At 72.6% G+C, this 113383-nt stretch carries 108 protein-coding genes, 4 tRNA genes and 1 riboswitch (2 of these 113 only partly in view); of the genes, 40 read left to right on the forward strand and 72 right to left on the reverse strand.

The genetic code is table 11. The features are described from left to right. The 4 genes from acnA to dut form a co-directional block, all read right to left on the reverse strand. Positions 1-794: the 5' end (the start) of an aconitate hydratase AcnA gene (gene acnA / locus ABZK10_RS14920; protein WP_353810084.1), read on the reverse strand. Its footprint begins 2017 nt before the window's first position; the window shows 794 of its 2811 coding nt (coding positions 1-794); it begins with the start codon at positions 792-794; its stop codon lies off the left edge, out of view. Between the two features lie 158 nt (positions 795-952). Further along, positions 953-1732 carry a DUF3159 domain-containing protein gene (locus ABZK10_RS14925; protein ID WP_353810085.1) on the reverse strand — a complete coding sequence of 260 codons (780 nt, stop codon included), beginning with the start codon at positions 1730-1732 and terminating at the stop codon, positions 953-955. Continuing rightward, the gene (locus ABZK10_RS14930; RefSeq protein WP_353810086.1) at positions 1729-2355 is read right to left on the reverse strand and encodes a DUF3710 domain-containing protein; all 627 of its coding nucleotides are present in this window, start codon (positions 2353-2355) and stop codon (positions 1729-1731) included. The genes ABZK10_RS14925 and ABZK10_RS14930 overlap by 4 nt, the downstream gene beginning before the upstream one ends. After that, entirely contained in the window at positions 2352-2828 is a 477-nt protein-coding gene (gene dut / locus ABZK10_RS14935) for a dUTP diphosphatase (protein WP_353810087.1), read from the reverse strand. Before dut ends, ABZK10_RS14930 begins: the two co-directional genes overlap by 4 nt. 39 nt (positions 2829-2867) lie before the next feature. On the opposite strand from dut, the gene ABZK10_RS14940 reads away from it, so the two are divergent. Continuing rightward, the gene (locus tag ABZK10_RS14940) at positions 2868-3323 is read left to right on the forward strand and encodes a DUF3093 domain-containing protein (protein ID WP_353810088.1); all 456 of its coding nucleotides are present in this window, start codon (positions 2868-2870) and stop codon (positions 3321-3323) included. Between the two features lie 7 nt (positions 3324-3330). Here ABZK10_RS14940 and ABZK10_RS14945 read toward each other — a convergent pair whose 3' ends face one another. After that, complete coding sequence (locus tag ABZK10_RS14945; protein ID WP_353810089.1) at positions 3331-3624, reverse strand: DUF4193 domain-containing protein; 294 nt, start codon at positions 3622-3624, stop codon at positions 3331-3333. 196 nt (positions 3625-3820) lie between these two features. Between ABZK10_RS14945 and sepH the strand changes: the two genes are divergently transcribed. The 3 genes from sepH to ABZK10_RS14960 all read left to right on the forward strand — a co-directional run bounded on the left by sepH (position 3821) and on the right by ABZK10_RS14960 (position 6409). Beyond that, positions 3821-5017: a septation protein SepH gene (gene sepH / locus ABZK10_RS14950; RefSeq protein ID WP_353810090.1), complete on the forward strand. Its 1197-nt coding sequence runs from the start codon at positions 3821-3823 to the stop codon at positions 5015-5017. 112 nt (positions 5018-5129) lie between these two features. Continuing rightward, positions 5130-5414: a hypothetical protein gene (locus tag ABZK10_RS14955; protein WP_353810091.1), complete on the forward strand. Its 285-nt coding sequence runs from the start codon at positions 5130-5132 to the stop codon at positions 5412-5414. A 20-nt stretch (positions 5415-5434) separates the two neighbouring features. Next, entirely contained in the window at positions 5435-6409 is a 975-nt protein-coding gene (locus tag ABZK10_RS14960) for a phosphotransferase family protein (RefSeq protein ID WP_353810092.1), read from the forward strand. 12 nt (positions 6410-6421) lie between these two features. Here ABZK10_RS14960 and clpX read toward each other — a convergent pair whose 3' ends face one another. The 5 genes from clpX to ABZK10_RS14985 form a co-directional block, all read right to left on the reverse strand. Further along, a complete protein-coding gene (gene clpX, locus ABZK10_RS14965; protein WP_353810093.1) occupies positions 6422-7699 on the reverse strand; it encodes an ATP-dependent Clp protease ATP-binding subunit ClpX in 1278 nt (425 codons plus the stop codon). A 140-nt stretch (positions 7700-7839) separates the two neighbouring features. Further along, complete coding sequence (locus ABZK10_RS14970) at positions 7840-8511, reverse strand: ATP-dependent Clp protease proteolytic subunit (RefSeq protein ID WP_353810094.1); 672 nt, start codon at positions 8509-8511, stop codon at positions 7840-7842. Between the two features lie 30 nt (positions 8512-8541). Beyond that, complete coding sequence (locus tag ABZK10_RS14975) at positions 8542-9159, reverse strand: ATP-dependent Clp protease proteolytic subunit (RefSeq protein ID WP_353810095.1); 618 nt, start codon at positions 9157-9159, stop codon at positions 8542-8544. 149 nt (positions 9160-9308) lie between these two features. Next, positions 9309-10736 (reverse strand): trigger factor, encoded by a 1428-nt coding sequence (gene tig, locus ABZK10_RS14980; protein ID WP_353810096.1) that lies wholly within the window; start codon positions 10734-10736, stop codon positions 9309-9311. Positions 10737-10784: 48 nt separating this feature from the next. Next, positions 10785-10859 (reverse strand) — tRNA-Pro (locus ABZK10_RS14985). A gap of 206 nt (positions 10860-11065) precedes the next feature. Here ABZK10_RS14985 and ABZK10_RS14990 point away from each other — a divergent pair. The 3 genes from ABZK10_RS14990 to ABZK10_RS15000 all read left to right on the forward strand — a co-directional run bounded on the left by ABZK10_RS14990 (position 11066) and on the right by ABZK10_RS15000 (position 15658). After that, complete coding sequence (locus ABZK10_RS14990; protein WP_353810097.1) at positions 11066-14716, forward strand: SCO7613 C-terminal domain-containing membrane protein; 3651 nt, start codon at positions 11066-11068, stop codon at positions 14714-14716. Positions 14717-14819: 103 nt separating this feature from the next. Further along, positions 14820-14893: transfer RNA gene (locus tag ABZK10_RS14995), tRNA-Gly, on the forward strand. A gap of 117 nt (positions 14894-15010) precedes the next feature. Further along, a complete protein-coding gene (locus ABZK10_RS15000) occupies positions 15011-15658 on the forward strand; it encodes a DUF2637 domain-containing protein (protein WP_353810098.1) in 648 nt (215 codons plus the stop codon). A 1-nt stretch (position 15659) separates the two neighbouring features. On the opposite strand, the gene ABZK10_RS15005 is transcribed toward ABZK10_RS15000, so the two are convergent. Continuing rightward, positions 15660-16055 carry a rhodanese-like domain-containing protein gene (locus ABZK10_RS15005; RefSeq protein WP_353810099.1) on the reverse strand — a complete coding sequence of 132 codons (396 nt, stop codon included), beginning with the start codon at positions 16053-16055 and terminating at the stop codon, positions 15660-15662. A gap of 224 nt (positions 16056-16279) precedes the next feature. Between ABZK10_RS15005 and pflB the strand changes: the two genes are divergently transcribed. The 4 genes from pflB (at position 16280) to ABZK10_RS15025 (ending at position 21866) form a co-directional block, all read left to right on the forward strand. Continuing rightward, entirely contained in the window at positions 16280-18565 is a 2286-nt protein-coding gene (gene pflB, locus ABZK10_RS15010; protein ID WP_353810100.1) for a formate C-acetyltransferase, read from the forward strand. Between the two features lie 11 nt (positions 18566-18576). Then, positions 18577-19383 carry a pyruvate formate-lyase-activating protein gene (pflA, locus tag ABZK10_RS15015; RefSeq protein WP_353810101.1) on the forward strand — a complete coding sequence of 269 codons (807 nt, stop codon included), beginning with the start codon at positions 18577-18579 and terminating at the stop codon, positions 19381-19383. Positions 19384-19502: 119 nt separating this feature from the next. After that, the gene (locus ABZK10_RS15020) at positions 19503-21092 is read left to right on the forward strand and encodes an HD domain-containing phosphohydrolase (RefSeq protein WP_353810102.1); all 1590 of its coding nucleotides are present in this window, start codon (positions 19503-19505) and stop codon (positions 21090-21092) included. Between the two features lie 45 nt (positions 21093-21137). Next, entirely contained in the window at positions 21138-21866 is a 729-nt protein-coding gene (locus ABZK10_RS15025) for a DUF998 domain-containing protein (protein ID WP_353810103.1), read from the forward strand. Here ABZK10_RS15025 and ABZK10_RS15030 read toward each other — a convergent pair. Next, positions 21832-22788 (reverse strand): L-lactate dehydrogenase, encoded by a 957-nt coding sequence (locus tag ABZK10_RS15030; protein WP_353810104.1) that lies wholly within the window; start codon positions 22786-22788, stop codon positions 21832-21834. The genes ABZK10_RS15025 and ABZK10_RS15030 overlap by 35 nt on opposite strands. A 140-nt stretch (positions 22789-22928) precedes the next feature. Here ABZK10_RS15030 and ABZK10_RS15035 point away from each other — a divergent pair, with 140 nt between their 5' ends. Continuing rightward, positions 22929-23414, forward strand: coding sequence for a Dps family protein (locus ABZK10_RS15035; RefSeq protein WP_353810105.1), 486 nt, complete (start codon positions 22929-22931; stop codon positions 23412-23414). A gap of 110 nt (positions 23415-23524) precedes the next feature. Here the strand turns inward: ABZK10_RS15035 and ABZK10_RS15040 are convergent, their stop codons facing one another. From ABZK10_RS15040 to ABZK10_RS15065, 6 genes are all read right to left on the reverse strand, one after another. Then, on the reverse strand, positions 23525-24178 hold the full coding sequence (locus ABZK10_RS15040; RefSeq protein WP_353810106.1) for a response regulator: 654 nt from the start codon (positions 24176-24178) through the stop codon (positions 23525-23527). A gap of 4 nt (positions 24179-24182) precedes the next feature. Then, positions 24183-25577: a sensor histidine kinase gene (locus tag ABZK10_RS15045; protein WP_353810107.1), complete on the reverse strand. Its 1395-nt coding sequence runs from the start codon at positions 25575-25577 to the stop codon at positions 24183-24185. Between the two features lie 163 nt (positions 25578-25740). Then, on the reverse strand, positions 25741-27216 hold the full coding sequence (locus ABZK10_RS15050) for an amidohydrolase (RefSeq protein ID WP_353810108.1): 1476 nt from the start codon (positions 27214-27216) through the stop codon (positions 25741-25743). Then, positions 27213-27866: an FMN-binding negative transcriptional regulator gene (locus ABZK10_RS15055; RefSeq protein ID WP_353810109.1), complete on the reverse strand. Its 654-nt coding sequence runs from the start codon at positions 27864-27866 to the stop codon at positions 27213-27215. Before ABZK10_RS15055 ends, ABZK10_RS15050 begins: the two co-directional genes overlap by 4 nt. Before the next feature lie 34 nt (positions 27867-27900). Further along, positions 27901-28905, reverse strand: a complete 1005-nt coding sequence (locus ABZK10_RS15060; protein ID WP_353810110.1) for an Fpg/Nei family DNA glycosylase — start codon at positions 28903-28905, stop codon at positions 27901-27903. 3 nt (positions 28906-28908) lie between these two features. Continuing rightward, entirely contained in the window at positions 28909-29406 is a 498-nt protein-coding gene (locus ABZK10_RS15065) for a ribose-5-phosphate isomerase (RefSeq protein WP_353810111.1), read from the reverse strand. A 144-nt stretch (positions 29407-29550) separates the two neighbouring features. Here ABZK10_RS15065 and pepN (ABZK10_RS15070) point away from each other — a divergent pair, with 144 nt between their 5' ends. Genes pepN (ABZK10_RS15070) through ABZK10_RS15085 form a run of 4 tightly spaced genes read left to right on the forward strand, consistent with a single transcriptional unit; the run spans position 29551 to position 36790 of the window. Then, positions 29551-32094: an aminopeptidase N gene (gene pepN / locus ABZK10_RS15070; RefSeq protein WP_353810553.1), complete on the forward strand. Its 2544-nt coding sequence runs from the start codon at positions 29551-29553 to the stop codon at positions 32092-32094. A gap of 13 nt (positions 32095-32107) precedes the next feature. Beyond that, on the forward strand, positions 32108-34693 hold the full coding sequence (pepN, locus tag ABZK10_RS15075) for an aminopeptidase N (protein ID WP_353810112.1): 2586 nt from the start codon (positions 32108-32110) through the stop codon (positions 34691-34693). Further along, entirely contained in the window at positions 34690-35094 is a 405-nt protein-coding gene (locus tag ABZK10_RS15080) for a globin (protein WP_353810113.1), read from the forward strand. Before pepN (ABZK10_RS15075) ends, ABZK10_RS15080 begins: the two co-directional genes overlap by 4 nt. 28 nt (positions 35095-35122) lie before the next feature. After that, positions 35123-36790 carry an FAD-binding dehydrogenase gene (locus tag ABZK10_RS15085; RefSeq protein WP_353810114.1) on the forward strand — a complete coding sequence of 556 codons (1668 nt, stop codon included), beginning with the start codon at positions 35123-35125 and terminating at the stop codon, positions 36788-36790. 73 nt (positions 36791-36863) lie between these two features. Here ABZK10_RS15085 and ABZK10_RS15090 read toward each other — a convergent pair whose 3' ends face one another. Next, complete coding sequence (locus ABZK10_RS15090; RefSeq protein ID WP_353810115.1) at positions 36864-37541, reverse strand: DUF8185 domain-containing protein; 678 nt, start codon at positions 37539-37541, stop codon at positions 36864-36866. 100 nt (positions 37542-37641) lie between these two features. Between ABZK10_RS15090 and ABZK10_RS15095 the strand changes: the two genes are divergently transcribed. The 3 genes from ABZK10_RS15095 to ABZK10_RS15105 all read left to right on the forward strand — a co-directional run bounded on the left by ABZK10_RS15095 (position 37642) and on the right by ABZK10_RS15105 (position 39601). Beyond that, on the forward strand, positions 37642-38508 hold the full coding sequence (locus ABZK10_RS15095; RefSeq protein WP_353810554.1) for an acyl-CoA thioesterase: 867 nt from the start codon (positions 37642-37644) through the stop codon (positions 38506-38508). 123 nt (positions 38509-38631) lie between these two features. Beyond that, positions 38632-39087, forward strand: coding sequence for a QcrA and Rieske domain-containing protein (locus ABZK10_RS15100; RefSeq protein WP_353810116.1), 456 nt, complete (start codon positions 38632-38634; stop codon positions 39085-39087). 4 nt (positions 39088-39091) lie between these two features. Continuing rightward, the gene (locus ABZK10_RS15105; protein WP_353810117.1) at positions 39092-39601 is read left to right on the forward strand and encodes a hypothetical protein; all 510 of its coding nucleotides are present in this window, start codon (positions 39092-39094) and stop codon (positions 39599-39601) included. Between the two features lie 21 nt (positions 39602-39622). On the opposite strand, the gene ABZK10_RS15110 is transcribed toward ABZK10_RS15105, so the two are convergent. From ABZK10_RS15110 to ABZK10_RS15120, 3 genes are all read right to left on the reverse strand, one after another. Continuing rightward, on the reverse strand, positions 39623-40102 hold the full coding sequence (locus ABZK10_RS15110) for an acyl-CoA thioesterase (RefSeq protein ID WP_353810118.1): 480 nt from the start codon (positions 40100-40102) through the stop codon (positions 39623-39625). Between the two features lie 2 nt (positions 40103-40104). Beyond that, positions 40105-41787, reverse strand: coding sequence for an energy-dependent translational throttle protein EttA (gene ettA / locus ABZK10_RS15115; protein ID WP_353810119.1), 1683 nt, complete (start codon positions 41785-41787; stop codon positions 40105-40107). 195 nt (positions 41788-41982) lie between these two features. After that, positions 41983-42477 carry a single-stranded DNA-binding protein gene (locus tag ABZK10_RS15120; RefSeq protein ID WP_353810120.1) on the reverse strand — a complete coding sequence of 165 codons (495 nt, stop codon included), beginning with the start codon at positions 42475-42477 and terminating at the stop codon, positions 41983-41985. A gap of 216 nt (positions 42478-42693) precedes the next feature. Between ABZK10_RS15120 and ABZK10_RS15125 the strand changes: the two genes are divergently transcribed. Both ABZK10_RS15125 and ABZK10_RS15130 read left to right on the forward strand, forming a co-directional pair. Then, positions 42694-43698 (forward strand): aldo/keto reductase, encoded by a 1005-nt coding sequence (locus tag ABZK10_RS15125; protein WP_353810121.1) that lies wholly within the window; start codon positions 42694-42696, stop codon positions 43696-43698. A 70-nt stretch (positions 43699-43768) separates the two neighbouring features. Then, positions 43769-44491 carry a hypothetical protein gene (locus tag ABZK10_RS15130; protein ID WP_353810122.1) on the forward strand — a complete coding sequence of 241 codons (723 nt, stop codon included), beginning with the start codon at positions 43769-43771 and terminating at the stop codon, positions 44489-44491. Between the two features lie 24 nt (positions 44492-44515). Here the strand turns inward: ABZK10_RS15130 and nadE are convergent, their stop codons facing one another. Beyond that, positions 44516-45337: an NAD(+) synthase gene (gene nadE / locus ABZK10_RS15135; protein ID WP_353810123.1), complete on the reverse strand. Its 822-nt coding sequence runs from the start codon at positions 45335-45337 to the stop codon at positions 44516-44518. A 125-nt stretch (positions 45338-45462) separates the two neighbouring features. Here nadE and ABZK10_RS15140 point away from each other — a divergent pair, with 125 nt between their 5' ends. The 7 genes from ABZK10_RS15140 to ABZK10_RS15170 all read left to right on the forward strand — a co-directional run bounded on the left by ABZK10_RS15140 (position 45463) and on the right by ABZK10_RS15170 (position 50192). Next, entirely contained in the window at positions 45463-46680 is a 1218-nt protein-coding gene (locus ABZK10_RS15140; RefSeq protein WP_353810124.1) for a cation:proton antiporter, read from the forward strand. Positions 46681-46762: 82 nt separating this feature from the next. Then, positions 46763-46835, forward strand: a tRNA-Arg gene (locus ABZK10_RS15145). A gap of 106 nt (positions 46836-46941) precedes the next feature. After that, positions 46942-47778 (forward strand): SGNH/GDSL hydrolase family protein, encoded by an 837-nt coding sequence (locus tag ABZK10_RS15150; protein WP_353810125.1) that lies wholly within the window; start codon positions 46942-46944, stop codon positions 47776-47778. Positions 47779-47788: 10 nt separating this feature from the next. Then, complete coding sequence (gene orn / locus ABZK10_RS15155) at positions 47789-48409, forward strand: oligoribonuclease (protein WP_353810126.1); 621 nt, start codon at positions 47789-47791, stop codon at positions 48407-48409. Positions 48410-48459: 50 nt separating this feature from the next. Continuing rightward, positions 48460-48535 (forward strand) — tRNA-His (locus tag ABZK10_RS15160). A gap of 28 nt (positions 48536-48563) precedes the next feature. Beyond that, positions 48564-48917 (forward strand): metallopeptidase family protein, encoded by a 354-nt coding sequence (locus ABZK10_RS15165; RefSeq protein ID WP_353810127.1) that lies wholly within the window; start codon positions 48564-48566, stop codon positions 48915-48917. A 24-nt stretch (positions 48918-48941) separates the two neighbouring features. After that, entirely contained in the window at positions 48942-50192 is a 1251-nt protein-coding gene (locus tag ABZK10_RS15170) for a D-alanyl-D-alanine carboxypeptidase family protein (RefSeq protein ID WP_353810556.1), read from the forward strand. A 33-nt stretch (positions 50193-50225) separates the two neighbouring features. Here ABZK10_RS15170 and ABZK10_RS15175 read toward each other — a convergent pair whose 3' ends face one another. The 9 genes from ABZK10_RS15175 to ABZK10_RS15215 form a co-directional block, all read right to left on the reverse strand. After that, positions 50226-50483: a hypothetical protein gene (locus ABZK10_RS15175; RefSeq protein WP_353810128.1), complete on the reverse strand. Its 258-nt coding sequence runs from the start codon at positions 50481-50483 to the stop codon at positions 50226-50228. Further along, positions 50480-51154 carry a nucleoside/nucleotide kinase family protein gene (locus ABZK10_RS15180; RefSeq protein ID WP_353810129.1) on the reverse strand — a complete coding sequence of 225 codons (675 nt, stop codon included), beginning with the start codon at positions 51152-51154 and terminating at the stop codon, positions 50480-50482. The genes ABZK10_RS15175 and ABZK10_RS15180 overlap by 4 nt, the downstream gene beginning before the upstream one ends. Further along, on the reverse strand, positions 51147-51929 hold the full coding sequence (locus ABZK10_RS15185) for an energy-coupling factor transporter transmembrane component T family protein (protein ID WP_353810130.1): 783 nt from the start codon (positions 51927-51929) through the stop codon (positions 51147-51149). Before ABZK10_RS15185 ends, ABZK10_RS15180 begins: the two co-directional genes overlap by 8 nt. Next, positions 51926-53395, reverse strand: a complete 1470-nt coding sequence (locus ABZK10_RS15190; RefSeq protein ID WP_353810131.1) for an ABC transporter ATP-binding protein — start codon at positions 53393-53395, stop codon at positions 51926-51928. Before ABZK10_RS15190 ends, ABZK10_RS15185 begins: the two co-directional genes overlap by 4 nt. Before the next feature lies 1 nt (position 53396). Then, positions 53397-54032, reverse strand: a complete 636-nt coding sequence (locus ABZK10_RS15195) for an ECF transporter S component (RefSeq protein ID WP_353810132.1) — start codon at positions 54030-54032, stop codon at positions 53397-53399. A gap of 37 nt (positions 54033-54069) precedes the next feature. Beyond that, positions 54070-54180: riboswitch (TPP riboswitch) on the reverse strand. Between the two features lie 34 nt (positions 54181-54214). Next, positions 54215-54568: a spore germination protein GerW family protein gene (locus ABZK10_RS15200; protein WP_353810133.1), complete on the reverse strand. Its 354-nt coding sequence runs from the start codon at positions 54566-54568 to the stop codon at positions 54215-54217. Positions 54569-54659: 91 nt separating this feature from the next. Then, positions 54660-55922, reverse strand: coding sequence for a DNA polymerase IV (locus ABZK10_RS15205; protein WP_353810134.1), 1263 nt, complete (start codon positions 55920-55922; stop codon positions 54660-54662). Positions 55923-55977: 55 nt separating this feature from the next. Beyond that, positions 55978-56562 carry a hypothetical protein gene (locus ABZK10_RS15210; RefSeq protein ID WP_353810135.1) on the reverse strand — a complete coding sequence of 195 codons (585 nt, stop codon included), beginning with the start codon at positions 56560-56562 and terminating at the stop codon, positions 55978-55980. 146 nt (positions 56563-56708) lie between these two features. Beyond that, a complete protein-coding gene (locus ABZK10_RS15215; RefSeq protein ID WP_353810136.1) occupies positions 56709-57146 on the reverse strand; it encodes a MarR family winged helix-turn-helix transcriptional regulator in 438 nt (145 codons plus the stop codon). Between the two features lie 74 nt (positions 57147-57220). On the opposite strand from ABZK10_RS15215, the gene ABZK10_RS15220 reads away from it, so the two are divergent. Next, on the forward strand, positions 57221-57586 hold the full coding sequence (locus ABZK10_RS15220; protein WP_353810137.1) for a VOC family protein: 366 nt from the start codon (positions 57221-57223) through the stop codon (positions 57584-57586). Between the two features lie 12 nt (positions 57587-57598). Here the strand turns inward: ABZK10_RS15220 and gatB are convergent, their stop codons facing one another. From gatB to ABZK10_RS15250, 6 genes are all read right to left on the reverse strand, one after another. After that, positions 57599-59119, reverse strand: coding sequence for an Asp-tRNA(Asn)/Glu-tRNA(Gln) amidotransferase subunit GatB (gene gatB, locus ABZK10_RS15225; protein ID WP_353810138.1), 1521 nt, complete (start codon positions 59117-59119; stop codon positions 57599-57601). Continuing rightward, positions 59119-60654: an Asp-tRNA(Asn)/Glu-tRNA(Gln) amidotransferase subunit GatA gene (gene gatA / locus ABZK10_RS15230; protein WP_353810139.1), complete on the reverse strand. Its 1536-nt coding sequence runs from the start codon at positions 60652-60654 to the stop codon at positions 59119-59121. Before gatA ends, gatB begins: the two co-directional genes overlap by 1 nt. Then, positions 60651-60950, reverse strand: a complete 300-nt coding sequence (gene gatC / locus ABZK10_RS15235; protein WP_353810140.1) for an Asp-tRNA(Asn)/Glu-tRNA(Gln) amidotransferase subunit GatC — start codon at positions 60948-60950, stop codon at positions 60651-60653. The genes gatA and gatC overlap by 4 nt, the downstream gene beginning before the upstream one ends. Before the next feature lie 62 nt (positions 60951-61012). Continuing rightward, on the reverse strand, positions 61013-63355 hold the full coding sequence (ligA, locus tag ABZK10_RS15240) for an NAD-dependent DNA ligase LigA (RefSeq protein WP_353810557.1): 2343 nt from the start codon (positions 63353-63355) through the stop codon (positions 61013-61015). Positions 63356-63485: 130 nt separating this feature from the next. Continuing rightward, positions 63486-64655, reverse strand: coding sequence for a tRNA 2-thiouridine(34) synthase MnmA (gene mnmA, locus ABZK10_RS15245; protein ID WP_353810141.1), 1170 nt, complete (start codon positions 64653-64655; stop codon positions 63486-63488). A gap of 287 nt (positions 64656-64942) precedes the next feature. After that, a complete protein-coding gene (locus tag ABZK10_RS15250; protein WP_353810142.1) occupies positions 64943-66181 on the reverse strand; it encodes a cysteine desulfurase family protein in 1239 nt (412 codons plus the stop codon). Positions 66182-66256: 75 nt separating this feature from the next. Here ABZK10_RS15250 and glgX point away from each other — a divergent pair, with 75 nt between their 5' ends. Genes glgX through ABZK10_RS15265 form a run of 3 tightly spaced genes read left to right on the forward strand, consistent with a single transcriptional unit; the run spans position 66257 to position 70855 of the window. Continuing rightward, the gene (gene glgX / locus ABZK10_RS15255; RefSeq protein WP_353810143.1) at positions 66257-68299 is read left to right on the forward strand and encodes a glycogen debranching protein GlgX; all 2043 of its coding nucleotides are present in this window, start codon (positions 66257-66259) and stop codon (positions 68297-68299) included. A 41-nt stretch (positions 68300-68340) separates the two neighbouring features. After that, complete coding sequence (ybaK, locus tag ABZK10_RS15260; RefSeq protein WP_353810144.1) at positions 68341-68841, forward strand: Cys-tRNA(Pro) deacylase; 501 nt, start codon at positions 68341-68343, stop codon at positions 68839-68841. 52 nt (positions 68842-68893) lie between these two features. Then, positions 68894-70855, forward strand: a complete 1962-nt coding sequence (locus ABZK10_RS15265; RefSeq protein WP_353810145.1) for an acyltransferase family protein — start codon at positions 68894-68896, stop codon at positions 70853-70855. Here the strand turns inward: ABZK10_RS15265 and glgP are convergent. Next, a complete protein-coding gene (gene glgP / locus ABZK10_RS15270) occupies positions 70852-73404 on the reverse strand; it encodes an alpha-glucan family phosphorylase (RefSeq protein ID WP_353810146.1) in 2553 nt (850 codons plus the stop codon). The two genes, ABZK10_RS15265 and glgP, sit on opposite strands and share 4 nt — an antisense overlap. Positions 73405-73525: 121 nt before the next feature. On the opposite strand from glgP, the gene ABZK10_RS15275 reads away from it, so the two are divergent. Both ABZK10_RS15275 and glgB read left to right on the forward strand, forming a co-directional pair. Then, on the forward strand, positions 73526-75499 hold the full coding sequence (locus tag ABZK10_RS15275; protein WP_353810558.1) for an alpha-1,4-glucan--maltose-1-phosphate maltosyltransferase: 1974 nt from the start codon (positions 73526-73528) through the stop codon (positions 75497-75499). Then, on the forward strand, positions 75492-77699 hold the full coding sequence (gene glgB, locus ABZK10_RS15280) for a 1,4-alpha-glucan branching protein GlgB (RefSeq protein ID WP_353810147.1): 2208 nt from the start codon (positions 75492-75494) through the stop codon (positions 77697-77699). The genes ABZK10_RS15275 and glgB overlap by 8 nt, the downstream gene beginning before the upstream one ends. A 12-nt stretch (positions 77700-77711) precedes the next feature. Here glgB and ABZK10_RS15285 read toward each other — a convergent pair whose 3' ends face one another. After that, the gene (locus tag ABZK10_RS15285; protein ID WP_353810559.1) at positions 77712-78656 is read right to left on the reverse strand and encodes a tetratricopeptide repeat protein; all 945 of its coding nucleotides are present in this window, start codon (positions 78654-78656) and stop codon (positions 77712-77714) included. Between the two features lie 11 nt (positions 78657-78667). Further along, positions 78668-80539 (reverse strand): DUF8094 domain-containing protein, encoded by a 1872-nt coding sequence (locus ABZK10_RS15290; protein ID WP_353810148.1) that lies wholly within the window; start codon positions 80537-80539, stop codon positions 78668-78670. Between the two features lie 247 nt (positions 80540-80786). Here ABZK10_RS15290 and ABZK10_RS15295 point away from each other — a divergent pair, with 247 nt between their 5' ends. Both ABZK10_RS15295 and ABZK10_RS15300 read left to right on the forward strand, forming a co-directional pair. After that, positions 80787-82400 carry a DivIVA domain-containing protein gene (locus tag ABZK10_RS15295; protein WP_353810149.1) on the forward strand — a complete coding sequence of 538 codons (1614 nt, stop codon included), beginning with the start codon at positions 80787-80789 and terminating at the stop codon, positions 82398-82400. Between the two features lie 27 nt (positions 82401-82427). Then, positions 82428-83492 (forward strand): AI-2E family transporter, encoded by a 1065-nt coding sequence (locus ABZK10_RS15300; protein WP_353810150.1) that lies wholly within the window; start codon positions 82428-82430, stop codon positions 83490-83492. A gap of 40 nt (positions 83493-83532) precedes the next feature. Here ABZK10_RS15300 and ABZK10_RS15305 read toward each other — a convergent pair whose 3' ends face one another. The 9 genes from ABZK10_RS15305 to rpsB form a co-directional block, all read right to left on the reverse strand. After that, positions 83533-84267, reverse strand: coding sequence for an alpha/beta hydrolase (locus tag ABZK10_RS15305; RefSeq protein ID WP_353810151.1), 735 nt, complete (start codon positions 84265-84267; stop codon positions 83533-83535). Beyond that, positions 84264-84569, reverse strand: coding sequence for an Rv1322 family protein (locus ABZK10_RS15310; RefSeq protein WP_353810152.1), 306 nt, complete (start codon positions 84567-84569; stop codon positions 84264-84266). Before ABZK10_RS15310 ends, ABZK10_RS15305 begins: the two co-directional genes overlap by 4 nt. Before the next feature lie 8 nt (positions 84570-84577). Continuing rightward, a complete protein-coding gene (locus ABZK10_RS15315; RefSeq protein WP_353810153.1) occupies positions 84578-85138 on the reverse strand; it encodes an aggregation-promoting factor C-terminal-like domain-containing protein in 561 nt (186 codons plus the stop codon). Between the two features lie 146 nt (positions 85139-85284). Next, on the reverse strand, positions 85285-85836 hold the full coding sequence (locus ABZK10_RS15320) for a DivIVA domain-containing protein (protein WP_353810154.1): 552 nt from the start codon (positions 85834-85836) through the stop codon (positions 85285-85287). Between the two features lie 14 nt (positions 85837-85850). Then, entirely contained in the window at positions 85851-86828 is a 978-nt protein-coding gene (locus ABZK10_RS15325) for a phosphatidate cytidylyltransferase (RefSeq protein WP_353810155.1), read from the reverse strand. Positions 86829-86836: 8 nt separating this feature from the next. After that, on the reverse strand, positions 86837-87391 hold the full coding sequence (gene frr / locus ABZK10_RS15330) for a ribosome recycling factor (RefSeq protein ID WP_353810156.1): 555 nt from the start codon (positions 87389-87391) through the stop codon (positions 86837-86839). Between the two features lie 52 nt (positions 87392-87443). After that, a complete protein-coding gene (gene pyrH, locus ABZK10_RS15335) occupies positions 87444-88178 on the reverse strand; it encodes a UMP kinase (RefSeq protein ID WP_353810157.1) in 735 nt (244 codons plus the stop codon). A 113-nt stretch (positions 88179-88291) separates the two neighbouring features. After that, positions 88292-89122 carry a translation elongation factor Ts gene (gene tsf / locus ABZK10_RS15340; RefSeq protein ID WP_353810158.1) on the reverse strand — a complete coding sequence of 277 codons (831 nt, stop codon included), beginning with the start codon at positions 89120-89122 and terminating at the stop codon, positions 88292-88294. 36 nt (positions 89123-89158) lie between these two features. After that, on the reverse strand, positions 89159-90058 hold the full coding sequence (gene rpsB / locus ABZK10_RS15345; RefSeq protein WP_353810159.1) for a 30S ribosomal protein S2: 900 nt from the start codon (positions 90056-90058) through the stop codon (positions 89159-89161). A 258-nt stretch (positions 90059-90316) separates the two neighbouring features. On the opposite strand from rpsB, the gene ABZK10_RS15350 reads away from it, so the two are divergent. Next, entirely contained in the window at positions 90317-90919 is a 603-nt protein-coding gene (locus tag ABZK10_RS15350) for a murein hydrolase activator EnvC family protein (RefSeq protein WP_353810160.1), read from the forward strand. A gap of 3 nt (positions 90920-90922) precedes the next feature. Here ABZK10_RS15350 and ABZK10_RS15355 read toward each other — a convergent pair whose 3' ends face one another. From ABZK10_RS15355 to ABZK10_RS15385, 7 genes are all read right to left on the reverse strand, one after another. After that, entirely contained in the window at positions 90923-91843 is a 921-nt protein-coding gene (locus ABZK10_RS15355) for a tyrosine recombinase XerC (protein ID WP_353810161.1), read from the reverse strand. 41 nt (positions 91844-91884) lie between these two features. Then, positions 91885-92793 (reverse strand): metallophosphoesterase, encoded by a 909-nt coding sequence (locus ABZK10_RS15360; protein ID WP_353810560.1) that lies wholly within the window; start codon positions 92791-92793, stop codon positions 91885-91887. A gap of 114 nt (positions 92794-92907) precedes the next feature. After that, entirely contained in the window at positions 92908-93525 is a 618-nt protein-coding gene (locus tag ABZK10_RS15365; RefSeq protein WP_353810162.1) for a hypothetical protein, read from the reverse strand. A 174-nt stretch (positions 93526-93699) separates the two neighbouring features. Beyond that, entirely contained in the window at positions 93700-94239 is a 540-nt protein-coding gene (locus tag ABZK10_RS15370; protein ID WP_353810163.1) for a hypothetical protein, read from the reverse strand. A gap of 254 nt (positions 94240-94493) precedes the next feature. Further along, positions 94494-95720, reverse strand: coding sequence for a DNA-processing protein DprA (dprA, locus tag ABZK10_RS15375; protein WP_353810164.1), 1227 nt, complete (start codon positions 95718-95720; stop codon positions 94494-94496). Further along, complete coding sequence (locus tag ABZK10_RS15380) at positions 95717-97255, reverse strand: YifB family Mg chelatase-like AAA ATPase (RefSeq protein ID WP_353810165.1); 1539 nt, start codon at positions 97253-97255, stop codon at positions 95717-95719. Before ABZK10_RS15380 ends, dprA begins: the two co-directional genes overlap by 4 nt. Continuing rightward, positions 97255-97614, reverse strand: a complete 360-nt coding sequence (locus ABZK10_RS15385) for a YraN family protein (protein ID WP_353810166.1) — start codon at positions 97612-97614, stop codon at positions 97255-97257. The genes ABZK10_RS15380 and ABZK10_RS15385 overlap by 1 nt, the downstream gene beginning before the upstream one ends. A gap of 184 nt (positions 97615-97798) precedes the next feature. On the opposite strand from ABZK10_RS15385, the gene ABZK10_RS15390 reads away from it, so the two are divergent. Beyond that, a complete protein-coding gene (locus ABZK10_RS15390) occupies positions 97799-98923 on the forward strand; it encodes an aminotransferase class V-fold PLP-dependent enzyme (RefSeq protein ID WP_353810561.1) in 1125 nt (374 codons plus the stop codon). A gap of 15 nt (positions 98924-98938) precedes the next feature. Here the strand turns inward: ABZK10_RS15390 and ABZK10_RS15395 are convergent, their stop codons facing one another. From ABZK10_RS15395 to ABZK10_RS15415, 5 genes are all read right to left on the reverse strand, one after another. Then, complete coding sequence (locus tag ABZK10_RS15395; RefSeq protein ID WP_353810167.1) at positions 98939-99262, reverse strand: DUF2469 family protein; 324 nt, start codon at positions 99260-99262, stop codon at positions 98939-98941. Positions 99263-99268: 6 nt separating this feature from the next. Then, a complete protein-coding gene (gene rnhB / locus ABZK10_RS15400; protein ID WP_353810168.1) occupies positions 99269-99952 on the reverse strand; it encodes a ribonuclease HII in 684 nt (227 codons plus the stop codon). 4 nt (positions 99953-99956) lie between these two features. Then, a complete protein-coding gene (gene lepB / locus ABZK10_RS15405) occupies positions 99957-100694 on the reverse strand; it encodes a signal peptidase I (RefSeq protein WP_353810169.1) in 738 nt (245 codons plus the stop codon). A gap of 73 nt (positions 100695-100767) precedes the next feature. After that, positions 100768-101115, reverse strand: a complete 348-nt coding sequence (gene rplS, locus ABZK10_RS15410; protein WP_353810170.1) for a 50S ribosomal protein L19 — start codon at positions 101113-101115, stop codon at positions 100768-100770. A gap of 185 nt (positions 101116-101300) precedes the next feature. Further along, the gene (locus ABZK10_RS15415) at positions 101301-101816 is read right to left on the reverse strand and encodes a hypothetical protein (RefSeq protein ID WP_353810171.1); all 516 of its coding nucleotides are present in this window, start codon (positions 101814-101816) and stop codon (positions 101301-101303) included. A gap of 85 nt (positions 101817-101901) precedes the next feature. Between ABZK10_RS15415 and map the strand changes: the two genes are divergently transcribed. Further along, positions 101902-102669, forward strand: coding sequence for a type I methionyl aminopeptidase (gene map, locus ABZK10_RS15420; RefSeq protein WP_353810172.1), 768 nt, complete (start codon positions 101902-101904; stop codon positions 102667-102669). A 17-nt stretch (positions 102670-102686) separates the two neighbouring features. Here map and ABZK10_RS15425 read toward each other — a convergent pair whose 3' ends face one another. From ABZK10_RS15425 to rpsP, 5 genes are all read right to left on the reverse strand, one after another. Then, positions 102687-103463: a sirohydrochlorin chelatase gene (locus tag ABZK10_RS15425; protein WP_353810173.1), complete on the reverse strand. Its 777-nt coding sequence runs from the start codon at positions 103461-103463 to the stop codon at positions 102687-102689. Between the two features lie 200 nt (positions 103464-103663). Beyond that, the gene (gene trmD / locus ABZK10_RS15430; protein WP_353810174.1) at positions 103664-104371 is read right to left on the reverse strand and encodes a tRNA (guanosine(37)-N1)-methyltransferase TrmD; all 708 of its coding nucleotides are present in this window, start codon (positions 104369-104371) and stop codon (positions 103664-103666) included. A gap of 8 nt (positions 104372-104379) precedes the next feature. Continuing rightward, entirely contained in the window at positions 104380-105039 is a 660-nt protein-coding gene (gene rimM, locus ABZK10_RS15435; protein WP_353810175.1) for a ribosome maturation factor RimM, read from the reverse strand. Between the two features lies 1 nt (position 105040). Beyond that, positions 105041-105277, reverse strand: a complete 237-nt coding sequence (locus ABZK10_RS15440; RefSeq protein WP_281886214.1) for an RNA-binding protein — start codon at positions 105275-105277, stop codon at positions 105041-105043. A 4-nt stretch (positions 105278-105281) separates the two neighbouring features. After that, positions 105282-105689 carry a 30S ribosomal protein S16 gene (rpsP, locus tag ABZK10_RS15445; protein WP_353810176.1) on the reverse strand — a complete coding sequence of 136 codons (408 nt, stop codon included), beginning with the start codon at positions 105687-105689 and terminating at the stop codon, positions 105282-105284. 260 nt (positions 105690-105949) lie between these two features. Here rpsP and ABZK10_RS15450 point away from each other — a divergent pair, with 260 nt between their 5' ends. Further along, on the forward strand, positions 105950-107122 hold the full coding sequence (locus ABZK10_RS15450; RefSeq protein WP_353810177.1) for a glutamate--cysteine ligase: 1173 nt from the start codon (positions 105950-105952) through the stop codon (positions 107120-107122). A gap of 21 nt (positions 107123-107143) precedes the next feature. On the opposite strand, the gene ABZK10_RS15455 is transcribed toward ABZK10_RS15450, so the two are convergent. The 5 genes from ABZK10_RS15455 to smc form a co-directional block, all read right to left on the reverse strand. Next, positions 107144-108577 (reverse strand): GH1 family beta-glucosidase, encoded by a 1434-nt coding sequence (locus ABZK10_RS15455; protein WP_353810178.1) that lies wholly within the window; start codon positions 108575-108577, stop codon positions 107144-107146. 83 nt (positions 108578-108660) lie between these two features. Then, positions 108661-110241 (reverse strand): signal recognition particle protein, encoded by a 1581-nt coding sequence (gene ffh / locus ABZK10_RS15460; RefSeq protein ID WP_353810179.1) that lies wholly within the window; start codon positions 110239-110241, stop codon positions 108661-108663. A gap of 54 nt (positions 110242-110295) precedes the next feature. After that, positions 110296-110790: a DUF2004 domain-containing protein gene (locus ABZK10_RS15465; RefSeq protein ID WP_353810180.1), complete on the reverse strand. Its 495-nt coding sequence runs from the start codon at positions 110788-110790 to the stop codon at positions 110296-110298. A 20-nt stretch (positions 110791-110810) separates the two neighbouring features. Further along, positions 110811-111689: a signal recognition particle-docking protein FtsY gene (gene ftsY / locus ABZK10_RS15470; protein WP_286309692.1), complete on the reverse strand. Its 879-nt coding sequence runs from the start codon at positions 111687-111689 to the stop codon at positions 110811-110813. Between the two features lie 51 nt (positions 111690-111740). Beyond that, a protein-coding gene (gene smc / locus ABZK10_RS15475; protein WP_353810181.1) for a chromosome segregation protein SMC crosses the window boundary here: on the reverse strand, positions 111741-113383 show its end. 1861 nt of this gene lie beyond the right edge of the window; the window shows 1643 of its 3504 coding nt (coding positions 1862-3504); the start codon falls outside the window, past its right edge; its stop codon occupies positions 111741-111743.

The raw sequence follows: 113383 nt of genomic DNA on the forward strand, positions 1-113383 counted from the left end.
AGCACGACGTCGGTCGCGGTCACGCCGGCGGGGATCTCGCCGGACAGCTTGAAGCCGACGACCTTGGGGATGAGCATCGACACGGGCTGGCCGAGCATGGCGGCCTCGGCCTCGATGCCGCCGACGCCCCAGCCGAGCACGCCGAGGCCGTTGACCATGGTGGTGTGCGAGTCGGTGCCGACGCAGGTGTCGGGGTAGGCGCGGGTCACGCCGTCGACGCCGCGCGAGTAGATGACCTTGGCGAGGTGCTCGATGTTCACCTGGTGCACGATGCCGGTGCCCGGCGGCACGACCTTGAAGTCGTCGAACGCGGTCTGGCCCCAGCGGAGGAACTGGTAGCGCTCGCCGTTGCGCTCGTACTCGATCTCGACGTTGCGCTCGAGCGCGTTCTCGGAGCCGAAGAGGTCGGCGATGACGGAGTGGTCGATGACCATCTCGGCCGGCGAGAGCGGGTTGATCCGGCTCGGGTCGCCGCCGAGCGCCACCACGGCCTCGCGCATGGTCGCGAGGTCGACGATGCAGGGCACCCCGGTGAAGTCCTGCATGACCACGCGCGCGGGGGTGAACTGGATCTCGGTGTCGGGGTCGGCCGTCGGCACCCAGGAGCCGAGCGCCTCGATCTGCGCCTTCGTGACGTTCGCACCGTCCTCGGTGCGGAGCAGGTTCTCGAGGAGTACCTTGAGGCTGAACGGCAGCTTCTCGTACCCCGGAACCGTGTCGATGCGGTAGATCTCGTACGAGTCGTCGCCGACCCGGAGCGTGTCCTTCGCCCCGAAGCTGTTCACTGCAGACACGTGTGGCCTCTCCTTCGCTCGATGCGACCGGCGCGGACCGGCCCGCCCTGTGATTCTCGCGGCCGGGCAGGACCCGTTGCCAGCAAGGGTAACCTAATCGCCCCGTCGCGCACCGGGCTCGTCACCCGGTCATTTATCTCGATGTCGAGATAACTGTATCACTCGTCGCGCGCCGCGCCAGCCGGGTACACGGCGCGCACGACGAGCCACGACAGCACGAGCAGCACCGCGTAGAGCGGCACGCCCATGAGGAGGCGCGTGAGGGCGAGCCCCTCGACGTTGGCGGCGAAGTAGAGCGGCAGCTGCACGGCCAGCCGGGCGACGAAGAGCCCGAGCCAGAGCAGCGTGAGCAGCTGCATCGCGCGGTAGCGCTTCCGGTCGTGCTTCCAGGCGAGCCCGTCGCCCATCAGGAAGCCCACCGCGAGCCCGAGCAGCGGCCAGCCGACGAGCAGCGAGATGAGGATGGCGGTCGCGTACGCGCCGTTGGTCCACAGGCCGATGACGAAGTTGTCCTCGCCGCGGCCGGTCCAGAGCGCGAGGGCCGCGGATGCCCCGGCGCCGACGAGCCCCGCGACCGCCTGGGTCACGGGAGTGCGCGCGACCAGGCGCGCGACGGTGAACACCACCGCGAGGCCCACGGACGCCGCGAGCGCGGGCACGAGCGCGCCCCAGACCGCGTAGACCGCGAGGAAGACGAGCCCGGGCAGGATCGCCTCGGCGAGGCCGCGCACCCCGCCGAGGGCGCCCAGCAGTTCGCGCGCCGTCAGCGCCTCGTCGCGTGCGAAACCGCCGAGGCCGGAGCGCTCGGCCGCCTGCGCGAGGCCCGCGCCGATGCCGGCCGCGGTCTCGTGGGCCGACGCGTCGTCGCCGGGGGCATTCGACCCCTCCGGCTCCGGTTCGTCCCGCTCGGGACCGTCGGCCTCCGACACGCGGGTCACGCCGTGGGCGGCTTCGCGCCGCCGCCCGAGCCCTGCGGCATGCGCAGCGGGATCAGGTCGCGCGGCGGCATCGGCGTGGTGCCGCGCACCACGACGATGCTGCGGAACAGGTCTTCCACCAGCGCGGCCGCGGACGGGTCGACGGCCGCGTCGCCCGCGATCACGCCGCGCAGGAACCAGCGCGGGCCGTCGACGCCCACGAACCGGGCGAGACGGGTGTGCGCCGGCTGCTGCTCGGTCGCCGCGACGGGGATCTGGGCGAGCAGCTCGGGGCCGAAGGCGCCCTCGCGGGGGGTGATGGTGCCGCCCTGCTTGCTGATCTGCTCGGAGATCTGCTCGCGGATCTCGTGCCACAGCCCGCTCGAGCGCGGGGCCGCGAACGGCTGCACCTGGAGCGTCGAGTTCGCGTAGTCCAGGCCGATGGCCACGACGCGCTTCGTCGACTCCTCGACCTCGAGGCGCAGGTGCAGGCCCTCGCGGGGCAGCACCTTCACGCCGCCCAGGTCCACGTACGGACGGACCGGGTTGGCCTCCGACTCGTCCAGCGGGCCGGCGGTGTCGCGGTCCTCCGGCGCGGACTTGGGGTGGTCGATCGGGCGGTCGACGTTCTCGAGGTCGCTCACGCTGATGCTGCTCCTGACTGGGTGTGCGGGTGTGCGTCGGCGGCGAACCCGGTCGAGCCGAATCCGCCTTCCCCCCGATGGCTGCCGGGCAGCCGGTCGACCGGTACGAACCTGGCCCGCGTGACGGGCATGACGACGAGCTGCGCGATGCGGTCGCCCTCGCGGATCTCGTAGGGCTCGGAGGCATCCGTGTTCAACAGGGACACCCTGATCTCGCCGCGGTAGCCCGCGTCGATCGTGCCGGGCGCGTTGACGATGGTGATGCCGTGCTTGAAGGCGAGCCCGCTGCGCGGGACCACGAAGCCGACGTAGCCGTCGGGCAGCGCGATGGCGACCCCGGTGCCCACCGCGGCCCGCTCCCCCGGAGCGAGCACGAGCGACTCGGTCGCGTGCAGGTCGGCGCCTGCGTCGCCCGGATGGGCGTAGGCGGGCGTGCGGTCTGCGGTGATGAGCACCTCGACGGATTCGGTCACGTGTCGAGGGTAGTCGAAGAAATCTGGTCGAATGGAAGCATGCCCGCGTACCGAGAGCGACTCTGGCCCACCCCCTGGATGTTCATCGTCAGCCTGCTGCTGATCCCGGCGAGCATCCTGGTCCTCGCGCCGGTGTCGCTGCCCGCGGGCATCGTCACCGGCATCGTGCTGTACCTCGGCACGGTGGCCGCGTTCGTGGCGGCGTCGCCCGTCGTCGAGGTCGCCGACGGCGAGTTGCGAGCGGGACGCGCGAGCATCCCCGTGTCGCTGACGGGCGAGGCGGAGGCGTTCGAGGGCGCGGAGGCGACCGCGGAACGCGGCGTGCGGCTCGACGCGCGCGCCTGGCTGCTCATCCGCGGCTGGGTGCGGCACGTCGTGAAGGTGCCGATCGTCGACGAGCGCGACCCCGCGCCCTACTGGCTCGTGTCGTCGCGCCACCCCACGCAGATGGCCGCCGCGATCAACGGATCGCGACGGCCATCGGAGTCGGCGTAGGAACGCGTCAGGCGGCGCACTCCAGGCAGATCGGCCCGAGCTTGGTCTCGTGGTCGATCTGCGAGCGGTGCTTCACGAGGAAGCAGTTCACGCAGGTGAACTCGTCGGCCTGGGGCGGCAGCACGACGACGTCGAGCTCCACGTCCGAGAGGTCGGCGCCCGGCAGGTCGAAACCTGCGGGGTTGTCGGCGTCCTCAGCGTCGACCATTCCCGAGTTCTTGTCGGGTACGCGCTCCTTGAGAGCCTCGATCGACTCCGAGTCGTCGTCGCTCTTCCGCGGTGCGTCGTAATCAGTTGCCATTCCGGTCCATTCTTGGTGGGACAGCCGAAGAAAATCGGCGGCCATAGTCTGCATCAACCGTGGTGGAAGTGCAAACGAACACGCGCACGGTCGATCCAGCCGCTGCAACTTCCGGCACGCCCGTGGTATTCCCCCGTGCACGCCCGCGCCCGTGGCATCCTGTCGACCAACAGTGAGCAGGGAAGGGCCCGGCGACATGCAGGAACTGAAGGTGATCGGCGTCGAGAACGGCGCACTGCTCGCCGCCTCCGACGAGGGGGCGAGATTCAGGATCCCGATCGACGACGTGGTGCAGTCCAAGCTCCGCCAGTCGCCGCCGGATTCGGCGAACTCCCCGCGGCTCGCGCCGCGCGAGGTCCAGGCCCACATCCGGGCCGGCCTCTCGGCCGAGGAGGTGGCCAGCCTCACCGGCGCCTCGCTCGAGTCGATCCGGCGCTTCGAGGGGCCCGTGCTCGCCGAACGCGAGCACATCGTGAACTCCGCGCTCTCGGTCCCGGTGCACATCGAGGGCGAGATCGACCCCGACGCCCCGCCGACGTTCGGCAGCGTCATCCGCGACCGGCTCGTGAAGCTCGGTGCCGACGGCACCCGCTGGGCGAGTTGGAAGGAGGAGGACCGGGGCTGGATGGTCAAGCTCGAGTTCCGGGCCGACGACATCGACCACGACGCCCGCTGGGGCTTCGAGCCGCGCAAGCGCGCCCTGCAGCCGCTCAACTCGGAGGCCATGACGCTCTCGCAGCCGGGCGAGCCCAAGGAGGGCCTGATCCCCAAGCTGCGTGCGGTCGGGAGCCAACAGGAGGACGCGTCGCGGTTCGACAGCGGTGCGTTCACCTTCGAGGACGACCTGGACGAGCAGGACACCGCACCCCAGCTCGAGCCGGTGCCGTACGCGCGCACGGTGAAGACGTCGAGCCCTGCGGCCGCGAACGCCGCGATCAAGCGGGCCGCCGAGCCCGAGCAGGCGCTCAGCGACACGGCCGACCTGCTCGAGGCGCTGCGCAAGCGCCGTGGTGAGCGCGAGTCGGCCGCGACGATCGCCCAGGCGGACGAGGCGGACGATGCCGATCAGGCGCTCGACATCCCCCTCGCGACCTTCGACGAGGAGTTCGACGAGGCGCCGGAGCCCGCTCCCGCAGCGCGCACGCCCCGCCCCGCCCCGTCGAAGCGCCAGTCAGCCGACCGCAAGAAGCAGCCCTCGCCGGCGAAGCCGGCGGCGAGGCCGCAGCCTCCGAACGGCGGCGACTCGCTGTGGGGCCGCGTGGCGGCCTCGGGCGAGAGCGACGGCTCCACGTCGTCGTCGCGATCCGCCGGCGGAGCGAAGAAGGGCCGTGCGTCGATGCCGAGCTGGGACGAGATCGTCTTCGGCGCGCGCAGCGACGACGACCCCGCCTGACCGCGCACCGGGCGCGCGGCGCCGGTACCCCCATGCGTGCCGCGCACGTGCTTGGCGTGTCGCGAGATGGACGCGTACCATTCGAACAGATGTTCGAATGGAGGGATCGCCGATGCGCACCGTGGAGGAGGAGGCCGTCGTCTGGACCGGCGACGACGGCGAGCCCCTGCGCCTGGTGTGGCGCTCCGTGCGCTACCGCGTGACCGACCGGCCGACGACGCTCGTGGGCCCCTGCCCGTGGTGGCGCCCACTCGCCGCGGTCGGGGTCTCCGGACCGCTCGACATCACCGGCTGGAGGTTCCAGGGCACGGCCGACGACGGCTCGGGCTCGCTCGTCTTCGACGTCGTGATGGACCCGGCCACGCACCGCTGGAGCGTCGCACGCACGTACGACTGACCACTCCCTAGGCTGTCCGCATGGTGGCCGCGTTCACGGAGCAGGTGCGCTCCGTCGCGTGGCGAGACGCCACGCGACGTCGGGTGCAGGAGCGCCTCGGCGCGCTGGGGATCCGCACACTCGGTCCGCTCCTGCAGCGCCGGGTGCGACCGTGGTCGACCCAGCTCACCGTGGAGACCGACATCGGGCGCGTCTGGTGCAAGCACGACCATCCGGCGCTCGGGTTCGAGTCGCGGCTCCTGGCGGAACTCGCCCGCCGCTCCCCCGGGTCCGTGCCGGAACCGCTCGCGATCGACGCTGATGCAGGACTGCTCCTCACCGTCGAACACGGCGCCTCGCTGGCCGACAGGGGTGCCACGGGTACCGACACCTGGACCGCCCTCGTCGTCGCGGCGGCACGACTCCAGCATGAGCTCGCGGATCACCGCGCGGAACTGCTCGCCGCGGGCCTCCCGGACCACGACGGCGCAGTCGTCGTCGATCACTTCGACGACCTGGTCGCACGGCTGGCGGAGACCGCACCGGGGCATCCGGCACACCTCGAACCCGACGAGGCGGCGCGGTTGCGCGATGCGCGCCCGGCAGTCGCCGATGCGGTGCGGCGGCTCGCGGATTCGCCCTACCCGGCCGCCTGGAACCACGGCGACCTCCACCCCGGCAACGCGCATGCCGCCGGAGACGACGTGCGGCTGTTCGACCTCGCCGACGGGCAGTGGGCGAACGCGCTGGAGGTGCTCGCGGTGCCGCGCGACTGGATCGCCCGACGGCGCGACGTCGCGTGGGCGCCGGTGCGCGATGCGTGGTCGGCGGAGTGGGGCGTGCGGCCGCCGCGCGGCGCCGAATGGCGCGCGATGCGAACCGTGCACGCGGTCAACCGGGCGGTCACGTGGACGTCGCTGCTCGACGGGATGACGCACGAGGAACTGCTCCGCTGGGGCGGGTACGCGCCGGGCGAGCTGCGCCGGGTACTCCGGCGCACGGATGCGGCGGGCTGAGCGACCCGACGACTAGGCCGACTTCTCCTGGCGTCGCGGCTTGTGCGGCACGATCGTCGGCGCGGCGTTGTCCATGACCGCCTCGCGGGTGACGACCACGCGGGCGACCTCCTCGCTCGAGGGCACCTCGAACATGATCGGCCCGAGCACCTCCTCGAGGATGGCGCGGAGCCCGCGGGCGCCGGTCTGGCGGAGCACCGCGAGGTCGGCGATCGCCTCGATCGCGCCCTGGTCGAACTCGAGCTCGACGCCGTCGAGCTCGAACATGCGCTGGTACTGCTTCACGAGCGCGTTCTTCGGCTCGGTGAGGATCTGCATGAGCGCCGGGCGGTCGAGCTGCGAGACGGTCGTGACGACCGGCAGGCGGCCGATGAACTCGGGGATCAGGCCGAACTTGTGGAGGTCTTCGGGGAGCACCTCGCTGAAGATGTCGACCTCGTCGTCCTTGCTGTGCAGCGGGGCGCCGAAGCCGATGCCGCGCTTGCCGGCGCGCGAGGAGATGATGTCCTCCAGCCCGGCGAAGGCGCCGGCGACGATGAACAGCACGTTCGTCGTGTCGATCTGGATGAACTCCTGGTGCGGGTGCTTGCGCCCGCCCTGCGGCGGCACCGAGGCGGTCGTGCCCTCGAGGATCTTCAGCAGCGCCTGCTGCACGCCCTCGCCGGACACGTCGCGGGTGATCGACGGGTTCTCGGCCTTGCGGGCGATCTTGTCGACCTCGTCGATGTAGATGATGCCGGTCTCGGCGCGCTTGACGTCGAAGTCGGCGGCCTGGATGAGCTTCAGGAGGATGTTCTCGACGTCCTCGCCGACGTAGCCGGCCTCGGTGAGCGCGGTGGCGTCGGCCACGGCGAACGGCACGTTCAGCCGTCGAGCGAGGGTCTGGGCGAGGTACGTCTTGCCGCAGCCGGTCGGCCCGATCAGCAGGATGTTCGACTTCGCGATCTCGACCTCGTCGCGCGCATGGTCGGCCGAGGTGAGCGTCGTGCGGGCGCGCACGCGCTTGTAGTGGTTGTAGACGGCGACGGCCAGTGCGCGCTTCGCGGGCTCCTGGCCGATGACGTACTCCTCGAGGAAGGAGAAGATCTCCTTCGGCTTGGGGAGGTCGAACTCCCCCTGCGTCTCCTCGCCCGACTCGGCGAGGCGCTCCTCGATGATCTCGTTGCAGAGTTCGACGCACTCGTCGCAGATGTAGACGCCGGGGCCCGCGATCAGCTGCTGCACCTGCTTCTGGCTCTTCCCGCAGAAGGAGCACTTCAGCAGGTCGGCGCTTTCGCCTATGCGAGCCATGTGCGTGCCTCCTCGGTTGTGCGACGGTTCGAGCCTAACCCGATGCGCCGACTCTGTGCCGGAACTCGCGGGATCATGTCGCGAAACGACGAACGGGCGGGAGGAGCGCGTGCTCCTCCCGCCCGTCGGTCGAGCGGATGCTACGGGGTGATCGAGGCGGGGGTGGTCTTCCGGCTCGTCAGCACCTGGTCGATGAGGCCGTACTCGAGCGACTCCTCCGCGGAGAGGATCTTGTCGCGGTCGATGTCCTCATGCACCTGCGCCTGGTCGCGCTTCGAGTGACGCGCGAGCGTCTCCTCGAGCCAGGTGCGCATGCGCATGATCTCCGCGGCCTGGATCTCGATGTCGGACGCCTGGCCCTGGCCGGCCTGGCCGACCGCGGGCTGGTGGATCAGCACGCGGGCGTTCGGCAGCGCGAGGCGCTTGCCGGGCGTGCCCGCCGCGGCGATGACCGCCGCCGCCGACGCCGCCTGGCCGAGCACGACGGTCTGGATCTGCGGCCGGATGTACTGCATCGTGTCGTAGATCGCCGTCATCGCGGTGAACGAGCCGCCGGGCGAGTTGATGTAGAGGATGATGTCGCGGTCGGGGTCCATCGACTCGAGCACCAGCAGCTGGGCCATGATGTCGTCGGCCGAGGCGTCGTCGACCTGCACGCCGAGGAAGATGATGCGGTCCTCGAAGAGCTTGGCGTACGGGTCCTGGCGCTTGTAGCCGTAGGCCGTGCGCTCCTCGAAGCTCGGGAGGATGTAGCGCGAACCGGGGGCGGCGAGGGCGCCGTGCGCGGTGCCGCCGAAGTCGGGAGTCTTCATGTGGGTGTCGTTCTCTCTTCTCTCGATGCCCTATGCCGCCGTGCCGCCGCCGCCCGAGACGTCGGTCGCCGACTCGCGGATCGCGTCGACGAAGCCGTACTCGAGGGCCTCCTCGGCGTTGAACCAGCGGTCGCGGTCGCCGTCGGCGTTGATCTGCTCGACCGTCTTGCCGGTCGCGGCCGCGGTGATCTCGGCGAGGCGGCGCTTCATGTCGAGGATGAGCTGCGCCTGCGTCTGGATGTCGCTCGCGGTGCCGCCGAAGCCGCCGTGCGGCTGGTGGAGCAGCACGCGGGCGTTCGGGGTGATGTACCGCTTGCCCTTGGCGCCCGCGGTGAGCAGCAGCTGGCCCATCGAGGCCGCCATGCCGATGCCGACCGTGACGATGTCGTTCGGCACGAACTGCATCGTGTCGTAGATCGCCATGCCGGCGGTGATCGAGCCGCCGGGCGAGTTGATGTAGAGGTAGATGTCCTTCTTCGGGTCCTCGGCGGCGAGGAGCAGGAGCTTCGCGGCGATCTCGTTCGCGTTGTCGTCGCGCACCTCCGAACCCAGCCAGATGATGCGGTCCTTCAGCAGTCGATCGAAAACACTGGGCTGCAGTGCCGGTTCGGCCATGTGTCGCTCCATTTCGGTAATCGCGTTCGGCATCGAATCTATCCGCTCCGATTCGGCCGGGTCGTGCTGTTCGCCGTGGGCGGAGGACGTGTCGCGGCGGCGCCCGCCGGCACGGTCGGCGCAGACGGCGAGAGGGCCGGATGCCTCGTGGCATCCGACCCTCCCGCGTGTGCGCGTGGCGCCTACTCGGCGTCCTTCGCGGCGGCCTTCTTGCGGGCCGGCGCCTTCTTCTTCGGCTTCTCCTCCGCGGCGGGCTCCTCGACGGGCGCCTCCTCGGCAGCGGGCTCCTCGACGGGGGCGTCGGCCTCAGCGGCATCCGCCTCGTCGTCACCCGGAACCGCGGTGAACTCGCTCAGGTCGACGACGGCGCCGTTCGAGTCCTTCACGACGGCCTTGCCGAGCACGATCGCGAGCGTCTTGTTGCGCGCGACCTCGCCGACCATGGCCGGGATCTGGCCGTTGGAGCTGAGCGCCTGCACGAACTCGTTCGGGTCCATGCCGTACTGCGCGGCGCCCTGCACGAGGTACTGGCTGAGCTCCTCCTGGCTGACCTGCACCGACTCCTGCTCGGCGATCGCGTCGAGCACGATCTGCGTCTTGAACGCCTTGGTGCTCGACTCGGTGACCTCTGCGCGGTGCTCGTCGTCCTCGAGGCGACCCTCGCCCTCGAGGTGGCGGTGCACCTCGTCCTCGATGACCGAGTCGGCGACCGGCACCTCGACGAGCTCGAGGAGCTTTTCGACGAGGAGGTCGCGGGCCTGCGTGCCCTGGCCGAAGACCTTCGACTTCGAGACCTGCTCGACGAGGCTCGCCTTGAGCTCGTCGAGGGTGTCGAACTCGCTGGCGATCTGCGCGAAGTCGTCGTCGGCCTCGGGGAGCTCGCGCTCCTTGACGGCGGTGACGTTGACGGTGATCTCGGCGGTCTCGCCCTGGTGGTCGCCACCGAGCAGGTTCGACGCGAAGGTCGTGGTCTCGCCGGCGGTCAGCGACTCGAGCGCCTCGTCGATGCCCTCGAGCAGCTCGCCCGAGCCGATCTCGTAGGACACGCCCGAGGCGGTGTCGACCTCGGCGCCCTCGATGGTCGCGACCAGGTCGAGGGTCACGAAGTCGCCGGTCGTGGCGGGACGGTCGACCGTGATGAGCGTGCCGAAGCGCGTGCGCAGGCGATCGAGCTCCTCGGCCACCTCGTCGTCGCCGACCTCGACCGCGTCGACGGTCAGCTCGACGCCGGCGTACTCAGGCAGCTCGATCTCGGGGCGCACGTCGACCTCGATGGCGAGCAGCAGGTCGCCCGAGAAGTCCTTGTCGCTGGGCCACTCGACGATGTCGGCCTCGGGGCGGCCGAGCGGGCGCAGCTTGTGCTCCTCGATGGCCGAGCGGTAGAAGCCGTCGAGGCCCTCGTTGACCGCGTGCTCGAGCACGGCGCCCTTGCCGACGCGCTGGTCGATGATGGGCGGCGGCACCTTGCCCTTGCGGAAGCCGGGGATGTTCACCTGCTCGGCGATGTGTCCGTAGGCGTGGGTGATGCTGGGCTTCAGCTCCTCCGGCGTCACCGTGATGGTGAGCTTGGCGCGGGTCGGGCTCAGCTTCTCAACCGAAGTGGTCGGCATGGAACGGTTCTCCTGAATTCGTGGAAGTTCGAGACGTCGTGCGACTCGTCGGGGCGACAGGATTCGAACCTGCGACCTCCCGCTCCCAAAGCGGGCGCTCTAGCCAAGCTGAGCTACGCCCCGAGTCGCCACTCAACTCGTGGTCTCATCCCTGCGGGCACGCCGAAACGCGCCGGTGCACGGAGAGAACCCGAACGAGTCTACTGCACGCGTTCCGCGGGCGCGCGGGGCGGCCGGGCAGGCCCCCTGCACGGGTGGGCGCGACACGCGGTCATCCACAGCCGCGAGGCATCCGCCACCCGGCATCCGTGCTCTGGCAGCATTCAGCCATGAGCGACGCGCGCGCGCCACGCCCCGGTCTCCGGCGCTGGCCCGAGGCCCCCGAGCACCTCGTCGACACCACGCGGTGCCCCGCCTGCTTCACCCCGCTGACGTCGACGACCTGCGGTGCCTGCGGGCTCGCGCTCGACGTGCCGCGGGCGGGCGAACTGCTCCAGGCGTCACGCGGCGTCTTCGACGCCGAGCAGGGCCGGCAGCACCTCATCGCGGAGATGCGCTCGGCGCAGGCGGTGCGCGAACGGGACGCGCAGCGCGCGGCATCCGCGGATGCGTCCCCGCAGGTCGCAGCGGCCCCGCCGACTCCCCCGGCAGCAGGGCGGGCGGATGCCTCCGGCGAACCGCTCGCAGCGGCCCCACCGCCTCCCCCGCCGGCGTCCGCGTCGCCCGACGCCGCGCCCGCCGAGCCGGCGCGCACACGTTCGGGCGTGCAGGTGCTGCTCCTCTCGATCGGCGTGATCCTGACCTCGGTCGCCGCCGTGGTGTTCCTGTTCGTCGCGTACCTCGTCGCCTCGCTCGAGGTGCGCTCGGCGATCATCGCGCTCGCGAGCGTGCTCGTGCTCGGCGTGGCGTGGCTGCTGCGCCGGCGCAGGCTGGCCGGCACCGCCGAGGGCGTCGCCGTCGTCGCCGTCGTGCTGCTGCTGCTCGACGTCTGGATCGTGCGCGCGAACGCACTGTTCGACACCGACCTGCTGGATGCGCGCACCTACTCGGGCGCCGCGCTGCTGGTGCTCGCGGCGCTGCTGGGCGGCGCACGCTGGGCGACCGGCGTGCGCGTGCCCGGCTGGTCGGCCGCGGCGCTCGTGCCTGCGGCGTGCTTCCTGCTGGTCTCGGCGGTGTCGGACGACGTCGCCACGTCCGCGTGGGCGGGCGGCATCGCCGCACTCGTGGTCGCCACGCTCGCATGGCTGCTGCCCGCGGGCGTGTCGCGCGTGGTCGCGGTCGTGGCCGGCGGTGCCGGGGGCGTCGTGGCGCTCGCGGCGGCTCCATGGGCGGAGGACGTGCACGTCCTCTGGTCGCTCGGGATCGTGGCCGCCACGTGGCTGGCGTGGTCGCTCGTGGCGCTGCACCCCGAGGAGCGCGCGCGACGCGACGCCGCACGGGTGGGCGCCGTCATCACCGGCATCGCCGCGGCACTGGCACCCGTGCTGGAGGTCGCGGCGCGGCAGCCGGCACTCACCGCGATCGTGCTGGCTCCGGCCGCGGCGGGCGGGATCGCCGTCGTCGCGGCCGCGCTGGGCCGTCTGCCCGTGCCACGGGTCTCCGGTCTCGCAACCTGGCTGGCCGTGCCCGCGCTGGTCGTCGCGGCTGCGGCGTCGCTGGCCGGGCTCCCGTACTCGGTCGGGGCCGTCGTCGACCGCATCGGCGCGAGCACGTTCGCCGCGGCGTCCGACGCGGCCCGCGAGCAGGCGCTCGCGGGCGCGGGCGCCGCGGCCGCCATGGCGCTCGCGACGCTCGTCATGACGCTGCTGCTCGGCGCCGGGCGGCGGTTCGTCGCCGTGCCGGTGGCCCTGCTCGCCACGGCCGTGCTGCCCTTCGCCGCGAGCCTCGACCGCGCGGCCTGCATCGCGGTGCTCCTGCTCGCGGGCCTCGCCGCGCTCGTCGTGTGCGCGGCGCTCCGGGTTCCGGCGGCGCCGCGCACCGTGCTCGCGGCGGGCGGCGGCCTCTCGGTCGTCGTGGCGATCGCCGTGGCATCCGACCCGGTGGCCTGGGCGATGACGATCACCGCGGTCGTCGTGCTGGCGATCGCAGGACGCCTCGTCGGACGGGCCGTCTGGCCCGAGGGCGCCGTCGCGGCGTCCGGCGCCGTGCACGTGGCGATCGCCGCGATCGCCGGCGTGGCGGTGTTCGCGGACGTGCCCGCGCTGCTCGAGGAGCTCGGCGTGCGGATCCCGGAGGGCTGGGACTCGGCCGCCTCATGGGGGTCGGCGGCCGCCGCGCTGGCGCTGCTCGCCGCCGGGCTCACCTGGCGCGCGTGGCGCGAGGCGGACCTCCTCGCCGCCGCGGTGCCGCTCGCCGCCGCAGCCGTGATCGCGGCGACAGCCACCGCGTTCGTCGACGACGAGCCCTCGCGCGGCGTCGCCGCCCTGCTCGTGACCGTTGCGGCCACGGCCTGGCAGTGGACCGGTCGCGCGGCGGCGCTGCGCACGGCGCTCGCGCTCGCCGCGCCGGTCGGCGCGCTCATCACCGCGATCGCGTTCGTCACCGACGGCCTGCACCGCGCCGAATCGGCGGGAACGGCGGCGGCGATCGCCGTCACGATCTCCGCCGCAGTGCTCCTGCTGCTCCCCGACGCCCGCCCCCAGCGCATCGTCTGGGCGGGCGGCATCGCGCTCGCCGGCGCGGCGACGCTGGGCCTGGTCGCGATCGGCGACCAGCCGGCGTGGCTCGCGCTGCTGCTGCTCGCTCCGACGCCGGTGCTCGTCTCGGCGGCCGCGGGCGACGTCGTCACCGGTCCGTGGCGGCACGTGTCATGGGGCTCGACGGTGCTGGCCGTCGCCGCCGCCTGGTCGGGTGCAGCGACCCTCGGTGCCGACGCGGTGGAGGCGTACTCGGTGCCGCTCGCGATCGTGCTCGCAACCGTCTGGATGCTGCTCACGGCGCGGCACCACCCCGAGCCGCCGCCCGGGCGATCGGCGACCGCACTCGCGACGGGCACGGTGGCGACGGCGCTGCTGCCCTCGGCGGCGGTCGCCGACGATGCCGCGCGCGCGCTCGCGGTCGCCGGCGTGGGCGTGGCCCTGGTCGTGGCGGGCTTCGTGCTCCCGTCGCGCGTGGCGGGTGCGCGTGTCGCGGCGATCTCGCTGCTCATGGGGTTCGCGGGTACGGCGGTCGTGGGCGCGGTCGCCGGCTTCGCCGCGGCGCGGTCCGACGGCACGGTGCTGCCTCCGGAGCTCTGGGGCGCGCTCGTGCTCGTCGCGGGCGCCGCCGCCGCAGTCGGCTGGGTGCGGCGCGAGGCGACGCCCCGCGCCGCGGCGGAGTGGCTGGCGGCGGCATCCGTCGCGATCGCGGTCGTACCGGTGCTCGTCGAGCTGGCGGGACCCGTCGACGAGTGGCGCGTGATCGTCGTGCTGCTGGCGCTCGCGCTCCTGCACGTGGGCACCGCGTGGGCCGAACGGCCACCGTTCACGGGCCCGGTCGTGCGCTGGTCGACGCTCGCCGTGCTCGTGCTCGTCGCGGCCGCGGTACTCCTCGGCGACTCCGTGCGACCGACCGACCCGGTGACCGCGAGCGTGGCGCTCGCACTGCTGGGTGCCGGTGTCGCCGACCTCGCCCGGTCGCCGCAGCGCTCCTCGTGGAGCACGCTGGCACCGGGACTCGTCGTCCTGCTGCTGCCGGCACTCGGCGCGGACTTCACGGACCCGCGACTGTGGCGCGTCGTGGCGCTCGGCGTCGTGTCGCTCGCGGTGCTGCTGGTCGGCGCGCGCCTGCGCCTCCAGGCGCCGTTCCTCATCGGCGGCATCGTGCTCGCGGTGCACGCGATCGCTCAGCTGTGGCCGTGGATCGCGGCGCTCTACCAGGCGGTGTGGTGGTGGGTGTGGCTCGGGCTCGCCGGGGTGCTGCTCATCGTGATCGCCGCCACCTACGAGCGGCAGCTGCGCACCGCGCGGCGGGTGATCGCGACCATCGGATCGTTCCGCTGAGCCGGCTCGTCGCCCCGCCTGCCTCGGCGTACCGCGGCTCCGGTCGCTGCGCGGCGTCGACCCGCGCGTGTACTACGATGTTCCAGTGCCCGAACGGGCGCGCGGGGATGTAGCTCAATGGTAGAGCCTCAGTCTTCCAAACTGATTACGCGGGTTCGATTCCCGTCATCCCCTCCATCACACGCCCGGCCCGATGCGCATCGTGCCGGGCGTTCGCCGTTCGCGGCGCCGGTGTCGGGGGGCGCCCGTAGGGTCGACCGCGACCCCAGCCCCGTGACCCGAACGGAGGGCCCCGTGCCCGATTCGCCCTCGTCGCGCCTGCTGCGCGGCGGCCTCGTCCTGCTCGTCATCGCCGCCGCGGTCGGCGCGTTCTACCTCTCGTACGGCGCGCTCTACGAACTCGCCGTCGCCGCCGGCGGCATCCCGCCCGAGCGGGCGTGGGTGTTCCCGCTGATCGTCGACCTGCCGGTCGTGGCAGCGACGCTCATCGCCGTGCTGCTGCCCGACACGTCGCGCGCGTTGACCTGGGTGACGTTCTGGGTGTTCATCGTCGCGACGGTCGCCGGCAACGCGGTGCACGTGCTCGCGCTGCCGGCGTCGTCGCTCGCGCTCGGCGTGTGGCCCGCCGTGGTCATCTCGGCCGTGCCGCCCATCGCGCTGGCGTTCACCGCGCACCTCGCGGTGCACACCGTGTTCACGCGGCACCGCTCGCCGGTCGCGGCGGGCCTCCTGCGGTCGGTGGCGCACCCCGGCGACCTCGAGGCCGAGCTGGACGCGCTCGATGCGGGCGAGCCCGTCGTGATCGACGAGGAGCAGGTCGTCGCCGAGGCGCGCGCCCTGCTCGAGGCGAACGTGCCGATGGAGCGCGTCAGCGAGCGGCTCGGCGTACCGCGCGAGCGCCTGGTCGAGTGGATCCGGCGGCAGGAGCAGCTGGCGGCCTGACTCAGGTGCCGGCGACGATCGGGATTCCGGTCGCGTCGGCGGCATCCTGCAGCCCGCCCGCGTTCACCAGATCGGTGAAGCCCGCCGCCTCCATGCGATCGATCGCCGCCGCCGAGCGGTTGCCCGAGCGGCAGTAGACGACGTATGAGCCCTCCGGGTCGAGTTCGGCGATCGCCGCGTCGAACCCGCTCGACTGCACGTCGATGTTCACGGCGCCGTCGAGGTGGCCCGCCGCGTACTCCTCGGGTGTGCGCACGTCGATCACGACCGTGTCGGCCGACACGTCGATGGGCTCGGACGGCGCGCACGCGGTGAGGGCGAACAGCGTCGCGACGGCCGCGGCGACGACGGCGGCGAATCGGGTGAACGGGCGGAGTGCTGGAGAGTGATCGCTCATGCCGACCATAATACCCCCTGGGTATTCATCCGCAGACCGAGTGCACCATGCGACCCGGCCGCGACCGGCGCATCGGCAGCGACGCACGACGAATCACTGGTCATTTCCAGCGGGCAGGAGTACGGTGGAAGTGTGGTCAGACCACAATGGTCAGGCCACGGTAGCGATGGAGCACCGCGGGTGATCCTCGCGGCGCGCAGGGAGAGTCCCACGAGGAGGACGCGATGAGCACGCTCGACCAGACCCGCACCACGACCGGTACGACCGACGAGGCCGCCGAGCACCCCGAGGCCTGGCACGGCTTCGCACCGGGCCCCTGGCAGGACGGCATCGACGTCCGCGACTTCATCCAACGCAACTACCGGCCGTACGAGGGCGACGCCGCGTTCCTCGAGGGCCCCACCGAGCGCACGCTGGCCGTCTGGCACACCCTCACCGCGATGTTCCCCGCCGAGCGCGAGAAGGGCGTCTACGACGTCGACCCGCACACCCCGTCGAGCATCACCTCGCACGCTCCCGGCTACATCGACCGCGAGCGCGAGCTGATCGTCGGCCTGCAGACGGATGCCCCGCTGAAGCGCGCGATCATGCCGAACGGCGGCTGGCGCATGGTGGCCGGCGCGCTGCAGACCTACGGCTACGACGTCGACGAGCGCGTCGAGGAGACCTTCACCAAGTACCGCAAGACCCACAACCAGGGCGTGTTCGACGCCTACTCCCCCGGCGTGAAGCGCGCCCGGCACAGCCACATCATCACCGGCCTGCCCGACGCGTACGGCCGCGGCCGCATCATCGGCGACTACCGCCGCGTGGCCCTCTACGGCGTCGACGCGCTCATCGCCGCCAAGCGCACCGAGCGCGCCGAGCTCGCCATGCGGTTCTCGACCGAGGAGGTCATCCGCGATCGCGAGGAGAACGCCGAGCAGATCCGCGCCCTGCAGGAGCTCGTCGCGATGGCCGAGTCGTACGGATTCGACATCCGCCGCCCCGCCGAGACCGCGCAGGAGGCCGTGCAGTGGCTGTACTTCGCCTACCTCGGCGCAGTCAAGGAGCAGAACGGCGCCGCGATGTCGTTCGGGCGCAACACCGGGTTCCTCGACGTCTACCTCGAGCGCGACCTCGCCGCGGGCCGCATCGACGAGACGCTGGCGCAGGAGCTCATCGACGACCTCGTCATCAAGCTGCGCATCGTGCGGTTCCTCCGCACCCCCGAGTACGACGCGCTGTTCAGCGGCGACCCGACCTGGGTCACCGAGTCGCTCGGAGGCCTCGGCGACGACGGCCGTCCGCTGGTCACGAAGACCGCGTTCCGCATGCTGCAGACGCTCTACAACCTGGGCCCGGCCCCCGAGCCGAACCTGACGGTGTTCTGGAGCACCGACCTCCCCGAGGGGTTCAAGCGGTTCTGCGCGCAGGTCTCGATCGACACGAGCGCGATCCAGTACGAGTCGGATGCCCTGATCCGCAACGCATGCGGCGACGACAGCGCCATCGCGTGCTGCGTGTCGCCGATGGCGGTCGGCAAGCAGATGCAGTTCTTCGGCGCACGCGTGAACCTCGCGAAGGCCCTGCTGTACGCCGTCAACGGCGGACGCGACGAGATCTCCGGCCACCAGGTCGCTCCCATCTCGGCGCCCGCGACGGGCGACGTGCTCGACTACGACGAGGTGCGCGAGGCGTTCCGCGGCACCATGGCCTGGCTCGCCGAGACCTACGTCGACGCGCTGAACACCATCCACTTCATGCACGACAAGTACGCGTACGAGCGGCTCGAGATGGCGCTGCACGACCGCGACGTGGTGCGCACCATGGCCTGCGGCATCGCCGGCCTGTCGGTGGCCGCCGACTCGCTGTCGGCGATCCGCTACGCGACCGTGCGCCCCGTGCGCGACGACACCGGCCTGGTCACCGACTACGTGGTCGCGGGCGAGTACCCCGCCTACGGCAACGACGACGACCGCGCCGACGAGATCGCCGCGGAGCTGGTGCACGAGTTCATGGCGATGGTGCGGCAGCACCCGACCTACCGGAACGCGATCCACACCCAGTCGGTGCTCACGATCACCTCGAACGTCGTCTACGGCAAGGCGACCGGCGGCACCCCCGACGGCCGTCCCGCGGGCGCACCGTTCGCCCCCGGCGCGAACCCGATGAACGGCCGCGACACCCACGGCATGCTCGCGAGCGCCCTCTCGGTGGCGAAGCTGCCGTTCGAGGACGCGCAGGACGGCATCTCGCTCACCACGACGGTCGCGCCGCAGGGCCTCGGCCGCACCGAGGACGAGCGCGTGTCGAACCTGGTCGGCCTGCTCGACGCCTACACCGCGCGCGGCGGGTACCACATGAACGTCAACGTGCTGCGGCGCGAGACGCTCGTCGACGCCATGGAGCACCCCGAGAACTACCCGCAGCTGACCATCCGCGTGTCCGGGTACGCGGTGAACTTCGTGCGCCTCACGCGCGAGCAGCAGCAGGACGTGCTCGACCGCACCTTCCACGCCGGAGTGTGACGGAGACCGCCATGGTCGCCCTGACCCTCCACCCCAGCCGCGAGGCGCTCGCGGAGGCGCGCCACGAGCGCCTCCGCGCCCAGCGCGACGGCGAGGTCGGCAACGTGCACTCGTGGGAGCTCGTGACCGCGGTCGACGGCCCGGGCACGCGCCTCACGGTGTTCCTGAACGGATGCCCCCTGCGGTGCGCCTACTGCCACAACCCCGACACGTGGCGCCTGCGCGACGGCACCGCCACGACCGTCGACGAGCTGGTCGCCCGCATTGCGCGCTACCGCGACATCTTCGGCGCCACGGGCGGCGGGCTCACGCTCTCGGGCGGCGAGCCGCTGATGCAGGCGCCGTTCGTGCGGCGCGTGCTGCACGAGGCATCCGCCCTGGGCGTGCACACCGCGCTCGACACGAGCGGGTACCTCGGGGCGAAGGCCGACGACGCGATGCTCGACGACGTCGACCTCGTGCTGCTCGACGTGAAGTCGGGGCTCCCCGGCACCTACCGCGACGTCACCGGCGTCGACCTCGAGCCGACGATCGCGTTCGGCGACCGCCTCGCCGCACGCGGCACGCGCGTGTGGGTGCGGTTCGTGCTCGTGCCCGGGCTCACCGACGCCGATGAGAACGTCGACGCCGTGGCGCGCATCGTCTCGCGGTGGCCGAACGTGGAGCGCCTCGAGGTGCTGCCGTTCCACCAGATGGGCGCCGACAAGTGGGAGCGCATCGGCGCCGACTACTCGCTCGCCGGCACGCGCCCGCCCGACGCCGCCCAGGTCGACGCGGTGCGCGCGCGGTTCCGCCGGTCTGGCGTGCCGGTGGCCTGAGACGCCGGCCCGGCCCGGTCGCGGTGGTGGTCGACCGGGCGGGCCGGTCGGGGGCCGAGCAGCGCCCGAGACCGCTGCGGAAAGCGCTGCCGACCAGGCATACGAGTACCCTGTGGGGCATGGCCGGTACCGGGTCGGGGGAACGGGTACGGACGGCGGAGATCGTCGCCGCGCTGTCGCTCGCGATCGACTACGGCATGGGCCGCCCGCTCGAGCAGGGGATGCACTCGGGCGTGGTCGCCGCCCGCCTCGCACGCGCACTCGGCGTCGACCCGCAGACCGAACGGGCCGCGTGGCTGACCGCCCTGCTGCTGCACGTCACCTGCACGACCGACGCGCATTTCTCGGCGGAGGTGATGGCGCCGGGTGCGACCTCCGCCCACATCGATCCGATCATCTTCGGCTCCCCGGGCGAGCAGTTCCGGGGCGCCCTGCACGCAGTCGGGGTCGGGCACCCGAACCCGCTCGACCGCGCCGCGCACACCGTCTCCGTCATGACCCGCTGGGCGCGGGCGAGGCCCGAGCACTTCACGGCCATGTGCGAGGTCGGTCCGATGCTGAGCGCACGGTTCGGCCTCCCGTCCGACGTGCAGGAGGGGCTCGGCATGGTGACCGAGCGCTGGGACGGTCGCGGCATCCCGCACCGGCGAGCGGCCGAGGAGCTTCCGATGTCGCTGCGCATCGCGCACCTCGCCGTCGACGCCGCGTTCCAGTCGACGCTCCATCCGGCCCACGAGGTCGCCGCGATCATGCGGAGCAGGGCGGGCGGCGCATTCGACCCCGATGTCGCCGGCGCCTTCCTGGCGGACCATCTCGCGCTCCTCGAGGAGTCGCCCGACGCGTTCCGCCTCGACGTGCTGGAGCGCGAACCCCGCCCGCACCTCGAACTCGGCGGAGCGGCCCTCGACGACGCGCTCGCCGCGTTCGGGGAGTTCGCGGACCTGGCCGCGCCATGCCTCGCGGGCCACAGCGGCGGCGTCTCCCGCCTCGCAGCGCGCGCCGCGGCCCTCGCGGGCTGCGGAGAGGCGGACGTGGCCCGGGTGCGCCGCGCGGGCTCCGTGCACGACGTGGGCGGTGTCACCGTCTGGGCCGACATCTGGACGAAGCCCGAGCCGCTGTCCCGGGACGACCGCGAGCAGGTGCGGCTGCACCCGTACCACACGCAGCAGGTGCTCGCCGCCTCGCCCACCCTCGCGGCGCTCGACCCGATCGCCAGCCACCACCACGAGGCCATGGACGGCTCCGGCTACCACCGCGGCGAGTCCGGGGACGCGATCCACCCGCTGGCCCGCATCCTCGCCGCCGCCGACGCCTTCCGGGTGCGCGTGGAACCGCGCCACGGCCGGCCGCCGATTCCCCCCGACCTCGCGGCGCAGGAGCTCCGCGACGAGGCCGCGGCGGGGCGGCTCGACGCGGAGTGCGTCAGCGCGGTGCTCGAGGCGGCGGGCGAACCGGTGGGCGACGTGCCGCGGCCCGCCGGACTCAGCCGCCGCGAGGTGCAGGTCGTCGCGCGCCTCGCGCACGGCCACGCCACGAAGCAGATCGCGCGCGAGCTCGGCATCGCCGTGAAGACCGCGGACCGGCACGTGCAGAACGCCTACGCGAAGATGGGGGTCTCCTCACGCCCCGCCGCCACCCTCTTCGCCATGCAGCACGGGCTCCTGGCCTGGGGAGAACTCCCGATCGACGAGGCATCCGCCCGCTCCTAGCGTCGTTGCCAGGACCCGGTGACGGGCACGACGAGGGGGACGACCATGGACGACACGGATGTCACGATCGAGCGCTCCGGCACGGTGCCTCGGCTCGAGCAGCGATCGCGGATCGTGCGCGCGGGAGCGTGCGCCGGACTCATCGGCCCGGCGCTGTTCGTCGCCGCCTGGCTGATCCAGGCCGCGGCGCGCAGCGAGGAGTTCGACCTCATCGGCGAACCCGCCTCGGCGCTCGCGGCCGGCGATGCGGGCTGGATCCAGACGGTGAGCTTCATCGTCTACGGCCTGATGACGCTGGTCTTCGCGGCGGGGCTGCACCGGGCGATGGCACCGTCGCGCCTCGGCTGGATCGGTCCCTCCCTGATCGGGGTGACCGGGGTCGGGCTGCTCTGGGGCGCCGCGTTCCCGCTTCGGCGCGAGGCGTCCGGCGAACTCGTCGACCCCGGCCTGCACGCGGTCGGAGGGTTCATGTACTTCGTCGTCGGCACGCTCGCGATCATCGCGATCATCCCGCGCATGCGTGCGGACGCCCGCTGGCGCGGGCTCGTGCCCTACTCGATCGTGGTCGCCGCGCTGCTGGTGGCGGCGCACGTGGTCATGGCGATCTGCGCGTTGCCCGAGGACGGCCCGCTGCGCCCGTACCCCGGCCTCACCCAGCTCGTCTTCGTCGTCCTGCTGCGGGTGCCCTGGCAGCTGACGATGGCGGTGCGGATGCTCCGGGTGCCCGTGGCGCCCGAGCTCAGATCCCGAGCGTCTGCAGCGAGTCGCGGATGACCTGCGCCGAGGCGGCGAACTTCGCCGCCTCGTCGTCGTCGAACGGGATGCGCAGCACGTCGGCGACGCCCGACGAGTCGACGATCGACGGCACCGAGAGGGCCACGCCCGACTCGCCGAGGTAGTCGTCGAGCACGCTCGAGACGGGCAGCACCGCGCGCTGGTCGTGCAGCACCGCCTCGGCGATGCGGGCCGCGGAGAGGCCGATGGCGTGGTTGGTCGCGCCCTTGCCCTCGATGATCGTGTAGGCCGCGGTGCGCACCTCGTCGGCGATCGCGTCGAAGTCGCCGAGCTCGGGCTTGACCGTCGACTGCGCCGCCGCCCAGTCGCGGATCGGCACCGGGCCGATGGTCGCGTGCGACCAGAGCGGGAACTCGGAGTCGCCGTGCTCGCCGACGATCATCGCGTGCACGCTCGAGCTCGCGACGTCGGCCCGCTGAGCGATCAGCCAGCGCAGTCGGGACGAGTCGAGCACCGTGCCCGACGAGAACACGCGCGAACTCGGCAGCCCGGTGATCTTCTGGGCGGCGACGGTGAGCACGTCGCAGGGGTTCGTGACGAGCATGTAGACCGCGTCGGGTGCCCGGTCGAGCAGCTGCGGCATCAGGCTCTTCATGATCGCGATGTTCGCCCCGGCCAGGTCGAGGCGGGTCTGGCCCGGCTTCTGCTTCGCACCGGCGGTGATGATCACCATGTTCGAGCCGGTCACGACGTCGAGGTCGTCGCCCCCGACGATCGTGGACGAACCTGCGAACAGCGTGCCGTGGGCGAGGTCGAGCACCTCCGCCTCGGCCTTCTTGCGGTCGATGTCGTACAGGGCGACCTCGCGGGCGCTGCCCCGGACGAGGGCGGACAGCGCGACGGAGGCGCCGACCGCGCCCGCGCCGATGACGGTGAGCTTGGAGTTCTCGATGACGGCCATGGCTCCATCTTGGTCGCCTGCACCCGGTACGCAACAGTGCCGCGCGCGAAGCGGGTGAGGGCAGCCGAACCTTGCTTGAAATCCCCGATCATCGGCGTACCGTGACGATCGACGACGTATCCAGGGAAGGTGGACAACGAATGACCGACACGCAGGTACCCCCGCAGGCGAGCTCGAATCCCGACGTCGCCGCCGGGGTCGCGCAGTTCCTCACCCCGGTCGTGCACCAGCTCGTCGCGCTCGCCGTCAACGGCAAGCAGGCGCACTGGCACGTGCGCGGACCGAACTTCATCGCCGTGCACGAGCTCCTCGACGACGTGGTCGCCCACGCGCAGGAGTGGTCCGACCTGGCCGCCGAGCGCGTGGTCGCCCTCGGCCTGCCGATCGACGCCCGGCTCGCGACCGTCGCCGGTTCGGGGGCCACCACGCCCAAGGCGGGCTTCCAGCAGGCCGAGCCGACCATCGAACAGGTCATCGCGCAGATCGACCTCGCGCTCGAGAAGGTGAATGCGGCGATCGACGGGCTCGACGACCTCGACCTCACCAGCCAGGACATCGCGATCGAGATCCGGCGCGGACTCGACAAGGACCGCTGGTTCCTGTTCTCGCACATCAGCGTCGACTGACCGACGGCACACGAGCACGGATGCTGCGGGCGCATGCCCGCACGACGGCCCGGCCCCGCACGAGCGGAGCCGGGCCGTTCCGCGTCTCGAGCCGGATGCCGCGGGGTGGGTCAGCGCTGGAGCCAGGCCAGCACCGCGAGCACGCGCCGGTGGTCGGAACCGGAGTCCTCGAGGGCGAGCTTGGCGAAGATCGACGTGACGTTCTTCTCGACCGCGCCCACGCCGATGTAGAGCTGCTGGGCGATGCCCCCGTTCGTGCGGCCCTCGGCCATGAGCGCGAGCACCTCGCGCTCGCGCGGGGTGAGCGAGGCGAGCGGGTCGGCGCGCCGGCCGATGAGCTCGCGCACGACCTGCGGGTCGAGCACGGTGCCGCCCTGGCTGACGCGGGTCACGGCGTCCTCCAGCTCGTCGAGCGAGGCGACGCGGTCCTTCAGCAGGTAGCCCATGCCGCCCTCGCCCGACGAGAGCAGTTCCTGGGCGTAGGTGCCCTCGATGTACTGGCTGAGCAGCAGCACGCCGAGGCGGGGCATCCGCCTGCGCAGCTCCAGCGCCGCGCGCACGCCCTCGTCACGGAACGTCGGGGGCATGCGCACGTCGAGCACCGCGATGTCGGGATCGAGCGAGCCGATCTCGGCGAGCAGCGCGTCGGCGTCGCCGAACGAGCCGACCGTCTCGAACCCGGCCTCGTCGAAGAGCCGAACGAGCCCCTCGCGCAGGAGCACCGAGTCCTCGGCCAGCACGACCCGCAGCGCAGCATCCGTCACGCTCTCAGGATAGGGGTGCCGCGTCGGGCTCCTGCGACGGTGCAGCGGTCGCCGGCAACGCCGTGAACGGCACGTGCGCGCCCGCGGTCGTCGGCCCGCCGTCCGGGCTGTCGATGCGCAGGATGCCGCGGAGTCCGCGCACCCGCTCCTCGAGCCCGCTCAGCCCGTGGCCCGGCACGATGACCGCGCCGCCGGTGCCGTCGTCGATCACCCAGAGGTCGAGCCACGATTCGCCGCCAGCGGGCGCGCGGCGCACGGACGCGTGCAGCCCGATCGCCCTCGCGCCGGCGTGCTTGGCGGCGTTGGTCAGCAGCTCCGCCGCGATGAAGTAGACGTTGCGCTCGATCTCGGCGGGGACGCCCACGTCGGCGGGAAGGTCGACGTGCTCCTCGACCGGCACGGGACTCCGTGCGGCGAGCGAGGCGAGCCCGGCCGCGAGGCCGCGGTCCTGCAGGATCGGCGGCGCGAACCCCCGCGAGAGCGCACGCAGCTCGTCGAGCGCCTCCCGCGCCTGCTCGCGCGCCTCGCCGAGCACCTGCGGCGCGACGTCCGGGTCCTTGGCGATCGCGCGCTCGGCGGCGGCGAGGTCCATCTGCAGCCGCACGAGCCGCTGCTGCGGGCCGTCGTGGATGTCGCGCTCGAGGCGGCGCAGCGACCGGTCCTCCGCCTGCACGGCCGCGCCGCGCGACGCCGACAGCTGCTGCACCTCGCGCTCGAGCGCCTGCGAGCGCCACGGGCCGAGGAGGCCCCGCGCCACCACCTGGTGCAGCAGGGTGAGCCCGCGCGTGATGAGCGGCAGGGTCACGAGGAACACCACGCCGACGACGAGCAGGAAGACCGACTCGGCCTGCCGCGGGTCCATGGTGAGCGGCACGCCGAACAGGAACTCCCACACGACCTCGACCGTCCAGACGTCCTGCCCGTCGAGCGGCAGCCACCGCTCCCAGAACCAGTAGGTCGCACCACCGAGCCCGAGGGAGACCCAGACCACCGTGACGATGAAGGTGACGAGACTGACGACCGGCGCGACGACGAGCACGTGGAGCACGTACAGCCAGTAGTGCCCGTCGATGAACGGGCCGAGCGCGCCGCGCCAGAACGACGGGGTCGTCGACGCCGGCGGCCACGGCGACGCGATCTCGCGCCGGCCCGTCCACTGCAGCAGGCGCAGCTCGGTCCAGCCGAATCCGCGCGCCACGTAGAAGGTGGCCGTGAGGAACAGCACGCCGACGACGAGCACGAGCAGGCCGAGGCCGGTCGAGACGAGCCCGACCGTGACGCTGAACCCGACCCACGCGATGGGCATGGCGATGAGGAGGAACACCAGTTCCCGGGGCATGCCGGCCCAGAGGCCGAAGTACCCGCGCCGGCGGCGGGGTGCGGTGTCGTTCTCGCTCATGGGAGTCCTCCGGGATCATTCTGGCGTCCGCGTGCGTCGGGCACGCCTCCAGCCTCGGGCGCGGCGCGCCGCGGCGGCACCCGGCGACCGCCCGGATCGGGAGGGGGGTTCTCCCCCGTCGCAGTGCGCGGCACCGCCGGCTGCACGCCCCGGCGCCCGCGCCTCAGACGGCGAGGTGCGTGGGCCGCCCGCCGAGGAGCGTCGCCGCGACCGGCATGGTGCGCAGCTCCTCCGCGTCCGCGAGCAACGGGTCGCGCTCGACGAGCACCAGGTCGGCCGGCTCGCCCACCGCGATGCGCGTGCGCACCGACGCGGCCAGCGCCGTGGCCGCGTCGATCGCCTGCTCGGGGTGCCACGGGTCGCGCCCGTCGCGGCTCCGGCCGACGGCCGCCGCGACGGTGATCCACGGGTCGAGCGGCGCGACCGGGGCGTCCGAGCCGAGCGCGAGCTCGGCACCCGCCTCGATGAGGCTGCGCAGCATGAACGCCCGATCGGTGCGGCCTGCCCAGTGCCGTTCCGCGATGTCGCGGTCGTCCATGGCGTGCTCGGGCTGCACGCTGGCGACGACGCCGAGTGTCGCGAAGCGCGCCAGGTCGTCGCGCTGCAGCAACTGCGCGTGCTCGATGGAGCCGCGGCGCGCCCCCGAGGCGAACGGCACGGGCTCCACCTGCGCGAGGGCGCGCAGCGCCTCGCGGTTGGCCCGGTCGCCGATGGCGTGCACGGCCGGCACGAGGCCCGCCCCGGCCGCGCGCTGCAGCAGGGGCAGCAGGTGCTCGGGCGGCACGGTCGCGAGCCCGCGGGCGTCGGGTCCCGACAGCCCCGGGTAGGGGTCGACGCACCACGCGGTGAGCGTGTTGAGCGAGCCGTCGGTGATCACCTTGTACGGCCCCACCTCGACGAGGCCGTCGGTGCCCGCGAGCACCACGCCGGTGCGGAACCCCTCGTCGATCGCGCGCTCGAGGTGCTGCGTGTAGACGCCGAACTCGACCCGGACGTCGGTCGCGCCCCCGCGCACGCGCCGGCGCCAGTCGTCGGCGTTCCAGCGCATCTCGAGGTCGACGATGCCGACGATGCCGCGCGCGGCCGCCGCGCGCATGGCGTCGCCGACCCAGCGGTCGAGCGTCTCGTCGCCCACGTCGTCGAGCACGCGCACGACGTCGAACGCCTCCTCCTCGCGGAGGACGCCGGTCGGATGCCCCGGGCGGCCGTGTCGCATCAGCGCGGCGGAGTTCAGCCAGCACGCATGCAGGTCGTGCGAGACCAGCGCCACCGGCACGTCGCCCGTGGTGGCGTCGAGCGTCGCGCGGTCCGGCGCGTCGGGCCAGAGGGCGTCCTGGTACCCCATGCCGACGACCTCGTCGCGTGCGGCGGCCGCGAAGCCCGCGAGTGCGGCGGCCTCCGCCGCGCTCGCCGCGGTCGAGACGTCGACCCGCTGCGCGCGCTGCGCCCACTGCGAGGCGTGCACGTGCCGGTCCCAGAGCCCGGGGAGCACGATGCGCCCGTCGGCCGCGATGCGCCGGGCGTCGCGGGCGCCCTCGCCCGCGGGCACGATCGCGGTGATCCGCCCGTCGCCGATCTCGACGTCGACGGGGGCGTCGGCGCCGAGCGGGCGCGCACCGCCGATGACGAGGCGACTCACCGCGCGCCCCCGGCGCCCGCCGCCCGGGCGTCGCGCGCCCGGCGCATCTCCCGCGCCAGCGCGGCATCCGCATACGGCCCGTCGCCCTCGAGCTCGGCGATGATGTGCTCGACCGTCTCGGGCGGCCTGTTCTGGCTCATCTTGTCCTTCGCCTCGAAGCGCGTGATCGGGATGCGCAGTCCCACCGTGCCCGCCACGATGCGCTCCGCGTAGGCGGCGTTCTCGACGGTGCCCCGCATGAGCCGCGGCTCGGCCATGGCGCCCTCGAAGTGCGCCACGAGGGCCTCGAGCACCGCGAGGTTCTCCGCATCCGACAGGATCTCCGGCGTGCCGTGCAGGTGCGCGGTCGTGAAGTTCCAGGTCGGCACGGCCGGGCGCGCGTCGTACCAGCCGGGCGAGATGTAGCCGTGCGGCCCCTGCACGACCACGAGCACCTCGTGCTCGCCGAGCTCGTGCAGCTGCTCGTCTGGACGGCCCACGTGGGTGAGCAGCACGATGCCCTGGGCCTCCTCGTCGAGCAGGACCGGGTAGTGGGATGCCACGAGCCCGCGCTCGCGCGTGTGCGACACGATCGTGGCCCACGGGTTCTGGCGCACGAGGCGCTTCACGCCTTCGTCGCTCGCGAGCGTGAAACTGGGGTTCTGTCGCATCCGCTGCCCCTCTCCGGTCGGTCGGTCTGGTCGTTCAGGTCTGGCAGGTGGGGCACCAGTAGAGCTTGCGGGCGCCCATCTCCTCGAGCACGATGTTCGTGCCGCAGGTGCGGCACGGCAGCCCTTCGCGCTTGTAGACCCAGTGCCGGTCGGCGCGGTCGGCCATCGCGGCCCGCCAGGCGTCGGGGTCGAGCCCGTCCATGGTCATCATCTGGCCGGTCTCGACGCCGATCCTCAGCAGGTGCGTCCAGTCGCGCCAGAGTGCGCGCACGGTCTCCTCGGGGACGAGCCTCCCGGGCGTGTGCGGGTCGAGTCGCGCGCGGTAGAGCAGTTCGGCGCGGTACACGTTGCCGATGCCGCTCACGACGGACTGGTCCATGAGCAGCAGGCCGATGGGCGTCGGCTTGCGACGCACCACCTCGGTGAAGCGCTCCTCCGCGGCATCCGTGTCGTCGACCAGCGGGTCGGGGCCGAGCTTGCCCACCACCTGCTCGATCTCGGCGGCGTCGCGCACCTCGCACGCCGTCGGGCCGCGCAGGTCGGCGCACACGGTGTCGGTCAGCAGTCGCACGCGCACCTGGCCGACCGGCTCGGGCGGGAACTCGTCGGGGGCATCCGACTCCTTCTCGGCCTCCGACATGCGCAGGCGGGCCTTGCGGGGCGCACCGATCGAGGTCAGCGAGTTCTCCCCCGCCGCATCGAGCACGACCGCGTCGGGGTTCGGCGCGTCCAGGAACGTGCCGCGCTGGTTCGTCTGGCCCATGCGGCCGTTGGCGGAGGCGATCGTGGCGTCCATGCGGATGTCGCCCGCGAAGTCCCACGCGCCGTACATGCCGAGGTGCACGCGCAGCCAGACGCCGCCCTCGAACTCGAGGAACATCTGCTTGCCGACGGCGCGCGCGTCGACCATGCGCCGGCCGTCGATGACCGCGGCACCCTCGGCGAAGCGCCCCTGCGGGCTCGAGGCGCGCACGACGTGCCCGACGAAGTTGCGCGCGAACTGGCGGGTGATGCGGTGGACGGAATGGCCCTCGGGCATCCGCTACGCCCCGGCGCGGTCGACGCCCTTGCCCGCGATGTCGCCGGTCGACTCGAACTCGGCAAGCTGCGCGATGCGGCGCGCGTGGCGCTCCTCGCCCGAGAACGGCTCGGCGATGAAGGCGTCGATGAACGCGGTCGCCTCGTCGACGGTGTGCTGGCGGGCGCCGATCGAGATGACGTTCGCGTCGTTGTGCTGGCGCGCGAGCAGCGCCGTATCGAGGCTCCAGACCAGGGCGGCGCGGATGCCCTCGACCTTGTTCGCGGCGATCTGCTCGCCGTTGCCCGACCCGCCGAACACGACGCCGAGCGCCTCGACGCCGTCGCGCTGGTCGCGCACCACGCCGAGCGCCGCGTTGATGCAGAACGCCGGGTAGTCGTCGAGGGCGTCGTACTCGACCGGACCGTGGTCGACGACCTCGTGGCCGGCCGCCGCGAGGTGCTCCTGCAGGTGCCGGCTGAAGTCGAGGCCGGCGTGGTCGGTCGCGATGTGGATGCGCATGGGGCCAAGTCTAGGCAGCGCGGCGAGCCCGCGTGATCGGCGCCGATGACCCGCTTCCCGGCCACGGGAATTAGGCTGGTGGACCGTGCGGCGCCGCCACGAGCGACGCCCGCACGCCTCACCCTCGACCCGCAGGAGACGTACGTGCCCGGAGAGAACCTCACCCGCATCGAAGCCGAGGAGCGCGCCGCGCTCGTGACGGTCCACGACTACGACGTCGTGCTCGACCTGACGACCGGTCCGGAGGTGTTCCGCTCGACGACGACGGTCCGCTTCGCCGCATCCGCCGGCGCCTCGACCTTCATCGACGCCATCACGCGCACGGTGCACTCGGTCACCCTGAACGGCCGCGAGCTCGACCCGGCCGCGGTCGCCGACGGGGTGCGCATCGCGCTCGACGACCTCGCCGACGAGAACGTGCTCGTCATCGATGCCGACGCCGAGTACACGAACACGGGCGAGGGCCTGCACCGCTTCGTCGACCCGGTCGACGACGAGGTCTACCTGTACTCGCAGTTCGAGGTGCCCGACTCGCGCCGCATGTTCGCCGTCTTCGAGCAGCCCGACCTGAAGGCCGCGTTCTCGTTCACCGTGACCGCGCCCGACCACTGGCAGGTCGTGTCGAACCAGACCACGCCCGAGCCGACCCCGGCTGGCGACGGCATCGCCACCTGGGCCTTCGCGCCGACCCCGCGCATCTCGAGCTACATCACCGCGCTCGTCGCCGGCCCCTACACGGTGACCCGCTCCGAGCTCACCTCGAGCGACGGCCGCACCATCCCCCTCGGCGTGTTCAGCCGCGCGAGCCTGGCCGAGTACCTCGACGCCGACTACGTGTTCGAGAAGACCCGCCAGGGCTTCGCCTACTTCGAGGAGCGGTTCGGCGTCGCCTACCCGTTCGAGAAGTACGACCAGCTCTTCGTGCCCGAGTTCAACGCGGGCGCCATGGAGAACGCGGGCGCGGTGACCTTCACCGAGACCTACGTGTTCCGCTCCAAGGTGACCGACGCGATCCGCGAGCGCCGGGTCGTGACGATCCTGCACGAGCTGGCCCACATGTGGTTCGGCGACCTCGTGACCATGAAGTGGTGGAACGACCTCTGGCTGAACGAGTCGTTCGCGGAGTGGGCGTCGACCATGGCGACCGCCGAGGCGACCGAGTGGACCGAGGCGTGGACCACGTTCGCGGCGATGGAGAAGAGCTGGGCGTACCGGCAGGACCAGCTGCCCTCGACGCACCCGATCGTCGCCGAGATCCGCGACCTCGAGGACGTGCAGGTCAACTTCGACGGCATCACCTACGCCAAGGGCGGCTCGGTGCTGAAGCAGCTCGTCGCCTGGGTCGGCCGCGAGGCGTTCTTCGCGGGCGTCGGCGCCTACTTCCGGAAGCACGCCTGGGGCAACACGACCCTCGCCGACCTGCTCGTCGAGCTCGAGGCGGCGAGCGGCCGCGACCTGTCGGGCTGGGCGGCGCTCTGGCTCGAGACGGCCGGCGTGAACACGCTGCGCCCCGAGATCGAGACGGATGCCTCGGGCACGATCACGTCCTTCGCCGTGCTGCAGTCCGCGGCCGCCGACTACCCGACGATCCGCCCGCATCGCCTCGCGATCGGCTTCTACGACCTCGCCGACGGCGCGCTCGTGCGCACGCACCGCGTCGAGCTCGACGTCGACGGCGAGCGCACCGAGGTCGCCGAGCTGGTCGGCCGCGCGCGCCCCGACCTCGTGCTGCTGAACGACGACGACCTCGCCTACGCCAAGGTGCGCCTCGACGAGGCGTCGCTCGGCGTCGCGATCGCGCACCTCTCCTCGATCGAGAACCCGCTGGCCCGCTCGCTCGTCTGGGGCTCGGCGTGGGACGCCACGCGCGATGCCGAGACGCCCACCCGCGACTGGGTCGCGCTGGTGCTCGGCAACATCGCCACCGAGACCGAGTCGACCACGCTGCGCACCACCCTCGCACAGCTCGCGCTCGCCGCGAGCGCCTACTCGGCGCCCGAGGGCCGCGACGCGGTCGTGCGCGACGTCGCCGACGCGCTCTGGGGCCTCGCGCAGGCCGCCGTGCCCGGCAGCGACGCGCAGTTCCAGTTCGTGAAGGCGTTCGCCGCGACGGCCGAGTCGTCGTCGCACCTCGACGCCGTCGCGGCGCTGCTCGCCGGCGACACCGCGCTCGAGGGCCTCGACATCGACACCGACCTCGGCTGGGAGCTGCTCATCGCACTCGTCGCGGGCGCGCGCGCCGGCGACGCCGAGATCGACGCCCGCCTCGCCGCGGACGACACGGCCACGGGCCGCCAGTCGGCCGCGCACGCCCGCGCCGCGATCCCGACCGTGGCGGGCAAGCAGCGTGCCTGGGACTCGCTCGTGGTCGCCGACGACGCGCCGAACACCATCGTGCGCACGACCGCGCTCGGCTTCCTGCGGGCGGCCGACCCGACGGTGCTCGAGCCGTTCGTCGCGCAGTACTTCGACATGCTCGAGCGCGTCTGGCACGACCGCAGCTACGCGATCGCCGAGAAGCTGATCGTCGGGCTCTACCCGTCGCCGCTGGCGAACCGGGCGCTCGCCGACGCGACCCGTGCCTGGCTCGACACGCACCCCGACATCCCGGCGCTGCGCCGCCTGGTCGCCGAGAACCTCGCCGGCGTCGAGCGCGCGCTCGCGGCCCAGGCGCGCGACGCCCGATAGGCAGGAGGACACGGTGCCCGCGAACCTGACCCGTGCCGAGGCGGAGGCCCGAGCGGCCCTCGTCGAGGTGGAGCGCTACGACGTCGCGATCGATCTGACCCGCGGCGACACGCACTTCGGCAGCGAGACGGTCGTGACCTTCACCGCCGCCGAGGGCGCCTCGACGTTCATCGAGGCGACCGCCGATGCCGTGCGCGAGGTCGTGCTCAACGGCCGAGCGCTCGATGCGGCCGACGTGTTCGCGGGCGACCGCATCCGCCTCGACGGGCTCGCCGCCCGCAACGAGCTGCGGGTCGTGTTCGACGGCGCGTACACGAACACCGGCGAGGGGCTGCACCGGTTCGTCGATCCGGTCGACGGCGCCGTCTACCTGTACACCGAGTTCGCGGTGGCGCAGGCGAACCGCGTCTTCGCCGTGTTCGACCAGCCCGACCTCAAGGCGCGCTTCCGCTTCACGATCACCGCGCCCGACCACTGGCAGGTGCTCGGCAACGCGTCGACGCCGCTGCCGACGGAAGGGCTCGCGGCCGGCGCCGCCGTCTGGGAATTCGACGACACCCCCGTGATGTCGAGCTACATCGTCGCGCTCGTCGCGGGGCCGTACGCCCTCTGGCGCGACACCGCCGAGCTCGACGACGGCCGCGTGGTGCCGCTCGGCGTGTTCACCCGCGCGTCGCTCGCGCGCTACGCGGACCCCGAGTTCATGTTCGAGACGGTCCGGCGCGGCATCCGCTTCTACTCCGACAACTACGGCGTGCCGTTCCCCTACGAGAAGTACGACCAGATCTTCGTGCCCGAGTACAACTGGGGCGCGATGGAGAACATCGGCGCGGTCACCTTCAACGAGGCGTACCTGTTCCGCTCGCGCGTGCCGGAGAGCCGCCGGGAGCGGCGCACCCTGGTCGTGCTGCACGAGCTCGCGCACATGTGGTTCGGCAACCTCGTGACCATGAAGTGGTGGAACGACCTGTGGCTGAACGAGTCGTTCGCGACCTGGGCCTCCACGCTCGCCACGGCCGAGCTCAGCGAGTTCACCGATGCCTGGGCGAGCTTCGCGACGAGCGACAAGTCGAACGCCGCGCGCCAGGACCAGCTGCCCTCGACGCATCCGATCGTCGCCCGGATCACCGACCTCGCCGACGTCGAGGTGAACTTCGACGGCATCACCTACGACAAGGGCGCGTCGACGCTGAAGCAGCTCGTCGCCTGGGTCGGGCTCGACCCGTTCCACGCGGGGGTCGGCGCGTACCTGCGCGCGCATGCCGAGGGCAACGCCACGCTCGCCGACCTGCTCGGCGAGCTCGAGGCGGCGAGCGGGCGCGACCTCGGAGCCTGGTCGCGGGCCTGGCTCGAGACGGCCGGCGTCAACACGCTGCGCACCGAGATCGAGACGGATGCCTCGGGGCGCATCACCTCCTTCGCCATCGCGCAGGAGGCGGTCGCCGACCACCCCGTGCTGCGCCCGCACCGCATCGCGGTCGGCTGCTACGACCGCGGCGACGATGGCGTGCGGCGGGTGCGGCGCATCGAGCTCGACGTCGACGGCGCGCGCACCGAGGTGCCCGAGCTCGTCGGCACCGCGCGGCCCGACCTCGTGCTGCTGAACGACGACGACCTCACCTACGCCAAGGTGCGGCTCGACGCGGCGTCGACGGCGTTCGCGCTCGACCACCTCGGCGAGATCGCCGACCCCGTGGCGCGCGCCGTCGTCTGGGGCGCGGCGTGGGATGCGACCCGCGACGCCGAGCTGCCGGCGAGCGACTTCGTGCGGCTCGTCATCGGCAACCTCGGCCACGAGACGACCTCGTCGGCGCGCACCTCCGCGCTCGCCCGACTGCAGGCCGCGCTCGACCGCTACGTCGCCGGGGACCACCGCGAGCAGCTGCAGGCCGAGGCCGGCGACGCGTTGTGGAGCCTCGTGCAGCTCGCCCCGGAGGGCTCCGACGAGCAGCTGCAGTACGCGCTCGGGTTCGCGCGGATCTCGTCGACGCCCGCCCAGGCCGACGTGCTCGCCGGACTCGTCGACGGCGTGGTGCAGGTGCCCGGCCTCGAGGTCGACACCGACCTGCGCTGGGAGCTCGTGATCGCCCTCTCCGCACTCGGCGCCGCCGACGACGAGCGGATCGCGGCCGCGCTCGCCGCCGACGACACCGCCAAGGGGCGCCAGCACGCTGCGACCGCGCGCGCCGCGCGCCCCGACGCCGAGACCAAGGACGCGGCGTGGGCGGCGGTCGCGACCGACACGACGCTGTCCAACGACATGGCCCGGGCGATCTCCACGGGGTACCTGCGCGCGCACCCGGTGTCGCTGCTCGAGTCGCGCGTCGGCGACTACTTCGCGATGCTCCGAGACGTGTGGGCCGGCCGCAGCTTCACCATGGCCGACCTGATCGTCACGCACCTGTTCCCGGCGCCCGTCGTCGCTGCGGGGACCGAGCGCGCGGCCGCCGAGTGGCTCGCCGCCAACGCGGACGCGCCCGCCGCCCTGCGGCGCCTGGTCGCGGAGGGACACGCGGAGCTCGCGCGCGCCCTGGCCGCCCGCGCGCGCGACGCCGCCGCCGCTGCCGAGGCCGCCGTGCCCGACGGGAGCACCGCATGAGCGAGCCGACGAGCTTCTACGAGGAGGTCGGCGGTGCCCCCGTGTTCGCACGACTCGTCGCCGAGTTCTACCGCGGGGTCGCCGACGACGAGGTGCTGCGGCCGATGTACCCCGAGGAGGACCTCGGCCCCGCCGAGGACCGGCTGCGCATGTTCCTCGAGCAGTACTGGGGCGGCCCGACGACCTACGGCGAGCAGCGCGGGCACCCCCGCCTGCGCATGCGGCACATGGGCTTCCACGTGAACCCCGACGCGCGCGACCGGTGGCTCGCGCACATGCGCCGCGCGGTGGACAGCCTGGAGCTGTCGCCGTTGCACGAGGGTATGCTCTGGGACTACCTGCAGCGCGCCGCGTTCGCCATGGTGAACACGTTCGAGGAGACGCCTCCGCCGTCCTCCTAGTCGCGCTCCGACGACGAAGGAGTCCGACGTGGCCCGAGCCGACCTCGATCATCCCGATGCGATCGTGGTGGGAGCCGGCCTCGCCGGGCTCGTGGCCGCCTCCGAGTTGGCCGAGGAGGGCCGCAGCGTCGTCATCGTCGAGCAGGAGCCGGAGGCGTCCCTCGGCGGGCAGGCCTGGTGGTCGTTCGGCGGGCTGTTCCTGATCGACACCCCCGAGCAGCGCGCCATGGGCGTGCACGACAGCCTCGCGCTCGCGCGCGAGGACTGGTACGGCTCGGCCGGCTTCGACCGCGACGAGGACCTCTGGGCCCGGCGCTGGGCCGACGCCTACCTCGAGTTCGCCGCCGGCGAGAAGCGCGCCTGGCTGCGAGAGCGCGGCGTCGGGTTCTTCCCCGTTGTCGGCTGGGCCGAGCGCGGCGGCGGCCTCGCCTCCGGGCACGGCAACTCCGTGCCGCGCTTCCACATCACCTGGGGCACCGGCCCCGGCGTGGTGGAGCCGTTCATCACGCGGGTGCGCCACGCGGTGCACCAGGGGATGGCGGCGGCGCGCCACCGGCACCGCGTCGACGGGCTCATCGTCGAGGACGGCCGCGTGGTGGGCGTGCGCGGCGCCGTGCTCGCCCCGAGCGACGCGGCGCGCGGCGAGACCTCCAACCGCACCGTCGCGGGCGACTTCGAGCTCCGGGCGCCGGCCGTGATCGTCACGAGCGGCGGCATCGGCGGCAACCACGACCTGGTGCGCGCGAACTGGCCCGAGCGGCTCGGCCCGCCACCGGAGTCGATGCTGTCGGGCGTGCCGTCGCACGTCGACGGCCGCATGCTCGGCATCACCGAGGCCGCGGGCGGCCGGCTCGTCAACGGCGACCGCATGTGGCACTACACCGAGGGCATCCGCAACCACTCGCCCGTCTGGCCGGCCCACGGCATCCGCATCCTGCCGGGCCCCTCGTCGATGTGGTTCGACGCGACCGGCGCGCGCATGCCCGCGCCGTGCTTCCCGGGCTTCGACACGCTCGGCACCCTCGAGCACATCCTCGCGACCGGGCACGACCACAGCTGGTTCGTACTCACCCAGCGCATCATCGAGAAGGAGTTCGCGCTCTCGGGCAGCGAGCAGAACCCCGACCTCACGGGCAAGGACGTGAAGCTGCTGGCCCAGCGCGTGCGACCCGGCGCCCCCGGCCCCGTCGAGGCGTTCAAGGAACGCGGGGCCGACTTCGTGGTCGCCGACACGCTCGACGAGCTGCTGCGCAAGATGCAGGGCCTCTCACCCGGCGGCATCCTCGACACCGACCGCATCACGCGCGAGATCGTCGCCCGCGACCGCCAGATCGACCACCCGTTCGGCAAGGACCTGCAGGTGCAGGCGATCCGCGGCGCCCGCCACTACCGCGGCGACAAGCTCATCCGGGTGGCACCGCCGCACCGCATCCTCGACCCGAAGGCCGGGCCGCTCATCGCGGTGAAGCTGCACGTGCTCACCCGGAAGTCGCTCGGCGGCATCCAGACCGACCTCGAGTCGCGCGTGCTCGGCGCCGACGGCACCCCGGTGCCCGGGCTCTACGCCGCCGGCGAGGCGGCCGGGTTCGGCGGCGGCGGCATGCACGGGTACCGCGCGCTCGAGGGCACGTTCCTCGGCGGATGCCTCTTCAGCGGTCGCGCCGCGGGGCTCGCGGCCGCCCGCGCGGCGTCGTAGGCGTCGGCGGGCGTCCGCCCGCACCCGCGACGCGGGGCGTGCCGGACGGCGCGCCCCGGGGGCATCCGCTCGCTCAGCCCTTCAGCGACCACGCCCGACGCCGCACGAGCACGTGGCCGCGACGCGTGGACAGGCGCGTCCAGGGACCGGTCTCGAAGATCGCCACGTCCTCGTCGCCGCCGAGGAACCCGAGGCTGAGCGCGGCGAACGCGGCACCCGCCGGCACGAACTCGAGCCCCTCCATGGGGCGGCCCCAGACCTGCGAGCGCACCTTCTCGACGATCTGCTCGCCGGAGTTCTCGGGCACGACGTCGGCGACCTCGGCGATGCCGATGCGGGCCGCATCCTCGAGCACCTGCTGCGGCACCGGGTCGTGCGGCACCCAGCCGCCGCGCGGGGGCGAGATGCCCGCCCAGGTCACGGTGCTCACCCCGTGCGGGCGCGTGAACGGCACGGCCGCCTCGCCGTCGCCCGACCGGGTCAGCGCGTCCTCGACGCGCATGGTGAGCGACCGCATGGGCACGACGTCGTCGAACTCCGCGCGGTCGGCCAGCGAGAAGGTGCGCAGGCCGAGCACCGTCGGGGTCTCGTCGAGGATGCCCCTCGGGTACAGGATCGCGGTGTAGACCGCGAGGATGCCGGACCCGCCGATGATCCGGACGGAGCCGTCGTCGACACGCGCAGCCCGTCCGAGGTAGGTCTGGAGGTCGCCGAGCGACAGGCGGTCGGCGAGGTGGATCGATTCGCTCATCTCTGCTCCCTAAACTACCAAGAGCATCGCTCGGGTTCCGCCTCGGGCGGGGCGCGCCCACCGCACCACCCCGACACGTGGAGGCCCCGTGAACGGACCGATCGACGGATTGCTCTCAACGCTCCACCTCACCGACACCGCGGCGCGGACCGACGAGGACATCTTCACCGGCCCCTCGCAGTGGATGCCGCGGGGACGCGTGTTCGGCGGGCAGGTGCTCGCGCAGTCGCTCATGGCCGCGTCGCACACCGTGCCGGAGGACCGCGCGGTGCACTCGATGCACGGCTACTTCCTGCGGCCCGGCGACGTGAACGACCACATCACCTTCGCCGTCGACCGCATCCACGACGGGCGGTCGTTCTCGACCCGGCGCACGCAGGCGTACCAGGCCGGGCTGCCGATCCTGTCGATGATCGCATCGTTCCAGGACTCCGATGACGGCATCAGCCACCAGGTCGACATGCCCGCGGACATCCCGGACCCCGAGTCGCTCCCGACCGCCGCCGACGTGCTCAGCGACGTCGACCACGCGATCGCGCGGCACTGGGCCACCGAGCGGCCGTTCGACATGCGGCACGTGCCCTCGCCCATCTACCTCTCGGTCGAGGGGCCGCGCGTACCCCACCAGGCCGTCTGGCTGCGCGCGCTCGGCACGATCGGCGACGACCAGAAGCTGCACCGGGCCGCGCTCGCCTACGTCAGCGACTACTCGATCCTCGAGCCCGTGCTGCGCCGCCACGGCATCCCCTGGGCGACGCCGGGGCTGAAGGTCGCGAGCCTCGACCACGCCATGTGGTGGCACCGCGACGTGCGCGTCGACGATTGGCTGCTCTACGTGCAGGAGTCGCCGAGCGCCGGGGGCGGCCGCGGGCTGTCGACCGGCCGCATCTACAGTCGCGACGGCGTGCTCGTCGCGAGCGTCGCGCAGGAGGGCATGGTGCGCGTGCCGGCCGCGGCGCGCGACTGAGGCGGCGGATGCGGGGCAGCGGCGCCGCGCGACCCCGAAAGCTGAACACTCGCCGAGGATCCGCTGATCGGGTCTCGGACCACGGCAGAATGGCCCCCACGACCGGTGGATCGAGGAGGCACGATGGGTGACGCGGGACGACTGACGCGGAGGACGGCGCTCACGCTCGGTGCCGGCGGGATCGCCGGCGGCGCGGCGCTGCTCGCCGGCTGCAGCCCGACGGACGGCACGGGCGACGGTGGCGCGTCGGAGGACGCCTCGTCGACGCCGGACGCCGGCGTCGCAGCCGGCACGGTCATCGCCTCGGTCTCGGACATCCCCGTCGGCGGGGCGATCTCGGCCAGCGTCGACGGCAACCCGGTGCTGCTTGCGCAGCCCACCGAGGGCGACGTGGTCGCCTTCAGCGCGATCTGCACGCACCAGCAGTGCGTCGTCGGGGTCGAGCAGGCCGCGTTCGTGTGCCCGTGCCACGGGTCGCGGTTCGACACCGCGACGGGCGACGTGGTCAACGGCCCGGCGCTCGAGCCGCTTCCCGCGGTCGCCGTGAGCGTCGACGGCGACGACGTCGTGGCCGGCTGACCCGGTGGATTCGTTCATCGTCGCGGGACTGCCCGCACACGTGCTGATCGTGCACCTCGCGGTGGTCGCGGTGCCCGTGCTCGCGCTGGCGCTCGTGGTGGCGGCCGCATGGCCGGCCGCCAGGCGCGTGCTCTGGACCCCGCTGCTGGTGCTCGCCGCGCTCTCGGTGGCGCTCGTCGCGGTCGCACAGGAGGCGGGCGAGTGGCTCGAGGAGCGCGTGCCGGAGGCACCGCTCATCGAGCAGCACGCCGACCTCGGCGAGACCGTCCTGCCCTGGACGATCGGCCTCGCGGCGGTGACCGCGATGGTCGCGATCTGGGACCGCGTCGAGCAGGTCGGATCGCGTCGGGGCGGGGCGCCCGCGCGCGGCGTGCGTGTCACGATGGGCATCGTGCTGACGGTGCTCGCGCTGGTCGCGGGAACCGGCGCGACGGTCGCGACGGTGCTCGCGGGCGACTCGGGCGCGCGCGCCGTCTGGGAGGGCTCGTTCAGCGAGACGCCGCTCGACGACTGACGCGCGGCATCGGCCCCGCCGTCAGGAGCGGCGGCGGAAGCGCAGCGGTTCGTCCTGGTAGGGCGTCCACGCGGTGAGTTCGTGGTCGTTGATGCGACGCGGCCGGCCGCTCGCCGCGTCGACCAGCACGATGGTCGTCGCGGCCCGCGCGTAGAGCGTGCGCGGCTCGCTGCCGACCGGGGCGAACACCTCGTAGCAGACGTCGAGCCGCGCGCCGCTCATGTTGGCGATCCAGAGCTCGACGTCCAGCGGCGAGCGCAGGTACGGCACGGGCGCGAGGTACTCGACCTCCTGCCGCGCGATGAGCGTGATCGTGTCGGCGCCCGGGCGACCGTCGATGACGGCCGTCGAGGCGCCGACGGCCGCGTCGCGCGCGTCGTGGCTCACCCAGAACGCCTCGATGCGCGCCTCCTCGAGGAGGCGCAGCATCTCGGCGTTGTTCACGTGCCCGTAGGCGTCGAGGTCCGACCAGCGCAGCCGGATGGGCACGTGCAGGCGCATGCTCAGTCGCGCGTGAGCTTGCGGTAGGTCGACCGGTGAGGCTTGGCCGCGTCGGGGCCGAGGCGCTCGATCTTGTTCGCCTCGTACGCCTCGAAGTTGCCCTCGAACCAGTGCCAGTACGACGGGTTCTCCTCCGTGCCCTCGTAGGCGAGGATGTGCGTCGCGATGCGGTCGAGGAACCACCGGTCGTGGGTGATGACCACGGCGCAGCCGGGGAACTCGAGCAGCGCGTTCTCGAGGCTGCCGAGCGTCTCGACGTCGAGATCGTTGGTCGGCTCGTCGAGCAGGAGCAGGTTGCCGCCCTGCTTGAGGGTGAGCGCGAGGTTCAGTCGGTTGCGCTCGCCGCCCGAGAGCACGCCCGCGGGCTTCTGCTGGTCGGGCCCCTTGAACCCGAAGGTGGAGACGTACGCACGGCTCGGCACCTCGGTCTTGCCGACCTGGATGTAGTCGAGGCCGTCGGAGACGACCTCCCAGAGCGTCTTCTTCGGGTCGATGCCGCCGCGCGACTGGTCCACGTACGAGATGTCGACCGTCTCGCCGACCTTCAGGTCGCCGCCGTCGAGCGGCTCCATGCCGACGATGGTCTTGAACAGCGTGGTCTTGCCGACGCCGTTCGGGCCGATGATGCCGACGATGCCGTTGCGCGGCAGGGTGAAGCTCAGGCCGTCGATGAGCGTGCGGTCGCCGAAGCCCTTCTTCAGGTTCTTGGCCTCGAGCACGACCTGGCCGAGGCGCGGCCCCGGCGGGATCTGGATCTCCTCGAAGTCGAGCTTCCTGGTGCGCTCGGCCTCCGCGGCCATCTCCTCGTAGCGGGCGAGGCGCGCCTTCGACTTCGCCTGGCGGCCCTTGGCGTTCGACCGCACCCACTCGAGCTCGTCCTTCAGGCGCTTGGCGAGCTTCTGGTCCTTCTTGCCCTGGACCTGGAGGCGCTCCTCCTTCTTCTCGAGGTAGGTCGAGTAGTTGCCCTCGTAGGGGTAGAGGCGCCCGCGGTCGACCTCGCAGATCCACTCCGCGACGTGGTCGAGGAAGTACCGGTCGTGCGTGACGGCGAGCACGGCGCCGGGGTACTTGGCGAGGTGCTGCTCGAGCCAGAGCACGCTCTCGGCGTCGAGGTGGTTGGTGGGCTCGTCGAGCAGCAGCAGGTCGGGCTTGCTGAGCAGCAGCTTGCACAGCGCCACGCGCCGCTTCTCACCGCCGGAGAGGTGCGCGACCGAGGCGTCCGACGGCGGGCACCGCAGTGCGTCCATCGCCTGCTCGAGCTGCGAGTCGAGGTCCCACGCGTCCGCCGCGTCGATGTCCTCCTGCAGCGTGCCCATCTCGGCCAGCAGGGCGTCGAAGTCGGCGTCGGGGTCGGCCATGGCGGCCGAGATCTCGTTGAACCGGTCGATCTTGCCCTTGATCGGCCCGACGCCCTCCTGCACGTTCTCGAGCACCGTCTTGGACTCGTCGAGCTCGGGCTCCTGCATGAGGATGCCGACGCTGTAGCCGGGCGAGAGTCGCGCGTCGCCGTTCGAGGGCTGGTCGAGGCCGGCCATGATCTTCAGGATCGTGGACTTTCCCGCGCCGTTCGGGCCCACGACGCCGATCTTGGCGCCGGGCAGGAACGCCATCGTCACGTCGTCCAGGATGACCTTGTCGCCGACCGCCTTGCGGGCGCGCACCATGGAGTAGATGTATTCCGCCACCGGGGTGATTCTCCTCTTGGGTCGTGTTCCGGGCTCGCGCTCGCGAACCCCTCGCGGCCACGATCGGCCGCCACGTCTGGGGTGCCGGCGCACGGGTCACCCCCGCGGCACGGCGCTCCCCCAAGCCTACCCACGTCGCCCCGGTGGCACGGCCCCGCCGCCGAACCGCGTGCGGCCGGCGGTCGCCGGGATGCGTCAGGACCGCGGCGCACCCTCCGACGACAGCGGGGCGGCCCAGCCGTCGGCCGGCAGGAACGCGTCACCGCCGTCCGGCGCCTCGCCGCGCGTCGACGTCGCGCCCGCCTGCTCCGCGGCGGTCTCCTCCGCGGTCGGTCGCTCCGGCCGCTCGGCGACGGTGCGCACCCAGCGCAGGTCGTGCCCGATCGCGTCGGCCTCCACGTCGACCGCGATGCCGCGCCGGTCGCCCGCCTCCCACGAGCGCACCTTGAGCCTGCCCGCCACGACGACGTGGTCGCCGCGCGAGAGCGACTCGGCCGCGTGCACCCCGAGGCGGCGGAACGCGCTGACCGTGTACCAGTTGGCCTCGGCATCGACCCACTGCTGGGTCGGGCGGTCGAACCGGCGGCCGCCGGTCGCGAGCCGGAAGGTGGTGAGCTCGACGCCGCCGGAGATCACGCGGTGCTCGGGCTCGGTGCCGAGCGTGCCGACGAGGGTGATGCTGTCGTGCATGGTGGGTTCCTCTCTGCAGTCACGGATGCGACCGGGCCGACGCCCGGCCGCGACGCCGGAGGACGGGGCTCGTGCCGGAACCCGCCCTCCGGGTCGCGCTGCGAGTCTCGTCGCACGAGCGGCGGCGAGGGCCGCATCGGCCGCGAGGCATCCGCCCGACCGCCGACGCAACCGCTGTGGAGGAGCCGTGGTCGTCGCGGCCCTAGAGTTGCGGGCATGGACTACGTCGCCGCCGATACCCGATACGACTCGATGGACTACCGGCGGGTGGGCCGCAGCGGGCTGCGCCTGCCGGGGCTCTCGCTCGGGCTCTGGCACAACTTCGGCGACGAGCGCGGCTTCGACACCCAGCGCGCGATCGTGCGGCGCGCGTTCGACCTGGGCGTCACCCACTTCGACCTCGCGAACAATTACGGCCCACCGCCCGGCAGCGCCGAGGCGAACTTCGGGCGCCTGCTCGCCACCGACCTCGCGCCGTACCGCGACGAGCTGATCGTCTCGAGCAAGGCCGGGTACGACATGTGGCCCGGTCCCTACGGCGAGTGGGGCTCGCGCAAGTACCTGCTCTCGTCGCTCGACCAGAGCCTGGCCCGCCTCGGGCTCGACTACGTCGACGTCTTCTACTCGCACCGCCCCGACCCCGACACGCCGATCGAGGAGACGATGGGCGCGCTCGCCTCGGCGGTGACGCAGGGCAAGGCGCTCTACGTCGGCATCTCGAACTACGACCCCGAGCAGACGCGCGCCGCGCAGGCCGCGCTCGCCGACCTCGGCGTGCCGCTGCTGATCCACCAGCCGCGCTACTCGATGTTCGACCGCACGCCGGAGGGGGGCCTGTTCGACGCACTCGACGACCTCGGCACCGGCGCGATCGTCTTCTCTCCGCTCGCGCAGGGCATGCTGACCGAGCGCTACCTCGACGGCATCCCGAGCGACTCCCGCGCGGCGACCAGCCGCTTCCTCTCGGAGTCGCAGATCAGCGCCGAGTACCTCGAGCGGGTGCGCGGGCTCCGCGACATCGCCGCAGCGCGCGGCCAGTCGGTGGCCCAGCTCGCGCTGAGCTGGGTGCTGCGGGTGCCCACGGTGACGAGCGCCCTCATCGGCGCCTCCAGCGTGTCGCAACTCGAGCAGAACCTCGCCGCGCTCGACGCACCGGCCCTCACCGACGACGAGATCGCCGCGATCGAGCCGTTCGCGGCGCACGGCACGCGCCTCGGCTGACGCGGCGGACCTGAGCACTCCTCGGGCGCGCCTCCACCGCTTCCGCCGCGCGCCGACGTAGCCTGCGGGCATGCAGTGGTGGAACGCATTCACGGACTGGTTCTTCGACCCCGAGACCCGCCCCGTCCTCCTGACGGCGGCGGTGCTCTTCCTCGCGGTGCTCGTCTCCGGGCTCCTCGCGGCCTGGATCGCACGCTCCGCCGTGCGGGGCATCGTCACCCGGCAGGAGCGCGAGCTCCGATCGTCGGCGGTCGCCGCGCTGGTGGACGCCGCGACCGAGGCATCCGTCTGGAACTCCCTGACCCCGCAGGAGCAGGTGCTCTCCGACCGCGCCGTGGGCCTCGCCGACGTGCGGTTGCGGCTGCTGCCGGTGAAGGGCGCCGACGTCGCGGCGAACTGGGCCTCGCACCAGCTGCACGAACTGAAGCGCGCCTCCGCCACGTTCGGCTACCAGCTCGACCCTGCCGTGGGCGAGTTCCGCGACCGCATGGTCGAGTGGCAGCGTCGCCCGGCACGCATGCGCCGGCAGTTCCAGAGCGACCTCGAGCGGTGGCGCACGCAGGGCGCCGATCCCGAGCAGGCCGCCGTCGACCAGCAGGACGAGTGGGTCGCGCGCCAGCACCACGAGCGCTACGCGGGCACGCGAGCGGATGCCTCGGGCGACACGACTCCCCCGGCTCCTGCGGCTCCCGCGTCCGCGTCCGACACCGCGGAGCAGAGCCCGGTCAGCGTGGGTGCGCCCCAGCCCCGCCAGGACGCCACGCCGACCGGGAGCACGCCCACCGCACGCTAGCGACCCGGGCCGCGGGCTCCCGCGTCAGCGCCACCAGTCGTCGAACATCGAGACCGGCACCTGCCGCTTGTGCTCGGTCTGCAGGTAGCGCGCCTCGATGAGCTCGGCCGTGCCCGCGTCGATCTCCTCGCCCTCGAGGAATGCGTCCAGGTCGGCGTAGGTCAGCCCGAGGTTCGCCTCGTCGGCCTGCCCCGGGTCGCCGTCGAGCAGGTCGGCCGTCGGGGTCTTGAGGTAGATGCGCTCGGGCGCACCCAGGTGGGCGAGCACCGCGCGGCCCTGGCGCTTGGTGAGGCCGGTGAGCGGCAGGATGTCGGCGCCGCCGTCGCCGTACTTCGTGAAGAATCCGGTGACGGCCTCCGCCGCGTGGTCGGTGCCGACCACGAGCATGGCGTCCTCGCCCGCGATCGCGTACTGCGCGACCATGCGTGCACGCGCCTTGATGTTGCCCTTGCCGTGGTCGCTGAGCGGCGCGCCCGCGGCATCGCCGTACTCGGCCGTGAGGCCGTCGACGCCGCGCTGGATGTTGAAGGTCAGCTGCTCCTGCGGCTGGATCCACTCGAGGGCGAACGCGGCGTCGTCCTCGTCGTGCTGCACCGCGTACGGCAGGCGCACCGCGACGAACCGCGCAGCCGTGCCCTCCTCGAGCAACTCGGCCACGGCCAGCCGGCACAGCCGGCCCGCGAGGGCCGAGTCCTGCCCGCCGCTGATACCGAGCACGAACCCGTGCGCGCCGGTCGCGCGCAGGTACTCCTTGAGGAAGTCGACCCGCGCGCGCACCTCTGCGGCCGGTTCGATAGCGGACTTCACGTTCAGCTCTGCGATGATCCTCGCCTGCAGTTCGCGCATGGGACGAGGCTAGCGCCGCCGTGTTACCGGGAGGAAACGCACGGCGCGTGGCATCCGCTCCCGCTCCGATGGCATCATCGATGCCGAGGGCCCGGCCGGGCCCGCCGCCCGGGGGGATGCACGCCATGGAGATCACCGTCGCCAACCTCGTGATCATCGTCGCGATCGGCGTGGTCGCGCCGCTCGTCGCCCGGCTCATCGGCACCTGGCTGGCCATCCCCGTCGTGGTCTTCGAGATCGTGCTCGGCATCGTCGCGGGCCCCGACGTCCTCGGCTGGGTGACGATCGACGAGCACACCGACCTCATCGCCAACTTCGGGCTGGCAATGCTCTTCTTCCTGGCGGGGTCGGAGATCGACTTCCGCAAGATCCGCGGGCGCCCCTCGCGCACCGCCCTGGCCGGGTGGCTCGTCTCGCTCGGCGCGGCGCTCGGGCTGAGCTTCCTCATCGCCCAGCACCCCGGCGCGGCGGTGTTCATCGCGATCGCGCTGACCTCGACGGCGCTCGGCACGATCCTGCCGATGCTGCGCGACGCGGGCGACCTGCGCAGCCCGTTCGGCATCGCCGTGACCGCGGTCGGCGCGGTGGGCGAGTTCGCACCGCTCATCGCCATCTCGATCTTCCTCTCGGGCCGCACGCCGCTGCAGGGCTCCCTCGTGCTGCTCGGCTTCGCCGTCGTGGCAGGGCTCGCCATCTGGGGCGCCTCCCGCGGCGTGGGTGCGGAGTTCGAGCGGCTCGTGCGCGCATCGCTGCACACCAGCGGGCAGTTCGCGGTGCGGCTGTTCATGGTGGTGACGCTCGCCCTCGTGGGCGTCAGCATCGCACTGGGACTCGACATGCTGCTCGGCGCCTTCACCGCGGGCGTGCTCTACCGACTCCTCATCAACGGCCTCGGCGAGCACGAGTCGGAGGTCATCGAGTCGAAGCTCGAGGCCGTCGCGTTCGGCGTCTTCGTGCCGGTCTTCTTCATCTACACCGGCGTCACGTTCGATGTCGAGGCCCTCCTCTCCTCCCCCCGGTCGCTCGCGCTGCTGCCCGTGTTCCTGCTCGCGCTGCTCCTGCTGCGCGGGCTGCCGAGCCTGCTCTCGCTCCCGCGCGGGTCGAACTGGCTCGACCGCGGCGCCATGGCGTTGTACGGCGCGACCGGACTGCCGATCATCGTGGCGGTCACGGCGATCGGCGTCGACCAGGGCGACCTCGGCACCGACGTGGCGGCCGCGCTCGTCGGCGCGGGCATGCTGTCGGTGCTGATCTTCCCGCTCGTGGCGCTGGCCCTGCGGCGGCGGTCGTCGGATGCCCCGACGACCGGCCCCGACGACGTCGACGTGCCGATCGTGGCCTGAGCCCGTCGGCCGCGCCCCGCGGCGTCTCCCGACCGGGTGCGGGCGGACCGGAGCGGCTCGCCCGGTAGGCTGGTCGGCACCGGCCCCCGTAGCTCAGCGGATAGAGCAGCAGCCTTCTAATCTGTCGGTCGCAGGTTCGAGTCCTGCCGGGGGCACCGCATCGGCGCGGCGCGGTGTACGTCGGGCGAACGGTCGGGGAACGTTCGCGATCCGGCGCCGCCCGGTCACCGTCACGTCACCGTCGCGCGCGACCATGACGACGTGGACACGCACAGCTGGCACCGGTACGTCGCCATCGGGGACTCGCTCACGGAGGGCCTCGGCGATCCGGCGGGACCACGGGGCGACGACCGCTGGCACGGCTGGGCCGACCGGCTCGCCGTGATCCTCGACGGTCACGCGCGCCTCGCGGGCGAGCGGTTCGACTTCGGCAACCTCGCCGTGCGCGGCAGCAGGGTCGCGGATGCCGCGCGCGACCAGGTCCCCCGCGCGATCGACGTCGGCGCCGACCTCGTCTCGGTCATGATCGGCGGGAACGACCTGATGAGCCCGGCCGCCGACCCGGACCAGGTGGCCGAGGCCCTGGAATCCGTCGTCGCCCGGCTGCGCGCCTCCGGAGCGACGGTGCTGCTCGCGAACTGCTTCGATCCGCAGTTCGCGTTCTTCCTCCGCCCGTTCCGTGGCCGCGCCGCGGTGTTCAACGCGCACGTCTGGACGATCGCCCGACGCCACGGCGCCGCAGTGCTCGACCTCTGGGGCGCGGCCGAGTTCCGCCGGCAGTCGATGTGGGCCGAGGACCGGGTGCACCTGAGCAGCGAGGGCCACCGGGCGCTCGCGCGCCGCGCGTCGCACGCGCTGGGCGTGCCGTACGCCGAGTCGGCGACTCACGCACGATCGCCGGCCGCGGGCGGGGCGGGGTCGACCCCGTCGCATCCGCCCGACCCGACCCTCTCGCTCCCCCGCTGGTTCGTGGTGCACGCGCTGCCGTGGCTCGGCCGCCGCATGCGGCGCATCTCGAGCGGCGACGGCCGGATGCCGAAGCGCCCGTACCCGGCGCCGATCGCGCACGCCGGGCTCGCCGACGGCGGGCCGCACTAGACTCGGGCCCATGGGAACCTCCGGAGATCGGCTCGTCTGGATCGACTGCGAGATGACGGGCCTCGACCTCGAGGTCGACGAGCTCGTCGAGATCGCGGTGGTCATCACCGACTACGACCTGGAGCCCGTCGACGCGGGGCTCAGCATCGTCATCAAGCCCGATGCATCCGCCCTCGAGCACATGGGCGACTTCGTGCGCAAGATGCACACCGACTCGGGCCTGATCGAGGAGATCCCCGCCGGCAAGAGCGTCGCCGAGGCCGAGTACGAGGTGCTCGAGTACGTGCTCGCGCACGTGCCGGAGGAGCAGAAGGCCCCGCTCGCCGGCAACACCATCGGCACCGACCGCATGTTCCTCGCGAAGTACATGCCGCGCCTCGACGCGCACCTGCACTACCGCAACGTCGACGTGTCGTCGATCAAGGAGCTCGCCCGCCGCTGGTTCCCGCGCGTCTACTTCAACGCACCGGCCAAGAACGGCGGGCACCGGGCGCTCGCCGACATCCTCGAGTCGATCCGCGAGCTGCGGTACTACCGTCGCGCGGTCTTCGTCGCCGACCCCGGCCCCACGAGCGACGAGCTCGGCAAGATCTCGGAGGCCGTCGTGAACGAGTTCACAGCAAAGGTGTAGTAAAGTCGTCGAGTTGCCTCGTTCGACAGCGCGTCGAGCGAGTCCGCATGGTGGGTATAGCTCAGTTGGTAGAGCGCCTGGTTGTGGTCCAGGAGGTCGCGGGTTCAAGCCCCGTTACTCACCCCACTTCTTCCCCTCCCGGCGAGGAGCGCTGATGGCACTCGAGCTCGACGAGGAGGCCTTCGAACAGCTCGTCGTCGACGAGCTCGACGCACTGCCCGACGACATGGTCGACGGGCTCGAGAACGTCGTGTTCGTCGTCGAGGACACCCCCGAGGACGGCTCGCTCGAGCTGCTCGGCCTGTACGAGGGCGTCGCCGTCACCGAGCGCGATCGATACGGCTTCGGCGAGATGCCCGACCGCATCGTCCTCTACCGGCTCGGGCTGCTCGACGCGTGCGACGACCTCGACCAGCTGCGCGACGAGATCCACGTCACGCTGGTGCACGAGATCGCCCATTATTACGGAATCGACGACGAGCGGCTCCACGAGCTCGGTTGGGCCTGATCCTCCGGATACGATCGTCGGGTGATGCCCGGTCCCCTGCGTGCGCTGCTCATCGGCGTCGGCGCGCTCGCCATCATCGGCCTCGGCCTCTACGGCCCGGCGACGCTGCTCGGTCCCCTGCCCGCGGTGGCCGTGCAGGCCGTCGATCCCGGCGCCGAGGCGGCCGGCACCGTCGAGGTGCAGCTGCCCGAGGCGGGCGCCTCCGCGGTCGTCGTGGTCGACCCCGACTCCCCCGAGACCGCGGCCGAGTCGGTCACGCTCGCCGAGGCGGGCATCGAGGAGGCCGTGCCGTTCGCGGGCGTGGCGAAGCTGGTGCTCGCCCTCACGGTGCTCGAGCACAGCCCACTCGCCGCGGGCGAGGCCGGGCCCGACGTGCCCGTGACGCCGGCCGACTACGAGGCGTACGTCGACTACCGCAAGGCGGGCGCCCGCACCGTGCCGACGACGCCGGGCGACACCTGGTCGCTGCGCGACATGCTGCGCGCCGTCGTGCTCGGGTCGAGCAACAACCACGCCGACGGGCTGGCGCGCTGGGCGTTCGGATCGGTCGACGGATACGCCATCGCCGCCACCTCGTGGCTCGCCGAGCACGGGCTCGCCGACACGACCGTCGTCGACGCGACGGGCCTCTCCGACGACAACACCGGCACGGCGGCGGATGCCGCGCGGCTCGCCGCGTTCGTCGCGGTCGAGCCCGCACTGGTCGACATCCTCGCCACCGCCGACGACCGCACCTACGGCGAGCGGACGGTTCCCGACGTCTCGGCGCACCTCGAGTCCGACGGCGTGCGCGGGCTCTCGCGCTCGTTCACCGACCAGGCCGGGCTCTGCTTCGTGTTCCTGACGACGTTCGGGCAGGGCGACGACGTGCGCGTGCTCGCGGGCGCCTTCCTGCGCATGCCCGACTACGACACGCTCGACCCCGCGGTCACGACCGCCATCGAGGAACTGCGCGTCGTCGACGACGAGGTGACGGTGATCACCGCAGGCGACACCTACGCCGTGCTGACGGCGCCGTGGGGCGACCGTGCCGAGGCCGTCGCCGCGAGCGATCGCACGCAACCCGCGTGGAACGACGCGAGTGGCGAGCCCGAGGTCGTGGTCGACCCGTTCAGCACGGGCTCGGCCGGCGACCAGGTCGGGCAGGTGACGGTGCCGACCGCCGACGGAGACGTCACGACCGCACTCGAGCTCGACGCGGCGATCCGCGACCCGGGGCCGATCTGGCGCCTGACCCACCCGGGGCCGATGTTCGACGCCTTCTTCAGCGGCTGACGCCGGTCGGGTGCGGCCGGAGGCTCGGTCGGCTCAGTCGTTCTCGTCGTCGTGCTCGACGGGATCGGAGTCCGTCGCGTCGAACCGGTACCGCACGTGGACCATGCTGCCCACGTCGCGTTCCTCGACCGCGTCGTACCAGAACAGCGACTCGAGGCCGTCGACGGCCGCCATCATGCCCAGTCGGCGCTCGTACTCGCCCTGCACGAGGATCCGCTGCTCCGACTGGCCCTCGAGCGGGCCGTCCAGGAACTCGGCGGTGTAGTGCTCCGATTCTGCCGGTGCGTTCATGTCCCCACCGTAGTCCTCGGGGTCGCCCGGGGGAACGGCCACGCCCCGTCGACCACGAGGTCGGCCCGTGCGCGCGGGGCGGCCGCGCACACGTAGGCGCGCCACTGTCGCTCCCACCGCGCCCAGTGCGGGTCGAACGCGCCCGCGTCGCGTGCGAGCGCACGTCGCCTGCGGGCATCCTCACCCGCCTCGACCCACACCCGCACGACCCGCTCCCGCGCAGGTTCCGAGACCCGTCGAAGACCTGCGCTCTCGGGGCTCAGAACGCAGCATTTCGACGGGTCTGGCACCCGGGCGAGCGGCGGGCGGCCGAACGCGCCGCAGCCCTCGACCAGGAGCGGCACGCCCGGGCGCACGAGGTGGGCCTCGGCGGGGCGGTCGTGCATCCAGTCCCAGCGGCGCCATCGCCCGGCGGCACCGCGGGCCAGCGGCTGCAGGATGCCGCGTCGAACGGCCTCCGAGCCCGCCGCGAGCCCGTCCCAGCCCGGGTAGAGCGCGTCGAGCCGCACGAGCGCCACGCGCTGCGCGCCGACGAGGCCGAGCACCGCGTCGGCGAAGCTCGACTTGCCCGCGCCGCTCGGCCCGTCGACGAGCACGAGCGCGCCGGGGTCCGCCCGCAGCCGCGTCGCCAGCCGACGGGCGGCCACTGCGGGGGCGAGTCGCTCAGCCAAGGACGAAGTTCCAGGTTCCGGATGCCACGGCGACGACCACGCACGCCACCGCGACCAGCAGGCCGACGGCGATGAGCCACACCTCCGCGCCCCCGAAGTGCACGTCGCGGGCGTGCGAACGCGCGGTGTCGGCGCCGAACCCGCGCGCCTCCATCGCGGTCGCGAGCTTCGAGCCGCGCCGGATCGAGAGCACGAGCAGGCCGAAGGCCTGGCCGACGAGCCGAGGCACGATCCAGCGGTCGCCCACGCCGCGTGCGCGCCGGGCGAGCGCGAGTGCCCGCCAGTCGTCGATGAAGAGGCCCACCAGACGCAGCGCGCCGAGTGCGCCGAGCACGAACCGCTCCGGAAGGCGCAGGGTCTGGGAGAGCCCGTCGGCGAAGTCGGTCGGATCGATGGTGAGGAAGAGCACCACAGCGGGCAGCGCGATCGCGACGACGCGCGCGGCCGTCGACAGCCCGATCTGCACCGACCCCTCGGAGACCTGGATCAGGCCCCACTCGAAGTAGACCGTTCCGCCGGTGCGGCCGTAGAGCAGCATGCTGACGCCGGCGAGCGGCCCCGCGACCCACACGACCGCGGTGCGGGCCGAGAAGACGAGCGCCCCGAGCCCGGCCGCCCAGAACAGCGCGACCTCGAGCACGATGGCCGTGCCCGCCGACACCGGGTCGAGCGTGAGCAGCAGGGCGAGGCTGAGCGGCACCGTCGCGGCGACCTTCGCGACGGGGTTGCGACGGCCGACCCAGGTCGTGCCGCCGCGCGCGTCGAGGAGGCTCACGCGCGCACCCCCTCGGGTGCGAGGTCGAGTCGGTGGTCGGCCAGCGCATCGACGACCTGCTCGTCGTGGGTGACCGCGACGAGCGCGTGGCCGTCGTCGCGGAGGCCGCCGAGCATCGTCACGAGCTCCGCCCACGTCGTGGCGTCCTGCCCGAAGGTCGGCTCGTCGAGCACGAGCACGTCCGGGCGCGAGGCGAGCACGGTCGCCACGGAGAGGCGTCGCTTCTGCCCGCCGGAGAGCGTGTACGGGTTGGCCTCGGCGAAGCGGTCGAGCCGCAGGCGCGCGAGCAACTCGTCGACCCGGGTGCGGATCTCGGCGTCGGCCACGCGCTGCGCCCGGGGTCCCACGGCGAGTTCGTCGCGCACGCGTCCGGTGAGGAACTGGTGCTCGGGGTCTTGGAAGACCGTGCCGATGCGGGAGAGCAGCTGCTTCGAGCGCCAGCGGTGCGGCTCGGCTGCGGCGCCGCGGGCGAGGGCGGCGGATGCCTCGAGCCGGCCCTCCACGGGCGCGACCAGCCCCGCGAGGGCGAGGGCGAGCGTCGACTTCCCGATGCCGTTGGGACCGGTCACGCAGGTCGCCCGGCCCGCACGCACCTCGAGGTCCACACCGGACAGCACCGCCGTCGCCGGAGCGCGCCCCACGCCGAGGTCGTCGGCGTCGAGCAATACGGCGCCGCCGGCCTGCGGATCGCGGTCGGGCAGCAGTCGGCGCCCGGGCAGCCAGATGCCGTCGGCGGCCAGTTCGTCGGCGCGCCGCGCGAGCACCTCGCCCGGCGCGCCGTCGGCGACGACCGCTCCGGCGGGGCCGAGCACCACCACGCGGTCGACGACCGGCAGCCAGGCGTCGACGCGGTGCTCCACGACGACGAGCGTGGCGCCCGACTCGCGCGTCACGCGGTCGACGGCGTCGCGCACCTCGCGCACACCCGCGGGATCGAGGTTGGCGGTCGGCTCGTCGAGGAGCAGCAACCCGGGGCGCATCGCGAGCGCGCCGGCGAGGGCGAGCCGCTGCTTCTGCCCGCCGGAGAGGTGCGAGGTCGGGTGGTCGAGCGGCAGGTCGAGCCCGACGGCGTCGAGCGACTCGCGTACGCGCGGCCAGATCTGCTCGCGCGGCACCCCGAGGTTCTCGCAGCCGAACGCGACGTCGTCGCCGACGCGGGCGAGCACGACCTGGGCGTCGGGGTCCTGCAGCACGAGCGCGGCAGTGCCCGCGGCTGCGGGACGTCCGCCCACGAGCAGGCGGCCGCGCGCGTCGCCCTCCTCCTCGCCCCCGAGCACGCCCGCGAGGCCGTGCAGCAGGGTGGACTTGCCGGAGCCGGATGCCCCGAGCAGCAGGACGCGCTCCCCCGGTGCGATCCGCAGCTCGAGCGCGTCAACCGCCCACGACCGGCGGCCCGCGTGCCGCCACCCCCAGCCGTCGGCGACGACCGCGGCGGGGGCGGCGGCGTGGGTGCCTGCGACGGTCACGTCAGTCGGCGACCCGTGCCTCGCGGCCGGCGGCGAACCGGCTGAGGGCCCCGGTCGAGGCGAGGCCGCGCACGGCGAGCCAGGACAGCAGGCCGGCGATGACCGCGCCGCCGACCACCGCGGAGATCGCGTAGATGGTCGCGAACGCGGGTGCGGCTCCGGCGTACCAGAGGACGAGGTCGTTGATCGCCATGGCGAGTCCGGCACCCGCACCCGCGAGGAGGGCGACGGGCAGGTTCCACTTCCGGTAGAGGAACAGCAGGAAGATGAGCTCGGCGCCGAGGCCCTGCACCAGGCCGGCCTCGATGGTGAGGAAGCCGCCCCACTGGCTGCCGATGAGGGCCGACACGACCGCCGCGACGGTCTCGGTGTAGAGCGCCGCGCCGGGCTTGCGGATGATGAGCGCGCCGAGCACGCCGGCGATCAGCCAGACGGCGGCCGGCGCGGCCTGCAGGCCGGGCAGGAGCGCCTCGATCGGCGCGCTGACGCCGTTCCAGGCGAGGCCCCAGGCCCAGAAGACGACGCCGACGGCGACGCCCACGACGCTGGCGACGACGATGTCGACGACGCGCCAGCGGAGCGATCGGGCCGGACGGCCCGTTCCGGTGGAGGGGGTGGTGGACGTGGTTGCGTGCACTGTTCGTGCCCTTTCTCTCGGTGAAAGCGGCACGGGAATGAGAACGTCTCTGCCTCCCTGCGCTGGCATGATCCAGATCAGGTTCGACGGTCGAAGGTTGGAGAACCTTCCTCTCAGCCCGGCTCACCGGACTCCCGTGTTCGAGACGAGTATAGACCCGCGGTCGGGCGGGTCGGCGGATGCTACTTCTTCAGCACCTTGATGATGCGCGCGAGCACGTGGCCGGCGACCCAGACGAACGGGATGCTCACGGCGACGAGCGAGACGACGTTCGGCTCGAAGTGCGTCTCGCCGTCCTTGCCCACGTATGCGCCGACCGGAATGGACAGCCCGCCGCCTCCGCCGCCGCTGCCCTTGCCGCCGCTGCCCGAGCCGGAGCCGGACGCCTCACCCTCGGCGCTGCCCGCGCCGAACCCGTAGTACGCGAGCGCGACGGGGATGAGGGTCGTGCCCTCGATGGTGACGGGATCACCGTAGACGGCCTTGATGCCGGCGTCGCCGGCGGCCTTCGACAGTTCGAGCGCGAGATCAGCCATGGCGGCCACGCTACCCCGCACCGGGCGCGTCGGGCTAGGGCCGAAGGTCGATCGGATGCCCCGGGGCGGGCGGATGCCGCGAAGCCGCCGGTCAGCCGAGGAACGGGTCGACCGCGCCGCGCTGCGGCTCCACGCGGTCGTGCTCGCCGCGTCGCACGAGTGCCGCGGGGCGCACGGCACCGCGGCCGAACCGCTCGGTGAGCCGGTCGACCGTGCGCTCGGCCGCGCGCCAGTCCTCGTCGGGGTCCCAGAGGCTCGCGGCGGCACCGGAGGGGCGCAGCTGCTCGGCACGCACGCCGACCAGGCGCACGCGCTCCCCCACCACGTCGAGCGCGTCGAGCGCGGCGCACACCTCGTCGTAGATGCGCTTCGCCACATCCGTCGGCTCTCCGAGGGTGCGCGATCGGGTCACGGTGCGGAAGTCGGTGTAGCGCAGCTTCAGCACGATCGTGCGACCCAGCAGCCCGGCCCGGCGCAGGCGCACGGCGACGTCCTCCGACTGGCGCAGCAGCACCCGGCGGAGGTCGTCGGGGTCGGTCAGGTCGTGGCGGAACGTCTGCTCGTGGCCGATGCTCTTCTCGACGCGCTCGGTCGACACGTCGCGCGGGTCGACGCCGTGCGACAGGAGGTGCAGCTTGTTGCCGACCGCCGGCCCGACCGCCCGCTCGAGCGCCTCGAGCGGGGTCGCGGCGACGTCGGCGACGGTGCGCAGCCCGAGCCGCGCGAGCGACTCCTCGGTGACGCGCCCGACGCCCCAGAGCGCCGACACCGGCAGCGGGTGCAGGAACGCGAGCGTGCGGTCGGCGGGCACGACGAGCAGCCCGTCGGGCTTGGCGCGGCCGGATGCCACCTTCGCGACGAACTTCGTCGCGGCGACCCCGACCGAGCAGGGCAGCCCGAGCTCCTCGCGCACGCGGGTGCGGATGGTCCAGGCGATCTCGGCGGGCGAGCCGTGCAGGCGGCGTGCGCCCGAGACGTCGAGGAAGGCCTCGTCGATCGAGAGCTTCTCGACGTGCGGCGTGATCTCCTCGAAGATGGCCATGACCTGCTTCGAGACCGCCGCGTAGCGCGGCATGTCGACCGGCACGACCTCGGCGTTCGGGCATTTGCGGAGGGCCAGCGCCATCGACATGGCCGAGTAGACGCCGTACTTGCGGGCCTCATAGCTCGCCGCCGAGACGACGCCGCGCTGGCCTCCGCCGCCCACGATCACGGGCTTGCCCCGGAGCTCGGGACGGCGCAGCAGCTCGACCGACGCGAAGAAGGCGTCCATGTCGACGTGCAGGATGGGCGTGCCGGAGTCGTCGACCGGTCCGGTCGTGACCTGCCGGCCGCTGCCGTCCTGCCTGCTCATGATGCGAGCGTAACGCCGACCGCCGTCGCGATCGGCGCCCGCGCGGTGCTGCGGGTCAGAACCCGAAGTCCCCGCCGAAGTCACCGCCGAAGTCACCGAATCCGCCGCCGTCGCCACCCCAGTCGCCGCCGGACGCGTCGGCCGAGGCATCCGTCGCCCCCGCGTCCGTCGCACCGGCGTCGAAGGCCGACGCGTCGGGCAGGAACGCGTTCGCGATGGCGGAGCCGATGACGAAGCCCGCGATGGTACCGAGCATGGAGCTGCCGAACATCTGCCCGAACGAGGGGCCGTTCGCACCGCGCTCGGCGAAGGTGCGCTCCATGGATCCGGGATCGCGCAGCTCCGATCGCGTGGCCGAGCGGGCCAGGTCGCCGGGCTGCTCGCTCGCGGGTGCGTCGCCCGCCGCCGCCTCCTCGGAGAGGCGCCGGTAGACGAGCCTGCGCTGCTCCGGCGTCAGCTTCGCGAACGCCTCCTGGTGCGCCTGCTCGATCGCCTCGGGCGGTGCGGTGCGCAGCAGGTAGCGGTAGCGCTCGACGGCCAGCTCGTCCTCGGAGAGCTGCCGGTTCCCGGGCGCCCGCGGCGGCGTCGAAGCGGGGTACTGCGGCTCGTCGCGGCCGAGCAGTCGGTCGAGGAATCCCATGTGCGTCTCGCTTCCGTGCGGAGGTGGCTGGACGTGCCAGCCTAGGCAGCGCACCCGCGAGCCGGCTGGGAGGGTGCTCGACGTGCGCCATGCTCCGGCGTGTCGAGCAGAGCCCGCCGGTGGGCGCCCGGACGTGCACCGGTGCTCTAGGCCTCGAGGGCCTCCGCGCACGCCGCCAGCGCGGACTGGAGCCCGGCGACCTGTTCGCTCGAGAGTCCGCCGATCATGCGCGACTCGATCGCGCCGACGACGTCCGCCGCTCGCGCGAGCATCTCGGCGCCCGCCGGGGTCAGCTTCGTCGGCAGCGCCCGCCCCGTCGGCGCGCGCTCGGCGCGAACGATCAGCCCTCGGTGCTCGAGCGCGACCAGCAGCGCGTTCATCGTCTGCCGGGTGACGAAGGCGCCCCTCGCCAGCTCGGAGTTGGAGGCGCCCGGTGTGCGGCTCAGCAGCTCGAGGCAGACGTACTGCGGCGTGGTGAGGCCGAGTGGGCGGAGCTCGCCGTCCATGCGGGCGCGGAGCAGGGACTGCACGTGCTTCAACCGGTACCCCACTAGGGCGCCGAGGTCGGGCTGCTCGAGGGCCATGTCAGTAGCCTGTCATACGGTGATCGGTGTCAGGCTCCTGACATACAGGATGCCCCGAGGAACAGGAGAACCCCATGGCCATCACCGGTCCCGACTTCATCGCCCTGCAGGTCCGCGACCTGGAGCGGTCCGCGACGTTCTACGAGTCCGCCCTCGGGCTGCGCCGCGCTCCGGCCGCGCCCGGCGGCGCGGTCGTGTTCGCCACCGTGCCGGTGCCGTTCGCGGTGCGCGAGCCGCTGCCGGGCGTCGACCTCGACGACGGACGCCCCGGCAACGGCGTCGCACTCTGGCTGGCCGGCCAGGAGGTGCAGTCGCTCCACGACGACCTCGCCGCCGCGGGCACGCCGATCGTGCGTGCGCCCGAGCCGACGCCGTTCGGGCTGGCGTTCACGTTCCAGGACCCGGACGGCTACGCCGTCACCGTGCACGAGCGGGCCTGAGCCCGCCGGGACCTACGCGTCGGCCGCGGCGCGCTCCAGGATGAGCTCGCGCACGCGCGCGGCATCCGCCTGGCCACGCATGGCCTTCATGACCGCGCCGATGATCGCGCCGGCGGCCTGCACCTTGCCGTCGCGGATCTTCGCGAGCACGTCGGGCTGGGCGGCGAGCGCCTCGTCGATGGCCGCGATGAGCGGACCGTCGTCGGAGACGACCGCCAGCCCGCGCGCATCGACGACCTCCTGGGGCGAGCCCTCGCCCGCGACGACGCCCTCGAGCACCTGACGCGCCAAGCGGTCGGTGAGCGTGCCGGCGTCGACCAGGGCGGCCAGCTCGGCCACCTGGGCAGGCGTCACGAGGCTCGCAGCGTCGGTGTCGGCGGCGTTCGCGAGGCGGGTGACCTCACCGGTCCACCACTTGCGGGCGGCGGCCGGCGTCGCGCCCGCGCCGATGGTCTCGGCGACCTCGTTCAGCAGGCCGCCGTTGGCGACGTCCTGGAACTCGAGGTCGGTGAAGCCCCACTCGGCCTTCAGGCGCCGCCGCCGCGCGGCGGGCGCCTCGGGCAGCGCGGCGCGAAGCTCCTCGACCAGCTCGGCTGCCGGCACGACCGGCAGCAGGTCGGGCTCGGGGAAGTACCGGTAGTCGTCGGCGTCGGACTTCGGCCGGCCCGGGCTCGTGGTGCCGGTGTCCTCGTGCCAGTGGCGGGTCTCCTGCGTGATGGAGCCGCCCTTCGCGAGGATCGCCGCCTGGCGCTGGATCTCGTAGCGCACGGCGCGCTCGATCGAACGGAACGAGTTCACGTTCTTGGTCTCGGTGCGGATGCCGAGCGCCTCCTGTCCGCGCGGGCGGAGGGACACGTTGGCGTCGCAGCGGAGGTTGCCCCGCTCCATGCGGGCCTCGGAGATGCCGAGCGAGAGCGCGATGTCGCGGATCGTCGACACGTACGCCCTCGCGACCTCCGGGGCATCCGCCTCGGCACCGAAGATGGGACGCGTCACGATCTCGACGAGCGGCACGCCGGCGCGGTTGTAGTCGACGAGCGAGTACTCGGCGCCCTGGATGCGGCCGGTGGCGCCGCCGACGTGGGTCAGCTTGCCGGCGTCCTCCTCCATGTGGGCGCGCTCGATCGGCACGCGGAAGACGCGGCCGTCGGAGATCTCGACCTCGACCTCGCCGTCGTGCGCGATCGGCTCGTCGTACTGCGAGATCTGGTAGTCCTTCGCGAGGTCGGGGTAGAAGTAGTTCTTCCGTGCGAAGCGGCTCGACTCCGCGATGCTGCAGCCGAGCGCGAGGCCCAGGCTGATCGACTTGCGCACCGCGTCGCCGTTCACGACCGGCAGCGAGCCCGGCAGGCCGAGGCAGACCGGCGAGACGAGCGTGTTCGGCTCGGCGTCGTGGTACGCGGCGTTCGCCGGGTTCGGCGCCGGCGAGAACATCTTCGTGCGGGTGTTGAGCTCGACGTGCACCTCGAGGCCGATGACCGGCTCGAAGAGCTCGAGTGCCTGGTCGAAGTCCATCAGTTCTGCGCGGGCCATCAGACGGCACCCTCCTCGGCGGCGGTCATCTCGGTGGGGGCGAGCGACGGTGCGCGGTCGAGCAGCGGCCCGCCCCACTCCGCCTCGAGCAGGCGCTCGAGCGCGCCACCGACGTTGTACAGGCGCGCGTCCTCGCGGGCCGGAGCCAGGAACTGGATGCCCACGGGCAGCCCGTCCTCGTCGGCGAGTCCCGACGGCAGTGAGATGCCCGGCACGCCGGCCAGGTTCGCCGGGATCGTCGCGACGTCGTTCAGGTACATCGACAGCGGGTCGTCGAGCTTCTCGCCGAGCTTGAACGCGGTGGTCGGCGCGGTCGGCGACGCGAGCACGTCCACCGAGGCGAACGCGGCGTCGAAGTCGCGCTGCACGAGCGTGCGCACCTTCTGCGCGCTGCCGTAGTACGCGTCGTAGTAGCCGGCGGAGAGCGCGTAGGTGCCGAGGATGATGCGGCGCTTGACCTCGGGGCCGAAGCCGGCCTCGCGGGTCGCGGCCATCACCTGCTCGACGGTGCCGCCGCCGGGCGGGGTGACCCGCAGGCCGAAGCGCACCGAGTCGAACTTCGCCAGGTTGCTCGACGCCTCGGCGGGCAGGATCAGGTAGTACGCGGCGATGGCGTACTCGAAGTGCGGGGCGCTCACCTCGACGATCTCGGCGCCGTTGCGCTCGAGCAGGGCCAGCGACTCGTGGAAGCGGGCGAGCACGCCGGGTTGGAAGCCCTGGCCGTCGAGTTCGCGGATGACGCCGATCTTCAGGCCCTGCACGTCGGCGTTGCGCACGGCGTCTGCCATCGACGGCCACGGGTCGGGGATCGAGGTGGAGTCGTGCGGGTCGTACCCGCCGATCACGTCGTGGAGCAGCGCGGCGTCGAGCACCGTGCGGGTCACCGGTCCGACCTGGTCGAGCGACGAGGCAAGCGCGATCGAGCCGTAGCGGCTCACGCCGCCGTAGGTCGGCTTCACGCCGACCGTGCCGGTCACGTGCGCAGGCTGGCGGATCGAGCCGCCCGTGTCACTGCCGAGCGCGAGCGGCGCCTCGAAGGCGGCGACGGCCGCGGCCGAGCCGCCGCCGGACCCGCCGGGGATGCGCTCGAGGTCCCACGGGTTGTACGTAGGGCCGTACGCGGAGTGCTCGGTCGAGGAGCCCATGGCGAACTCGTCCATGTTCGTCTTGCCGAGGGGGATCAGTCCGGCCTCGCGCACGCGTGCCACCGGGGTGGCGTCGTAGGGCGGGATCCAGCCCTCGAGGATGCGCGAGCCCGCGGTCGACGGCATGTCCTTCGTGACGAGCACGTCCTTGATGGCGATCGGCACGCCGGCCAGCGGCCCGAGCGGCTCGCCCGCGGCGCGGGCGCGGTCGACGCGCTCGGCATCGGCCAGTGCGGCATCCGCCGCCACGTGCAGGAAGGCGTGCACCGAGGAGTCGACCGCCTCGATGCGCTCGAGGTGGGCGCGGGTGGCGTCCACCGAGCTGGCCTCGCCGCTCGCGAGGGCGTCGGCGAGGGCGGCTGCCCCGAGACGGGTGAGGTCGGTGCTCACTGCTCCTCCCCCAGGATCGCGGAGACCTTGAAGCGCGAGCCGTCGTGCTCGGGCGCGCCCGAGACGGCCTCGGCCGGGGTGAGCGTCGGGCCGACGACGTCGTCGCGGAAGACGTTCTGCATCGGGATCGGGTGGCTGGTCGCCGGCACGTCCGGGGTCGCCACCTCGCTCACCTTCTCGACGGCCTGCATGATCTGGCCGAGTTCCTTCGTGAGGCTCGTCACCTCGTCGTCGGTGAGCGCGATGCGGGCGAGGTTCGCGAGGTGGGCGACCTGCTCCGCCGTGATGTCGGACATGCTGCTCCGTCGTGTCGGGGAGGGGGATGCGTCAGCGATTCTAGTCGGGCCGGGCGCCCGGATCAGTCCGCGGCGGCGGGCTCCACCGGGGGCAGGGCGTCGGGGCCCTCGGTCACCAGCACCGCGAACTGCGCGGCGTCGAGCACCCGTACGCCGAGCTCCTCCGCCTTGGCGAGCTTCGAACCCGCACCGGGGCCCGCGGCCACGAAGTCGGTCTTCTTCGAGACGCTCGACGCGGCCTTGCCACCGGCCGCGATGATGGCCTCCTTGGCCCCCTCGCGACTGAAGCCGTCGAGGGTGCCGGTGGCGACGACGGTGAGGCCCGCGAGCACGCCGCCGGCGGCGGCTGCGGCGCCGGGACCCGGATGCCCCGGGGTGGCGAACTGCACGCCTGCGGCCGTCCACCGGTCGACGATCTCGCGGTGCCAGTCGACGTCGAACCAGTCGAGCAGCGAGTCGGCGATGGTCGGGCCGACACCCTCGACCTCGGCGAGCTGCTCCCGGGTGGCCTCGCGCATCGCGTCGAGCGAGCCGAAGTGATCGGCGAGTGCGCGCGCGGCGACCGGGCCGACGTGGCGGATGTTGAGCGACACCAGCAGCCGCCAGAGCGGCTTGGTGCGGGCGCGGTCGAGCTCGTCGACGAGCCGCGTGGCCGCCTCGGAGGGCAGCAGCTCGCGATGGTCCTTGCGGATGCCCGCGGCCCGGCGCTCGGCAGGCGTCAGGTGCTCGGTGCCGGGCGGGTAGGCGGCCGCGCTCCATTTCTGGAACGGGGCGCGCCGGACCGGCTCGCCCGTGGCCTCGTCGACCTTCGGCTCGCCGGTCTCGGCGTCGCGGACGATCACCTCGATCGGCACCAGTTCCTCGACGGTCAGGTCGAACAGCCCGGCCTCGGTCACGAGCGGCGGCACCTCGGGCACCTCGGGCTGCGTGAGGGCGGCCGCGGTGACCTCGCCGAGCGCCTCGATGTCGAGCGCACCGCGCGACCCGATGTGCTCGACCCGGCCGCGCACCTGCGCCGGGCAGGCCCGCGCGTTCGGGCAGCGGAGGTCGATGTCGCCCTCCTTCATCGCGCGCAGCGTCGTGCCGCACTCGGGGCAGGCCTCGGGCATGTGCCACTCGACCTCGGTGCCGTCGCGCAGCTGCTCGACCGCCCCGAGGATCTCGGGGATGACGTCGCCCGCCTTGCGGAGCACCACGGTGTCGCCGATCAGCACGCCCTTGGCCTTCACGACGTCCTGGTTGTGCAGCGTCGCCTGCCGCACGGTGGAGCCTGCGACCTTCACCGGCTCCATGACCGCGTACGGCGTGGCGCGCCCGGTGCGACCGACGCCGACGACGATGTCGAGCAGCTTCGTGTGCACCTCCTCGGGCGGGTACTTGTAGGCGATCGCCCAGCGCGGTGCGCGGCTCGTCGCCCCGAGCTCGTCGTGCAGCGCGAGGTCGTCGACCTTCACGACGATGCCGTCGATCTCGTGCTCGACGTCGTGGCGGTGCTCGCCCCAGTGGTCGATGAACCCGGCGACGCCGTCGATCGCGTCGAACACGCGGGCGTAGGGCGAGACGGGCAGCCCCCACCCGGCGAGCAGGTCGTAGATCTCGGACTGCGCGGCCACGGGCGGCTCGTTCCACGCGCCGATGCCGTGCAGGTACAGCGCGAGGCGGCCGAGGCGGTCGCGCATGAGCCCGAGCTCGAACGCGTTCTTGTTCTCGCGGCGCTGGCGGAGGCTGCCCGCGGCGGTGTTGCGCGCGTTGGCGAATTCGGCGAACCGCGTGGGGATCTTCTCGGCCGGACGGCCCTTCGCGAGCTCTGCCGCCTCGTACTCGGCCTGCAGCTCGCGCTGGCGATCGTTCAGCGCCTCGAAGTCGGCGGTGCTGAGGAAGACCTCGCCACGCACCTCGAAGAACGCGGGGAACCCGTCGCCCGTGAGCCGCATGGGGATCGCGGGGATCAGCTCCACGTTCTCGGTGATGTCCTCGCCGACGCGGCCGTCGCCGCGCGTCGTCGCGGTCTCGAGCACGCCGTCGCGATACGCGAGGCTGATCGCGAGCCCGTCGATCTTCAGCTCCGTCAGCCAGCGCACCCCGCCGCCGGCCGCCGCATCCGCCTTCGCCGCCCACTCGCGGAACTCCTCGACCGAGAACACGTTGTCGAGGCTGAGCATGCGCTCGGCGTGCTCGTGCTCGGGGAACCCTGCAGCGACGACCGCGGCCCCGACCTGCTGCGTCGGACTGTCCTGCCCGGCGAGTTCGGGGAACGCGCGCTCGAGCGCCTCCAGCCGGTGGAACTCCTCGTCGTACTCCGCGTCGGAGAGCGGCGAATCGCCATCGGCGTAGTACGCCAGGCGCGCCCCCTCGATGCGCTCCGAGAGCCGGTCGGCCTCGGCCCGCGCCGCGTCGAAGTCCATCGCCTCGATGTCACCGGGAACACTGCTCGATGCCGTCTCGCTCACGTGGCAATCCTAGGGAAGACAGCCGACACCGCGAGGGCGCCGCATGCGGTCCGACGACCGGTCGAACGCGCGGGTCGATCGTCGGCTACACCCCGACCGGCACTGCACTGACGGTGCGGTCGATCGTGCACTGGCCGAGCACGCGCGTGCCGACGTAGACGACCGCGGTCTGGCCGGGCGCGACGCCGTCGAGCGGCGCGGCGGGCGTGATCACGAGCTCGTCGGCGGATGCGGCGGAGCCGGCCGAGACCTGGTCCGACGCCTCGCCCGAGGCATCCGTCTCGCGCGTCGCGACCCGTGCGACCGCGGGCACGGGGTCGGCGTGCGCGCGGATCTGCACGTCGCACGCGAACGCCTCGGTCGGGTCTGCCGGCGGTGCGCCCGCCCACGTGAAGCGCGAGCCGGCGATCTCGGCGATCGCGAGCGCCTCGCGCGGGCCCACCACGACCGTGCGCTCCTTCGGGCGCACGTCGAGCACGAACCGCGGCTTGCCGTCGGGCGCGGGCGTGCCGAGCCGCAGCCCGCGGCGCTGGCCGACCGTGAACGCGTGCGCGCCCTCGTGGCTGCCGACGACCTCGCCCGAGCGGTCGACGATGTCGCCCGGAGCGGTGCCGACGCGCTCGGCGAGCCAGGCGCTGGTGTCGCCGTCGGGAATGAAGCAGATGTCGTACGAGTCGGGCTTGCCCGCCACCGCGAGTCCGCGGCGGGCGGCCTCGGCGCGCACGAGGTCCTTCGAGGGCGTGTCGCCGAGCGGGAACATCGCGTGGGCGAGCTGGTCGGCCGTGAGCACGCCGAGCACGTAGGACTGGTCCTTGGCCTCCGCGCTGGCGCGGTGGAGCTCGCGCGACCCCGAGGCATCCGTCGTGATGCTCGCGTAGTGGCCCGTGCAGACCGCGTCGAAGCCGAGCGCCAGAGCCTTCTCGAGCAGCGCCGCGAACTTGATGCGCTCGTTGCAGCGCATGCACGGGTTCGGCGTGCGCCCGGCGGCGTACTCGGCGATGAAGTCGTCGACGACGTCGTCCTTGAAGCGCTCGGAGAAGTCCCAGACGTAGAACGGGATGCCGAGGAGGTCGGCGGCGCGGCGGGCGTCCATCGAGTCCTCGATGGTGCAGCAGCCGCGGCTGCCGGTGCGCAGGGTGCCGGGCATGCGGCTGAGCGCGAGGTGCACGCCGACCACCTCGTGGCCGGCCTCCACGGCGCGCGCGGCCGCGACGGCGCTGTCGACGCCGCCCGACATCGCTGCGAGGACCTTCATGGCCTCCAGTCTAGGAGCGGCCCCTGAACGGCCGCCCGACGCCCGCCCCGTGATGCACGCGCATGCGGAACTCCGGCGCGACACGCCGGTTGCGGGCACCGCAGGACGGCGTGTCGCGAACGGACTCCGCATCCGCGAACGGGCGCCCGCGAACGGGCGCGGGCGATGACCGGACACGGCCGGTCATGCGTACGCGAGGGACGCCCCGTCGTGCGTCGGCTTCTCGATCCGGAAGCGCCGCCGGAGGCCCGCGCGCTCGATCATCTCCATCCCTCTCAAGGCTGGGCTCAGCGGTCGAACGACGTGGCGCGCGCGGCGAGGCCGGCGCGGGCGGCGGCCTCGTACGCAGCGGGCAGCGCGGCGAGGAACGCGCCGACGTCGGCGTCGGTCGTCGTGCGGCCGAGCGTCACGCGCAGCGCGCCCCGGGAGTCGGCCTCGCTGCGGCCCATCGCGCGCAGCACGTGCGAGGGTTCCGCGACGCCGGCCTGGCACGCGGAGCCGGTCGACACGGCGACGCCCGCCATGTCGAGCAGGAACAGCAGCGAGTCGCCCTCGCAGCCGGGGAACGAGAAGTGCGCGTTGCCGGGCAGCCGGTCGACGGGGTCGCCGCTCGGCACGGCCTCGGGCACGGCCGCCACGACCCCGGCGACGAGCCGGTCGCGCAGCGCCGCCACCCGCGCCGCCTCGACCTCGAGCGAGTCCGACACGACGGACGCCGCCGCAGCGAACGCGACCGCGGCGGCGACGTCCTGGGTGCCGGAGCGGATGCGACGCTGCTGGCCGCCCCCGTGCAGCAGCGCCTCGATGCGCGCGGCGCGCGCCAGCACGAGCGCCCCCGCGCCCACCGGCCCCCCGATCTTGTGCGCCGACACGCTCATCGCGACCAGCCCGGCCCCCGTCGACCCGGAGGCCGCGCGCAGGTCGCGGAACGACAGCGGGACGTGCCCGTACGCCGCGATCGCGTCGACGTGCAGCGGCACCCCGGCCTCCGCGGCGAGCGCCGCCACCTCGGCGACCGGCTGGAGCGTGCCGACCTCGTTGTTCGCGGCGAGCATGGTCGCGAGCGCGATCGTCGCGGGCTCCCGCGCGAGCGCCCGGGCGAACGCGTCGACGTCGATGCGCCCGACCGCGTCGAGCGGGATCTCCTCGATCACCGCGCCCTCGTGCGCCTCGAGCCATTCGACGGTGTCGATCGTGGCGTGGTGCTCGCCCGCGGGCACCAGCACGCGCGGGCGTCGGATGCCGGCGTCGGCGTCGGCCGGGGCATCCGCCTGCCGTGCCCACCAGAGCCCCTTGATCGCGAGGTTCACGGCCTCGGTGCCGCCGCCGGTGAGCACCACCTCGATGGGGTCGCAGCCGAGCGTCGCGGCGATGCGCTCGCGCGCGCCCTCGAGCATGCGCTTCGCGTCCTGGCCGGCGGCGTGGATCGACGACGGGTTGCCGACGTGCCCCAGCGCCGCGGTCATCGCGGCCACCGCCTCGGGCACCATCGGTGTCGTCGCCGCGTGGTCGAGGTAGACGGTCACGCCCCTCACCTCCCGCGATCGGCCGACCGGGCACGCGCGTCGGAACACGCTTCCTCGCGAACTACTGTAGATCGCATGACGTCGGGCGATGCGCTGCGCGACCTCGGCGTTCGCGCGAGCGCCGAGGGCGGCGTGCTGCGCGTCTGGTCGCACTCGGCGACCTCGATGCGCTGCGAGGTGTTCGAGGCGTCGGATGCCACCTGGGCGATCGCCTCGCTCGAGATGGCCCGCGACGCCCACGGCGTCTGGTCGGCCGAGTCCCCCGAGCTGCGGCCCGGTCGCCTCTACGCACTGCGCGTCGACGGCCCGACCGGACCCAACCACGCCTTCGACCCGCGGCACCGGCTGCTCGATCCCTACGCCCGCGGGCTCGTGCGCGCCCCGGGCGACGGGTGGCGATCGGCGATCGTCGACGCGGGCTTCGACTGGGGCGATTCCGCGAAGCCGCGCGTGCCGCTGGACCACACGGTGCTCTACGAGACGCACGTGCGCGGATTCAGCCGGCGCAACCCCGACGTGCCGGCCCACCTGCGCGGCACGTACGCGGGCCTCGCACACGAGTCCTCGATCGCGTACCTGCAGGACCTCGGCGTCACGACGCTCGAGCTGCTGCCGGTGCACGCGTTCGTGCCCGAGCGGCGCCTGCTCGCCCAGGGCCTGACGAACTACTGGGGCTACAACACGCTCGGCTTCTTCGCCCCGCACGCCGCGTACGCCAGCCCCGCCGCGCAGGCGGCCGGACCCGCCGCGGTGCTGCGCGAGTTCCAGGGCATGGTGCGCCTGCTGCACGAGGCCGGGCTCGAGGTCGTGCTCGACGTCGTCTACAACCACACCGCCGAGGAGGGGCCGCACGGACCCGCGTACCACCTGCGCGGCATCGACAACGCCGGCTACTACCGGCAGGACGCCCACGGCGCCTACGTCGACACCACCGGCTGCGGCAACACGCTGTACTTCGGCGGCGCGGCGCCCGTGCGCCTGGTGCTCGACTCGATGCGGTACTGGGCCGGGGAGGTCGGCGTCGACGGCTTCCGCCTCGACCTCGCCGCCTCGCTCGGCCGCGGGCAGCACGGCGACTACTCCCCCGACCACCCGCTGCTGCGCGGCATGCTCGACGACCCGGTGATCGGCGCGTCGAAGCTCATCGCAGAGCCGTGGGACGTCGGCTGGGGCGGCTGGCAGACCGGCAACTTCCCGGCCGGGTTCAGCGAGTGGAACGACGGCTACCGCGATCGCATCCGCGACTTCTGGCTCGGCGACCTGCGCCGGCAGCGGCGGCGCGAGCCCGTCTCGGGCATCGGCACGATGGCGACGAGCGTGGCCGGGTCGGCGCACGCGTTCGCGGCCGACCGCGGACCGCTCGCGAGCGTGAACTTCATCACCGCGCACGACGGCTTCACCCTGGCCGACCTCGTCTCGTACGACGTCAAGCACAACCTCGGCAACGGCGAGGACAACCGCGACGGCACGAACGACAACCGCTCCTACAACCACGGCGTCGAGGGTCCGACCGATGACGCGGCGGTGCGCGCCGATCGGCAGCGCAGCATCCGCAACCTGCTGGGCACGCTGCTCCTCTCGGCGGGCGTGCCGATGCTGACCGCCGGCGACGAGCACGGACGCACGCAGCGCGGCAACAACAACGCCTACTGCCAGGACGGCGAGCTCACCTGGCTCGACTGGGAGCGCCAGCCGTGGGAGGACGATCTCCTGGCGGTGGCGCGTCACCTCATCCGACTGCGCCGCGAGAACCCCGCGCTGCGTCCCGACAAGTTCGGCCGCTTCGGCGAGACGACCCCGGGCGCGACGCAGATGGACTGGTACAACGCCCACGGCGAGCCCATGGCGGGCCACGAGTGGGACGACCCGAAGCGGCGCACCCTGCAGTACCTCGCCGCGTCGACCCCGCAGCACGAGCCGTTCAACCGGGTACTGCTCGTGTTCCACGGGCGCGACCGCGGCACGCGGGTGACGCTCCCGACGCACGCGGGAGTCTCCGGCTACACGCGCCTCTGGGACTCCAGCCGCGACACGCCGTCGCGACAGCTGAGCGAGCGGCGGCCCGGCGACGCGGTGCGGGTGCGGCCGGCGTCGATCCAGGTGTTCCGGGCGCACTGAGCCCCGATAGCGCGACGCACGAGGCACGAGAGGAAGCGGCGATGGCGAGACGAGCGGATGCCCCGGGGCGGGGCGGCACGCCCGCGACCGTCGCGCTCGACGCGGCCGGCATCGCCTACACCGCGCGCCCGTACGACCACGACCCGCGCACCCAGGCCTTCGGCCTGGAGGCGGCCGAGGCCCTGGGCGTCGAGCCCGAGCGGGTGTTCAAGACGCTGCTCGCCGACGTCGACGGGGAACTCGTCGTCGGCATCGTGCCCGTGTCGGGGCAGCTCGACCTCAAGGCGCTCGCCGCGGCCGTCGGCGGCAAGAAGGCGCGCATGGCGGATCCGGCCGCGGCCGAGCGGCGCACCGGCTACGTGGTCGGCGGCATCAGCCCGATCGGCCAGCGCACCCCGGCGCCGACCGTGCTCGACGAGACGGCCATCCTGTTCGAGACCGTCCTCGTCTCGGGCGGACGCCGCGGGTTCGACCTCGAGCTCGCCCCGGACGACCTGCTCGCCGTGACCGGCGCACGCTACGCCGCCATCGGCCGCGACTGAATCCACAGCCCGCATCTCGCACACCGCAGGGTGACGGCTACATTGTCCTGTGATGCAGCCGCAGCCGTCACCGCCCGCCACCCACAGTCGGTGGTTCCGCGACGACATCACCGGCCTGCGTGCGCTGGCGATCATCCCGGTGGTGGCGTTCCATGCCGGCGTGCCCGGCTTCGACGGCGGATTCATCGGCGTGGACGTGTTCTTCGTGATCTCCGGGTACCTGATCACGACGCTGCTCCTGCGCGAGGTGGACCGCCACGGGCGCATCCGGTTCGCGCACTTCTGGGCGCGACGGATCCGCCGGCTCGCACCGGCGTCGCTGGTGATGATCGTGGCGACCGTCGTGCTCGGATCGTTGGTGGTCTCGCCCATCGACCTGACCGCACTCGCCGGTCAGTCGCTCGCTGCTGCGACGTACACCGCGAACATCGTCTTCGCGCTCAGTCCCTCGGGATACTTCGCCGAGGGCCTCGGCGTCCCCAACCCGTTCCTGCACACGTGGTCGCTGGCCGTCGAGGAGCAGTTCTACCTGGTGTGGCCGATCGTGATCGCGGCAGCACTGCTGTTCTCCCGCGGACGGTCGATCCGGCGGCGACTGGGCATCCTGTTCGCAGTCGTCGCACTGGTCTCGTTCGCCGCATCAGTGCTTCTCACCCCTGCGCACCCGAGCGCATCGTTCTACCTCCTGCCGACGCGAGCGTGGGAGTTCGCGGTCGCGGGCCTGCTTGCCCTCGTGCCCGCCCGTGCCATCGGCCCCGCATGGATGCGCGCCTCGATGGCGGCGACCGGCCTGCTCGTCCTCGTCGCCTCGACCGTCGCGTTCAGCGAGCACCTGGACTTCCCGGGGTGGATCGCGGCGGTTCCGGTGTCGGCGACCCTCTTGGTGATCACCGGCGGCCGCGGGGCTCCGAGCCTGCCCTCGCGGTTGCTCTCGACGGCCCCGTTGCGCGTCATCGGTGAGCTCTCGTACTCGTGGTATCTGTGGCACTGGCCGTTCCTCGTGCTGATGACGGAGGCGTGGGGGGCCGAGCCGGTCGTTCGCGCTGCGGCCGTGGCGCTCTCGCTCGCGGTCGCGTACCTCAGCTACCGGTTCGTCGAGCGACCCGTGCGCTTCCATCCCCGCCTCAGCGCGTCGGTGGCCAGGACCTTCGCCGCCGGCATCGCCGCGACCCTCTGCGTGCTGCTGGTCTCCGGGTTCGCCTTCGTCTCCGGCGAACGGATCCGGGCTGACAACGCCGAGATCATCGCAGCGCGACACGCCGACCCGGAGGCACTGTGTGCGGACTCCGACACCTGCCGTCTCGGGGACCCGCTCGGCGACCGGACGATCCTGCTCTTCGGCGACTCGCACGCCGCTCACTGGGTCGAAGCCCTCGATGTGGCTGCCCGAGGCGAACGGATCGAACTCGTCGTGCGCTGGCGGGCGTCGTGTCCGGCCGTCGCGGTGCAGATCGTCTACTCGTGGGGGGACCTGGATCCCGGCTGCCAGGGCTTCCGCGACGACACAGACGCATTCATCCGCGCGCAGTCGCCAGACGCACTGCTGATCTCGCAATCGGAGGGCTACCTGGGACAGATCCTGGATGGCAGCGGCGCGGAGCTCTCGACCGCCGAACAGCTCGACAGCTGGTCCGCCGGCTACGAGGCCCTGCTCAGCGCGCACTCGGACCGGTCGGTTGGTGTCGTCCGCGACAACCCGCGCTTCGACCAGGACCCTACCGGCTGCCTCATCGTGCAGGGTGCCGACGCCTGCGAGGTGGAGCGAGTGACGGCGACCGCGCCGATCGCCGAACTCGGCGCGATCGCATCGGACACGCTGTCCACACATCCGGACGTCGTCGAGTTCTCATCGATCGACCTCATCTGCGACGCCTCGGCCTGCCCGGTCATCGAAGCGGGCCTGCCGATCTTCCGCGACACCAACCACCTCGCCCCGGCGTGGACCCTGACCCGGGTGCCGGAACTGCGCGCGCTCCTTCGTGAACTGGTCGCGAAGCGCTCGGAGGCCTCCTAGGGCAGCGCCACGAGCCCCATCTCGGCGGCGCTGAACAGCAGCTCGTGCCGAGGCACGACACGCACCGTGTAGCCGAAGTCCCCCGCGCGCTCGAGGACGACCGAACCGGTGTAAACACGCGCGCCGCCGGCGTCGATCGAGGGGTCGGGCTCCAGCTCGCACGTTCGCAGGTCGGAGAGGTCGTCGCCGTCGTGTACCCGCCCGTAGGCCACCTGCACCGCCACGTCGGCATCGGTGAGCCCGTCGAGGTCGACGTGCGCCCGCAGCCGCAGCTCATCGCCGACGTGCGGCACCGAGGCGAGGCCACCCGTCTCCACGTGGCGCACCCGAACCGACGGCCAGGCCGCGCGCACCTTCGCCTTCCACGCGGCGAGCTCCCGCGCCGCGCGGTGGTCGTCGGCATTCGCGACCGCGGCGAGCTCGGCCGCCGGGCGGTACAGCCGCTGCACGTACTCGCGCACCATGCGGTCGGCCGACAGCTCGGGCGAGAGCGTGGCGAGCGTGTGCCGCATCATGGCGACCCACGCCGCCGGCACGCCGTCGGCGTCCCGGTCGTAGAACTTCGGCGCGATGCGGTGCTCGATCAGGTCGTAGAAGGCGGATGCCTCGAGCCGGTCGCGCTCGGCCGCATCGCCCGCCGCGTCGGCCGTCGGGATCGCCCACCCGTTGTCGTCGTCGGCGTACTCGGCCCACCAGCCGTCGAGGATCGAGCAGTTCAGGGCGCCGTTCAGCGCGGCCTTCATGCCCGACGTGCCGCACGCCTCGAGCGGGCGCAGCGGGTTGTTCAGCCAGACGTCGCAGCCCGGGTAGAGCGTTCGCGCCATGCCGATGTCGTAGTCGGGCAGGAAGACGATGCGCTGGCGCACTGCGGGGTCGGACGCGAACCGCACGAGCTGCTGGATCAGCTGCTTGCCCTCGTCGTCGGCCGGATGCGACTTGCCGGCGACGACGATCTGCACGGGTCGCTCCGGGTGGGTGAGGATCGACGCGAGGCGCTCGGGGTCCTGCAGCATGAGCGTGAGCCGCTTGTAGGTGGGCACCCGGCGGGCGAACCCGATGGTCAGCACGTGCGGGTCGAGCACGCCGCCCGTCCACGGCGGCGCGATGGCGCCGGGATGGCTCGCCGACCACGACGCCGCGACGCGGCGACGCGCGTCGGCCACGAGCTGCTCGCGCATCGCCTGCTTGACCTCCCACAACTCGGCGTCCGACACGACGTCGGACGCCCAGTCGGCCGCGGTGGTGTCCGCGGTGCCGAAGCGGGTCTCGGCGAGCGCCGTGAGCGCGGGGTCGGTCCAGGTCGGCGCGTGCACGCCGTTGGTCACCGAGTCGATGGGCACGTCGCGGGCGTCGAAGCCCGCCCAGAGCTCGTTGAACATGCGTCGGCTGACCTCGCCGTGCAGCTTCGAGACGCCGTTGGCGCGCTGGCCGAGGCGCAGGCCCATCACCGCCATGTTGAACGCGTGCGAGCCCGGGTCGGCCTCCGCCCCGAGCGCGAGCACGTCGGCCGTGCGCACGCCGGGCAGCAGCGACGGCGTCAGGTACCGCTCGACGAGCCCGCGATCGAACCGGTCGATGCCCGCGGGCACCGGCGTGTGCGTGGTGAACACGGTGCCGGCGCGCACGGCCTGCAGCGCCTCGGCGAAGGTCAGGCCCTCGCCGATCAGGTCGGAGATGCGCTCGAGGCCCAGGAAGCCCGCGTGCCCCTCGTTCGTGTGGAAGACGTCGGGCTCGTCGTGGCCGCCGAGCTCGACCCACCTCCGGAGGGCGCGCACGCCGCCGATGCCGAGCAGGAGCTCCTGCAGCAGCCGGTGCTCGCCCCCACCGCCGTAGAGCCGGTCGGTGACGCCGCGCAGGTCGTCGTCGTTGTCGGGGATGTCGGTGTCCAGCAGCAGGAGGGTCACCCGGCCGACCGCGGCCTGCCAGATGCGGGCGTGCAGCGTGCGCCCGTCGGGCATCGCGAGCCGCACCCGCTCGGGCGTGCCGTCATGCCCGCGCAGCACCGTGAGCGGCAGCCCGTCGGGGTCGAGCACGGGGTAGCGCTCCTGCTGCCAGCCGTCGGGCGAGATCGACTGGGAGAAGTACCCGGCCCGGTAGAACAGCCCCACCGCGGTCAGCGGCACGCCCAGGTCGCTGGCGCTCTTCAGGTGGTCGCCCGCGAGGATGCCGAGGCCGCCGGAGTACTGCGGCAGCGCCGCGGCGATGCCGAACTCGGGCGAGAAGTAGGCGATGCGTCGCGGCGTCGCACCCTCGAGCCCCTGGTACCAACGCGGCTCGCCCAGGTAGGCGTGCAGGTCGGTGCGGAGCGACTCGGCCCAGGTCACGAAGCCGTCGTCGGCGGCGAGCTCCTCGAGCCGCTCCGGCGCCACCTCGCCCAGCAGCGCGACGGGGTCGTGCCCGGTCGACGCCCACGCGTGCGGCGACACGTGCTCGAACAGCCGGCGGGTCGGCACGTGCCACGACCAGCGCAGGTTGGCTGCGAGCTCCTCGAGCGCGGAGAGGCGCTCCGGGACGACGGGACGGACGGTGAATCGACGGATCGCTCGCACGGGCCAACTGTATGCGCGGAACATGTCGGACGCGTGAACGCAATCCCCCGACACGGGGCCCCCGACGCGATACGGTCGGAACGTGACCTCCCCCTCGACGACGACGGTCGGCCGGATCCCGGTGGGCCGCCTCACGCCCGCATCCCTCGAGCCCGAGCTGCGACCGAAGGCGTTCGACGGCGAGGTCGTGCCGTTCCGCGCCACCGTGTTCCGCGAGGGGCACGACGCCGTCGGCGCCATGCTGCACCTGACGAACCCGTCCGGCGAGACCGCGGACCATCGGATGCACCTGATGGGGCCGGGCCTCGACCGCTGGGAGGCCGACGCACTGGTCGACGAGGTCGGCGACTGGCGCTGGAGCGTCACCGGGTTCGGCGACGAGTTCGAGACGTGGGTGCACGACGCGGGCATCAAGGTCCCGGCGGGCATCGACGTCGAGCTGATGTTCGAGATCGGCGCGCGGCTGCTCCAGAAGGCGTCGCTGCAGATGATCCGCCCCCAGCCGTCCCGGCGCCGGCTCGCGGCATCCGCCCGCCTGCTCCGCAACCGCGCGAAGCCGGTCGACGTGCGCGCCGCCGTCATCGACGACGCCGCGCTGCACTCGGAGTTCCACCTGCGGCCCTACGCCACCCTGTCGTCGACCTCACCGGAGCACGTGCTGCACGTCGAGCGCCGCGCCGCGGGCGTCGGTTCCTGGTACGAGTTCTTCCCCCGTTCCGAGGGTGCCCGGCAGTACAAGAACGGGCGCTGGAAGAGCGGCAACTTCCGCACCGCGCAGCACCGCCTCGTCGAGGTCGCCCGGATGGGGTTCGACGTCGTGTACCTCCCGCCGATCCACCCGATCGGCCGGGCCTTCCGCAAGGGCCCGAACAACACCCTCGATGCGGGCCCCGACGACCCCGGCTCGCCCTGGGCCATCGGCGCCCCCGAGGGCGGCCACGACGCGATCCACCCCGACCTCGGGCAGCTGCGGGACTTCCGGGCGTTCGTGCGGCGGGCCGACGGCCTCGGCCTCGAGATCGCGATGGACTTCGCCCTGCAGGCCTCGCCCGACCACCCGTGGGTCACCGAGCACCCCGAGTGGTTCACGACGCTGCCCGACGGCACGATCGCGTACGCCGAGAACCCGCCCAAGAAGTACCAGGACATCTACCCGATCAACTTCGACAACGATCCCGAGGGCATCCGGCAGGAGGCGCTCCGGGTGCTGCGGCACTGGATCGCGCAGGGCATCCGCATCTTCCGCGTCGACAACCCGCACACCAAGCCGCTGGCGTTCTGGCAGTGGATCATCGGCGAGGTGAACGCCGAGCATCCCGACGTGGTCTTCCTCGCCGAGGCGTTCACGCGCCCCGCCATGATGCGCGCGCTCGCCGCGGTCGGGTTCCAGCAGTCGTACTCGTACTTCACGTGGCGCAACAGCAAGGAGGAGCTCGAGGAGTTCCTCACCAGCGTCTCGCAGGAGACCGCCGACTACATGCGGCCGAACCTGTTCGTGAACACCCCCGACATCCTCACCGAGTACCTCCAGTTCGGCGGCCCGGCCGCGTTCACGGTGCGCGCGTCGATCGCCGCGACCGCGGCGCCCCTGTGGGGCGTCTACTCCGGGTTCGAGCTGTTCGAGTCGGTCGCCCGCCCCGGCGCCGAGGAGGCGATCGACAACGAGAAGTACGAGTACCGGCCGCGCGACTTCGCCGCGGCCGAGGCCGAGGGGCGATCGCTCGCGCTGTACCTCGGCATCCTGAACCGCATCCGCGCCGAGCACCCCGCACTCGGGCAGCTCCGCAACATCCGGTTCCACGCCACCGAGGACCCGGCGATCCTCGCCTACAGCAAGCACCTCGACGGCGCGTTCACGCCGTCCGGCGAGCCCGACACCATCCTCGTCATCGCGAACGTCGACCCGCATTCGGTTCGCGAGACGACCGTGCACGTCGACGTCACCGCGTTCGGCCTGCCCGCGGGCACGCGGTTCACGGTCGACGAGCTCGTCAGCGGCGAGACCTGGGAGTGGGGGGCGTCGAACTACGTGCGGCTCGACGCGTTCACGCGGCCCGTGCACATCCTGCACGTCAGAGGAGCGATCGATGCCTGAGACCCGAGACTCCGCCGCCATGCCGGCGCGACCCGCCGACCACATCCTGGCAGCGGTCGGCGAGGGCCGCTACCACGACCCGCACGCCGTGCTCGGCCAGCATCCGGTCGAGCGCCCGGGCGAGCCGGCCCGCACCGTGATCCGCACCCGACGCCCGCTCGCCCGCGACGTCGACGCGGTGCTCGAGGACGGCCGTCTGCCCCTCGAGCACGTCGGCTGGGGCATCTGGCAGGGCGTGGGCGACTTCACGCCGCAGGACTACCGCATCGAGGCGCGCTACGAGGACGGCACCGAGTGGGAGGCCGACGATCCCTACCGCTTCGCGCCGTCGATCGGCGAGCTCGACCTGCACCTCATCGGCGAGGGCCGGCACGAGGAGCTGTGGCGCGTGCTCGGCGCCCACTACCGCGACCACTGGGGAATCGGCACCCCCGTGAGCGGCACCTCGTTCTCGGTGTGGGCGCCGCACGCGCGCGCCGTGCGGGTCGTGGGCAGCTTCAACAACTGGGACGGCACCGCCCACGCCATGCGCAACATGGGCGGCAACGGCGTCTGGGAGCTGTTCGTGCCCGGCGTCGAGCCCGGCGCGCAGTACAAGTTCGAGCTGCACACCCGCTCGGGCGACTGGGTCACCCGCGCCGACCCGATGGCGCGCGCCGCCGAGACGCCGCCGTCCACGGCGTCGGCGGTCACCACGACGACGTACGAGTGGACGGACGACGCGTGGATGGACCGCCGGCGCGCCACCGATCCGCACGACGGCCCCATGAGCGTGTACGAGCTGCACCTCGGCTCGTGGCGGCAGGGCCTCGGGTACCGCGCCGCCGCGGACGAGCTCATCGACTACGTCACGGCCCTGGGCTACACCCACGTGGAGTTTCTGCCCCTGGCGGAGCATCCGTTCGGCGGCTCCTGGGGCTACCAGGTCACGGGCTACTTCGCGCCGACGGCGCGCTTCGGCTACCCCGACGACCTGCGGTACCTGATCGACCGGCTCCACGGCGCCGGCATCGGCGTGATCATGGACTGGGTGCCCGGGCACTTCCCCAAGGACGAGTGGGCGCTCGCCCGCTTCGACGGCGAGGCGCTCTACGAGCACCCCGACCCCCGCCGCGGCGAGCACAAGGACTGGGGCACGCTGATCTTCGACTACGGGAACCCCCGGGTGAAGAACTTCCTGGTCGCCAACGCCCTGTACTGGCTCGAGGAGTTCCACGTCGACGGCCTGCGCGTCGACGCCGTCGCGTCGATGCTCTACCTCGACTACTCGCGTGAGGAGGGCGAGTGGGTGCCGAACGAGCACGGCGGGCGCGAGAACCTCGAGGCGATCGCGTTCCTGCAGGAGGTCACCGCGACCGCGTACAAGCGCAACCCCGGCACCGTGGTCATCGCCGAGGAGTCGACGAACTGGCCGGGCGTCACCCGCCCCACGTCGTCGGGGGGCCTCGGCTTCGGGTTCAAGTGGAACATGGGCTGGATGCACGACACGCTCGGGTACATCCGCGAGGACCCGATGTACCGCTCGTACCACCACAACGAGATCACGTTCTCGTTCGTGTACGCGTTCAGCGAGAACTTCATGCTGCCGATCAGCCACGACGAGGTCGTGCACGGCAAGGGGTCGCTGCTGAACAAGATGCCGGGCGACCACTGGCAGAAGCTCGCCAACCTGCGCGCCTACCTCGCCTACATGTGGGCGCACCCGGGCAAGCAGCTGCTCTTCATGGGCCAGGAGTTCGGCCAGCTGTCGGAGTGGAGCGAGGAGCGCAGCCTCGACTGGTGGATGCTCGAGCAGCCGAGCCACCGGTCGCTGTTCGACCTCGTCGGGCGGCTGAACCGCCTCTACCGCGAGTCGCCGTCGCTCTGGGAGCTCGACAACGACGCCTCGGGGTTCGAATGGGTCGACGGCGGGTCGGCGGAGACGAACGTCGTCGCGTTCCTGCGCTACGACCGCGAACGCCGGCCGCTGCTGTGCGTGGCGAACTTCGCGGGCGTGCCGCACACCGGCCAGCGCTTCGGCCTGCCCTTCGCGGGGCGCTGGGTCGAGGTGCTGAACACGGATGCCGCCGAGTACGGCGGGTCGGGCGTCGGCAACCTGGGCGGGGCGGATGCCCGCGACGAGCCGTTCGCCGGACGACCGGCGTCGATCGACCTGACGCTGCCGCCGCTCGGCGTGCTCTGGCTGCGGCCGGAGGGCTGATCGGCGCGCCGGCTAGTAGAGCAGGGAGGCGAGCCGGCGCCGTGCAGTGCCGACGCGCGGGTCGTCGATGCCGACGACCTCGAACAGGTCGAGCAGGCGCTCGCGCACGCGGTCGCGGCCCGGCTGGTCGAGCTTCGGGAACAGCACGAGCAGGCGGTCGAAGGCGTCCTCGACGTGGCCGCCCGAGCAGTCGAGGTCGGCCACCGCGAGCTGGGCGTCGACGTCGTCCGGGGCGGAGGCGGCGGCCTGGCGGATCTCGTCGATCCCCCGGCCCTGCAGCCGCGCGAGCAGGCTGACCTGCGCGAGGCCGGCCTTCGCGAGGGTGTCCGACGGCTGCTTCGCCAGCGCCGTGCGGTACGCCGCGGCCGCCGCGTCGTAGTCGCCGCGCTCGATCGCGTCGTACGCCTCCTGGTGGTGCTCGGGCAGCGGCTCCTCGACCGGCTCGTCCGCGTCGCCCTCGGGGGCGTCACCGACGTCGATGCGGCCGTTCACGCCGTTCTGGGCGGCGAGCTGCAGGAGCTGCTCGAACACGTCGCGCACGACCTGCTCGGGCTGGGCGCCGGTGAACAGCGGCACCGGCTGGCCGCCGACCACGGCCGCGACCGTCGGGATCGACTGCGCCTGGAACGCCTGGGCGAGCTGCGGGTTCGCGTCCACGTCCACGCGCGCCAGCACGAGGCGACCGGCGTACTCGGTGACGAGCTTCTCGAGGACGGGGGTGAGCTGCTTGCACGGCTCGCACCACTCGGCCCAGAGGTCGACGATGACCGGCACGCGCCGGGAGAGCTCGACGACCTGGCCGAACGACTGGTCGGTCGCGTCGACGAGCAGCGACGGCGCAGCCGCGCCGCCCGACGGAGCCGCACCGGCGCCCGCCGGGGGCGCCGGTGGCGCGGAGCGGCGCGACGCGAGGGACGACAGGTCCACCGCTCCGCGCATCGACGACGGGTCGGGCATGGGCGTGTTCGTCACTTGACCTCCGACGCGTTGACCAGGCTCTCGGACCAGCCGAGCAGCGTGATGGTGCCGTCCGAGCCGACACCGGGGACGTAGAACAGGAGCTGGAGCGACACCGTGCGCTGCACGCCCTTGGCGCTCTTCTCGTCGAATCCGGACAGCGCCGCGCCGGGCGAGCCCTCCTCGAACCCGATGGTGCCGCCGTCGTTGGGGGTCACCTTCTCGCGCTGCTCGATCTCGACCGTCACGAGGGCGCCGGAGTCGTTCGTGGCGAGCGCGACGGTCGGGCCGTCGCCGACCTCGTTCGCGAAGTCGATGTCCGCCGTCTCCGGCAGGCTCTCCGCGATCGCCTTCTGGCCGGCGACGCCGAGCTGCTCGCGCAGCACGTCGCCCTCCTCGGTGAACAGCGGCGCGAACTCGCTGTCCTCGCCCTTCAGCAGGACGTCGGCGTACGCGGCCGCGACCTCGCCGGGCGGCAGGAGCAGGCCCTTGAACTCCGGCGAGATGATCGGGGCGCCGAGGCTCGCCGGGGCCACCGGGGGCACCTGCGCGTCGGGAGCGAGCGCCATCTCGTAGACGATGCGGTAGTTCTCGCGCGGCGACTCCTGCTGGAGCACGAGCGCGGTCGGCGCCTCGGTCGGGTCGTCCTCGTTCTGGGCGACGACCATGACCACGCGCGGCCAGGCACTCGCCTGCTGCGGGAGGATGAGCGTGAGCGGGGCGGCGCGGATGGCCGTCGGCGCCGGGTGGTCCTCGAGCGACGAGCGGATCGCGTAGTTCGCCTCGCGCGCATCGAACGCCGGACCGGCGAAGCGCTCCGCCAGCAGCTTCTCGTCGCGATCGGCGTCGGCGTCGCCCGCGAGCACCGCGATCCTGCGCATGATGCGCTCCATCTGCGGCACCGTGACGGCGGGCGGGGTGACCTCCTGGACGACCGGCTCGCCGTCCTCGCCGTCGGCGGTCGCGGTCGGCTCCGCCGTCGGGGTCGACGTCGCCATCGCCTGGAAGTCGGGCCAGTAGTCGGCCGAGCAGCCGGTCAGGGCGAGCGCCGAGATCGCCACGACCGGCACCACCGCGATGCGCGAGCGGCCGATCGCGCGGCGGCCGCCGCGGCCGATCTGGCGGCTCGTCGGCCGGGGCGCGCTCGGCAGCTTCCGCGACGAGCGCGTGACGTTGCGCCGCGGTCCGCGACCGCGCCGGTGGCCGCGGATGCCGGAGATCAGCAGCAGCAGGCCCGCGACGAACAGCAGCGCCCCGCCGGCGATGAGCGGCCCGGCCCACGGCGTCGAGTTGTCGAGCGGCCACGACATGCCGATGCGGTTCGGCGCCTGCTCGGTGCCGTCGGACGCGAGCAGCACCGTGATGCCCTCGGGGAGGTCGACGGTCGTGCGGAGCACGTTCTCGGCCGCGAACTGGTCGAGCCACAGGTCGGAACCGGACGGGCTGCCCGAGGCATCCGGGTTCTCCTCCTCGGCCTCGTCGGACGCCGCGTCGCCGGAGTCGTCGGCGGGCGCGTCGGGATCTGCCTCGGGGGCGGGCGCGGTGCCGGGCTCCGCCGCCGGGGTGATGAGCGACGACGTCAGCGCGTCCTCCTCAGCGTCGTAGCCGATGCTCGTGTAGGCGGTGTCCCCGATCCACGCCATGACGTCTGCGGTGCGCCCGTAGGCGAGGAACACCTCCGGTGACCCGCTCACCGTGAAGGTCTGCTGCCCGGCGTAGGCGGCCAGCGCCTCGGGCTCGACGACCATGTAGGTCGTCGCGTTCTCGACGGTGACCTCGCGCGCGACGGCGTCGGGTTCGAGCAGGATGGTGCGCTGCGCGATGCCGGCGCCGATCATCAGCGCGGCACCGATGAACGCCACCAGCGCGAGTACGAAGCGCAACGAGTCTCCTTCGGGTCGGGGAGTCGGACGCCCGTCCGCGTGCGGTGCGAGGGACCGGTTCGGGCACCGATGCGACCGCCGGTCGCGAGCGACACAACGTTCCACGATATCGGCCGAGACTGGGAGTTGGCCAACCGGCCCCTGTGCACATGGGGTGGGGAACGGGGAGGCCGCTGCGGGTACAATCGGACGGGCCCGCCGCCACCCCCTGTTCGCGGGCCATCACCCCCCAGCCCCCGGAGGAGACATGGTCGAGGAGACCGAATTCACGCAGGTGTTCCGCGGATACGACAAGGACGAGGTCGACAAGGCACTCGTCGACCTGCGTCGGGAACTCCTCAACGCCAACACCCAGCTCGCCGAGCAGGGCAAGGAGGTCAAGCGCCTCGTCGCCCGCATCGACGACCTGAACGCCGAGCTCGAGGAGGTCGGCAACCCCACGTTCTCCGGCCTCGGCACGAAGCTCGAGAACACCCTGCGGGTGGCCGAGGAGCAGTCCACCCGGCTCATCGCCCAGGCCGACATCGACGCCGAGAAGCTGCGCCGCGCCGCCGACGACGAGGTGGCGCTGCAGCGCGCGGACGCCCAGGAGTTCGCCGAGCGCACCGTCTCCGAGGCGCGCGCCCAGGCGACCCGCATGCTCGAGAACGCCCGTGCCGAGGCCGACGACATGGTCGCCCGCGCGCACGAGCAGAGCGAGCAGCTCCGCCAGGACGCGGCACGCGACGCGGCCGCGATCCGCGGCGCGATCGCCACCGAGGCCGCCGAGCTGCGCACGACCGCGAAGCGCGAGTCCGACGCCATGCGCTCCGAGGCCGAGCGCGAGGCCGCGCGCGTCCTCGTCGAGGCGAACACCGAGGCCGAGGAGGCGCGTCGCACCGCCGAGGGCCTCGCCGACGAGACCGAGCAGACGCGCGCCGAGGTCGCGATCGAGCTCGACCGCGCCCGGGCCGAGCTCGCCAAGGAGACCGAGCAGGCACGCCTCGACCTGGCGAAGGAGACCGAGCAGGCACGTCTCGACATCGAGCGCGAGACCAAGGAGTCGCGCGCCGGCATCGAGGCCGAGGCCGAGGAGTCCCGCGCCGCGCTCGTGCACGAGCTCGACCAGGCCCGCACCGACCTCCAGCGCGAGATCGACGCGGCCCGCGCCGGAATCGAGCAGGAGCGCGAGCAGGTGCAGGTCGACCTCGAGCGCGAGGCCGAGACCGCCAAGCTGAAGCTCGAGCACGAGCTCGACCGCATCCGCGCCCGTCACGAGGCCGGGCTCGACCAGACCCGCGCCGACCTCGCCCTCGAGCACGACCAGGCCCGGGCCGACTTCGAGGCGGAGGCCGAGAGCGCCCGCATCGAGCTCGACAACCAGCTCGCCGCGATGCGCAAGAAGACGACCCACGAGGTCACCCGCATGCGCCGAGAGATCGAGCAGGCCCGCACCGACCTCGACGCCGAGCTCACCGCGAAGCGCGACGACGCCGAGCAGGAGCTGCTCGCCGCGCACCGCCAGGCCGTCGCCGAGACGCAGAAGTTCCTCGACGACGCGAACGCCGAGCTGGCCGAGGCCGTCGCCCGCACCGCCGAGAGCCGCGCCGAGAACGAGCGCCTCGAGGCGGAGCTGCGCTCCGACATCCTGAAGTCCCGCGAGCGGGCCGACGAGGAGGCGCGCGAGCGCATCGCCGCGGCCAACGAGCAGGCGCGCAAGATGATCTCCGAGGCCGACGAGCGCACCCGCGCCCTCGTCGCCGACGCCGAGGACCGCCTCTCGCAGATTAGGATCGAGCGTGACGCGGTCGCGGGGTACTTCGAGAGCCTCCGCGGCGTGCTGACCCAGGCAGAGCAGGTGGCCGCCAACTCCTCGAAGTAGGCGGCAGGAGGGCGGACCTCGCGCATCGTGAAGATCCAGAACGCGTTCCGCCTCGGCCTGATCGGCACCCTCGGTGTCGGTCTGGGCCTCCTGATCATCTTCTCGATCGTCAGCCTCTCGACGATCATCACCTACGTGGGTGCCGCGCTGTTCCTGGCACTGGGCCTCGACCCCGTGGTCACGTGGCTGGAACGGCGCGGCTTCCCGCGATGGGCTGCCATCCTCACCGTGATGGCAGCCGTCGTGGCGCTCGTGACGGGCCTGGTGCTCGCGGTGGTGCCGATCATCGTGAACGAGGTCGGGCAGCTCATCGACCAGATCCCGGGCATCGTGCGCCGGCTCGAGTCGGGCGAGCTGGTCGACTCGATCGCCCAGCAACTCCCCTGGCTGCGGGTCGACGACATCTTCCAGGCCGTGTCCGACGCGGCCATCGACCTGGTCAACGACCCGGAGAGCGTCGCCGAGCTCGCCGGAGGCGTGCTCGCGGTGGCGATCACGATCGGCGCCGGCATCTTCGGCGGCGTGATCGTGCTGATCCTCACGCTCTACTTCACGGCCTCCCTCAACGCGATGAAGCGCGCGACCTACCAGCTGGTCCCCGCCTCGCGCCGGGCCCGCTTCGCCGACCTGACCGAGCAGATCACCCAGTCGGTCGGCCGGTTCGTCGTCGGCCAGGTGACGCTCGCCTCGATCAACGGCGTGGCGAGCTTCATCTTCCTGTCGATCATCCAGGCGCCGTTCCCCGCGGTGCTCGCGTTCATGGCGTTCGTGCTGTCGCTGATCCCCCTCGTGGGCACGCTGACGGGCTCGGTGATCATCGTGCTGGTCTGCCTCATCCCCGGCATCGGGTCGCCGCTGACGGCCCTCGTGGCGGCCATCTACTACGTCGTCTACATGCAGGTCGAGGCGTACGTGCTGAGCCCGAACATCATGAACCGGGCCGTGCAGGTGCCGGGCGCGCTCGTGGTGGTCGCGGCCCTCGCCGGCGGTTCGCTGCTCGGCGTGCTCGGCGCGCTCATCGCGATCCCCGTGGCCGCGTCGATCCTGCTGATCATCAAGCAGGTCGTGATCCCGCGCCAGAACGAACGCTGAGCACGATCGCGCCCGGCGACGCCGGGACCCGGCTCCCGCCTCAGCCCGTCCAGCGCGTCGGCAACGGCCGGGCCACCGACGGGGCCACGACCCGCACGATCTCGTCGAGCACGCGCCGGGTCTGCGTCTCCCCCACCCACAGGTGACGGCCGTCCTCGACGGGCACGAGCTCCAGGTGCGGCACGAGCGAGAACCGCATCCGCGCCTCGTCGGGCTGCAGGAAGTCGTCGTGCTCCGGGATCAGCGCGACGATGCGCCGATCGTCCCCGGCCCAGGCCGTGAGTTCCTCGTCGTCGGTGCGGTGCAGGGGCGGCGAGAGGAGGATCAGCCCCTCCACGTCGTGCGCGCGGCCGTACTTCAGTGCGAGCTCGGTGCCGAACGACCAGCCGACCAGCCATGGGTGGGGCAGGCCGCGCTCGGCGACGAACGCCATGGCGGCGTCGACGTCGTGCCGCTCGGCCTCGCCGTGGTCGAACGCACCGTCGCTGCGGCCCCGCGGCGACTCGGTGCCCCGCGTGTTGAAGCGCAGCACGGCGACGTTCGCCAGTGCGGGCAGGCGCGCGGCCGCCTTGCGCAGGATGTGCGAGTCCATGAACCCGCCTGCGGTGGGCAGCGGATGCAGCGTGACGAGCGTCGCCACGGGCTCGCCGTGCTCGGGCATCGCCAGCTCGCCGACCAGCGTCAGGCCGTCGGCCGTGCGCAGATCGACCTCCTCACGTTCGGCGGGGAGCTCGACCCCGGCCCGGATCTCGATGCCCGCGGCATCCGTCGTCATGCCTTCATCCTCCAACAGTGCACGTGCCAGTGCCGCCTCCCCGCGAGGTCGGCCGCGTCGCCGAGCACGCCGTCCGCGCGCCAGGCGACGACGTGGGCGACCCCCGGCTCCACCACGAGGCCGCAGCCGGGGCAGACGTACTCCTTGACGGCCTGCGCTTCCGACACCGGCTGTACGTACCAGCTGCCGTCACGGCGCTGCTCGGTGCGCTTCCAGCCCGCGCGCAGCCGGTCGACGTCGAGCGGCTCGGCGTCCTCGGCGCGGTCGCGACGGCTGCCGCGGCGGCGATTGCTGCGAGGCATCCGCCCGCCTAGTACCAGCCGACCGACTGCGAGTGCGACCACGCCCCGCACGGGGTGCCGTACCGGCCGGCGATGTAGCCCAGGCCCCACTCGATCTGCGTCGCGGCGTTGGTCTCCCAGTCGGCGCCCGCGGTGGCCATCTTCGACCCGGGCAGGGCCTGCGGGATGCCGTAGGCGCCGCTGTACGGGTTCATGGCGTTGACGCGCCAGCCCGACTCCTTGTTCCAGAGTGCGACGAGGCAGTCGAACTCGCCCGTCGACCAGCCGCGCGCGGCGACGGCGCCGGCCGCGTAGGCCTGGGCCGAGCCCGGATCGGGGACGACGGCGGGCGGCGCCTGGTAGGTGATCGCGGCGCTCGACACGGCCGCCGGCTCGGGCTTGGCCTCCACGACGTACTCGTCGCGCGACGCCGTGAAGTCGTACTCGCCGGTGACCTCGACGGCCTGCGTCGCCTCGCCGCCGAATCGGTCGCCGCTCGCCGTGTACTCCCCCGACGCGGTCGCGCCGGCGTACGGGTCGACGAGCTGCACCAGCACGAACGAGACCGAGGCCCCGAATGCGAAGAGCACCGTCAGCGCCTGCTTGGCGCTACGACGACGCACCGGCGGACGTGCCGCCGGTGCAATGGCCGAATTCGGCGTACGCCCTGAGTGCCTGCCCACGATACGGCGAGTCTAGCGGAGCCCGGGGGCGTCGACGTGACGCGCGCGGCGGGTCATCGGACGGCCAGCATCACGTCGACGACGGCGTCGAGCACGAGGTCGACCTGCACCTCCCGGTACCCGCCCCGCTGCGGGCGGAACACCACCGTGCGCACGTCGTCGACCGCGATCGGCAGGCCGTCGCGGAAGTACCGCATGAGCTTCTCCGCGAACCGGTCGACCTCGCGCGTGCTGTACCCCACCGCGAGCATGGAGACGCGGTCGAAGCGATGGCCCTCGGGCCGTGCGAGGCGGTTGATGACGACCTGCGCGGTCGCGCGCGCCTCGTCGATCCACTCCCCCTCGCCCTGGTCGGCTGCGGCCTGCTGGCGCTCACGCGCCGCGAAGGCGTCCTCCAGGCGCTCCAGGGCCCCGTCGACGTGCGCGGTGGAGTAGCCGCCCTTCTGCATCGAGAAGGCCATCAGGCGGATGTCCTCGGCGGCGAGCGCTTCGGAGTCGCGGTCGACGCCGTCGTAGGCGCGGCGTGCGCGGGCGAGGAACGCGTCGACCTGTTCGACGTGGTAGCCGAGCCGTGGACGCCTGACGCGCGGGAAGGTCGAGTGCACCGGATCATTCTCCCTCAGGCTGCGGTGAAGAGCAGGAAGGCTGTGAACGCCACGGCGGCCGACGGGAGGATCGAGTCGAGTCGGTCGAGGAAGCCGCCGTGGCCGGGGAGCTTCGAGCTCATGTCCTTGATGCCGATGTCGCGCTTGATGAGTGACTCGGCGAGGTCGCCCAAGGTGGCGGAGAGGAAGATCGCCGCACCGAAGAGCAGGCCGAACCACCACGACGTGCCGAGCATGAAGATGCCGACCAGCACGCCCGCGATCAGGCAGGTCAGCGCGCCGCCGGCGAAGCCCTCCCAGGTCTTCTTCGGGCTGATGACGGGCGCCATCGGATGCTTGCCGAGGGTGAGCCCGGCGGCGTAGGCACCGGTGTCGGCGAGGACGACGATCACGATGAACCCGAGCGCCCACCACTGGCCGCCGTCCTGCGCCGTGAGCACGACGGTGAACGACGCGAGGAACGTGACGTACGCCTGCACGAAGACCGCCGCGGACAGGTCGGGGAGCAGCGCGGTGTCACGTCGCGAGGGGATCAGCTGCTCGACGAGCCGCCAGGCGGCGACCAGCAGGATCGCGCCCAGCACGCCCACCAGCTGGCCTGCGGGGCCGCCGTAGTACGCCAGCGGCACCACCGCGACGCCGCCGACGACCGTGGGGATGCGCGGGACGCCGTAGCCGGCGCGCCGCAGCGCCGTGGCGAGCTCGGCGGTCGTGAAGCCGATCAGCACGGCCGCGAACACCATGAACAGCTGCTTGACGATGAGCAGGCTCACGAGGAGTCCACCGCCCAGCACGAGGCCGATCACGATCGCGAGCAGCAGGTTGCGCCCGGTGCGCGCCTGGATGCGCTCCTGGGTGGCGTCGAACTGCGCGCGGGTCGCCTCGAACTGGCGCTCCAACTCGACCCGGCGCGCGTGCATCTGCGCCCGCAGTTCGGAGGGGGCCCCCGGCGATTCCGGCTCGGCGTCGTTGGTGTCGTCGGGCTCTGTCATCCTCGCCCTCAGACCTCGAGGAGTTCGGCTTCCTTGCGCTTGAGCGCCTCGTCGATCGCCTCGACGTGCTGCTTGGTGACGTGCTCGAGCTCCTTCTCCCCGCGCACGACCTCGTCGTCGCCGACCTCGCCCTTGAGCGACTCGAGGTCGCTCTTGGCGGTGCGGCGGATGTTGCGCACCGACACGCGCGCATCCTCCGCCTTCGCGCGGACGAGCTTCACGTACTCCTTGCGGCGCTCCTCGGTCAGCTCGGGCAGGGTGATCCGGATGATGTTGCCGTCGTTGTTCGGGTTCGCGCCGAGGTTCGGCGTGTCGCGGATCGCCTGCTCGATGTCGCGCAGCGCGCTCTTGTCGTAGGGCGTCACGACCAGCGTGCGCGCCTCGGGGTTCTGCAGCGAGGCGAGCTGGTTCAGTGGGGTCGGCGTGCCGTAGTAGCTGACCATGATCTTCTGGAACAGCTGCGGGTTGGCGCGGCCCGTGCGAACGGTGGCGAAGTCGTCCTTGGCGACTTCGACGGCCTTGTTCATGCGGCTGGAGGCATCGGACAGTACATCCGCGATCACGTGGACTCCTTCGGTTTCGCTGCTCGGGACAGTCTAGTCGGGCGAACGGGAGCTACCCGTGCGCAGCCTCGCCGTTGCTGACGAGCGTGCCCAGTTCCTCGCCGAGGATCGCCGCGGTCACGTTGCCGCCCGGCTCCATGCCGAACACGCGCATGGGCATGCCGTTGTCCATGCAGAGGCTGAACGCGGTGGAGTCGACCACCTTGAGGCCGCGCTGGAGCGCGTCCTGGTAGCTGATGCGATCGATGCGCTCGGCATCCGGGTTCGTGCGCGGGTCGTCGGTGTACACGCCGTCGACGCCGTTCTTGGCGACCAGCACCATGTCGGCGCCGATCTCGAGGGCTCGCTGCGCCGCGACCGTGTCGGTCGAGAAGTACGGCAGTCCGGCGCCGGCGCCGAAGATGACGACCCGGCCCTTCTCGAGGTGCCGTTCGGCGCGTCGCGGGATGTAGGGCTCGGCGACCTGGGTCATCTCGATGGCGGACTGCACGCGGGTCTCCGCGCCGGCCTGCTCGAGGAAGTCCTGCAGGGCGAGCGAGTTCATGACCGTGCCCAGCATGCCCATGTAGTCGGCGCGCCCGCGGTCCATGCCGCGCTGCGAGAGCTCGGCGCCGCGGAAGAAGTTGCCGCCGCCGACGACGATCGCGATCTCGACCTGCTCGGCCGCCTGGGCGATCTCGCGTGCGAGCGCGCTCACCACGTCGGGATTCACGCCGAGCGAACCACCGCCGAACGCCTCCCCCGAGAGCTTCAACAGGACGCGCCTGCGCGTGTTCGTTCCAGCCATCCCCCATGTCCTTCCTGTCAGCACCACGTTACCCATGCACCTGCCCGCCGCCCACTGCGACGGGCATGAAAAAGGAGTCCGGATCGCGAGCGATCCGGACTCCCTTCATTCGATCAGGCGCCGACCTTGAATCGGGCGAAGCCCGACACGGTGAGCCCGGCGTCGGAGAGCACGTTGCTCACCCGAAGCTTGTTGTCCTTGGCGTAGTCCTGCTCGAGCAGTGCGACCTGCTTGAAGTAGGCGCCCAGGCGACCCTCGACGATCTTGGGCAGCGCCGCCTCCGGCTTGCCCTCCTCGCGGGTGATCTGCTCGACGAGCGCGCGCTCCTTCTCGACCGACTCGGCCGGGACGTCCTCACGGGTGAGGTACTCCGGCGCGGCGAACGAGATGTGCTGCGCGACCGAACGGGCGGTCTCCGCGTCGTCGCCGGCGTAGCCCAGCACGACGCCGACCTGCGGGGGCAGGTCCTTCGACGTCTTGTGCAGGTAGATCGAGAACTGCTCGCCCGTGACCAGCGCGACGCGACGGAGCTCGACCTTCTCGCCGAGGATCGCCGCCTCCTCGCTGATCACGTCGGCGACGGTCTTGCCCTCGGCCGGAGCGGCGAGCGCCGCCTCGACGGTCTCGGCGCCCGCTGCCGCGACGGCGGCGAGCACGCGGTCGGCGAGGCCGACGAACTTGTCGCCCTTGGCGACGAAGTCGGTCTCGCAGGCCAGCTCGATGAGCGTCGCGGTGCCGTTGCCGTTCTCGGTCGCGGCCACGAGGCCTTCCGAGGTCGAGCGGTCGGCGCGCTTCGCGTTGCCCTTGGCGCCCTTCAGGCGCAGGATCTCGGTCGCCTTCTCGAGGTCACCGTCCGCCTCGACGAGGGCGGCCTTGGTGTCGCTCATGCCGGTGCCGAGCTGCTCGCGCAGCGCCTTGATGTCGGCGATGCTGACGTTTGCCATTCGCTCTGCTTCTCCTTGCTCGATGTGTCTCGTGGACTACTTGGCGGCGGCCTCGTCGGCGGCCGGGGCCTCGGTCGCGGCCTCGGCGGCGACGACGTCGGGGACCTCGGCGACCTCCTGGGCCTCAGCCGTGGCGCCGTCGACCTTGTCGGTCTCGGCGGACGACTGCTCCGGGGTCTGCGCCTGGAGGAGCTCCTGCTCCCACTCGGCCAGGGGCTCGGCGGCCTCGGCGCCCTCCTCGGGCTTCTGGTGGCGCTGGATCAGGCCCTCGGCCGCGGCGTCGGCGACGATGCGGGTGAGCAGGCTCACCGAGCGGATCGCGTCGTCGTTGCCCGGGATGGGGTACTGGACCTCGTCGGGGTCGCAGTTGGTGTCGAGGATGGCGATCACGGGGATGCCGAGCTTCTTCGCCTCGTCGATCGCGAGGTGCTCCTTCTTGGTGTCGACCACCCAGAGGGCCGACGGGGTCTTCGACAGGTTGCGGATGCCGCCGAGCGACTTGTGCAGCTTGTCGAGCTCGCGCTTCTTGAGCAGCAGCTCCTTCTTGGTGAAGCCCGAGGTGGTGCCCTCGTAGTCGAGCTCCTCGAGCTCCTTCATGCGGGCGAGGCGCTTCGACACCGTCTGGAAGTTGGTGAGGAGGCCGCCGAGCCAGCGCTGGTTGACGTAGGGCTGGCCCACGCGGGTCGCCTGCTCGGCGATCGACTCCTGCGCCTGCTTCTTGGTGCCGACGAAGAGGATGGTGCCGCCGTGGGCGACCGTCTCCTTGACGAAGTCGTACGCCTTGTCGATGTAGGCGAGCGACTGCTGCAGGTCGATGATGTAGATGCCGGAGCGCTCCGTGAAGATGAATCGCTTCATCTTGGGGTTCCAGCGACGGGTCTGGTGCCCGAAGTGCACGCCGCTGTCGAGCAGCTGGCGAATGGTGACGACGGCCATGGCCGTACTCCTTCTGTTCTCAGTTGTCGTTCGCGCCGGCGGCGCGAGCCCTGGTGCCCGGCGCACGGATCCGCCCGTTCCTGCGAACGGGACTGATGGAGGGTGTCGCCTCTCGGGCACGCGAAGTCACCCCGGAGACCGGGGTGCTCCCGCCACGATATCACAGCGCGGCTCCTCCCCAGCTGTCGACGGCGGTCCGATCAGGGCAGGCGAGCGGATGCCCCGAGCCGACGCACCTGCGGGCGCGAAGGTGTCCGCATGACCGCTTCCCACGCCCGTACGCGGCCTCGTCCGCACGCCCGAGCCCGCGCCGCCGCTGCCGCCGCGCTGCTGATCGCCCTCACGCTGACCGCCGGCACCGCGAGCGCCGCCGCGCCGCCCGCTGCGATCGTGCCGCCGGCCACCGGAGGTGCCGCGGGCACCTCGGGTGCGGGGCGCACGAGCGCGGCGCCCGGTGCGGGGTGGCAGTGGCCCGTCGACCCCCCGATCGCCGTCGTCTCCGGCTACCGGGCCGGCGACACGGTGTACTCCGCCGGCCACCGGGGCATCGACCTGGCGGCCTCCGCGGGCGCCCGCGTGCTCGCGCCGGCCGACGGCACGGTCGCGTTCACCGGCTGGGTCGGCGACCGACGCCTCGTGACCGTCGACCACGGCGGCGGGGTCGTCTCCACGCTCGAACCCGTCACGGCGTCGGTCGCCGCCGGTGCCGTCGTCACGGCGGGAGATGTGCTCGGCGCGCGGGCCGCGGGCGGGCACTGCGCCGACTGCCTGCACCTCGGCGCACGCGTCGACGGCGCCTACGTCTCACCGCTTCTGTTCCTCGGCGGCGTGCCGCGCGCCGTGCTGCTCCCGCTCGATTGAGCGTCAGGCGCGCGGGTGGGCGAGGCGGTAGCTCTCCTTGAGTCGTTCGGCCGAGACGTGCGTGTAGATCTGCGTGGTGCCGAGGCTCGCGTGGCCGAGCATCTCCTGCACGGTGCGCAGGTCCGCGCCGCCGTCGAGCAGGTGCGTCGCGGCCGCGTGCCGCAGGGTGTGCGGGCCCGCAGGACCGCCGCCGGGGAACGCGTCGAGCACGTCCGCCACCAGGCGGTGGACGATCCGCGGCGAGATCCGCGCGCCCTTCGCGCCCAGGAACGCCGCGGCCACCGCGTCGGACCCGCCGCCGCCGGCGGCCAGCACCGAGGGGCGCGCCGTGCGCAGCCACCGGTCGAGCGCATCGGCAGCGGGCGCGCCGTACGGCACGACCCGCTCCTTGCCGCCCTTGCCCAGCACGCGGACGGTTCGCCGCCAGCGGTCGATGTCATCGACGTCGAGCCCGGTCAGCTCGGAGACGCGGATGCCCGACGCGTACAGCAGCTCGAGGATCGCCACGTCCCTGACGGCGACCGGGTCGCCCTCGGCGGCCCGTGCGGCGGCCTCGGCGAGCAGCTGTGCCGCCTGCGTCGCCGACACGACGCGCGGCAACGTTCGGCGCGTCTTCGGCGCACGCAGGCGCGCGCCCGGATCGTCGTCGCGGGCACCGCGGCGCAGGAGCCAGGCCGTGTACCCGCGGGCGGCGGCGGCACGGCGCGCGATCGTCGTGCGGGCGAGGCCGCGCTCGGTGGCGTCGTACAGCCAGTCGCGCAGCAGGTCGAGGTCGATGGCAGGGGCATCCGTCGTTCCCCGACCGGCGGCGAAGGCGGTCAGATCGGCCAGGTCCGAGGCGTAGGAGTCCACCGTGCGCGGACTGAGCCCGCGTACGTCACGGAGTTCGTCGAGGTAGCGCTCGACCGCCGCAGCCTGTCGCACGCCCCCAGCATCGCGCTGCGTGCCGGCACCGGGCGGGCGACTCACCGCTTGCGCGAGAACAGGTCGATGCGCTCCGACGGATCGAGATCCTCCAGGCGTGCGAGGAACTCGGCGCCGAAGCCCGAGACCGGCGCCGGCGAGCCGATCGGCACCGTCGACGCGACCATGCCGCCCGGGCGCACCTCGACGAGCGAGTACGCCTGGCCGCTGTCGACGCCGACGAGCTCGCGCTCCGGTGCCGCCAGGTCCATGGTGTAGCTCGTCGCCGCGGCGACCGCGACCGGAACGCCCGCGAAGACCCCCGAGGAGCCGTAGTGCATGTGGCCGGCGAGGATGCCGCGCACCGTCGACCCGGCACCCCGCACGACCTCGGCGAGCTCGTCGCGGCGCTGGAGCTCGAGCACCTCCATGACCGGCAGCGGCGTCGCGAGCGGCGGATGGTGCATCGCGATGAGCACGCCGTGCTCCGGGGCATCCGACAGCACCTCGGCAAGCCAGTCGAGCTGGGCTGCATCGAGGCGGCCGTGATGGTAGCCGCCGTCGGTGGAGTCGAGTGCGACGATGCGCAGGCCCGCCACGTCGACGGCGTAGTCGACGGGGTCCTCACCGCTCCCCCGCGCGCGCCCCGCAGGAAGGAGTCCCGCGCGGAACGGCGTGCGTTCGTCGTGGTTGCCCATGACCCAGACGACCTCGGCGCCGAGGCGTTCGGCGACGGGCTCGATCATGCCGCGGATGCGGGCGTACGCGTCAGTCTCGCCGAGGTCGGCGATGTCGCCGGTCAGCACGAAGGCGTCGATCGGTCGACCGGATGCCTCGACCTGCTCGAGCGCCCGGGCGAACGTGCGGTCGGTGTCGATCGCCCCGTGCAGCGGCGCTCCCCCGGCGAGGAAGTGCGAGTCGCTCAGGTGCGCGATGACGTGCGTGGGCGGATCGTCCTGCCCGAGCGGCATCCTCGACACGTGCATTCCTTCCCGGCACCCGCGGGTCGGCGACGTGCCCGCACCCAGCCTACGGACGCTCCTCGCGGATCGTCCTCGGCACGCGCCCGGGCGAGCGGGCAGCGATCAACTCTGGTAGAAGGGCGGCACGCAGGTGGGGTCCCCCTCGGGGAACGGGATCAGGCTGCTGCACAGGGCGAAGCCCGACACGTAGAGGTCGAAAAGCGAGACCGGCGGATGGTGGTCGACGCAGTCGTGCCCCCACGGCACGGTGAGGTCGAAGTACACGTCGGCGGTCCCGTTCACGGACTCGGCGTACACGATCACGTTCTCCGTCTGCCCCGGCTCGATGACCGTGCAGTAGTCCGGAAGCGTTCCGAGTACATCGAACGGCGCACGCGTGCTCGCCTCGCCGAAGCCGTCGCGCACGTTCGTGATCTGGATGCTCGGTCGGAACACGATGTCCTGGCCCGTCGTATTCACGATCTGGATCGGGAAGGCGAAACCGAGGCTCGTGTCTGCGTCGAAGATGCCATTGATGACCTGAGCCGGGCACCCCGGGATGTACTCCGGGAGGGGCACCTTGCAGGGGGTACCGACCCGCACCATCGGCATCGTGCCGGAGGCCGCCTGCGCGGGCGCGGATGCGGCGACGGCGACGGCCGGCACCGACCACGCCATCGCGCTCGCGACCGTACGACGGGTGGGTCCGGGCGTCGGAGCGTTCATCGGTTCATCGGTCACGGTGCGTATCTCCTGGGGGTGGGAGGTCGTGCTCGGGACCACCGACGCGGCTGACGAGCCGATGCACCTCGCGAACGCGAAGTTGCCTCGGATACTAGCGGGGTCTCGCTGCCGGCGTCCGTCGTTCTCCCCGGGGTGGCGGGTCTGCGCGGCGGCGCGAACGTCGAGCGCGCGTCAGTTCTGGTTGAACGGCGGCGTGCAGGTGGGCGAGCCCTGCGGGAACGGGGTGTTCGACGAGCACGGCGGGAACGCCGGCGCGTACAGGTCGGGGATGAAGATCGGCGGGTGGTCGGCGTCCGCGCAGTCGTGCCCCCACGGCACGGTGAGGTCCGCGTAGACGTCGTCGTTCGCGCTGTTGTCCGAGTTAGCGAACACGAGGATGTTGACCGACTCGCCGGATGCGATCGGCTCGCAGTAGTCGGGGTAGATCCCCTGCACGACGAACGGGATAGTGGGGTTGCCGTCGCCGTCCCGGACGTTCGTCACGGTGACGCTCGGCTTCAGGACGATGGCCTTGGCCGTGTTGTTCGTGACCTGGATGGGAAGCGCGAACGCCTTCGAGAAGTCACCCGCGAAGATCCCCTGGGAGATCTCCGCCGGGCACCGCGACTGGCTGGCACCCGGCAGCTTGCAGGCCACCCCGACGAGCACGATGGGTGCCGGTCCTGACGCGGCGAAGGCGGGCATGGACGCCGCGACTGCGACGACAGGCACGCTCCAAGCCATCGCCGTAGTGACGGTGCGGCGGGTGACCCCGCGGGTTTCCGGGCTCGCTGAACGGTCGGTCATGGTGATCGCCTCCGGGTACGGCGTCGATTCGGATGTCACGCCGAGTCGACCGACCACAGCCGGCCCGGCCCCCTCGTCCAATGTCGAGGGTTCCTCAGCTTAGCGCTCGATCGACAATGACGTCTACATCTGTAGATCTGAGCTGCGCCGCCCGGCCCCCTGCACCGGCGCAGGCGCCGTCACGTACGGCTCCGGGCGGACGACGAAGGCGCACGGCGGAAGCGCCCGCGTTCGGACACCGCGAGACCGAGCACCTCGAGCCCGGCGAGCGCCGCCCTGGCCTGCGGAACGTCGAATCCGGCCCGACGCGCGATCTCCTCGATCGTGCGCGCCGTCCGAGGCGCCACGGCGTCGAGCGCCCGGAGCTCATCGGGCGAGAGCTCACAGAGCGTGGGATGGGCGACCCGGTCGGCCCGAACATCGCCCGCGAGCTCGGCCATCTCCGCGGCATCCGTCACGCAGACCGCGTCGTACTCGCGCAGCAGGCGGTGGCAGCCGGCCGAGGCCGGGCTCGTCACGGGACCCGGCACCGCGCCGAGGGGGCGCCCGAGGGCCGCGGCGTGCCCCGCGGTGTTGAGCGAACCCGAGCGGCGGCCGGCCTCGAGCACGACGGTGGCGCCGGCGGACGCGGCGATCAGGCGGTTGCGTTCAAGGAAGCGCCACTTCGTGGGCGCGGCACCGCACGGCACCTCGGAGATCACCGCGCCACGGGCGGCGATGTCGGCGAGCAGGGAGTCGTGCGCTGCCGGGTACGGGCGATCGACGCCGCCCGCGAGGAACGCGACGGTCGTGCCGTCCGAGGCGAGCGCCGCGCGGTGCGCCCGCGCGTCGATGCCGTACGCGGCCCCGGAGACGATCGCGAACCCGCGGTCGACGAGGCCCGCGGCGGCCTGTGTGGTCACGTGCTCGCCGTAGCCGGTGGCGGCGCGCGCGCCGACGAGCGCGACGGACCGCTGCAGCGCGGCAAGCGCGTGCGGTGCGCCGCGCACCCAGAGCCCGGGCGGCGCGTGGACACCGAGGTCGTCGAGGCCCGCGGGCCACTCCGCGTCGCCCGGCAGTACCAGCCGCGCCCCACTCCGAGCGGCCTGCTCGACCGATCTGGCTGCTGCCGGAAGGTCGAGCCGCGGACGCCAGCGCGCGAGCGCCCGAGCGATCAGGGACGTCTCGACCTCGGCGCCGGTGCCGGACGCCGCCGCACCGAGCGCGTCGGCGGACTCCCCGGTCAGGAGCGTCTCGACCAGGCGACGGGCTCCGAGCGCGTGCACGAGCGCACCGGCAACGCCGTCGCCGGGCTCGGCGATCACCATGAGCGTCGCGATCGCGAGCACGACCGCCGCATCGTGGTCGGCCTCGCGGACGGAGGGCATGCGGCCGGCCGCCACCACGAGGTCTCCCGCGCGACTCATGCCGCCGCCGCCTCGCGCATGGCGAGCGCGTGGCCCACGTGTTCGCGGGAGGGACTCGTCGCACCGTCGAGGTCGCACAGCGTCCAGGCGAGCCGGATGACCCGGTCGTAGCCGCGCATCGTGATGCCGCCGCGCTCGAGCGACTGGTCGAGCCGCCGAGTCGCGGCCGGTGCGAGCCGCATGCCGCCGGCGGTGCGCAACCACGGCCCGGGCACGCGGGCGTTCGTTCGCCACGGCGTCTCGGCGAGCCGCTCCGCGGCCGCCCCGCGGGCGTCGGCGACCCGGCGTCGGGCCTCGGCGGTCGTCGGCCCCGCACCCTGCTCGCGCAGGTCCGCCGCCGAGACCCGTCGCACGACGAGTCGGATGTCGACCCGGTCGAGCAACGGCCCCGAGAGGCGACCGAGGTAGCGGCGCCGCGTCAGCGGCGGGCAGGTGCACGAGTCGTCCGGCGCGCCGTACTGCCCGCACGGGCACGGATTCGACGCAAGCACGAGCTGGAACGACGCCGGGAAGCGCGCGACCGCGCTGGCCCGATGGAGCTCGATGACGCCGGACTCGAGCGGCTGGCGCAGCACGTCGAGCACTCGGGCGGGGAACTCGGGCGCCTCGTCGAGGAAGAGCACGCCGTGGGCCGCGCGGGTGACCGCACCGGGTCGGATGACCCGTGAACCGCCGCCCGCCATCGCGGCCGAGCTCGCCGTGTGGTGCGGGCTCTCGAGCGGCGGACGCGACGGCAGCGCCGTGCCGAGGCTCCGGCCCCCCAGCGAGCGGATCGACGCGACCTCGAGGGCCTGCTCGGGAGCGAGGTCGGGCAGCAGTGCGGGCAGGCGAGCCGCGAGCATGGTCTTCCCCGCTCCCGGCGGGCCGATCATCGACAGGTGGTGACCGCCGGCGGCGGCAGCCACCAGCGCCTCCACCGCGTCGGCGTTTCCGGCGACGTCGGCGAGGTCGCCCGCGTCGTGGACCGACTCGGGCATCTCCTCGCGCATGATGGGCTCCGCCGCGCTCGTGCCGCCGTCGACGGATCCTCCGTGCCACTCGACCGCCTCCCGCAGCCCGGCCACGGCGACGACGCGAACGCCCGACACGAGCTCGGCCTCCGCGCGGTTGCCGACCGGCACCATGACGGTGTCGCACCCCGCGTTGCGCGCGGCGAGCACCGCGGGCAACACGCCCTCCACCGGGCGCAGTCGGCCGTCGAGCGCGAGCTCGCCCAGGTGCACCACGCGCTCGATCGACGAGCGGTCCACGCCGTCGGCCGTCCCGATGCACGCGAGCGCGATCGCCAGGTCGAAGGCCGACCCGTGCTTCGGCAACGCGGCGGGCGACAGGTTCACGGTGAGGCGGCGTGCCGGCAGGGGGCATCCAGCATTGATCGCCGCTGATCGCACCCGCTCGCGCGCTTCCGACAGCGCGGTGTCGGCGAGGCCGATGATCACGAGCGCCGGCAGCTGCGCGGAGAGGTCGGCCTCGACGTCCACGGGTGACCCCGACAGGCCGAGCAGCGCCATCGCCCGCGTGCGCGCAACGGCCATCAGCCGACGCCCCGCACGTGCTCGATCGACACCGGACACCCGGGCGGCAGCAGCACCGAGACGGCGTCGATGCGGATCGACGCCGACACCACGTGCGCCGACCGGCACCACGCCCCGGCGAGCATCCTGATGCGCGCCAGCTTCTCGGCCGTCACCGCCTCGAGCGGATGACCGAACCCCGTACCCGACCGGGCCTTGACCTCGACGAACACGGTCTCGTCGCCGTCGCGGGCGACCAGGTCGATCTCGCCGCGCCGGCCGTGCCGCCAGTTGCGGTCGACCACCTCGTAGCCGAGCTCCTCCAGGTACGCCGCTGCGATCGTCTCGCCGCGCGCGCCCACCTCGTCCTTGCGTGCCATGCGCCACCTCCGAGGAGAGGCTGGCAGCGGACTCCAGCGCCGATCGGGGCAGCGGGGCGCTGGGCGCGATCCGCGCGTCGGGGGTGCCTGTGCAGGAGGCAGCGGCGACCCGCTCCGCCCCGGTGCGCAGGCCGAGGTATAGGGTGAGCGCATCGCCCACACGCAGAGGGATCGCGTCGAGGACATCGGGGAGGCCCGGGGTCTCTTTCCGGCGACGAGCGAGGGCACCTACCTCAACACGGCGGCCGTCGGGCACGCGAGCGTGCGGCTCGCGGCCGCGTACCGGGAGTACCTCGACGACTGGGTCTCATCCGGGCTCGACTTCGTCACGGGCGAGGCGGCGGCCGACGCATCCCGTTCCATCGTGGCCCGGCTGATCGGCGCGGACCCGTCGGACGTCGCGTTGATCGCCTCCGTGTCCGCCTCGGCGGGGATGGTCGCCGCGCAGCTCGGTGCCGAGTCGTCGACCGGGCGGAACGTGGTGATCGGCGAGCGGGAGTACAGTTCGAACCACTTCCCGTGGCGGATGCTCGCCCACCGCGGCTACGAGGTGCGGCAGGTGCCGTTCCGGAACGGCGGGCTCGAACCCGACGACATCGCCGCGCACGTCGACGGTGGGACGAGGCTGGTGGCGGTCAGCGGCGTGCAGACCGCGACCGGCCACCGGACCGACATCGCCGCAGCCGGCGAGATCGCTCGCGCGGTCGACGCCCTGCTGTTCGTCGATGGAGCACAGCTGATCGGCGCGGCGTCCGTCGCGGCGGACCTGCCCTGGATCGACGTGCTCGCGGCACCCGACCACAAGTTCCTGCTCAACGCGGGCCGCGGCATCGGCTACTGCTACCTGTCCCGGCGTGCGCAGGATCGGCTCACGCCGGTGAACGCCGGATGGAAGGCGGGCGCCGAGCCGCTCGCGAGCTTCTTCGGACCGCACATGGAGCTCTCGACGTCGGCGTCGCGCTTCGACAACTCGATCAGCTGGCTCGCCGCGGTCGGCGACGAGGCAGCGCTGTCGGTCTTCGACACGTTCGGCGCGGAGCACATCTACCGACGCAACGCCGACCTGTCCGACCGGCTGCGATCGGCACTCGCAGACGCCGGCTGGCCGCCCGTCGACCTGCCCGAGCGGAATCGGAGCACGATCGTCTCGGTGCCCCTCGGGGAGCGCGATGCGGGCGATGTGCTCGCCCGGCTCCGTGAACAGCGGATCGTGGCGGCGGCGCGTGACGGCAACCTGCGCCTCTCGGTCCACTTCTACAACCACGAGGACGACATCGACCGCGTCGCAGCGGCACTCGCGGAACGCTGAGGTCGCAGGCGCCCGCTACTCGTCGAGCGCGAGCTCCTTGGGCAGCTCGAAGTCGCGGCTGGCGAGCTCCTCGACGTTCACGTCCTTGAACGTGAGCACGCGCACCGACTTCACGAACCGGTCGGCACGGTAGACGTCCCACACCCAGACGTCCTTCATCGTGAGCTCGAAGTAGAAGTCGTGCTCGGTGTCGCGGCGCACCAGCTCGACCTCGTTCGCGAGGTAGAAGCGGCGCTCGGTCTCGACCACGTACTGGAACTGCGACACGATGTCGCGGTACTCGCGGTAGAGGGCAAGCTCGACCTCACGGTCGTAGTCCTCGAACTCGTCTTCATCCATCGCAAGTCATCCTACGCCGAGGTCGAACAGCGGCGGCGCCTCCTGGGCACGTTCCGGATGCAGCCAGGTGCGCCGGTGCAGTGCGTGCGGGCCGTGCTCGGCGATCGCGGCGAAGTGGGCGCGGGTCGAGTAGCCCTTGTTCTCGTCCCAGGCGTAGTGCGGCGTCTCGTCGTGCGCCCGCCGCATGCCCGTGTCGCGGTGCACCTTGGCGATGACGGATGCCGCCGACACCGACGCGCAGTCGCGGTCGGCCTTGATACGGGTGATGACCCGGGACCGGCGCTGGATGTGCGCGCTCAGCCAGTCGTGGTTGCCGTCGAGGAGCAGCGGTGCGCCCGTGGGCAGGTCGACGGATGCCGCCAGCGCCTCGTACGCACGGGAGCCGGCGAGGCCCAGGCAGGCCATGATGCCGAGCTCGTCGATCTCCGCGGCGCTCGCCTCGCCGACCGCCGACGCGCGCACCCAGCGCGCGGCGCGCGGCGCGAGCAGGTCGCGCCGGGGCTCGGGCAGCAGCTTCGAGTCGCGCAGGCCCGCGGGCATCCGGCCGATCGCATCGTCGATGACCACGAGGCCGACCGTGACGGGACCGGCGAGGGCCCCGCGCCCGACCTCGTCGCAGGCGAGCACGACGGGTGCGCCGTCGGCGAGCAGGCCGCGCTCCAGCTTCAGCGTGGGGACGTTGCGCGCCATCGGGTCACTCCGGGTCGGGGATGCCTGCGAAGACCTCAGGATAGTCGCCGAGCCACGACCAGCGGTCGATCGGCCAGCTGATGACGAACGCCCGGCCCACGAGGTTCTCGACGGGGACGAAGCCCTCGCCGGGAGTGTCGGTGTTGTACCGCGAGTCCTTCGAGTTGTAGCGGTTGTCGCCCATCACCCAGAGTGAGCCCTCGGGCACGTCGACGGCGAAGTCGTCGCCCGACGCCTCCGTCTCGCCCTCGGGCAGCACGATGTACGGCTCGTCGATGGGCACGCCGTTGACGCTGATCTGGCCGAGCGCGTTGCAGCACTCGACGTGGTCGCCCGGCAGGCCGATGACCCGCTTGATAAGGTGGTCGTTGCTGTCGGACGCCGACAGCCCGACGATGCCGAGGAACCAGTCGACGGCGGCCACGAGCGGGGGCTGCTCGGGTTCGGGGCGGGCCGTGAGCCATCCGCCCGGGTCCTCGAACACCACGACGTCGCCGCGCGAGAGCGGCATGAGGTCGGGGACGAGTTCGTTGACGATGATGCGGTCGTCGACGAGGAGCGTCTCCTCCATCGACTGCGACGGGATGTAGAACGACCGGATCAGGTAGGTCTTGATCAGGAACGAGACGAGGACCGCGACCACGAAGATGACGAGCAGGTCGCGCACGAACAGCAGTGCGCCACGGCGCCGTCGCCCCCGTGCCTCGTCCGCCCGCGGCGGCGAGTCGATGTCTTCAGTCATTCACCCCTCGAGTCCCCCGACCCAGTCTAGGGTCGGGGGACTCGGCCGATCGTGTACCCGGTCAGGGTGCGGTTCAGGACTCGCGCTTCTCGCGGATCTTCGCCTTCTTGCCGCGGAGGTTGCGGAGGTAGTAGAGCTTGGCGCGACGCACGTCGCCGCGGGTGACGACCTCGATGTGGTCGATCACCGGGGAGTGCACCGGGAAGGTGCGCTCGACGCCGACCTGGAAGCTCACCTTGCGGACCGTGAAGGTCTCGCGGATGCCCTCGCCCGAGCGGCCGATGACGACGCCCTGGAAGACCTGGATGCGCGAGCGGGTGCCCTCGATGATGTTCACGTGCACCTTGACGGTGTCGCCGGGGCGGAACTCGGGGATGTCGGAGCGCAGGCTGGCCGCGTCGACGGAATCGAGGATGTGCATGATGAGTCGCTCTCTGTGCCCGCCACCGGTCGAACACGGTCATTGGAAGTGAAGTGATGGGTGCCGCCTCGCCGGGCGCTCCTGCGCCCTGCGCACTCCCCGGAGGCAGAGACGTGCGGCAGCACAATCGACCATTCTGCCATGCCCGCGGCGGAACGGCAAAGCGGATGCCGCGGGCGGAACGCCTACGACGGGTCGCGCACCTCGTGCACGATGATGACGTCGCCGTCGTCGGGGCCGCGGCGCGGGCCCGCGCCGGCCTGCGGGGGCCGCTGGCCCGCCGGTGGCGGCATCTGCGCCTGGCGCTCGAACTCGGCGAACGTCGCCTGCGCGCGGCGCGCGCCGTCGCGCAGGAGCTGCCACACGGCCGACCAGAAGGCGGCCAGTGCGAGCAGCACCGCGAAGACGGCGAACGTGCCCGCGTACGGGCCCGACAGGCCCACGCCGATGAGCGCGAGGTGCCAGGCCGACATGATGCCGACGTCGACCCAGGAGACGGCGCGCTCGAGGCGCGCGGTGGGCCTGGCGGCGGTGATCGCCGCGACCACGATGAGCGACAGGAACGACGCGGGTGCCGCGATCAGCAGGCCGAGGATGCCCCAGGCGCTCTCGCCCCAGATGCCCCAGCCGACGAACAGCCAGGCGGGAAGGACGAACGCGGCGATGAACTGCCAGCGGTAGAAGGCCCTCCGGAGGAACATGCAGCCAGCGTAGTCGCCGTGGCTGGGCGTGCGCTCGGCGTTCGCCCAGCGCGCACCCGACAGAATGGAGGCGGAAGGGAGAGCCGTGATCGAACTGAGGACTCCGGCCGAGATCGAGCAGATGCGGCCGGCGGGCCGCTTCGTGGCATCCGTCATCGACGCGATGCTGGCCAAGGCCGCCGTGGGGGTGAACCTGCTGGAGCTCGACGCGCTCGCGCACGAGATGATCCGGAAGGCCGGTGCGGAGTCGTGCTACATCGACTACCACCCGTCGTTCGGGGCCAGCCCGTTCGGCAAGGTGCTCTGCACGTCGGTCAACGACGCCGTGCTGCACGGACTCCCCCGCGACTACCGCCTGCGCGACGGCGACCTGCTGAGCGTCGACTTCGCCGCCGCGGTCGACGGCTGGGTCTCCGACTCGGCCGCCTCGATCGTCGTGGGCACGCCGCGCGACGCCGACCTGCAGCTCATCGAGACCACCCGGCGCGCGCTCGACGCGGGCATCGCCGCGGCGACCGTGGGCAACCGCATCGGCGACATCTCGGCGGCCATCGCGCAGGTGGCCCGCGCCGAGGGCTACTCGATCAACACCGACTTCGGCGGCCACGGCGTCGGGCGCACCATGCACGGCGACCCGCACGTGCCGAACGACGGGCGCCCGCACCGCGGGCTGCCGCTGAAGCCCGGCCTCGTCATCGCGATCGAGCCCTGGTTCCTCGAGACCACGGACCGCATCTTCACCGACCCCGACGGCTGGACCCTCCGCAGCGCCGACGGCTCGCGCGGCGCGCACTCGGAGCACACGGTCGCGATCACCGAGGACGGCCCGATCGTCCTGACCGCGCGCGACTGACGCGCGGGCGGCCGCGGTCAGCCGGGCCGGCCCGATTCGCGCACCAGCACGGTCGCGTCGTCATAGCGGTCGAGCACCAGGTCGACGAGTGCGGATGCGACGGGCTCGCCGGGCACGATGAGCGGCGGCGCGACCAGGTCGGCGCCCGCCGTGGCGACCGCGTCGTTGAAGTGCCCGGGCGCGAGCAGGTACGTCGCGACGACGACGCGGGACCCCGCGTGCACCTCGCGCACCATCTCGATGGCGTCGTGCAGGCGCGGCATGGCCGCCGCGATGAAGCCGACCGTGACGGGGCGACCGAGGCGCGCCGCGAGCAGGCGGCCCGTCTCGAAGCACTCCCGCACCGCCCGCGGGTCATTGGAGCCTGCGGCCGCGAGCACCACGGAGTCGCCCGGCATGAGGCCGCTCGCCTCCAGGCGGTCGACGAGGACGTCCACGATGCGGGAGTCGGGACCGAGTGTCGCGGCCATCGCGACCTCGGTCGAGCTCACCTGGTCGAGGCCCGCCGCGAGCCCGGTGCGCACGTGGTAGCCCGCGGAGAGCACCAGCGGCACGATGACCGCGTCGGGCGCGTGCACGCTGCGTGCCACGGCCGATGCGACGTCGGTGTGCTGGGCGTCGACGAACCCGATGCCGACGTCGAGGTCCTCCCGCCGGCTGGCGACCGCGTCGACGAGGCCGATGATCGCCGCACGGTTGTCGGGCGAGGGCGAGCCGTGGGTGACGGCGAGGAGCGTGAGCGGCGGGGTGTCGCCGTCGGAGTCGATGGTGTGCGTCGACTCCTCCCCCGCCATTCCGGCCCGCCCTTCCGTCGCCCTGCACGCGTGCTCTCGCGCGTCTCGAAACTATGAAAGGCGTGTTTCGGGTTGAGCACCCGGATGTTTCCGGCGCGTGAATCCTCCCCGGTTCGGGGGGCACGCGAGCGCCGCCCGTGCGCGTCGCGAGGAACGCGGGGGGCGAGCGATGCCCGCCCGCCGGTGGACCCCGTGGCCCGTCAGGCCTCGTCGGCGAGCAGGTCTGGGCGCACCCGGCGCGTGCGCTCGACGCGCTGCTCGTGGCGCCAGGCGGCGATGGCGGCGTGATTGCCGCTCAGCAGCACCGGCGGCACCTCGAGTCCGCGCCACTCCTGCGGCTTGGTGTAGCTGGGGTACTCGAGCAGCCCGTCCTCGTGCGACTCCTCGACGAGGCTCTCCGGGTTGCCGACGACGCCGGGCACGAGCCGGCCGACGGCCTCGATCATCGCCATCGCGGCGACCTCGCCGCCGTTCAGCACGTAGTCGCCGAGGCTCAGCAGCCGCACCGGCATGCGCTCGGCGTAGTGGTCGACGACCCGCTGGTCGATGCCCTCGTAGCGTCCGCAGGCGAACACGAGGTGGTCGAGCTGTGCGAGCTCGCCGGCGATCGCCTGCGTGAACCGCTCCCCCGCGGGCGACGGCACGACGAGGGTCGGCACGGCGCCGCCGCTCGTGGCCGCCTCATCGAGGATGGCGTCGAGCGCCTCGCCCCAGGGCTCGGGCTTCATGACCATGCCCGCTCCCCCGCCGTACGGGGTGTCGTCCACGGTGCGATGCCGATCGTGGGTGTGGTCGCGCAGGTCGTGCGCCCGCACGTCGAGCAGCCCCGCGGTGCGCGCCTTCCCGAGCAGCGACACGTCGAGCACCCGGAAGAACTCCGGGAAGATCGTGACGATGTCGATGCGCATCGCGGGTCCTAGTCGGTGTCGGGCGACGCGTCGTCGGCGGTCGCCGAGGCGTTCGGCTCGCCCGGGGCATCCGTGGCGCCCGGGGCATCCGTGGCCGGCACCTCCGCCTGCTGCGGACCCCGCGGCTCGTCGGGCAGCTCCTCGAGCAGGCCCGGCGGCGGCGTCACCGTGACGGTGCCCGCCTCGACGTCGACCTCGGGCACGATCGCCGACACGAACGGCACCATGACCTCGCGGCCGCCGACCGTGATCACGAGCAGGTCCTGGGCGGGCAGGTGGTCGACGTGCTTGACGGTGCCGATGCGCTCACCGTCGCGGACGACGGCGAGGCCGACGAGCTGGTGGTCGTACCACGCGTCGTCCTCGGGCTCGTCGTCGGCGTCCTGCTCGACCCAGAGGATCGCCTTGATGAGGGTCTCGGCCGCCGTGCGGTCGTCGACGCCCTCGAAGAACCCGACCGCATGCCCGTTGTACCAGCGCAGCTCGGTCAGCGTGAGGTGCTTGCCGTGCCACGGGCTCGAGTCGGGCACCTGCAGCGAGAACTGCGCGCCCGGCGTGAACCGGCGCTCGGGATCGTCGGTGTAGAGCTCCAGCTTGATGGCGCCCTTGAGGCCGTGCGCCTTGGTCAGCCGACCGACGCGCAGCTGGGTGCGCGGCGTGGACGCCACGTCAGCGGTCGGTGTCGACGACGTCGACGCGGACGCGTCGGCCGTCGGCGAGGGCGGTCACGAGGGTGCGCAGGGCCTTGGCCGTGCGACCGGCGCGGCCGATGACCCGGCCGAGGTCCTCGGGGTTCACGTGGACCTCGAGGACCTCCCCGCGCGTCGACGAGGCGGTCACGACGCGAACGTCGTCGGGGTGATCGACGATCCCCTTGACCAGGTGTTCGAGCGCGGGTGCCAGCACGGGCCTACGCCTCGTCCGCTGCGGACTCGTCGGCCGCCTCGGCAGCCGGCTCCGCGGGCTTCTCGGACTTGGGCTTCAGGACCGTCTTCTTCGACTCGTCGGCCACGAAGGCGGCCTTCGGCTCGGCGGTCCTGACGGTGCTCACGGCCTTCTTGTCACCCTTGAAGGTGCCCCAGTCGCCGGTGAGCTTGAGGATCGCGAGGACCTGCGGGGTCGGCTGGGCGCCGACGCCGAGCCAGTACTGCGCGCGCTCGGAGTCGACCTCGATGAACGAGGGCTCCTCGGTGGGGTGGTACTTGCCGATCTCCTCGATCACGCGACCATCGCGCTTGGTGCGCGAGTCGGCGACGACGATGCGGTAGTACGGCGCCCGGATCTTCCCCAGGCGCTTCAGACGGATCTTGACAGCCACGATTCTCCCGTGTGTGTTGTAGTGAGACGAACTGACAGCCGTGAGCGTGGGGTGCACACTCGGCGGAAGCTCTGATTCGTTCCGGGTGCCGGATAGAGGGTCGGGCACGTCGGAACTCGACAGACCATTCTTGCAGATTTCGGCAGGATCCGTGAATCGGCGACGGATGCCGTGCGGGCGTGACCGGAGCGGCGCCGACGTGCGACGATGGCACCATCGCGGTCGCCGCTCGGCGGCCCGGGAGGAGCACTTCCGCGCACATGGAGGATCGCAGCGACGGCCCGCCCCCGATCCCGTTCGCGGAGTCGGCGCGGTCGACCGTGGGCATCGAGTGGGAGGTCGCGATCGTCGACCGCCACTCGGGCGAGCTCGCCCCGGTCGGCGACCGGGTGCTGGCGGTGCTCGCCGAGCGGCCCGACGACCCCGTCGCATCGCGGATCACCGCCGAGCTGCTGCGCAACACGGTCGAACTCGTGACCGGCGTGCACGAGCGGGTCGCCGATGCCGTGGCCGACCTGGAGGAGCAGCTCGGCGTCGTGCGCCGCGTCATCGACGACCTCGGCGAGTACGAGGTCATCTGCGCGGGATCCCACCCGTTCGGCCGCTGGTTCCAGCAGGCGGTGACCGACAAGCCCCGCTACCACAAGCTCATCGAGCGCACCCAGTGGTGGGGCCGCAACATGATGATCTGGGGCATCCACGTGCACGTCGGCATCGAGGACCGCGACAAGGCGCTCCCGATCATGGACGGCCTCATGCGCTACATCCCGCACCTGCAGGCACTGTCGGCGTCGAGCCCCTACTGGGCGGGCGTCGAGACCGGCTACGCGTCGAACCGCGCCCTCATGTTCCAGCAGCTGCCGACCGCGGGGCTCCCCTATCCCCTGCCCGACTGGGCCGCGTACGAGCGCCACGTCGACGACCTCGTGCGCACGGGCATCATCGAGGAGCAGACCGAGGTGCGCTGGGACATCCGCCCCTCCCCGCGCTGGGGCACGGTCGAGGTGCGCGTGTGCGACGGCGTCTCGACCTCCGCCGAGATCGGCTCCATCGCCGCGCTCGTGCAGTGCCTCGTCGAGTGGATGAGCACGCGGCTCGACGAGGGCGAGACGCTGCCGGTGCTGCAGCCCTGGTACATCCGCGAGAACAAGTGGCGCGCGGCGCGCTACGGCATGGACGCCCGCGCGATCGTCGACGTCACGGGCGCCCAGCGCCGCGTGGTCGACGATCTCGAGGAGCTCCTGCCCGTGCTCGCGCCGATCGCTCGGCGGCTCGGCTGCGCCGCCGAGCTCGACGGCGTGCGCACCATGCTCGCGCACGGCGCGAGCTACCAGCGGCAACTGCGGGCCGCGGCCGAGGCCGACGAGGACCTCACCGCCGTCGTGCGGCATCTGGCCCGCGAACTGCGCGAGGGCGTCGCCGGCCAGCAGTGACGCGGGTCCCCGCCCGCCGCCTCAGGCCGGGATGCGCCGCGTGCGGATGAGCTCCGCGTACCAGCGCGCGCTGTCCTTCGGGATGCGCTCGAGCGTGTCGTAGTCGACGCGCACGATGCCGAACCGCTTCGAGTAGCCGTACCCCCACTCGAAGTTGTCCATCAGCGACCAGACCTGGTAGCCGCGCAGGTCGACGCCACGGGCCATCGCCCGGTGCGCGGCCGTGAAGTGCCGGCGCAGGTAGTCGATGCGGTCGACGTCGTGCACCCGCGGGCCGTCGTCGCCCTGGACGACCTCGTCGGCGAACGCGGCGCCGTTCTCGGTCACCATCAGCGGCGTGCCGGGGAACTGCTCGTGCAGCGAGACCAGCAGGTCCTCGAGGCCCGACGGGTCGATGTTCCAGCCCATCTCCGTGTACGGGCCGGGCTGCACGAGGAACTCGACGTCGCCGGCGCCCGGCCACGCGGTGCCGCCCATGTCCTTGTGGCCGTCGGCGACGACCTTCTCCCCGGCGCCGTCCCACATCCGCACCGTCACGGTCGAGTAGTAGTTCACGCCGATGAGGTCGACCGGCTGGTGGATCAGCTCGAGGTCGCCGTCCTGCACGAACGCCCAGTCGGTGACCTCCGCCGTGTCCTGCATGACGTCGGCGGGGTACGAGCCGCGCAGCATGGGGTCGAGGAAGACGCGGTTCGAGAGGCCGTCGATGCGGCGCGCCGCCTCGGGCCCGGTCGGCCCGTCGGGCCGGATGACGTGCAGGTTCAGCGTGATCGAGTACTCGGGGTCGTTCGTGACGACGCTCCGGAGCGCCCGCACGGCGAGCCCGTGGGCGAGGTTCAGGTGGTGCACCGCAGCGAGGGCCTCCGCGCCGTCGGTGTGGCCCGGCGCGTGGGCGCCCGACCCGTACCCGAGGTACGCCGAGCACCACGGCTCGTTCAGCGTGGTCCACACCTCGACGCGGTCGCCGAGCCGCTCGCCGACGATACGGGCGTACTCGGCGAACGCGAACGAGGTCTCCCGGCTGGTCCAGCCGCCCGCGTCCTCGAGCGCCTGCGGCAGGTCCCAGTGGTACAGCGTGGCGATGGGCCGGATGCCGCGCGCGATGAGTCCGTCCACGAGCCGGTCGTAGAACGCCAGCCCCGCCTCATTGGCCGGCCCCGTGCCGGTCGGCTGGATGCGCGGCCAGGCGATCGAGAAGCGGTACGCCTCCAGGCCCAGCTGCGCCATCAGGTCGAGGTCGTCCTCGACACGGTGGTAGTGGTCGCAGGCGACGTCGCCCGTGTCGCCGTTCCAGACCTTGCCCGGCGTGTGGCTGAACGTGTCCCAGATCGACGGCCCGCGGCCGTCCTCGGTCGCCGCACCCTCGATCTGGTAGGCGGCGGTGGCCGACCCGAAGACGAAGTCGGGTCCGAACTCCAGCCCGCTGTCGCGGTAGTCGGCACTCGGCGTGGTCATGTGCATTCCCCCTTCCCGGAGCGGTTGCACCCGCCCCGGAGATACGTCACGATGCGGCGTTCCGCCGCGCTGCCCCGGTCGCGTCAGCCGCGCCCGAGGAACTTCTGCAGCGCCTGCAGGTCCTCCTCCGAGGGTGCGCCCGTCGCACCCGTGCCGCCGCCCAGGCCGAAGCCCGAGCCGGAGGGTGCGCCCGACGGCGCGACCGGCCGACCCTCGGCCAGCGCGGCGTTCTCCGCGGCGCGCTTGGCCGGGTTGCCCGAGCGCGAGCCGGAGGGCTTCTTGCCGCCCTTGCGGCGCTTGCCCTGGCCGTGCCCGCCGCCACCCGGCATGGGACCCATCCCGGGGATCTGCGGCGTGCCGCCGCGGGCGACGGTCTTCATCATCTTCGCGGCCTGCTCGAAGCGCTGCACGAGCTGGTTCACGTCGGTCACGGTCATGCCCGAGCCCTTCGCGATACGCAGTCGCCGCGAGCCGTTCAGGAGCTTCGGGTTGGTGCGCTCGGCAGGCGTCATGGACTGGATGATCGCCTCGGTGTGCACGATCTCGCGCTCGTCGAAGTCGTCGAGCTGCTGCTTCATCGAGCCCATGCCCGGCAGCATGCCCATCATCTTCTTGAGGTTGCCGGCACCGCGCAGCTGCTGCATCTGCTTCAGGAAGTCGTCGAGCGTGAACTGCTCGCTCGCGATCTTCTCGGCGACCTTCAGCGCCTCCTCCTCGTCGAAGGCCTGCTGGGCCTGCTCGATGAGGGTGAGGATGTCGCCGAGGTCGAGGATGCGGCTCGCCATGCGATCGGGGTGGAACGGCTCGAAGTCGTCGAGCCCCTCGCCCGTGGACGCGAAGATGATGGGGCGACCGGTGACGGATGCCACGGAGAGCGCCGCACCGCCGCGCGCGTCGCCGTCGAGCTTGGAGAGCACCACGCCCGTGAAGTCGACGCCCTCTTGGAAGGCCCTCGCGGTCGCGACCGCGTCCTGGCCGATCATCGCGTCGATGACGAAGAGCACTTCGTCGGGGTTCGTCGCCTTCCGGATGTTCGCGGCCTGCTTCATGAGCTCCGCGTCGACGCCGAGGCGGCCCGCGGTGTCGATGATGACGGTGTCGTGCTGGGCGCGGGTGGCCTGCGCGACGGCGTCCTTCGCGACCTTCACCGGGTCTCCGACGCCGTTGCCCGGCTCGGGCGCGTAGACGGTGACGCCGGCCTGCTCGCCGACGACCTGGAGCTGGTTCACGGCGTTCGGGCGCTGGAGGTCGGCGGCCACGAGCATCGGCGTGTGGCCGTCCTTCTTCAGCCACTTCGCCAGCTTGCCGGCGAGCGTGGTCTTGCCGGCGCCCTGCAGGCCGGCGAGCATGATGACGGTCGGCGGTGTCTTCGCGAACTGCAGGCGGCGCTGCTGGCCGCCGAGGATCTCGACGAGCTCCTCGTTGACGATCTGCACGACCTGCTGCGCCGGGTTCAGCGCACGGTTGACCTCGTCGCCGAGCGCGCGCTCGCGCACCTTCGCGGTGAACTCCTTGACGACGGGCAGCGCCACGTCGGCCTCGAGCAGCGCGCGCCGGATCTCGCGGACGGTGCCGTCGACGTCCGCCGCGGACAGCTTGCCCTTGGTGCGGAGGTTCTTGAACGTCTCGGCAAGACGGTCGGACAGGGTTCCGAAGGTAGCCATGGTGGCTGCAAGTCTACGCGAGACGGTGGGGCGGATCGGCCGCCCGCTGCCGCCTCAGGACTCGAGCACGACGTCGACGACGTCGGAGTCGCGATCGACCGTCGCGATGAGGCGCGCGTCGTTGTCGTCGGCGGCGAACGAGTACTCGAACACGGCGAACGCCTCGTCCTGCCCGCCGTTGGCCGGACGGAACTCGACCCGCTCCAGCACCAGCGAGCGCAGGATGTCGATCTCGCGGTCGCCCGACTCGCGCGCGATCGCGTCCTCGATCTCCTCGGCCTCGAGCACCTCCTGCACGAGCGCGAGGAACCGCGACGTCGGCGTCGAGGCGCGCGCCAGCTCGGCGACGAACGCCTCGCGCACGTCGGCGTCGAGGTCCTCGATGCCGCTCACCATGCCCGCGGCGACGTCCAGCGCCTCCTCGGCGGGCTCGTCGTCGTCGACCTGGAGGACGACCTCCACCGACTGGTCGCCGCAGTCGACGACCTCCGACCAGTAGGACCCGCCGTCACCGCCGACGACGCCGAAGTACTCGTGCTCGATGGACATCTCCACCCCCTGCTCCGACGCTACTCCCCGATGAGGTTCTGGGCGAAGACGTGCGGGGTGAAGCCCGTCAGGTCGCCGATGCCCTCGCCCTGGCCGATCAGCTTGATCGGCAGGCCCGTGCGGTCCTGCACGTTCAGCACGAACCCGCCCTTGGCCGACCCGTCGAGCTTGGTGATGACGAGGCCGGTGACGCCCGCGTGCTCGATGAAGGCCTGCGCCTGCGCGAGGCCGTTCTGCCCGGTGGTCGCGTCCAGCACGAGCAGCACCTCGGCGACGGGCGCCTGCTTCTCGACCACGCGGCGCACCTTCGCGAGCTCGTCCATGAGCCCGCCCTTGGTCTGGAGGCGCCCCGCGGTGTCGATGAGCACGATCTCGATGCCGTCGCGCTTGGCCCGCTCCACGGTCTGGAACGCGACCGCGGCCGGGTCCTGCCCCTCGCGCTCGGGGCGGACCACCTCGGCCCCCGCGCGCTCGGCCCAGGTCGCCAGCTGGTCGACGGCGGCCGCGCGGAACGTGTCCGCCGCGCCGACGACGACGCTGCGCCCGTAGGTGCCGAGGAACCGGGCGAACTTGCCGATCGTCGTGGTCTTGCCGACGCCGTTCACGCCCACCACGAGCACGACCGCGGGTCGTTCGCTGAGGCGCAGGGTGGGGTCGTACTTCGACAGGCGCTCCTCGATGGTCTCGCGGAGCATCCGCTGCACGTCGCGCGGATCGGTCGTGCGGTAGCGCTCGACCTGCGCCTGGAGGTGCTCGACGATCTCCTCGGTCAGGTCGGGACCGAAGTCGGCGGTGATGAGCGCGGTCTCGAGGTCGTCCCAGGTGTCCTCGTCGATGACCCGCGCCTGGAAGACGTTGCGGAGCCGGGCGCCGAGGGACCACGATGCGCGTTCTGCCATGGCCACCAGCCTACGGTCTCGGACCGCAGGCGCCGTCCGTGCGCGGGCGGCTCAGGCGCTCGCGCGCTCCTCGCGCACGCGCTGCCCGACGACCGCCGAGACGCCGTCCTGGCGCATCGAGACGCCGTACAGCGCGTCGGCGATCTCCATGGTGCGCTTCTGGTGGGTGATGACGATGAGCTGGCTGTCGTCGCGGAGCTCCTCGATGACCGTCAGCAGGCGCCCGAGGTTCGCGTCGTCGAGCGCCGCCTCGACCTCGTCGAGGATGTAGAACGGGCTGGGGCGCGCCTTGAAGATGGCGATGAGCAGCGCGACCGCGGCGAGCGACCGCTCGCCGCCCGAGAGCAGCGAGAGTCGCTCGATCTTCTTGCCGGCGGGCTTGACCGAGACCTCGATGCCGCTGGTGAGCAGGTCGTCGGGGTCGGTGAGCGCGATGCTGCCGGTGCCGCCGGGGAACAGCACCGGGAACACCTCGCCGAACGCGGCGCGGGTGTCCTCGAACGCGGCCTGGAAGATCGAGACCATCTTGCGGTCGATCTCCTCGATGATCGTGACGAGGTCGGCGCGGGTCTTCGTGAGGTCGGCGAGCTGCTCGGTGAGGAAGGCGTGTCGCTGCTCGAGCGCGGCGAACTCCTCCAGCGCGAGCGGGTTCACGCGCCCGAGCTGCGCGAGCATCCGCTCCGCGCCCTTCAGGCGCCGCTGCTGCACGGCGCGGTCGAACGGCGCGTCCTCGCCGTCCTCCTCGTCGCTCGGCACCGGCTGGTCGGGACCGTACTCGTCGGCCAGCACGTCCTCCGCGAGGCCGAGTTCCGACTGGGCGCGCTCGAGCAGCGACGAGACATGCAGCTTCTTCTCGTAGATCTGCAGCTCGAGCCCGTGCACGTCCTCGGTGATCGACTGCAGGCGCTCGCGCACGCTCGCCTCGTCGCGGCGCAGCGCGTTCAGCTCCTCGTTCTGGCCGGCCCGTTCCTCCTCGGCCCGTGCCAACCGGATGCGCGCCTCGGACACGGATGCGTCGACGGACGACAGCACGGCGGGCAGCGCGTCGGCGACCCGTCGCGCCGCCTCGTACTGGCGGCGCCGGATGACCGCGCGACGCGCTGCCTCCTCCGCCTGGCGGCGCTCGGCCTCGCGCCGGCGCTCGAGCCCGGCGATGCGGCCCTCCTCGCTCCGCACCCGCTCGCGCGCGGTCTCGAGCGCGAGCCGGGCCTCGACCTCCTGCTCGCGCGCAGCCTCGAGTGCCGCGGCACCGGCGTCGCGCGCCGACAGGTCCAGCACGGGTCGGGGCGTCGCACGCGCGGCCTCGAGCGCGTCCTTGGCAGCGACCGACGCCTGCTCGGCCTCGGCGACGCGCTCGGCCGCGGTGCGGGCGGACTCGGCGAGCCGCTCGGTCTCTGCGGTCGCCGCGTCGGCCGTGACGCGCGCCTTGTTCAGCTGCTCGGTCTGGGCGGCCAGCTGGGCGTCGTACTCGCGGAGCGCGGTGAGCGCCTGCGCCGACTGCTGCTTCGCGGTCTCGTGCGCGCTGCGCTGCTCGCCCAGCTCGAACCGTCGCCGCTCCAGCTCGGAGCGCACCTCGCCGAGGCGCGCGTCGGCGGCGTCGCGCTCGGCGATCAGCTCGATGCGGCTCCGCCCCTCGCCCGAACCGCCGCGGATGACGTAGCGGCCGATCACGGCGCCGTCGCGCGTGACCACGG

Source organism: Agromyces sp. SYSU T00194 (assembly GCF_040496035.1).
Lineage (GTDB): Bacteria > Actinomycetota > Actinomycetes > Actinomycetales > Microbacteriaceae > Agromyces > Agromyces chitinivorans.

Coding starts and splice junctions, on each gene's coding strand:
- ABZK10_RS14940 (WP_353810088.1), top strand. CDS start 2,868: ATGCCCGCGTACCGAGAGCGACTCTGGCCCACCCCCTGGATGTTCATC.
- ABZK10_RS14945 (WP_353810089.1), bottom strand. CDS start 3,624: ATGGCAACTGATTACGACGCACCGCGGAAGAGCGACGACGACTCGGAG.
- sepH (WP_353810090.1), top strand. CDS start 3,821: ATGCAGGAACTGAAGGTGATCGGCGTCGAGAACGGCGCACTGCTCGCC.
- ABZK10_RS14955 (WP_353810091.1), top strand. CDS start 5,130: ATGCGCACCGTGGAGGAGGAGGCCGTCGTCTGGACCGGCGACGACGGC.
- ABZK10_RS14960 (WP_353810092.1), top strand. CDS start 5,435: ATGGTGGCCGCGTTCACGGAGCAGGTGCGCTCCGTCGCGTGGCGAGAC.
- clpX (WP_353810093.1), bottom strand. CDS start 7,699: ATGGCTCGCATAGGCGAAAGCGCCGACCTGCTGAAGTGCTCCTTCTGC.
- ABZK10_RS14970 (WP_353810094.1), bottom strand. CDS start 8,511: ATGAAGACTCCCGACTTCGGCGGCACCGCGCACGGCGCCCTCGCCGCC.
- ABZK10_RS14975 (WP_353810095.1), bottom strand. CDS start 9,159: ATGCCGAACGCGATTACCGAAATGGAGCGACACATGGCCGAACCGGCA.
- tig (WP_353810096.1), bottom strand. CDS start 10,736: ATGCCGACCACTTCGGTTGAGAAGCTGAGCCCGACCCGCGCCAAGCTC.
- ABZK10_RS14990 (WP_353810097.1), top strand. CDS start 11,066: ATGAGCGACGCGCGCGCGCCACGCCCCGGTCTCCGGCGCTGGCCCGAG.
- ABZK10_RS15005 (WP_353810099.1), bottom strand. CDS start 16,055: ATGAGCGATCACTCTCCAGCACTCCGCCCGTTCACCCGATTCGCCGCC.
- pflB (WP_353810100.1), top strand. CDS start 16,280: ATGAGCACGCTCGACCAGACCCGCACCACGACCGGTACGACCGACGAG.
- pflA (WP_353810101.1), top strand. CDS start 18,577: ATGGTCGCCCTGACCCTCCACCCCAGCCGCGAGGCGCTCGCGGAGGCG.
- ABZK10_RS15020 (WP_353810102.1), top strand. CDS start 19,503: ATGGCCGGTACCGGGTCGGGGGAACGGGTACGGACGGCGGAGATCGTC.
- ABZK10_RS15025 (WP_353810103.1), top strand. CDS start 21,138: ATGGACGACACGGATGTCACGATCGAGCGCTCCGGCACGGTGCCTCGG.
- ABZK10_RS15030 (WP_353810104.1), bottom strand. CDS start 22,788: ATGGCCGTCATCGAGAACTCCAAGCTCACCGTCATCGGCGCGGGCGCG.
- ABZK10_RS15035 (WP_353810105.1), top strand. CDS start 22,929: ATGACCGACACGCAGGTACCCCCGCAGGCGAGCTCGAATCCCGACGTC.
- ABZK10_RS15045 (WP_353810107.1), bottom strand. CDS start 25,577: ATGAGCGAGAACGACACCGCACCCCGCCGCCGGCGCGGGTACTTCGGC.
- ABZK10_RS15055 (WP_353810109.1), bottom strand. CDS start 27,866: ATGCGACAGAACCCCAGTTTCACGCTCGCGAGCGACGAAGGCGTGAAG.
- ABZK10_RS15060 (WP_353810110.1), bottom strand. CDS start 28,905: ATGCCCGAGGGCCATTCCGTCCACCGCATCACCCGCCAGTTCGCGCGC.
- ABZK10_RS15065 (WP_353810111.1), bottom strand. CDS start 29,406: ATGCGCATCCACATCGCGACCGACCACGCCGGCCTCGACTTCAGCCGG.
- ABZK10_RS15080 (WP_353810113.1), top strand. CDS start 34,690: ATGAGCGAGCCGACGAGCTTCTACGAGGAGGTCGGCGGTGCCCCCGTG.
- ABZK10_RS15090 (WP_353810115.1), bottom strand. CDS start 37,541: ATGAGCGAATCGATCCACCTCGCCGACCGCCTGTCGCTCGGCGACCTC.
- ABZK10_RS15100 (WP_353810116.1), top strand. CDS start 38,632: ATGGGTGACGCGGGACGACTGACGCGGAGGACGGCGCTCACGCTCGGT.
- ABZK10_RS15110 (WP_353810118.1), bottom strand. CDS start 40,102: ATGCGCCTGCACGTGCCCATCCGGCTGCGCTGGTCGGACCTCGACGCC.
- ABZK10_RS15120 (WP_353810120.1), bottom strand. CDS start 42,477: ATGCACGACAGCATCACCCTCGTCGGCACGCTCGGCACCGAGCCCGAG.
- ABZK10_RS15125 (WP_353810121.1), top strand. CDS start 42,694: ATGGACTACGTCGCCGCCGATACCCGATACGACTCGATGGACTACCGG.
- ABZK10_RS15130 (WP_353810122.1), top strand. CDS start 43,769: ATGCAGTGGTGGAACGCATTCACGGACTGGTTCTTCGACCCCGAGACC.
- nadE (WP_353810123.1), bottom strand. CDS start 45,337: ATGCGCGAACTGCAGGCGAGGATCATCGCAGAGCTGAACGTGAAGTCC.
- ABZK10_RS15140 (WP_353810124.1), top strand. CDS start 45,463: ATGGAGATCACCGTCGCCAACCTCGTGATCATCGTCGCGATCGGCGTG.
- orn (WP_353810126.1), top strand. CDS start 47,789: ATGGGAACCTCCGGAGATCGGCTCGTCTGGATCGACTGCGAGATGACG.
- ABZK10_RS15165 (WP_353810127.1), top strand. CDS start 48,564: ATGGCACTCGAGCTCGACGAGGAGGCCTTCGAACAGCTCGTCGTCGAC.
- ABZK10_RS15170 (WP_353810556.1), top strand. CDS start 48,942: ATGCCCGGTCCCCTGCGTGCGCTGCTCATCGGCGTCGGCGCGCTCGCC.
- ABZK10_RS15175 (WP_353810128.1), bottom strand. CDS start 50,483: ATGAACGCACCGGCAGAATCGGAGCACTACACCGCCGAGTTCCTGGAC.
- ABZK10_RS15200 (WP_353810133.1), bottom strand. CDS start 54,568: ATGGCTGATCTCGCGCTCGAACTGTCGAAGGCCGCCGGCGACGCCGGC.
- ABZK10_RS15205 (WP_353810134.1), bottom strand. CDS start 55,922: ATGAGCAGGCAGGACGGCAGCGGCCGGCAGGTCACGACCGGACCGGTC.
- ABZK10_RS15210 (WP_353810135.1), bottom strand. CDS start 56,562: ATGGGATTCCTCGACCGACTGCTCGGCCGCGACGAGCCGCAGTACCCC.
- ABZK10_RS15215 (WP_353810136.1), bottom strand. CDS start 57,146: ATGGCCCTCGAGCAGCCCGACCTCGGCGCCCTAGTGGGGTACCGGTTG.
- ABZK10_RS15220 (WP_353810137.1), top strand. CDS start 57,221: ATGGCCATCACCGGTCCCGACTTCATCGCCCTGCAGGTCCGCGACCTG.
- gatB (WP_353810138.1), bottom strand. CDS start 59,119: ATGGCCCGCGCAGAACTGATGGACTTCGACCAGGCACTCGAGCTCTTC.
- gatC (WP_353810140.1), bottom strand. CDS start 60,950: ATGTCCGACATCACGGCGGAGCAGGTCGCCCACCTCGCGAACCTCGCC.
- ligA (WP_353810557.1), bottom strand. CDS start 63,355: ATGGACTTCGACGCGGCGCGGGCCGAGGCCGACCGGCTCTCGGAGCGC.
- mnmA (WP_353810141.1), bottom strand. CDS start 64,655: ATGAAGGTCCTCGCAGCGATGTCGGGCGGCGTCGACAGCGCCGTCGCG.
- glgX (WP_353810143.1), top strand. CDS start 66,257: ATGACGTCGGGCGATGCGCTGCGCGACCTCGGCGTTCGCGCGAGCGCC.
- ybaK (WP_353810144.1), top strand. CDS start 68,341: ATGGCGAGACGAGCGGATGCCCCGGGGCGGGGCGGCACGCCCGCGACC.
- ABZK10_RS15265 (WP_353810145.1), top strand. CDS start 68,894: ATGCAGCCGCAGCCGTCACCGCCCGCCACCCACAGTCGGTGGTTCCGC.
- glgB (WP_353810147.1), top strand. CDS start 75,492: ATGCCTGAGACCCGAGACTCCGCCGCCATGCCGGCGCGACCCGCCGAC.
- ABZK10_RS15285 (WP_353810559.1), bottom strand. CDS start 78,656: ATGCCCGACCCGTCGTCGATGCGCGGAGCGGTGGACCTGTCGTCCCTC.
- ABZK10_RS15295 (WP_353810149.1), top strand. CDS start 80,787: ATGGTCGAGGAGACCGAATTCACGCAGGTGTTCCGCGGATACGACAAG.
- ABZK10_RS15305 (WP_353810151.1), bottom strand. CDS start 84,267: ATGACGACGGATGCCGCGGGCATCGAGATCCGGGCCGGGGTCGAGCTC.
- ABZK10_RS15310 (WP_353810152.1), bottom strand. CDS start 84,569: ATGCCTCGCAGCAATCGCCGCCGCGGCAGCCGTCGCGACCGCGCCGAG.
- ABZK10_RS15325 (WP_353810155.1), bottom strand. CDS start 86,828: ATGACAGAGCCCGACGACACCAACGACGCCGAGCCGGAATCGCCGGGG.
- pyrH (WP_353810157.1), bottom strand. CDS start 88,178: ATGGCTGGAACGAACACGCGCAGGCGCGTCCTGTTGAAGCTCTCGGGG.
- tsf (WP_353810158.1), bottom strand. CDS start 89,122: ATGGCAAACGTCAGCATCGCCGACATCAAGGCGCTGCGCGAGCAGCTC.
- rpsB (WP_353810159.1), bottom strand. CDS start 90,058: ATGGCCGTCGTCACCATTCGCCAGCTGCTCGACAGCGGCGTGCACTTC.
- ABZK10_RS15350 (WP_353810160.1), top strand. CDS start 90,317: ATGACCGCTTCCCACGCCCGTACGCGGCCTCGTCCGCACGCCCGAGCC.
- ABZK10_RS15360 (WP_353810560.1), bottom strand. CDS start 92,793: ATGCCGCTCGGGCAGGACGATCCGCCCACGCACGTCATCGCGCACCTG.
- dprA (WP_353810164.1), bottom strand. CDS start 95,720: ATGAGTCGCGCGGGAGACCTCGTGGTGGCGGCCGGCCGCATGCCCTCC.
- ABZK10_RS15380 (WP_353810165.1), bottom strand. CDS start 97,255: ATGGCCGTTGCGCGCACGCGGGCGATGGCGCTGCTCGGCCTGTCGGGG.
- ABZK10_RS15385 (WP_353810166.1), bottom strand. CDS start 97,614: ATGGCACGCAAGGACGAGGTGGGCGCGCGCGGCGAGACGATCGCAGCG.
- ABZK10_RS15395 (WP_353810167.1), bottom strand. CDS start 99,262: ATGGATGAAGACGAGTTCGAGGACTACGACCGTGAGGTCGAGCTTGCC.
- rnhB (WP_353810168.1), bottom strand. CDS start 99,952: ATGGCGCGCAACGTCCCCACGCTGAAGCTGGAGCGCGGCCTGCTCGCC.
- lepB (WP_353810169.1), bottom strand. CDS start 100,694: ATGACTGAAGACATCGACTCGCCGCCGCGGGCGGACGAGGCACGGGGG.
- rplS (WP_353810170.1), bottom strand. CDS start 101,115: ATGCACATCCTCGATTCCGTCGACGCGGCCAGCCTGCGCTCCGACATC.
- ABZK10_RS15415 (WP_353810171.1), bottom strand. CDS start 101,816: ATGTTCCTCCGGAGGGCCTTCTACCGCTGGCAGTTCATCGCCGCGTTC.
- ABZK10_RS15425 (WP_353810173.1), bottom strand. CDS start 103,463: ATGGCGGGGGAGGAGTCGACGCACACCATCGACTCCGACGGCGACACC.
- trmD (WP_353810174.1), bottom strand. CDS start 104,371: ATGCGCATCGACATCGTCACGATCTTCCCGGAGTTCTTCCGGGTGCTC.
- ABZK10_RS15450 (WP_353810177.1), top strand. CDS start 105,950: ATGGAGGATCGCAGCGACGGCCCGCCCCCGATCCCGTTCGCGGAGTCG.
- ABZK10_RS15455 (WP_353810178.1), bottom strand. CDS start 108,577: ATGACCACGCCGAGTGCCGACTACCGCGACAGCGGGCTGGAGTTCGGA.
- ffh (WP_353810179.1), bottom strand. CDS start 110,241: ATGGCTACCTTCGGAACCCTGTCCGACCGTCTTGCCGAGACGTTCAAG.
- ABZK10_RS15465 (WP_353810180.1), bottom strand. CDS start 110,790: ATGTCCATCGAGCACGAGTACTTCGGCGTCGTCGGCGGTGACGGCGGG.
- ftsY (WP_286309692.1), bottom strand. CDS start 111,689: ATGGCAGAACGCGCATCGTGGTCCCTCGGCGCCCGGCTCCGCAACGTC.